This window comes from Pseudomonas sp. 2848 (assembly GCF_003253945.1).
Lineage (GTDB): Bacteria > Pseudomonadota > Gammaproteobacteria > Pseudomonadales > Pseudomonadaceae > Aquipseudomonas.
In genome coordinates, this window is record NZ_QKZD01000004.1 from 167,059 (window position 1) to 282,401 (window position 115,343).

84 protein-coding genes and 1 pseudogene (2 of these 85 only partly in view) are annotated in these 115,343 nt (G+C 67.2%); 48 read left to right on the plus strand and 37 right to left on the minus strand.

Translation table 11 applies throughout. From position 1 onward, the window contains the following. The 3 genes and pseudogenes from DFS21_RS10020 to DFS21_RS10030 all read left to right on the plus strand — a co-directional run. On the plus strand, positions 1–493 hold the 3' end of the coding sequence (locus DFS21_RS10020) for a MexC family multidrug efflux RND transporter periplasmic adaptor subunit (RefSeq protein WP_111532220.1). 650 nt of this gene lie to the left of the window's left edge; 493 of the gene's 1,143 nt are visible here — the last part of the coding sequence; its start codon lies beyond the left edge, outside the window; the stop codon is at positions 491–493. Between the two features lie 15 nt (positions 494–508). Beyond that, entirely contained in the window at positions 509–3,637 is a 3,129-nt protein-coding gene (locus tag DFS21_RS10025; RefSeq protein ID WP_111532221.1) for an efflux RND transporter permease subunit, read from the plus strand. Next, positions 3,637–5,040 (plus strand): annotated as a pseudogene (locus DFS21_RS10030) (efflux transporter outer membrane subunit). Before DFS21_RS10025 ends, DFS21_RS10030 begins: the two are co-directional and overlap by 1 nt. Positions 5,041–5,137: 97 nt before the next feature. Here the strand turns inward: DFS21_RS10030 and mobA are convergent. The 3 genes from mobA to DFS21_RS10045 form a co-directional block, all read right to left on the minus strand. Then, positions 5,138–5,713, minus strand: coding sequence for a molybdenum cofactor guanylyltransferase MobA (mobA, locus tag DFS21_RS10035; RefSeq protein WP_111532222.1), 576 nt, complete (start codon positions 5,711–5,713; stop codon positions 5,138–5,140). Between the two features lie 61 nt (positions 5,714–5,774). Next, positions 5,775–8,897 (minus strand): efflux RND transporter permease subunit, encoded by a 3,123-nt coding sequence (locus DFS21_RS10040; RefSeq protein WP_111532223.1) that lies wholly within the window; start codon positions 8,895–8,897, stop codon positions 5,775–5,777. A gap of 11 nt (positions 8,898–8,908) precedes the next feature. Next, complete coding sequence (locus tag DFS21_RS10045; RefSeq protein WP_110701515.1) at positions 8,909–10,084, minus strand: efflux RND transporter periplasmic adaptor subunit; 1,176 nt, start codon at positions 10,082–10,084, stop codon at positions 8,909–8,911. A 158-nt stretch (positions 10,085–10,242) separates the two neighbouring features. Between DFS21_RS10045 and DFS21_RS10050 the strand changes: the two genes are divergently transcribed. Together DFS21_RS10050 and DFS21_RS10055 are read left to right on the plus strand one after the other, a co-directional pair. Further along, the gene (locus tag DFS21_RS10050; protein WP_110701517.1) at positions 10,243–10,944 is read left to right on the plus strand and encodes a response regulator transcription factor; all 702 of its coding nucleotides are present in this window, start codon (positions 10,243–10,245) and stop codon (positions 10,942–10,944) included. A gap of 6 nt (positions 10,945–10,950) precedes the next feature. Next, the gene (locus DFS21_RS10055) at positions 10,951–12,249 is read left to right on the plus strand and encodes an ATP-binding protein (protein WP_110701519.1); all 1,299 of its coding nucleotides are present in this window, start codon (positions 10,951–10,953) and stop codon (positions 12,247–12,249) included. A gap of 90 nt (positions 12,250–12,339) precedes the next feature. Here DFS21_RS10055 and DFS21_RS10060 read toward each other — a convergent pair whose 3' ends face one another. The 5 genes from DFS21_RS10060 to wecB all read right to left on the minus strand — a co-directional run bounded on the left by DFS21_RS10060 (position 12,340) and on the right by wecB (position 20,660). Further along, positions 12,340–13,425 carry a diguanylate cyclase gene (locus DFS21_RS10060; RefSeq protein ID WP_111532224.1) on the minus strand — a complete coding sequence of 362 codons (1,086 nt, stop codon included), beginning with the start codon at positions 13,423–13,425 and terminating at the stop codon, positions 12,340–12,342. A 71-nt stretch (positions 13,426–13,496) separates the two neighbouring features. Beyond that, positions 13,497–14,336 carry a DUF4434 family protein gene (locus DFS21_RS10065; protein WP_111532225.1) on the minus strand — a complete coding sequence of 280 codons (840 nt, stop codon included), beginning with the start codon at positions 14,334–14,336 and terminating at the stop codon, positions 13,497–13,499. Then, on the minus strand, positions 14,336–17,338 hold the full coding sequence (locus DFS21_RS10070; protein ID WP_111532226.1) for a phage receptor: 3,003 nt from the start codon (positions 17,336–17,338) through the stop codon (positions 14,336–14,338). The genes DFS21_RS10065 and DFS21_RS10070 overlap by 1 nt, the downstream gene beginning before the upstream one ends. Then, the gene (gene nrfB / locus DFS21_RS10075; protein ID WP_111532227.1) at positions 17,335–19,509 is read right to left on the minus strand and encodes a cyclic di-3',5'-guanylate-activated glycosyltransferase NrfB; all 2,175 of its coding nucleotides are present in this window, start codon (positions 19,507–19,509) and stop codon (positions 17,335–17,337) included. Before nrfB ends, DFS21_RS10070 begins: the two co-directional genes overlap by 4 nt. Next, complete coding sequence (gene wecB / locus DFS21_RS10080; protein ID WP_110701529.1) at positions 19,506–20,660, minus strand: non-hydrolyzing UDP-N-acetylglucosamine 2-epimerase; 1,155 nt, start codon at positions 20,658–20,660, stop codon at positions 19,506–19,508. The genes nrfB and wecB overlap by 4 nt, the downstream gene beginning before the upstream one ends. Positions 20,661–20,975: 315 nt before the next feature. On the opposite strand from wecB, the gene DFS21_RS10085 reads away from it, so the two are divergent. Both DFS21_RS10085 and DFS21_RS10090 read left to right on the plus strand, forming a co-directional pair. Next, positions 20,976–21,413: a PACE efflux transporter gene (locus tag DFS21_RS10085; RefSeq protein WP_110701531.1), complete on the plus strand. Its 438-nt coding sequence runs from the start codon at positions 20,976–20,978 to the stop codon at positions 21,411–21,413. A gap of 87 nt (positions 21,414–21,500) precedes the next feature. Beyond that, entirely contained in the window at positions 21,501–22,253 is a 753-nt protein-coding gene (locus tag DFS21_RS10090; RefSeq protein WP_111532228.1) for a helix-turn-helix transcriptional regulator, read from the plus strand. Here DFS21_RS10090 and DFS21_RS10095 read toward each other — a convergent pair. Both DFS21_RS10095 and DFS21_RS10100 read right to left on the minus strand, forming a co-directional pair. Then, positions 22,223–23,653 (minus strand): efflux transporter outer membrane subunit, encoded by a 1,431-nt coding sequence (locus tag DFS21_RS10095; RefSeq protein ID WP_111532229.1) that lies wholly within the window; start codon positions 23,651–23,653, stop codon positions 22,223–22,225. The genes DFS21_RS10090 and DFS21_RS10095 overlap by 31 nt on opposite strands. Positions 23,654–23,669: 16 nt before the next feature. Then, positions 23,670–24,422 (minus strand): helix-turn-helix transcriptional regulator, encoded by a 753-nt coding sequence (locus tag DFS21_RS10100; protein ID WP_110701537.1) that lies wholly within the window; start codon positions 24,420–24,422, stop codon positions 23,670–23,672. A 419-nt stretch (positions 24,423–24,841) separates the two neighbouring features. Between DFS21_RS10100 and DFS21_RS10105 the strand changes: the two genes are divergently transcribed. Then, positions 24,842–31,183, plus strand: coding sequence for a non-ribosomal peptide synthetase (locus DFS21_RS10105; protein WP_111532230.1), 6,342 nt, complete (start codon positions 24,842–24,844; stop codon positions 31,181–31,183). A 31-nt stretch (positions 31,184–31,214) separates the two neighbouring features. Here DFS21_RS10105 and DFS21_RS10110 read toward each other — a convergent pair whose 3' ends face one another. After that, positions 31,215–31,859 (minus strand): metalloregulator ArsR/SmtB family transcription factor, encoded by a 645-nt coding sequence (locus DFS21_RS10110; RefSeq protein ID WP_110701541.1) that lies wholly within the window; start codon positions 31,857–31,859, stop codon positions 31,215–31,217. 311 nt (positions 31,860–32,170) lie between these two features. Between DFS21_RS10110 and DFS21_RS10115 the strand changes: the two genes are divergently transcribed. The 7 genes from DFS21_RS10115 to ribD all read left to right on the plus strand — a co-directional run bounded on the left by DFS21_RS10115 (position 32,171) and on the right by ribD (position 39,113). Then, positions 32,171–33,214: a methyltransferase gene (locus DFS21_RS10115; protein WP_110701543.1), complete on the plus strand. Its 1,044-nt coding sequence runs from the start codon at positions 32,171–32,173 to the stop codon at positions 33,212–33,214. Then, positions 33,214–34,107, plus strand: a complete 894-nt coding sequence (locus DFS21_RS10120; protein WP_111532231.1) for a VOC family protein — start codon at positions 33,214–33,216, stop codon at positions 34,105–34,107. The genes DFS21_RS10115 and DFS21_RS10120 overlap by 1 nt, the downstream gene beginning before the upstream one ends. A gap of 65 nt (positions 34,108–34,172) precedes the next feature. Next, the gene (locus DFS21_RS10125) at positions 34,173–35,183 is read left to right on the plus strand and encodes an SUMF1/EgtB/PvdO family nonheme iron enzyme (RefSeq protein WP_110701547.1); all 1,011 of its coding nucleotides are present in this window, start codon (positions 34,173–34,175) and stop codon (positions 35,181–35,183) included. Between the two features lie 34 nt (positions 35,184–35,217). Further along, positions 35,218–35,814, plus strand: coding sequence for a GTP cyclohydrolase II RibA (gene ribA / locus DFS21_RS10130; RefSeq protein WP_102685058.1), 597 nt, complete (start codon positions 35,218–35,220; stop codon positions 35,812–35,814). 24 nt (positions 35,815–35,838) lie between these two features. After that, complete coding sequence (locus DFS21_RS10135) at positions 35,839–37,530, plus strand: WD40 repeat domain-containing protein (protein ID WP_110701558.1); 1,692 nt, start codon at positions 35,839–35,841, stop codon at positions 37,528–37,530. 12 nt (positions 37,531–37,542) lie between these two features. After that, positions 37,543–38,202, plus strand: coding sequence for a cyclopropane-fatty-acyl-phospholipid synthase family protein (locus tag DFS21_RS10140; protein ID WP_110701559.1), 660 nt, complete (start codon positions 37,543–37,545; stop codon positions 38,200–38,202). Next, positions 38,199–39,113 carry a bifunctional diaminohydroxyphosphoribosylaminopyrimidine deaminase/5-amino-6-(5-phosphoribosylamino)uracil reductase RibD gene (gene ribD, locus DFS21_RS10145; protein WP_111532232.1) on the plus strand — a complete coding sequence of 305 codons (915 nt, stop codon included), beginning with the start codon at positions 38,199–38,201 and terminating at the stop codon, positions 39,111–39,113. The genes DFS21_RS10140 and ribD overlap by 4 nt, the downstream gene beginning before the upstream one ends. Before the next feature lie 130 nt (positions 39,114–39,243). On the opposite strand, the gene DFS21_RS10150 is transcribed toward ribD, so the two are convergent. Beyond that, positions 39,244–39,972 (minus strand): trans-aconitate 2-methyltransferase, encoded by a 729-nt coding sequence (locus DFS21_RS10150; protein ID WP_102685054.1) that lies wholly within the window; start codon positions 39,970–39,972, stop codon positions 39,244–39,246. Between the two features lie 2 nt (positions 39,973–39,974). Beyond that, positions 39,975–41,396: an MFS transporter gene (locus tag DFS21_RS10155; RefSeq protein ID WP_110701561.1), complete on the minus strand. Its 1,422-nt coding sequence runs from the start codon at positions 41,394–41,396 to the stop codon at positions 39,975–39,977. A 134-nt stretch (positions 41,397–41,530) separates the two neighbouring features. Between DFS21_RS10155 and DFS21_RS10160 the strand changes: the two genes are divergently transcribed. The 3 genes from DFS21_RS10160 to DFS21_RS10170 all read left to right on the plus strand — a co-directional run bounded on the left by DFS21_RS10160 (position 41,531) and on the right by DFS21_RS10170 (position 42,711). Then, positions 41,531–41,851, plus strand: coding sequence for a YbjQ family protein (locus DFS21_RS10160; protein ID WP_023632483.1), 321 nt, complete (start codon positions 41,531–41,533; stop codon positions 41,849–41,851). A gap of 140 nt (positions 41,852–41,991) precedes the next feature. Next, positions 41,992–42,180 (plus strand): hypothetical protein, encoded by a 189-nt coding sequence (locus DFS21_RS10165; RefSeq protein ID WP_023632482.1) that lies wholly within the window; start codon positions 41,992–41,994, stop codon positions 42,178–42,180. Positions 42,181–42,405: 225 nt separating this feature from the next. Next, a complete protein-coding gene (locus DFS21_RS10170; RefSeq protein WP_110701563.1) occupies positions 42,406–42,711 on the plus strand; it encodes a hypothetical protein in 306 nt (101 codons plus the stop codon). A gap of 53 nt (positions 42,712–42,764) precedes the next feature. On the opposite strand, the gene DFS21_RS10175 is transcribed toward DFS21_RS10170, so the two are convergent. Together DFS21_RS10175 and ampC are read right to left on the minus strand one after the other, a co-directional pair. Then, positions 42,765–43,097 (minus strand): hypothetical protein, encoded by a 333-nt coding sequence (locus DFS21_RS10175; RefSeq protein ID WP_046855208.1) that lies wholly within the window; start codon positions 43,095–43,097, stop codon positions 42,765–42,767. A gap of 343 nt (positions 43,098–43,440) precedes the next feature. Then, positions 43,441–44,580 carry a class C beta-lactamase gene (gene ampC / locus DFS21_RS10180; protein ID WP_111532233.1) on the minus strand — a complete coding sequence of 380 codons (1,140 nt, stop codon included), beginning with the start codon at positions 44,578–44,580 and terminating at the stop codon, positions 43,441–43,443. Between the two features lie 133 nt (positions 44,581–44,713). On the opposite strand from ampC, the gene DFS21_RS10185 reads away from it, so the two are divergent. After that, positions 44,714–45,706: a bile acid:sodium symporter family protein gene (locus DFS21_RS10185; RefSeq protein ID WP_110701567.1), complete on the plus strand. Its 993-nt coding sequence runs from the start codon at positions 44,714–44,716 to the stop codon at positions 45,704–45,706. A gap of 33 nt (positions 45,707–45,739) precedes the next feature. Here the strand turns inward: DFS21_RS10185 and DFS21_RS10190 are convergent, their stop codons facing one another. Further along, positions 45,740–47,056 carry a hypothetical protein gene (locus DFS21_RS10190; RefSeq protein WP_111532234.1) on the minus strand — a complete coding sequence of 439 codons (1,317 nt, stop codon included), beginning with the start codon at positions 47,054–47,056 and terminating at the stop codon, positions 45,740–45,742. 219 nt (positions 47,057–47,275) lie between these two features. On the opposite strand from DFS21_RS10190, the gene DFS21_RS10195 reads away from it, so the two are divergent. From DFS21_RS10195 to DFS21_RS10225, 7 genes are all read left to right on the plus strand, one after another. Continuing rightward, the gene (locus DFS21_RS10195) at positions 47,276–48,490 is read left to right on the plus strand and encodes a sugar transporter (protein ID WP_111532235.1); all 1,215 of its coding nucleotides are present in this window, start codon (positions 47,276–47,278) and stop codon (positions 48,488–48,490) included. A 240-nt stretch (positions 48,491–48,730) separates the two neighbouring features. Then, positions 48,731–49,234: a DUF2165 family protein gene (locus DFS21_RS10200; RefSeq protein ID WP_111532236.1), complete on the plus strand. Its 504-nt coding sequence runs from the start codon at positions 48,731–48,733 to the stop codon at positions 49,232–49,234. Further along, the gene (locus DFS21_RS10205; protein WP_111532237.1) at positions 49,231–50,325 is read left to right on the plus strand and encodes an efflux RND transporter periplasmic adaptor subunit; all 1,095 of its coding nucleotides are present in this window, start codon (positions 49,231–49,233) and stop codon (positions 50,323–50,325) included. Before DFS21_RS10200 ends, DFS21_RS10205 begins: the two co-directional genes overlap by 4 nt. 18 nt (positions 50,326–50,343) lie before the next feature. After that, positions 50,344–53,427 (plus strand): MexW/MexI family multidrug efflux RND transporter permease subunit, encoded by a 3,084-nt coding sequence (locus tag DFS21_RS10210; RefSeq protein WP_102685044.1) that lies wholly within the window; start codon positions 50,344–50,346, stop codon positions 53,425–53,427. After that, entirely contained in the window at positions 53,424–54,818 is a 1,395-nt protein-coding gene (locus DFS21_RS10215; protein ID WP_111532238.1) for an efflux transporter outer membrane subunit, read from the plus strand. Before DFS21_RS10210 ends, DFS21_RS10215 begins: the two co-directional genes overlap by 4 nt. A 163-nt stretch (positions 54,819–54,981) precedes the next feature. After that, positions 54,982–55,203 (plus strand): MbtH family protein, encoded by a 222-nt coding sequence (locus DFS21_RS10220; protein ID WP_023632740.1) that lies wholly within the window; start codon positions 54,982–54,984, stop codon positions 55,201–55,203. Positions 55,204–55,207: 4 nt separating this feature from the next. Beyond that, the gene (locus tag DFS21_RS10225; RefSeq protein WP_110701579.1) at positions 55,208–55,927 is read left to right on the plus strand and encodes a thioesterase II family protein; all 720 of its coding nucleotides are present in this window, start codon (positions 55,208–55,210) and stop codon (positions 55,925–55,927) included. 457 nt (positions 55,928–56,384) lie between these two features. On the opposite strand, the gene DFS21_RS10230 is transcribed toward DFS21_RS10225, so the two are convergent. Then, on the minus strand, positions 56,385–57,248 hold the full coding sequence (locus DFS21_RS10230; RefSeq protein ID WP_110701581.1) for a LysR substrate-binding domain-containing protein: 864 nt from the start codon (positions 57,246–57,248) through the stop codon (positions 56,385–56,387). Between the two features lie 246 nt (positions 57,249–57,494). On the opposite strand from DFS21_RS10230, the gene DFS21_RS10235 reads away from it, so the two are divergent. From DFS21_RS10235 to DFS21_RS10255, 5 genes are all read left to right on the plus strand, one after another. Then, positions 57,495–58,811, plus strand: coding sequence for an MFS transporter (locus DFS21_RS10235; protein ID WP_111532239.1), 1,317 nt, complete (start codon positions 57,495–57,497; stop codon positions 58,809–58,811). A 14-nt stretch (positions 58,812–58,825) separates the two neighbouring features. Beyond that, positions 58,826–60,217, plus strand: a complete 1,392-nt coding sequence (locus DFS21_RS10240; RefSeq protein ID WP_110701585.1) for an FAD-dependent oxidoreductase — start codon at positions 58,826–58,828, stop codon at positions 60,215–60,217. 105 nt (positions 60,218–60,322) lie between these two features. Beyond that, positions 60,323–61,033, plus strand: coding sequence for a YebC/PmpR family DNA-binding transcriptional regulator (locus DFS21_RS10245; RefSeq protein ID WP_110701587.1), 711 nt, complete (start codon positions 60,323–60,325; stop codon positions 61,031–61,033). Positions 61,034–61,120: 87 nt separating this feature from the next. Beyond that, on the plus strand, positions 61,121–62,065 hold the full coding sequence (locus DFS21_RS10250; RefSeq protein WP_110701589.1) for a LysR family transcriptional regulator: 945 nt from the start codon (positions 61,121–61,123) through the stop codon (positions 62,063–62,065). Positions 62,066–62,143: 78 nt separating this feature from the next. After that, positions 62,144–63,556: a DOPA decarboxylase gene (locus DFS21_RS10255; RefSeq protein ID WP_111532240.1), complete on the plus strand. Its 1,413-nt coding sequence runs from the start codon at positions 62,144–62,146 to the stop codon at positions 63,554–63,556. Between the two features lie 7 nt (positions 63,557–63,563). Here DFS21_RS10255 and DFS21_RS10260 read toward each other — a convergent pair whose 3' ends face one another. From DFS21_RS10260 to DFS21_RS10290, 7 genes are all read right to left on the minus strand, one after another. Continuing rightward, positions 63,564–64,172, minus strand: a complete 609-nt coding sequence (locus DFS21_RS10260; protein WP_111532241.1) for a M24 family metallopeptidase — start codon at positions 64,170–64,172, stop codon at positions 63,564–63,566. Between the two features lie 109 nt (positions 64,173–64,281). After that, entirely contained in the window at positions 64,282–64,896 is a 615-nt protein-coding gene (locus DFS21_RS10265) for a TetR family transcriptional regulator C-terminal domain-containing protein (protein ID WP_110701595.1), read from the minus strand. 100 nt (positions 64,897–64,996) lie between these two features. Further along, a complete protein-coding gene (locus DFS21_RS10270) occupies positions 64,997–65,911 on the minus strand; it encodes a pyridoxal-phosphate dependent enzyme (RefSeq protein WP_110701597.1) in 915 nt (304 codons plus the stop codon). Between the two features lie 15 nt (positions 65,912–65,926). Beyond that, the gene (locus DFS21_RS10275; RefSeq protein ID WP_110701599.1) at positions 65,927–66,622 is read right to left on the minus strand and encodes a transcriptional regulator; all 696 of its coding nucleotides are present in this window, start codon (positions 66,620–66,622) and stop codon (positions 65,927–65,929) included. A 140-nt stretch (positions 66,623–66,762) separates the two neighbouring features. Beyond that, complete coding sequence (locus tag DFS21_RS10280; RefSeq protein WP_111532320.1) at positions 66,763–68,466, minus strand: amidase; 1,704 nt, start codon at positions 68,464–68,466, stop codon at positions 66,763–66,765. A gap of 202 nt (positions 68,467–68,668) precedes the next feature. Then, complete coding sequence (gene yghU, locus DFS21_RS10285; RefSeq protein ID WP_111532242.1) at positions 68,669–69,508, minus strand: glutathione-dependent disulfide-bond oxidoreductase; 840 nt, start codon at positions 69,506–69,508, stop codon at positions 68,669–68,671. Positions 69,509–69,622: 114 nt separating this feature from the next. After that, positions 69,623–70,588, minus strand: coding sequence for a DMT family transporter (locus DFS21_RS10290; RefSeq protein WP_110701603.1), 966 nt, complete (start codon positions 70,586–70,588; stop codon positions 69,623–69,625). A 104-nt stretch (positions 70,589–70,692) separates the two neighbouring features. Between DFS21_RS10290 and DFS21_RS10295 the strand changes: the two genes are divergently transcribed. Continuing rightward, positions 70,693–71,577 carry a LysR substrate-binding domain-containing protein gene (locus tag DFS21_RS10295; RefSeq protein WP_038705881.1) on the plus strand — a complete coding sequence of 295 codons (885 nt, stop codon included), beginning with the start codon at positions 70,693–70,695 and terminating at the stop codon, positions 71,575–71,577. 144 nt (positions 71,578–71,721) lie between these two features. Next, positions 71,722–72,876, plus strand: coding sequence for a GGDEF domain-containing protein (locus DFS21_RS10300; RefSeq protein WP_111532243.1), 1,155 nt, complete (start codon positions 71,722–71,724; stop codon positions 72,874–72,876). Position 72,877: 1 nt separating this feature from the next. Here DFS21_RS10300 and DFS21_RS10305 read toward each other — a convergent pair whose 3' ends face one another. Beyond that, positions 72,878–73,201, minus strand: a complete 324-nt coding sequence (locus DFS21_RS10305) for a DUF2790 domain-containing protein (RefSeq protein ID WP_046856021.1) — start codon at positions 73,199–73,201, stop codon at positions 72,878–72,880. A gap of 278 nt (positions 73,202–73,479) precedes the next feature. Between DFS21_RS10305 and DFS21_RS10310 the strand changes: the two genes are divergently transcribed. After that, positions 73,480–74,823 (plus strand): OprD family porin, encoded by a 1,344-nt coding sequence (locus tag DFS21_RS10310; protein ID WP_111532244.1) that lies wholly within the window; start codon positions 73,480–73,482, stop codon positions 74,821–74,823. Between the two features lie 99 nt (positions 74,824–74,922). Here DFS21_RS10310 and DFS21_RS10315 read toward each other — a convergent pair whose 3' ends face one another. Further along, complete coding sequence (locus tag DFS21_RS10315) at positions 74,923–76,296, minus strand: MFS transporter (protein ID WP_111532245.1); 1,374 nt, start codon at positions 76,294–76,296, stop codon at positions 74,923–74,925. Between the two features lie 393 nt (positions 76,297–76,689). Between DFS21_RS10315 and quiC the strand changes: the two genes are divergently transcribed. Further along, a complete protein-coding gene (gene quiC / locus DFS21_RS10320) occupies positions 76,690–78,597 on the plus strand; it encodes a 3-dehydroshikimate dehydratase QuiC (protein ID WP_110701611.1) in 1,908 nt (635 codons plus the stop codon). A 126-nt stretch (positions 78,598–78,723) separates the two neighbouring features. Continuing rightward, the gene (locus DFS21_RS10325; protein ID WP_102683763.1) at positions 78,724–79,386 is read left to right on the plus strand and encodes a TetR/AcrR family transcriptional regulator; all 663 of its coding nucleotides are present in this window, start codon (positions 78,724–78,726) and stop codon (positions 79,384–79,386) included. Positions 79,387–79,457: 71 nt separating this feature from the next. Here DFS21_RS10325 and DFS21_RS10330 read toward each other — a convergent pair whose 3' ends face one another. Next, on the minus strand, positions 79,458–80,303 hold the full coding sequence (locus DFS21_RS10330) for a shikimate dehydrogenase (protein ID WP_111532246.1): 846 nt from the start codon (positions 80,301–80,303) through the stop codon (positions 79,458–79,460). Then, complete coding sequence (gene aroQ / locus DFS21_RS10335) at positions 80,300–80,749, minus strand: type II 3-dehydroquinate dehydratase (RefSeq protein ID WP_110701615.1); 450 nt, start codon at positions 80,747–80,749, stop codon at positions 80,300–80,302. The genes DFS21_RS10330 and aroQ overlap by 4 nt, the downstream gene beginning before the upstream one ends. Before the next feature lie 216 nt (positions 80,750–80,965). On the opposite strand from aroQ, the gene mqo reads away from it, so the two are divergent. The 3 genes from mqo to DFS21_RS10350 all read left to right on the plus strand — a co-directional run bounded on the left by mqo (position 80,966) and on the right by DFS21_RS10350 (position 96,746). Next, on the plus strand, positions 80,966–82,540 hold the full coding sequence (gene mqo, locus DFS21_RS10340; protein ID WP_110701617.1) for a malate dehydrogenase (quinone): 1,575 nt from the start codon (positions 80,966–80,968) through the stop codon (positions 82,538–82,540). A gap of 349 nt (positions 82,541–82,889) precedes the next feature. Continuing rightward, positions 82,890–84,038 (plus strand): substrate-binding domain-containing protein, encoded by a 1,149-nt coding sequence (locus DFS21_RS10345; RefSeq protein ID WP_102683759.1) that lies wholly within the window; start codon positions 82,890–82,892, stop codon positions 84,036–84,038. 207 nt (positions 84,039–84,245) lie between these two features. Next, positions 84,246–96,746, plus strand: a complete 12,501-nt coding sequence (locus DFS21_RS10350; protein ID WP_111532247.1) for a filamentous hemagglutinin family protein — start codon at positions 84,246–84,248, stop codon at positions 96,744–96,746. Between the two features lie 27 nt (positions 96,747–96,773). On the opposite strand, the gene DFS21_RS10355 is transcribed toward DFS21_RS10350, so the two are convergent. The 5 genes from DFS21_RS10355 to ribBA all read right to left on the minus strand — a co-directional run bounded on the left by DFS21_RS10355 (position 96,774) and on the right by ribBA (position 102,133). Beyond that, positions 96,774–97,922 carry an ABC transporter ATP-binding protein gene (locus DFS21_RS10355; RefSeq protein WP_111532248.1) on the minus strand — a complete coding sequence of 383 codons (1,149 nt, stop codon included), beginning with the start codon at positions 97,920–97,922 and terminating at the stop codon, positions 96,774–96,776. A 19-nt stretch (positions 97,923–97,941) separates the two neighbouring features. Continuing rightward, positions 97,942–98,748 carry an ABC transporter permease gene (locus DFS21_RS10360; RefSeq protein WP_111532249.1) on the minus strand — a complete coding sequence of 269 codons (807 nt, stop codon included), beginning with the start codon at positions 98,746–98,748 and terminating at the stop codon, positions 97,942–97,944. A 6-nt stretch (positions 98,749–98,754) separates the two neighbouring features. After that, positions 98,755–99,672 carry an ABC transporter permease gene (locus DFS21_RS10365; protein ID WP_111532250.1) on the minus strand — a complete coding sequence of 306 codons (918 nt, stop codon included), beginning with the start codon at positions 99,670–99,672 and terminating at the stop codon, positions 98,755–98,757. Beyond that, positions 99,669–100,694: an ABC transporter substrate-binding protein gene (locus tag DFS21_RS10370; RefSeq protein ID WP_094011077.1), complete on the minus strand. Its 1,026-nt coding sequence runs from the start codon at positions 100,692–100,694 to the stop codon at positions 99,669–99,671. Before DFS21_RS10370 ends, DFS21_RS10365 begins: the two co-directional genes overlap by 4 nt. A 326-nt stretch (positions 100,695–101,020) precedes the next feature. Beyond that, positions 101,021–102,133, minus strand: coding sequence for a bifunctional 3,4-dihydroxy-2-butanone-4-phosphate synthase/GTP cyclohydrolase II (ribBA, locus tag DFS21_RS10375; RefSeq protein ID WP_110701627.1), 1,113 nt, complete (start codon positions 102,131–102,133; stop codon positions 101,021–101,023). A gap of 78 nt (positions 102,134–102,211) precedes the next feature. Here ribBA and DFS21_RS10380 point away from each other — a divergent pair, with 78 nt between their 5' ends. After that, the gene (locus DFS21_RS10380) at positions 102,212–102,505 is read left to right on the plus strand and encodes a DUF1330 domain-containing protein (protein WP_038705893.1); all 294 of its coding nucleotides are present in this window, start codon (positions 102,212–102,214) and stop codon (positions 102,503–102,505) included. Here the strand turns inward: DFS21_RS10380 and DFS21_RS10385 are convergent, their stop codons facing one another. Beyond that, complete coding sequence (locus DFS21_RS10385) at positions 102,506–103,594, minus strand: TerC family protein (RefSeq protein ID WP_256591314.1); 1,089 nt, start codon at positions 103,592–103,594, stop codon at positions 102,506–102,508. A gap of 303 nt (positions 103,595–103,897) precedes the next feature. Here DFS21_RS10385 and DFS21_RS10390 point away from each other — a divergent pair, with 303 nt between their 5' ends. Beyond that, positions 103,898–106,132, plus strand: coding sequence for a TonB-dependent siderophore receptor (locus tag DFS21_RS10390; protein ID WP_250888443.1), 2,235 nt, complete (start codon positions 103,898–103,900; stop codon positions 106,130–106,132). A gap of 36 nt (positions 106,133–106,168) precedes the next feature. On the opposite strand, the gene gspI is transcribed toward DFS21_RS10390, so the two are convergent. Continuing rightward, positions 106,169–106,549 carry a type II secretion system minor pseudopilin GspI gene (gene gspI / locus DFS21_RS10395; RefSeq protein WP_110701631.1) on the minus strand — a complete coding sequence of 127 codons (381 nt, stop codon included), beginning with the start codon at positions 106,547–106,549 and terminating at the stop codon, positions 106,169–106,171. A 147-nt stretch (positions 106,550–106,696) separates the two neighbouring features. Between gspI and gspG the strand changes: the two genes are divergently transcribed. From gspG to gspF, 7 genes are read left to right on the plus strand one after another with little or no spacing between them, the layout of a single operon-like run. Next, complete coding sequence (gene gspG / locus DFS21_RS10400) at positions 106,697–107,143, plus strand: type II secretion system major pseudopilin GspG (protein ID WP_110701633.1); 447 nt, start codon at positions 106,697–106,699, stop codon at positions 107,141–107,143. A gap of 6 nt (positions 107,144–107,149) precedes the next feature. Then, positions 107,150–108,100 carry a type II secretion system minor pseudopilin GspK gene (gspK, locus tag DFS21_RS10405; RefSeq protein WP_110701635.1) on the plus strand — a complete coding sequence of 317 codons (951 nt, stop codon included), beginning with the start codon at positions 107,150–107,152 and terminating at the stop codon, positions 108,098–108,100. Further along, complete coding sequence (gene gspL / locus DFS21_RS10410) at positions 108,097–109,017, plus strand: type II secretion system protein GspL (protein WP_110701637.1); 921 nt, start codon at positions 108,097–108,099, stop codon at positions 109,015–109,017. The genes gspK and gspL overlap by 4 nt, the downstream gene beginning before the upstream one ends. Next, positions 109,007–109,528 carry a type II secretion system protein GspM gene (gspM, locus tag DFS21_RS10415; protein WP_111532251.1) on the plus strand — a complete coding sequence of 174 codons (522 nt, stop codon included), beginning with the start codon at positions 109,007–109,009 and terminating at the stop codon, positions 109,526–109,528. The genes gspL and gspM overlap by 11 nt, the downstream gene beginning before the upstream one ends. Next, the gene (gene gspD / locus DFS21_RS10420; protein ID WP_111532252.1) at positions 109,525–111,888 is read left to right on the plus strand and encodes a type II secretion system secretin GspD; all 2,364 of its coding nucleotides are present in this window, start codon (positions 109,525–109,527) and stop codon (positions 111,886–111,888) included. The genes gspM and gspD overlap by 4 nt, the downstream gene beginning before the upstream one ends. Beyond that, complete coding sequence (gspE, locus tag DFS21_RS10425; RefSeq protein ID WP_110701641.1) at positions 111,885–113,306, plus strand: type II secretion system ATPase GspE; 1,422 nt, start codon at positions 111,885–111,887, stop codon at positions 113,304–113,306. The genes gspD and gspE overlap by 4 nt, the downstream gene beginning before the upstream one ends. Further along, positions 113,306–114,511, plus strand: coding sequence for a type II secretion system inner membrane protein GspF (gene gspF / locus DFS21_RS10430; protein ID WP_111532253.1), 1,206 nt, complete (start codon positions 113,306–113,308; stop codon positions 114,509–114,511). The genes gspE and gspF overlap by 1 nt, the downstream gene beginning before the upstream one ends. A gap of 105 nt (positions 114,512–114,616) precedes the next feature. Here the strand turns inward: gspF and DFS21_RS10435 are convergent, their stop codons facing one another. Continuing rightward, entirely contained in the window at positions 114,617–114,814 is a 198-nt protein-coding gene (locus DFS21_RS10435; protein WP_111532254.1) for a hypothetical protein, read from the minus strand. Continuing rightward, positions 114,804–115,343: the 3' portion of a hypothetical protein gene (locus tag DFS21_RS10440; RefSeq protein WP_146603136.1), read on the minus strand. It continues 21 nt past the right edge of the window; the window shows 540 of its 561 coding nt (coding positions 22–561); its start codon lies beyond the right edge, outside the window; the stop codon is at positions 114,804–114,806. Before DFS21_RS10440 ends, DFS21_RS10435 begins: the two co-directional genes overlap by 11 nt.

The window sequence follows — 115,343 nt, forward strand, 5'->3', positions numbered from 1 at the left end:
CGCCGCCGAAGCCCTGCGTCTGCGTCAGGCCCTCAAGGACGGCGCGCTCGGTGGTGGCGACGACAAGGCGCTGACCGCCCAGGTGGAAGGCACCGACTACCAGCGCCAGGGCGCGCTGATGTTCACCGACGTGGCGGTCGACCGTGGCACCGGCCAGGTCACCTTGCGCGGTCGCTTCGACAATGCCGACGGCATCCTGCTGCCGGGCATGTACGTGCGCGTGCGTACCCCACAGGGCACCGACCAGCAGGCCATCCTGGTGCCGCAGCGCACGGTGCAGCGCGGCAGCGACGGCGAGGCGCGGGTGCTGGTGGTCGGCACCGGCAACCTGGCCGAGGCGCGCAGCGTGCGCACCGGCCGGATGCACGGCTCGCGCTGGCAGATCACCGAGGGCCTGCGCGCCGGTGACCAGGTCATCGTCGGCGGCCCGGCCGGCCTTGCGCCTGGCATGTCGGTGCAGCCGGCCCAGGCGCAACAGGCCGCGGCACACTAAGGCGAGGGTAGCGAGATGTCCAAGTTCTTCATCAATCGGCCGAACTTCGCCTGGGTCGTGGCGCTGTTCATTTCCCTGGCCGGCCTGCTGGTGATCCCGGCGCTGCCGGTGGCCCAGTATCCCAGCGTGGCGCCGCCACAGATTTCCATCACCGCCTCCTACCCGGGCGCCTCGGCCAAGGTGCTGGTGGAGTCGGTGACCAGCATCATCGAGGAGTCGCTGAACGGCGCCAAGGGCCTGCTTTACTACGAGTCCACCAACAACTCCAACGGCGTGGCCGAAGTGCTGGTGACGTTCGAGCCCGGCACCCAGCCGGACATGGCCCAGGTCGATGTGCAGAACCGCCTGAAGAAGGCCGAGGCGCGCATGCCCCAGGCGGTGCTGACCCAGGGGCTCAAGGTCGAGCAGGCCAGTTCCGGCTTCCTGCTGATCTACGCCTTGACCAGCACGGCCGGTGATCAGGGTGATACCACGGCCTTGGCCGATTATGCCGCACGCAACATCAATAACGAGCTGTTGCGCGTGCCAGGTGTGGGCAAGCTGCAGTTCTTCTCTTCGGAGGCGGCCATGCGGGTCTGGGTTGATCCGCAGAAACTGGTGGGCTATGGCCTGTCCATCGACGATATCAACAACGCCATCCGTGGCCAGAACGTCCAGGTGCCTGCCGGCAGCTTCGGCAGCACGCCGGGGGCCAGCGAGCAGGAACTGACCGCGACGCTGGCTGTGCAAGGCACCCTGGAAACGCCGGAGGCGTTCGCCGCCATCGTCCTGCGCGCCAACCCGGACGGCTCCAGCGTACGCCTGGGCGATGTGGCACGCATGGCCATCGGTAGCGAGAACTACAACCTGTCCTCGCGCCTGGATGGCAAACCGGCCGTGGCCGGCGCGGTGCAGCTGGCACCTGGCGCCAATGCCATCCAGACCGCGACGCTGGTCAAGGAGCGCCTGGCCGAGCTGTCGCAGTTCTTCCCGGAAGGCGTTGAATACTCGGTGCCGTACGACACCTCGCGCTTCGTCGATGTGGCCATCGAGAAGGTCATCCATACCTTGATCGAAGCCATGGTGCTGGTGTTCCTGGTGATGTTCCTGTTCCTGCAGAACGTGCGCTACACCCTGATCCCGTCGATCGTGGTGCCGGTGTGCCTGCTGGGTACGCTGATGGTCATGAAGCTGCTCGGTTTCTCGGTGAACATGATGACCATGTTCGGCATGGTGCTGGCCATCGGTATCCTGGTGGATGACGCCATCGTGGTGGTGGAGAACGTCGAGCGGTTGATGGCCGAGGAAGGCTTGTCGCCGGTGGAGGCCACCATCAAGGCGATGGGGCAGGTATCCGGGGCGATCATCGGCATCACTTTGGTGCTGGCCGCGGTGTTCCTGCCGTTGGCGTTCATGTCCGGATCGGTCGGGGTGATCTATCAGCAGTTTTCCGTCTCGCTGGCGGTGTCGATCCTGTTCTCCGGCTTCCTCGCCCTGACCTTCACCCCGGCGCTGTGCGCCACCCTGCTCAAGCCGGTGCCCCATGGCCACCATGAAAAGGGTGGTTTTTTCGGTGCCTTCAACCGCGCCTTTGCCCGCGTCACCGAGCGCTACTCGGTGATGAACAGCGCCCTGGTGGCCCGTGCCGGGCGCTGGATGCTCGCCTACGTCGGGATCCTGGTGGTGCTCGGCTACTCCTACCTGCGCCTGCCGGAGGCCTTCGTGCCAGCGGAGGACCTGGGCTACAGCATCGTCGACGTGCAGCTGCCGCCCGGCGCCAGCCGGGTACGCACCGACCACACCGCCGAGGCACTGGAAAAGTACCTGATGTCGCGCGACGCGTTGGCCAGCTCGTTCATCGTCAGCGGCTTCAGCTTCTCGGGCCAGGGCGACAACGCCGCGCTGGCGTTCCCCACCTACAAGGACTGGTCCGTGCGCGGCAAGGAGCAGTCGGCAGAGGCGGAAACCGCAGCCATCAACGCCCAGTTCGCGGCCAATGGCGATGGTGCCATCACCGCGGTCATGCCTCCGCCGATCGACGGCCTGGGCAACTCCGGCGGTTTCGCCCTGCGCCTGATGGACCGTGGCGGCCTGGGGCGCGATGCGCTGCTGGCGGCCCGTGACCAGCTGTTGGCCCGCGCCAACGGCAACCCGGTGATCCTCTACGCGATGATGGAGGGCCTGGCCGAGGCGCCGCAGCTACGCGTGCAGATCGACCGCGAGAAAGCCCGCACCCTGGGCGTGAGCTTCGAGACCATCAACAGCACCCTGGCCACCGCCTTCGGTTCAGCGGTGATCAACGACTTCACCAACGCCGGGCGCCAGCAGCGCGTGGTGGTGCAGGCCGAGCAGGGCGAGCGCATGACCCCGGAAAGCGTGCTTCGCCTGTATGCACCCAATGTCAGCGGCGAGCAGGTGCCGTTCAGCGCCTTTGTCTCCACTCGCTGGGAGGAGGGGCCGGTACAACTGGTGCGCTACAACGGTTACCCGTCGATCCGCATCGCCGGTGACGCCGCGCCTGGCTACAGCACTGGCCAGGCGATGGCCGAGATGGAGCGTCTGGTCAGCGAGCTGCCACCTGGCATTGGTTATGCCTGGACCGGCCTTTCGTACCAGGAAAAGGTGTCCAGCGGCCAGGCTGCCGGCCTGTTCGCCCTGGCCATCCTGGTGGTGTTCCTGCTGCTGGTGGCGCTGTACGAGAGCTGGGCAATCCCGCTGACGGTGATGCTGATCGTGCCGATCGGCGCCTTGGGCGCGGTCTGGGCGGTACTGCTCACCGGCATGCCCAACGACGTGTACTTCAAGGTCGGCCTGATCACCATCATTGGCCTGGCGGCGAAGAACGCCATCCTGATCGTCGAGTTCGCCAAGGAGCTGTGGGAGAAGGGTTACAGCTTGAGCGACGCCGCCATCGAGGCCGCGCGCCTGCGTTTGCGCCCGATCGTGATGACCTCCATGGCCTTCATCCTCGGCGTGGTGCCCCTGGCCATCGCCACCGGCGCCGGCGCGGCCAGTCAGCGCGCCATCGGTACCGGGGTGATTGGCGGCATGCTCAGCGCCACCCTGCTGGGTGTGGTGTTCGTGCCGATCTGTTTCGTCTGGGTGCTGAAGCTGCTCAAGCGCAAGCCGGCCCCTGTGCAACACGCTGTCGAGGTAAGGAAGTGATGGTCATGGGTAAATGTGCACTCCCGTTCGCGCTGGCCGTTACCCTGGTCGGCTGCTCCCTGGCACCGACCTAACAGCGCCCGGAGGCGCCGGTGGCGGCTGCCTGGGGCGATGCCGCCGGCCATCATGGCAAGTCGGTGGAGCAGCTGGACTGGCAGGCGTTCATCGTCGATCCGGCCTTGCGTCAACTGGTCGCCACGGCACTGGACAACAACCGCTCCCTGCGTCAGACCCTGCTCGACATCGAGCAGGCCCGAGCGCAATACCGCATCCAGCGGGCCGATCGGGTGCCTGGCCTGAGTGCCGGAGCTTCCGGCAATCGCCAGCACTTGCCGGCGGACCTGTCGAACAGCGGCAGGGAAGGGGTCAGCAGCAGCTACCAGGTGGGGCTGTCGCTGCCAGAGTACGAAGTGGACCTGTTCGGTCGGGTCAAGAGCCTGAGCGATGCGGCGCTGGAGCAGTACCTGTCCACCGAGGAAGTCGGCCGTGCCGCGCGCATCGCGCTGATCGCTGATGTCAGCCAGGCCTACCTGACCCTGGACGGTGCCGAACGGCGCCTGGCGCTGACTCGCCAGACCCTGGCCAGCCGCGAGGACTCGCTGGCCCTGGTCGGCCAGCGGCGAGGCGCCGGCACGGCCACGGCGCTGGACCACCAGGAAGCGCTGGGGCTGGTCGAGCAGTCACGGGCCGAGCTGGAAGGCATCGTGCGCGAGCAGCGCCAGGCCTACAACGCCTTGGTGCTGCTGCTGGGCAGCGCCGAGGCGGCCAAGTCGATTCCTGCCGAGCGGGCGCAGGCGCCGATGGTCCTGCAGGACATCGCCCCAGGCGCGCCGTCGGGGCTGATCGAGCGCCGCCCGGACATCCTCGCCGCCGAGCACCGGCTGCGGGCGCGCAATGCCGATATCGGCGCGGCGCGGGCGGCGTTCTTCCCGCGGATCAGCCTGACCGGCAGTTTCGGCACCTCCAGCGCGCAGATGTCCGGGTTGTTCGACGGTGGTTCGCGTAGCTGGACGTTCATGCCGCAACTGTCGCTGCCGCTGTTCGACGCCGGGCGCAACAAGGCCGGCCTGAACCTGGCCGAGGCGCGCAAGGACTCGGCGGTGGCCGCTTACGAAGGCACGATCCAGAGCGCCTTCCGCGAAGTGGCCGACGCCCTGGCCGCCACCGATACCTTGCGTCGCGAGGAAGCCGCGCGGCGTGCCCTGGCCGACACCAGCCGGGCGACCGTGGCGCTGGCCAAGGCGCGCTATGAGGGTGGGGTGGACAACCACCTGCGCTACCTGGACGCGCAGCGCAGCGGCTATGTCAACGAAGCGGCGTTCATCCAGGCCAGCACCCAGCGCCAGCTGGCACTGGTCGATCTGTTCCGTGCCTTGGGCGGTGGCTGGCCGGCCCAAGGTTGAAATGCCTCCTTTGGTTGGCAAATCCAACCGCTTGGCCCCAGGTGTCCCTGCCTTGGGGCCTTTTTTTGCCCAGTGATAGGGGCCGAACAGGCGAGCGTTAATCGCGCAACAGATCCGGACTGTTGAAGTTGCTCAACCGCGCATCGTCCTCGGCACACGCCAACCCCTGCACATTCGCCTGCAGCAAGGCCTTCTGCAAACTCCGTTCGCCCACCTGCCAGGCTTGCTCCAGCAATGGCAACACGCGCCGGGGCAACACACTGAACATCGGCTGCCAATACCCACCCTGGCGCACCATGGCCGCACTGTCGTGCGCCACGGCCAGGCGCAGCAGGTCCTCGACCAGCGCCCGGTCGATGCGCGGCGCATCGCAGGCCAGCACTACCACCCATTCGTGCCGGGCTGCCCTGAGCCCGCTGATCACGCCGGCCAGCGGGCCGGGAAAGTCCGCTTCGGCGTCGGTGACGAGCTGGTCGGCGTAGATCGCGTAGGCCGCCTGGTTGCGGTTGCAGGAGATCACCAGGTCATCGCTCAGTGCCCGCACGGCGCGTTGCACATGCGCCACCAACGGCTCGCCGCGCCAAGGCACCAGCCCCTTGTCGCGCCCGCCCATGCGCTGGCCACGGCCGCCGGCAAGAATAAGGATGGAGCAGGGGGGAAGAACGTCGGGCATGAAAAAGGGTTCCGGGCAGTCAATGCCGGGAACCCTCCCATTTACCGCAGGGCTTGTCCAGTCAGGCCTGGTGGGTGGCCACCTGCGCCGCCTTGGTCTTGCCACGCCCGGCCAGGCGCATCACCACGACGAAGAACACCGGCACGAACACCACGGCGAAGGTGGCGCTGAGCATGCCGCCGATCACTCCGGTGCCGATGGCTTGCTGGCTGGCCGAGCTGGCGCCGCTGGCGATGGCCAGCGGCACCACGCCGAGGATGAACGCCAGCGAAGTCATCACGATCGGGCGCAGACGCAGACGCGCGGCCTGGATCGCCGCGTCCGCCGCATCGACGCCCTGGTCCACCAGGTCCTTGGCGAACTCGATGATCAGGATGGCGTTCTTCGCCGACAGGCCGATCAGGGTGATCAGGCCGACCTTGAAGAACACGTCGTTGGGCAGGCCACGCAGGGTCACCGCGAGCACCGCGCCGAGCACGCCCAGTGGCACCACCAGCAGCACCGCGGTGGGGATCGACCAGCTTTCGTACAGCGCGGCCAGGCACAGGAACACCACCAGCAGCGACAGCGCCATCAGCAGTGGCGCCTGGCTGCCGGACAGGCGTTCCTGCAGCGACAGCCCGGTCCACTCCAGGCCGGCACCTGCCGGCAGCTGCGCCACCAGGCGCTCGATCTCGGCCATGGCCTCGCCCGAGCTGTAGCCGGCCGCCGGCTCGCCGGAAATCGACACCGCCGGGTAGCCGTTGTAGCGGGTCAGCTGCACCGGGCCGGACTGCCAGCGGGCGCTGACGAAGGCGCCCAGCGGCACCATCTTGCCGCTGCTGTTGCGCACGTGGATCTTCAGCAGGTCCTCGACCTGGCTGCGCCGGTCGCCTTCGGCCTGCACCACCACCCGCTGCATGCGGCCCTGGTTGGGGAAGTCGTTGACGTAGTTCGACCCCACCGCGGTGTCGAGCACCGCGCCGATATCGGCAAACGACACGCCCAGGGCGTTGGCCTGGCGGCGGTCCACTTCCAGTTCAACCTGAGGGCTTTCGGCCAACGACGCTTCGCGCACGTTGACCAGCACCTTGCTCTTGCGCGCCGCGTCCAGCAGTTGGTCACGAGCTTCCATCAGCCCGGTGTGGCCCATGCCGCCGCGGTCCTGCAGGCGGAACTCGAAACCGGTCGACTCGCCCAGGCCGTCCACCGGCGGCGGCAGCACCGCGTAGGCGATGGCGTCCTTGAGCTGGGTGAAGGCCATGGTGGCGCGCTCGGCGATCGACTGCGCGCTGTCGTCGCCACCGCGCTCGGACCAGTCCTTGAGCGTGGTGAAGGCCAGCGCCGCGTTCTGCCCGCTGCCGGAGAAGCTGAAACCGAGGATCAGCGTGGTGTTGGCCACGCCGGGCTCTTCGGCGTTGTGCGCCTCGATCTGCTGCCCGACCTCGATGGTGCGTGCCTGGCTGGCGCCCGGCGGCAGCTGGATGTCGGTGATGGTATAGCCCTGGTCCTCGGTGGGCAGGAAGGCGGTGGGCAGTTGGCTGAAACCGTACACCAGCACGCCGACCAGCGCGGCGTACACCAGCAGGTAGCGACCGCTGCGGGCCAGGGCGTGGGTCACCCAGCGCTGGTAGCCGTTGCTCATGCCCTCGAAGCGGCGGTTGAACCAGCCGAAGAAGCCCTTGCGCTCATGGTGCTCGCCTTTCTCCAGCGGCTTGAGCAGGGTGGCGCACAGGGCCGGGGTCAGGCTCAGGGCGAGGAACGCCGAGAACAGGATCGACACCGCCATCGACACCGAGAACTGCTGGTAGATCACCCCCACCGAGCCTTGCATGAAGGCCATCGGCAGGAACACCGCCACCAGCACCAGGGTGATGCCGACGATGGCGCCGCTGATCTGGCCCATGGCCTTGCGCGTGGCTTCCTTGGGCGGCAGGCCTTCCTCGGCCATGATCCGCTCGACGTTTTCCACCACGACGATGGCGTCGTCCACCAGGATGCCGATGGCCAGCACCATGCCGAACAGGGTCAGTACGTTGACCGAGAAACCCAGCACGTTCATCACCGCGAAGGTGCCCATCAGCGCCACCGGCACCACCAGGGTCGGAATCAGCGTGTAACGGAAGTTCTGCAGGAACAGGAACATCACCGCGAACACCAGCACCATGGCCTCGAGCAGGGTGTTGATCACCTGCTTGATCGAGACCTTGACGAAGGGCGAGGTGTCGTAGGGGATGTCGTACTTCACCCCGGCCGGGAAGTAGCGCGCCAGCTCATCGAGCTTCTGCTTGACCAGGGTCGCGGTTTCCATGGCGTTGGCGCCGGGCGACAGCTTGACGCTGAAGGCGCTGGTGGCCTTGCCGTTGAGGCGGGTGCCGTACTGGTACTCCTGGGCCCCGATCTCGACCCGCGCCACGTCACCGACGGTGACCGTGGAGCCATCGGTGTTGGCGCGCAGGACGATGGCGGCGAACTCCTCGGGGGTGCTCAGCTGGCCCTTGACCACCACGTTGGCGGTGATCTCCTGGGTCGGTCGGCTCGGCAGGTCGCCGATGCTGCCGGGGGCGACCTGGGCGTTCTGCGCGGCGATGGCCTCGGCCACGTCGTTGGGCGTGAGGTTGAAACCGACCAGCTTGGCCGGGTCGATCCAGATGCGCATGGCCCGTTCGGAGCCATACAGCTGCGCCTTGCCGACGCCCTTGAGGCGACGGATCTCGTTCATCACGTTGCGCGCGAGAATGTCCGACAGGGCGATCTCGTCGAGGCTGCCGTCCTCGGAGGTGAGGGTGGCCAGCAACAGGAAGCCGGTGGACACCTTCTCCACCTGCAGGCCTTGCTGGGTGACCGGGCGCGGCAGGCGCGACTCGATCACCTTGAGGCGGTTCTGCACGTCGACCTGGGCCATGTCCGGGTTGGTGCCGGGCTGGAAGCTGGCGGTGATGGTGGCGCTGCCCAGGCTGCTCTGGGATTCGAAATAAAGCAGGTTGTCGGCACCGTTGAGCTCCTGCTCGATGATGCTGACCACGCTCTCGTCCATGGTCGCCGCCGAGGCGCCGGGGTAGACGGCGTAGATTTCCACCTGCGGCGGTGCCACGTCGGGATACTGGGCCACCGGCAACTGCGGGATGGCCAGGGCGCCGACCAGGAGGATGAACAAGGCCACCACCCAGGCGAACACCGGGCGGTCGATGAAGAACTGCGGCATGGATCAGGCCCTCATTGGCCGTTGTGTTGGGCGACTGCGGTGGCGCCTGGTTGTTCGTCGACTTGCACCTGGTCGCCGGCCTTGACGTGTTGCAGGCCCTCGACCACCACGCGATCACCCGGAGCCAGGCCCTCGCTGACGATCCAGCGGTCGCCCTGGGCACTGCCCAGGGTCACCTGGCGTTCGCTGATGCGGTCCTGCGGGTCGACCAGCAGCACCTTCGGCACACCGGCGCTGTCGCGCAGGATGGCGCGTTGCGGCACGCTGATGCCCTGGGGCTGCACGGCCTGGTCCAGGCGCACGCGCACATAGCTGCCGGGCAGCAGGTCGAGGTCCGGGTTGGGGAACTCGCTGCGCAGGGTGATCTGGTTGGTGCTCGGGTCGACGCTGATATCGGAGAACAGCAGCTTGCCGGCCAGCGGGTAGGCGCTGCCGTCGTCCTGGATCAGCGTGGCCTTGACCTGGTCGCGGCCCACCTGCTGCAGCTCGCCGGCACGCAGCGAGCGGCGCAGGGCGTTGAGTTCGCGGGTCGACTGGGTGACGTCGGCGTGGATCGGGTTCAACTGCTGGATGGTGGCCAGCGGCGTGGTCTCGCTCTGGCCGACCAGCGCGCCCTCGGTCACCAGGGCGCGGCCGATGCGCCCGGAGATCGGTGCGGTGACGGTGGCATAGCCCAGGTTCAGGCGCGCGCGCTCCAGCGCCGCCTTGGCTTCGCCGACCGCTGCGTCGGCCTGGAGGAAGGCGGCGCGGGCGTTGTCGTACTCCTGGCGGCTGACGGCCTTGTCCTCGACCAGTTCACGGTAGCGTTGCTCCTGCAGGCGCGCCTGGTACACGGTTGCCTCGGCCTTGGCCAAGGTGGCGCGGGCGCTGTCGAAGTCAGCCTTGAACGGCGCCGGGTCGATCAGGAACAGCACATCGCCCTGTTTCACGTCGCTGCCTTCGCGGTACACCCGCTTGAGCACCACGCCGGCCACCCGGGCGCGCACCTCGGCGGTGCGGGGGGCAAGGATGCGGCCGCTGAGTTCGGTGCTGATGGCCAGCGGCTGCACGGCAAGGGTTTCGACCCGGACCTGGGAGGGCGGGGCCTTTTCTTCCTGCTCGGCGGCGTCGTTGCAAGCGGCCAGGGAAAGGGTCATCAGCGCCAGCAGCGCCAGAGGGCGCAGGCGCAAAGCACGGAGCGTGGACATACGGATCTTCCAGGTTTGATCCAGCGTATGCTAAAGCAGCCGTTCGGGTGGCGGCTGTTAAGCTGTGTTGGGCGTGTGTGAAAAAGTGTGAACAATCGGCGGTGGCCCGCCCGGGATTCTATATCCTGCCTTACTTCAATCTTTCGTCAAATCCCCTTATGCCGAACATTCTCCTGGTCGAAGACGACAGCGCGTTGTCCGAACTGATCGCCAGCTACCTGCAACGCAACGATTTCCATGTCCGGGTGATTGCCCGCGGCGACCATGTGCTGGACGAATTCCGCCGGCAGAAACCGGACCTGGTGATCCTCGACCTGATGCTGCCGGGCCTGGACGGCCTGCAGGTATGCCGCCTGCTGCGCCAGGAGAGCCAGAGCCTGCCGATCCTCATGCTGACCGCCCGCGACGACAGCCACGACCAGGTGCTGGGGCTGGAGATGGGCGCCGACGACTACGTCACCAAGCCGTGCGAGCCCCGCGTGCTGCTGGCCAGGGTGCGCACGTTGCTGCGCCGCAGCAGCGTCAACGAGCCGCGCCTGGACTGCGACCTGATCCAGATCGGCGGCCTGTGCATCGACCTGGCCGAGCGCACGGTCACCTGGCGCGGCGAAGAAGTGGAGCTGTCCAGCGGCGAGTACAACCTGCTGGTGGTGCTGGCGCGCAACGCCGGCGAGGTGATGAGCCGTGACCGCATCCTCCAGCAATTGCGCGGCATCGAGTTCAACGGCACCGACCGTTCGGTGGACGTGGCCATCTCCAAGCTGCGCCGACGTTTCGACGACAGCGCAGGTGAAGCGCGCAAGATCAAGACCGTATGGGGCAAGGGCTACCTGTTCAGTCGCGTCGAGTGGGAGTACTGATACGCCATGCTGAAGATCCTGGTGCGGTTGTACCTGGTGATCATCGTCGCCTATGCCGGGGCGATCGCGCTGATTCCCGACACCATCGTCGGTTTGTTTCACGATCGCTTCATGGCCTACAACCTCGACCAGGCCAAGGGCGTGCAGACCCTGATCGTGCGCCAGTTCCAGCAGGCGCCGCGGGAGCAGTGGCCGACGGTGGAAAAGGAACTCGCCGCGGCGTTCAAGCCGTTGGAGGTGCGCTTGCTGCGCATGGACGACGCCGAGCTGAGCAGCGAGGAAAAGGCCCGACTCGAGCATGGCCTGTATGTGGTGCGCATGGCCGACTGGGGCTATTACGAAACGGCGCTGGCGCCGCTGGACCAGGACTGGCTGGTACGCCTGCACTCGCCGGACGACCCGCTGGACATCAACGTGCTGTCCTGGGGCGTGACCGTGCTGATCGGCGCGGCCATGCTCGGCTGCCTGTTGCTGTGGGTATGGCCGCACTGGCGCGACCTCGAGCGCCTGAAGGACACCGCCCGGCGCCTGGGGCGCGGCGAGATGTCCGAGCGCACGCATATCTCGCCGCGCTCGAACATCGGCGAGCTGGCCGGGGTGTTCGACACCATGGCCAGCGACCTGGAGCGCCACGTCAATCAGCAGCGTGAACTGCTCAACGCGGTGTCCCACGAGCTGCGCACGCCATTGACCCGCCTGGACTTCGGCCTGGTGCTGCTGTTCGACGAGGTGCCGCCGGCCAGCCGCAAACGCCTGCTGGGGCTGGTGGGCCATGTGCGCGAGCTGGACGAGCTGGTGCTTGAGCTACTGTCCTACAGCCGCCTGGAAAGCGCCGACCAGGCCCGCGAGCGGGTCGAGGTGTCGTTGCTCGAGCTGGTGGACAGCGTGCTCGGTGGTTTCGCCGAAGAACTCGACGATCGCGGCATCCAGTGGGAGGTGCAATGCGACACAGACCTGCCACGCTTTGTCCTCGATCCGCGGCTGACTGCCCGCGCGGTACAGAACCTGGTGCGCAACGCCATGCGCTACTGCGACGAAAGCCTGCTGCTGCGCCTGCGCCTGGAAGAGGATGGCGCCTGCCTGGTGACGGTCGAGGACGACGGCATCGGCATTCCAGTCGAGGAGCGTGAGCGGATCTTCCAGCCGTTCTACCGGCTGGACCGCAGCCGCGATCGCAACACGGGTGGTTTCGGCTTGGGCTTGGCGATCAGCCGGCGGGCCATCGAAGGGCAGGGTGGCACGCTCACAGTGGCGCAATCGGCGTTGGGCGGGGCGCAGTTCAGGATTCGCTTGCCCGCTGGTTGATGCAGCGCCTGGGCCGGCCTCATCGCGGGGCAAGCCCGCTCCCACGCTGATGATGGACACTGGTGTGGGAGCGGGCTTGCCCCGCGATGCTCATTGTCCTGACAAGCTTGCCGACCAGGTCACGAAGCGGTCCTTGCCCGTGTGCTTGGCCTCGTACAGCGCCTGGTCCGCCCGGATCAGCGCCGTGCTCAGGGTATCGCCGCTGTCGATCCGGGCCAGGCCGATGCTGATGGTCACCGGGTGAGCGCCGAGGTCCTCGCGTACCCGCCGGCACAGCGCGGCGACCTGCTGCTCGGCAGCGGCCTCATCCAGCCCCTGGAAGAAGATCGCGAATTCCTCTCCGCCTAGCCGGGCGATTTCGTAGCCGATCATCGCCGCCTTGATGTGCGCTGCCACGCGCTTGAGCACCTCGTCGCCGATGTCATGGCCGAAGCGGTCGTTGACCTGCTTGAAATTGTCGATGTCGATCATCGCCAGGTACTGTTCGCCGGCCTGTTGCAGCTGCTTTTCGGCCTTGGCCATGAACGAGCGACGGTTGGGGATGTCGGTCAGCGCATCGATATAGGCTTGCTCCAGCAGTACCTTGGTCAGGTAGTAGTTGTGCAGCTTGGCCTGGCGGATGCGCAGGTAGCTGTAGATCACCAGGCCGCTGAGGCATACCGCGTAGCTGATCAGCATCGCGCCTTCGAGCTCCAGGGCTTCGATACGGGTGTGGAGGAAAGGATTGAGCATGATCCAGGTGATGCCCATGGCGCAGAAGAACGACCAGCGTCGCACCGGCAGCACCGACACGGTGTACAGCACGGTGGAGACCCCGAGCACCAGCCATACCGGGCGCAGGGCGATGGGGATGCCCTCGATCACCAGGCGCATGGCCAGCGTGATCACCGCCACGAACAGCAGGTTGAGCACGTCGAAATGCTGGCTCCTGCGGGTGAAGCCCAGGACCACGGTGAGGCTGCACAGCAGGGCGATGAATACTCCGGACAGCCAGGTGAAGCCCTGGCCGCCGAGGTAGCTGACGATCAGGTCGAAGACCAGCCAGATGGCAATGCCGATGCAGAAAATCAGCAGGCAAAAACGGCGCATGGCCTCGAATTCATGCTGGCGGAACTCGGCGCGCAGGGCGGCGGGGGCTACCTTTTGGCGGATGTGGGCTTCGAGGGTCTTGTACATGCTGGAGGATGCCCTCGGCTATTGTGCTGTTCTTGCCGGCCCCACGTTGAGATTCGTTCAGGCGGCTGGTTTCAATCCCTGGAAAGCGTCCCTCTGGCCCAGGGCCGATAGCGCAGGGCGAACACAGCCTCGGCGTGGCAACCTCCGCTCAGCGCCGGCTGCGCAGGTTCTGCGCGGAACGGTTGGCCAGGCTTGCTGACCTGGCGAAACGCCTCGCGCACGATGCCTACCTGGCAGGGCAGGGCCTGTTCGTAGCCTTGGCGCACAACTGGCGCCAGGCGGCCCGTGCCGGCGCCATCCTGCCACCAGACGTTCAGGCCAAGGCTGGCCAACTGCTCCAGCCACGCGCCATTGACCCGCGGCGACAGCTGGCCGGCGCTGAACGCGCTGATATGCAGGGGCTTGTCCAGTTGCCGGTTGAAAGCCTGCAATTGCGTGTGCAGCGCATCGCGCCTGGCCGGGTCGCGAAAGTGCAGGTCGTCCAGTTCCATGGGCAGGTACCAGCCGGCCACCGGCAGCGCCCAGTCGGCCTTGAGCTGCTGGTACTGGGTGAGCGAGCGTCCCAGCTGCGCCTTGAAGTAACTGTTCAGGCCTTCGCCGTCGAGCTGTTCGAGGCGCTGGTAGTAGGCCGGATCCATGTACAGGCCCAGCACCAGCTCCAGGCCTTGGGCCCGCGCTTCGCGCAGACTCCCGGCCAGCCAGCCCTCGGAGCCTCCAAAGTCGCTGTCGCCGTAGGCGCTCCACTGCACGATCAGGGTCTTGCCGCCCTGCGCCACGGTGGCTCGCCACAGGTTTTGCCACTGCGCCGGGGTGACGTCCGCGTCACGGTTGAGCGGCTGGTAGAACAGGCGCTGGTCGGCCTGGGCGGGTAGCCACAGGATGAACAGGCAGAGAGCCAGGAAGCTACGCATCAGAAGTTCATCTCCACACCCAGCAGCACGCCGTTGCCACGTTCGTAGAGGTTGCCGCCCAGTGCCTGCTGGTACTCGGCGCGTACTTTCAGCGAGCCGCGATAGGCGTTGTAGCGGTCGTCGTCGAACCACCACTGCCAGCGCACGCCGACCCCGGCGCGGGCGTCCTGGCGCCATTCGTTGCTCGGGTCCTGGCTGGAAAATTCGAGAAAGCCGTAGGGCATGATCGTCTGTGGCGACTGGCTGGGCAGTTTCCACGCATGGCCCTGCTGGAAGCGCGACAGCCAGGCATGGTCGCCAGCACGGGTCCACCAGGCGGCGTCGAGGTAGAGGAAGCGCTCGTCCCAGTCGTCCTCGTCGATACGCCAGTCGTTGCGGTACTTGCCCTGATCCAGGAACGAAGCCGTGGCGCGCAGCAGCAGGTCGTTGCTCGATTCGGCGTTGTGACGCAGGTCGCCCCAGTTGCCACCGACCTTGGCCGGGCTGAGCAGTTCGCCCAGGCTCAGGCCGCTGTAGTGCGTGCTGTCGATCTGGCGCTGGTGGTACAGCTCGGCGTACAGGTTGAGGTTGGCCTGACCGAGCGGCTTGTAGCGCAGGCCAACACCGGTGCCCATGCTCTGCGCATAGTCGGTGCGGCTCTGGCCACCGAACAGCACGCGGCCGTAGACCGACAGGGTGCTGCCATTGCGGCTGGGCTCCTCGCCCAGGGCGTGGTCCCACATCGCCAGCTGCACGTTCTGCGAGCGGGCCCGGCGCGAGCTGCCGCTGCGTTCGCCGTTGTCGAGGAACTTGTCGTTGGTCGAAGTGCCGGCGGGCGACCAGGTGCTGGCCAGGGTGATGCTGTCGCGGCGCGACAGGGCTTCATGGGCGCGGCGCTGGCGGTACTTGCGCGCCTCAAGGCTGCCGTACTCGTCGTCGCCGTCGACCAGGTTGCGCTCCACGTCCAGTACCCGGCGCAGCTCGCGGCGGGCCGAGGCACTGTCCTCGACCTCGTCGTAGCGCAGGGCCAGGGTCTCGCCCAGGCGGTAGTCCTCGGGGAAGTCGCGGCTGGCGCGCTCCAGGTAGCGTATGGACTGGCGGCGTTGCTGCTTGTCCGCCGAACCCGCCAGGCGCATGCCATAGTCGGCGCGGTAACGCGGCTGGTCCGCCGCCAGGCGCACGGCCTCGGCCAGCCAGGCGCTGCTCTGGGCGCTGTCGCCGGCCTGCTGGGCGGTGCCGGCGGCGGCGTAGTAGTGATCGGCGCGCGGGGCATGCCGCAGCGCTTCGCGCTGGAAGCCCAGGGCCTGCTGCGGGTCGCCCTGGCGCTGGGCAATGGCGGCGCCCAGCGCCCAGTCGTCGGCACTCTGGTGCGCCGCCGCATCCCAGTGGCGGCGGGCGGCGTTGGCGTCACCGGCGTTCAGCGCGCCACGGGCGGCGGTCAGGCGCGCATTGTCGGTCCAGGCGCTGGCCGGCAGGCTGTTCCAGATCGGCAGTGCCGCCTGGGAGTCGCCGGAGGCTTCCAGGGCGTAGGCCAGGGGCAGGCGACTGCCGCTATCGCCCAGGCGTTCGGCGGCCTGGTAGTAGACCACCGCTTCGCCTGGCTGATCCGGCATGGCGCAGCGCCCCAGGGCGCGATACTGCCCGGCTTCGACCGGGGTGGCCGGAATGGCCTTGTGCACGGTTTCGCACTGGCCGGCTTCGGCCAGGCGGCCCAGTAGCTGGCCACGGGTGACGGCATCGACCCGTGGCACCAGGGCGAGCATGCGTGGACCGTCCAGCGGGCCGTCGTTGCGCGCATAGAGGTTGCCCAGGCGTTGCAGCAGCGAGGGCGTCAGCCTGCCCTGGTAACGCGCATACGCGTTGTCGAGCAACTGCCTGGCGCGCTCGCTCTGGCCGCTGTCGAGCAGCATGAAGCTGGCTTGTTCCAGGGCGGCGAGATCGCCAGTCTGTCGGTAGCGTTGCTCCCACTGCGCCGCGGTGCGCGGTTGCTCAGGCTGCGTGGGGTCGCCATACAGGCGTTGCCTGAGGATGGCATAGCTGCGCGGGTTGTCGCGGGCCTGGCATTGGCCGAGCTGCTCGCGGGCCAGCTTCAGGTCCTTGTGGGACAGCCAGTCGACGGTCTCCAGGCACGGGCGTTGCAGTTCATTGCTCAGCTGGCGCACCAGCGACGCATCATCGCCTTCACGGGCCAGCTGCCACAGCTGCTGACGCTGCTCGGGGTGCTGCAGTTGCTCGGCGGGCAGGCTCTGCAGCCAGCGCTCGGCCTGCTGGTTATGGCCCATGGCGATGGCGCGGTTGGCCATGGCCAGGCGGGCGCGGGTCGCCGCTTCCTGGGAAGGTGCGCTGGCCAGGAGTGAGTTCAGGCCCTTTTCATCGACCTGCTGGATATAAGCATTGGCCAGGCGCTGCCAGTCCTGCGGGGGCAGCTGGCCCTGGTCGGCCAGCGGTTGCAACTGGTCGATGGTCTCTCCCCAGTTGCGCAGCTGCTCGGCGAAGTTGGCCCGGGTCATGCGCAGCACCATGCCATCGTCGCGTACCGGCAGATGGTTGAGCCACTCCAGGGCCTTGGCCGCGCCGCCGAACTTGGCCAGGCTGACGCTGTAGGCCTGCCACAGGCGCACGCGCTGCTGGCCCTGGCTGTCGGCGAGCCAGGCCTCCACCTGGCTCGCGGCCGGCGGGTCCTGTTCGATCCAGGTCAGGCGCAGTTCCAGCAGGGCATCGGCGTGTTCAGGATTGTCGTCGAGGTCTTCGGCAATGGCCTGGGCTTCCTTGTACCGCCGTTGATGGGCCAGGGCTTCGGCCAGCAGGGCGCGGGCCTCGTTGTTGTTCGGCACGCGTCCCAGCACGTGGCGGGTCAGGCGCTCGACCTCGGCCCAGTTGTCCTTCTGCGCCTCCCGATAGCCACGCTCCATGAAGGGGTAGCTGGTGAAGCGCTGGAAGTCGGTCATCGGCTTGGTCGGCGCGGCCAGGGCGGAAGAACACAGCAGCAGGCTGGCGATGGTCAGGGAAAGACGGGGCGTCATGCCACCTCCCGGGTCAGGTCGTAGGCGGCCTGCTGTTCGCTGGCCTGCTCGGCGAGGGCTTGCTGCAGCACTTCCTCGGTGATGATGCCGCGGGCGATCAGGTGCTCGCCCAAGCTCTGCTGCTCAGGGTTGAAGTCGATCAGGGCCTGGTTGAACAGGGTCACCGGCACCATGCCGCGCACCTGCAGCAGCGAACCGAGCATCACCTGGTGGGTGCCGACCTTCTCCAACAGCGCGGCATCGTCCTGGTGGCGTTCGAGTACCTCGAGCATTTTGCGGGTCTCGGGTTTCTGCCAAGGGCTCGGGTAGTGGTAGCGCAGGCACAGGGTCACACGCCCCTGTGGCGCCAGGCGGGCACGCACCGGGCGCTTGAGCTGGCGGCTGATGACCCCCAGCGAGACCTGGCTGACCGGGCTTTCGCTGGCCAGCACCAGGGTGTCGCCGTCTTCGTCCACCGGCAGCACGCCGTAGTGGGTGGCGAGCTTGCGCGGCAGCTTGGCGATCAGCGCCGGGGCGATCCTGAACGGATTGAGCGGCGCCCAGGGCAGGTCCAGTTGTTCGGCCAGGGTCTCGACCAGCTGTTCGCTGGTAAGCCAGCCGCGCAGCAGCAGCTCGCGGCCCAGGCGCCGGCGTACCGGGCTGGTGATGGCCTGCTCCAGCTGTTCTTCACTGATCAGGCCCTTCTCCACCAGGCGATGGCCCAGCGGCGTGCGTGCCGGCGCGGCGAGGGCAGGGAACTCGTGGGTGGTCTTGTCCCAGGCCACCCGCCGCGAATCGCCCATCTCCATCACCTGGCGCAGGGCGCGCAGGTTGGCGAAGAAGTTGACGAAGTTGCTCCACATCATCCGTGGCGCCGAGAGCAGGCCTTCGAAGACGCCGTAGTAGCGGGTGACGAACCAGAACCGCTGGAACAGGCGGTTGAACAACAGCAGGCCGTTGAGCCACAGCAAGGTGCTGAGCAGCGTGCTGTCGCTGAGGATCGACATGAATCGCCACGACTCCGGCGCGATCACCGTGACCAGCCACATGGCCAGCAGCACCAGCAGCAACAGGTTGACCAAAAAACTCAACAGGTAGGCGAACAGCCCGCGGCGGTCGCGCCAGAGGAAGTAGTTGAGCGCGCCCTTGCGGCTCCAGCCGAGGTTGCTGGTGCCCTGGAACACGATCCCGACGATCCACCGCGATTTCTGGCGGATGGCGTGCTGCCAGTCACGGGGGAAATGCTCGCGCACGCAGATCACCTGGGCAAACTCGCGGCTCATGCCGGGGCGCCACTCCTGCTTGAGGGCCAGCGCAGGGTCGGTGATGGAATAGCGGGCGAAGATGCACTTCATGCCCTTTTGCTTGAGGCGAAAACCGATGTCGTAGTCTTCGGTGAGGCTCTGCACATCGAAGGCGATGCCGTCGCCGTCCTCCAGCAGCGCGCTGATCGCCCGGCGGCTGAAACAGGTGCCGACTCCGGCGCTGGGCACCTGGCCGGTGAGCGCCTCGCGCACGATGACGTCCTTGCCGTGGTTCTCGGCGAACTCGTCGACATAGTGGCCGGCGGTGAAACCCTTCCATTCCGGGGCGTAGGGGTACACCGGGATCTGGATCATGTCCTTGTTCGGCAGCAGGTAGTTGAACAGGCGCAGTTCCATGGGCGAGATGACGTCCTCGGCGTCATGCAGGATGAAGCCGGCGAACTCGATGCGCGCGTCCTGCTGGAAACGCAGGATGGCGTCGATGATGTTGTTCAGGCAGTCGGCCTTGCTGGTGGGGCCGGGGCGGGCGCAGACCACCTTGTGCACGTTGGGGTAGTGCAGGCACACGGCGTCGACGTCGGCCTGGGTCTGCGGGTCGTTGGGGTAGGTGCCGACGAAGATCTGGTAGTTCTCGTAGTCGATGGTCGAGGCGGCCAGGCGCGCCATCTCGCCGACCACGCCGACCTCGTTCCAGGCCGGCACCATGATCGCCAGGGGCTTCTCCGGCACTTCGAACAGGCGCTTTTCGTCGGCCTTGTCGAACTTGTCGTAGATGCGGAAACGCCGGATCAGTTTGCGGCCCCAGTAGCACAGGTCGATGAACAGGTCGTCCAGGCCCAGCAGGAACATCAGTGTCGCCAGGATGATGGCAAGGATCTTCAGGCCGAACAGGACATAGGTGAGGAAATCGATGAAGGCCAGGCTCATGCGTTGTCCCGTGCGGCGGATTGCTCGGCGAACCAGCGGCTCAGGCGTTCGGCGATGCGCTCGCTGGCATGGCCGTCGCCGAAGGGGGTGTAGACTTGGGCCATGCGCTCATAGGCAACCGGGTCGTCGAGCAGTTGGCTGGTCTCCTGGACGATGCGCTCGGTGAGCGTGCCGACCAGCTTGACCGTGCCGCCCTTGAGCACCGCGGGGCGCTCGGTGACCTTGCGCAGCACCAGCACCGGCTTGCCCAGCGCGGGAGCCTCTTCCTGCACGCCGCCCGAGTCGGTGAGGATGATATGGGCGCGGTTCATCAGCCAGACGAAGTGCGGGTAGTCCTGGGGCGCGACCAGATGGATGTTGTCGCGGCCCGAGAGCACGCTGTACACCGCGTGCTGCACCTGCGGGTTGAGGTGCACCGGGTAGAGGAACTGTACGTCGGGGTAGCGCAGGGCCAGTTCGGCCAGGGCCAGGCAGATGCGTTCGAAACCGCTGCCGAAGTTCTCGCGGCGGTGGCCGGTGATGAGCACCATGCGCTGGTCGTCGCGCAGCACATTGAGCGGGGAGTCGGCGGCGGGGCGCCAGTTGTCCTTGTCCAGCTTGTCGCGCATCCACAGCAGGGCGTCGATCACCGTGTTGCCGGTGACCTCGATGTGCTCGGGCGGCACGCCTTCGCGGATCAGGTTGGCGTCGGAGTCGCGGGTGGGGGTGAAGTGCAGGTCGGCGAGCACGCCGGTCAAGCGTCGGTTGGCTTCCTCGGGCCAGGGCTGCTGCAGGTTGCCGGTGCGCAGGCCAGCCTCGACATGGCCGATGGGAATGTGACGCTGGAAGGCGGCCAGCGAGGCGATGAAGCTGGTGGTGGTGTCGCCGTGGACCAGGACGATATCGGGCCTGACCTGTTCATAGGCCTGGTCGAGCGTGTCCAGCAGGTCGCGGGCCAGGCCGTTGAGGGTCTGGTTCTGGGTCATCACCTGCAGGTCCTGGTCGACCTCGAGGCCAAAAGCGGTGAGGACCTGTTCGAGCATTTCGCGGTGCTGGCCGGTGGAGCAGATCTGCAGGTCGACCTCGGGCCAGTCGCGCAGGACGCGGGCCAGCGGGGCCATCTTGATCGCTTCGGGGCGGGTACCGAATACCATCATCACGGTGTAAGCCATCGTGTAGTTCCTCGTTCGATTCCCTGGACGAAGGTGTACGACGTGTCGACGCTTGCCAGTCATAAATACAAGCAGTCGATCATAGGGTTGTCCAATGCGCGGCATGCCCCAAGACGTGCCGGGCAGGCCTTGGCCGAGAGGCTTCTAGGCATGGGTCGTGCCGGCGGAAGGTGGTGCCGGACGCCAGGGATGGGTGTTGCGGAAACGTTTATGCTAATTTTTCTTGATTGAACGGTCAGTCAATAAAGTATTTCTGACTTTTTCTTGAGGCTTACTTCTTGTAGCTTTGCGGGTCTTTTATTCAAGGAGTTGAACATGCAAGGCAAGGCGCGCAAGGTCGTCCAGGCCATCCTTTACGAGGCCATCGCCGTGGCTTGCGTGGCACCGGCGCTGGAGCTGGCGTTCGGCGCGGGCATGGCGCAGTCGACGGTATTGTCGGTCCTCATGTCGGGCATCGCCATGAGCTGGAACATGGCCTACAACTGGGCCTTCGAGCGCTGGGAGGCGCGCCAGCACCAGCGCAGCCGCACCTTGCTGCGGCGTCTGCTGCATGCCTTGGGTTTCGAGGGCGGGCTGGTGCTGATCCTGCTGCCGCTGGTGGCGTACTGGCTGGATATCGGCCTGTGGGCGGCGCTGGTGACCAACCTGGCGTTGTTCGTGTTCTTCTTCGTCTATGCGTTCGTGTTCCAGTGGGGCTTCGACAAGGTTTTCGATGTGCCGGTCTCGGCGCAAGAAGTGGCGAAGGGCTGCTGATATCGGGGCTTTTCGCACAAGCCCTGGATTCCCCTTTGCATCGCGTATCGCCAATAATCCCCATTCACCTTTGCCAGGCTCGCATCAATGCCGCGCCCGATCATCCTGCCGCTTGCCGAGAACTACCGCCATGGCGAGCACATCGCCCCGCACTGCCATGACCGCGCCCAGCTGATCCATGCCATCAGCGGCGTGGTCACGGTCAGTGCCCGCGAGGGCAACTGGGTGGTCCCCCCCGGGCGCGGTGTGTGGGTACCGGCGGCCGTCGAACACGAGCTGCGCATGGCCGGCGTGGTGCGCATGCGCACCCTGTTCGTCGACCCGGGCGCGCGCCCGGACCTGCCGCGCCAATGTCAGGTGATCGAGATCTCGCCATTGCTGCGCGAGCTGATCATCCGTGCCATGGACATCGCCCCCGATCATCCGGCGCAAGGCCGCGAGGCGCGGATCCTGCAACTTATCCTCGACGAGATCCGCGTGCTGCCGGTGTTCGCCCTGCATGTGCCAAGCCCGCATTCGGCGCACCTGCAAAGGTTGTGCGAAGCGCTGCGCCAGGCCCCTTCCGAGGACTGGGGCCTGGCCCGCGTAGCGGCCCACAGCGGCTTGAACCCGCGTACCCTGACCCGCGCCTTCCAACGCGAGACCGGCCTGAGCCTGGTGCAGTGGCTGCGGCGCATGCGCCTGTTGGCCAGCCTGGATGCCCTTGCGGCCGGGCAGTCGGTGCTGGAGGTGGCGCTGGACCTGGGCTACGACAGCCCCAGCGCGTTCAGCGCGATGTTCCGCCGTACCCTCGGGGTGTCGCCATCGGTCTACTTCGGCAGGACCGCCGAGCGCTGGTAGGCCAGCCCCGGTGCTTCGTCCCAGCCGCCGCCCAGCGCGGTGAACAGGTTCACCTCGGCCAGCAACTGTGCCAGGCGATCACTGATCAGGCCTTGCTGGGCGCTGAACAGCGAGCGCTGCGCATCGAGGAACGTCAGGCTGCTGTCGATGCCGTTGCGGTAGCGATTCTCGGCCAGGTCGTGGTAGCGCTGGCTGGCCTCGACCAGGTCGCGCTGGGCCTGTAGTTGCTGCTGGTAGGTGGTGCGCGCCGCCAGGCCGTCGGCCACTTCCTGGAAGGCGGTCTGGATCGATTTTTCGTAGCGCGCCACCTGCATGTCCTTTTGCAGCTTGGCGTAATCGAGGCTCGCGCGCAGGCTGCCAGCGTTGAACAGCGGCAGGTTCACTTGCGGCTGGAACAGCCAGCTGCCGGTGCCGGCATCGAACAGATCGGCCAGCTCGCGGCTGCTGCTGCCGGCGTTGGCGGTCAGGCTGATGCTTGGGAAGAACGCCGCCCGTGCCGCGCCGATGTTGGCGTTGGCGGCCTGCAACTGGTATTCGGCCTGGCGGATATCGGGCCGGCGCTGCAGCAGGTCGGCGGGCAGGCCGGCCGGCACCCGGGCGATCTGCTCGTCGGCCAGGGGCAGGGGCGGCAAGTGCTCATCGACCTGCGCGCCGACCAGGCGCTGCAACTGGTTGAGGTCCTGGGCGGCAAGGCGGGTGTAGCGCGCCACGGCGGCGCGGGTGCTGTCGACGCGGGTGGTGGCCTGGATCTGGTCGAGCGCCGACAGCGTGCCGGTGCGGCGCTGGCGTTGGGTCAGGCGCAGGCTTTTCTCATCGGCCTGCAAGGTCTGGCGCGACAGGGCCAGCAACTCCTGGTCGGCGCGCCAGGTCAGGTAGGCGCCAGCGACGCTGCTGATCAGGCTGAGCTCGGCGCCGCGCCGGGCTTCGTCGGTGGCCAGGTAGGTCAGCAGCGCCTGGTCGCTGAGGCTGCGCAGGCGGCCGAACAGGTCCAGCTCGTAGGCGCTGATGCCGACAGTGGCCGATTGCTGGGTGCTGATCACGCCCTCGCCACCGGTACGCCGCCGGGGCAGATACTGGCGCGTGCCTTGGGCATTGGCGGCGATTTTCGGCAGCAGTTCGGCGCGCTGGATGCGGTACTGGGCGCGGTACGCTTCGGTATTGAGCAGGGCCATGCGCAGGTCGCGGTTGTTGGCCAGCGCGGTGTCCAGCAGTTGGCGCAGCACCGGGTCGCGGAAGACCCCCTGCCAGTCGCGGGGCAGTGCCGTGGTGGACGGCCCGCCCTGATAGGCGGGGCCGCTGGGGTATTGCTCGGCGCTGGGCGAGGGGGGGCGCTGGTAGTCGGGGGCCAGGCTGCAGCCGGTCAGCACGAGGGCAAGCAAGGAGGGTGTGATTCGCCGCATGGCAGGGTCTCTGGGTTCAGGTGCCGGCCATCCAGCGGGCCAGGCCGTGGCGTCCGCTGACGCCGAGCTTGGCGGTGGCGCGTTTGAGGTAGGTCTCGATCGAGCTGCTCTTCACGTTCAGGCGCTGGGCCATCTGCGGCACGGTGCCACCGGTGAGCAGGCCGATGCACACTTCCTGCTCGCGGCTGGACAGGCGGATCGCCTCTTGTTCCAGGCGCTCGGTGAAGACCTGGCGCAGCGACCCGGCCTCCTCGGGCAGCAGGCCGCCCGGGCGGCGACTGGCCGCCTGCAGGAACAGCTGGGCGTGATGCTCGACCAACGGCAGCAGTGTGTCGGACAGGCGCTTGAGCAGCGACAGCTCGGCCAGGGAGAACATTCCCTCGCTGCGCAGCCGTTGGCAGCAGATGACCCAGCGCCGGTTGCCGCTGCGCGATACCAGGTTGCATTGGTGCACGGGGGCATTTATCTGGATCAGCAGCGGGTCTTCCATGCGCATGATGCTCTGCAGCAAGGGGTGGCGCAGAGGTTCTTGAGCCGGTACCTCCTCGGGGCGGCCGGCACTGCCCAGTACCTTGACCTGGCGGATGCTGGCCTGGTCGCTGTCGAGGGTCCATTCGCTGAGGTCGAGGCGATGGAGCGGCACCTGGTCGCCGATCAACTGGAACATCTGTTCGGCGAAGGTGCCATCGCCGGTGCTGGCAACCAGTGCCCCCAGTTGCAGGTACAGGTGCGGGTCGTGGCAGTGTTCGAGGCTGTCGATCAGCTTCATGTGCTTGTCTTCCTTGATCCGGTAACGCGGCGGGGTCTCGCGGTCGAGTCCTCTCTGTGCTGGGGCTTGGCGCTATTGAATAGCAGGCTCCAAGCCTGCGTCTGTAGCGGAAAGCGGGGACAGGAAATGCCAATTAATCCGACAAGAAAAGTCGGTGTTTTTCCCCTGATGTACCTTGCGGATCGCAGGATTGTCGGACAATTTGCGCCAGTAAGCGGCGAGATCGGCGGCGTTTGCCACGCTCGCTCACAGGGGTAGGCCGCTGCCGGCTGCCCGCTAGCGTCAATGTCCTACAAAAGATTCCGCAGGTTCAGGCTGAGCAAAAAGGCCCTGCCATTGTCCGGGTTTGGGGGGCCATACAGGGGCCGGGGTGGGTGCTTGAATCCGCGAACGACCCCGTTTCAAGGAAGATCCACGCCATGTCCGCCGCCGACACCTTTCCCCTGACCTGCGCCCAGCGCGACATCTGGCTCGACCAGATCAGCCATGGCGATTCGCCGCTCTACAATGTCGGCGGTTATGTCGAGCTCGATGGCCGTGTGGACTGCGGGCTGTTGAGCCAGGCGCTTGACCATCTGGTCCGCGTGCACGACGGGTTGCGCACGGTGCTGGTGCGCCATGCCGGTGGCGATGGCCTGGCGCGCCAGCGCTTCGCCCGCGACGTGCGGGTCGCGCTGGACGAGCATGACCTGCGCGACCACAGCGCACCGTTCGAGGCGGCGCAGGGGCTGATCAAGACGTTGCTGCAACAGCGCTTCGCCCTCGAGCGCGGGCCACTGGTGCGCATGGCGCTGCTCCACCTGAGCGAGTGCCGCAGCCTGTTGGTCCTGCAAGGTCACCACCTGATCTTCGATGGTTGGGGCCTGGAGCAGTTCGTCTACCAGTTGGGCCAGTACTATGGTTGGCTTGAACAGGGCCTGGCGTTGCCGGACTCGGCGCCGTCCTACCAGACCTTCATCGAGGACGACCTGGCGTATCAGGGCTCGGCACGCCAGCAGCGTGACCTCGCCTACTGGCTGGACAAGTACCGGACGCTGCCCGATGCGTTGCTCAGGCCACGTGACCAGGGGCTGCCCGCCACCGCCACGCCGAGCAATGCGCTGGAGTGCAGCTTCGACACCAGATTGCTGACGCGCATGCACCAGCTGGCCGCCGAGTTGCAGGGGTCGGCCCTGCATGTGTTGCTGGCGGCGCTGCATGTCTGCTGCGCCCGGGCCTGGCAGCGTGACGACTGGGTAATCGGCTTGCCGGTGCGCAACCGCGGCAATGCCCGGGCCAAGGCGACGCAAGGGATGTTCGCCCAGGTCAATGCGTTGCGCATGGACTTCGGCAGGACCTTGAGTTTTGCCGATCTGGTGCGGCGCATTGGCGACACCCTGAAGCGCGACCTGCGCCACCAGCGCTTGCCGCTGAGCGAGCTCAACCGTGCGCTGGGCCTGTCCCGCGAGGCCCGCGGGCAGTTGTTCGAGATCACCGTGTCCTACGAGGAAGAGGGTCACGACTTGCGTTACGGCAGCCTCGGCGCACACAGCGTCAAAGTGTGCAACGACCACGAGCCCACCCCGTTGTCGATTTACCTGCGCAGCAATCCGCACAATGGCAAGGCCTGGCTGCACCTGGTGTACAACCAGGCCTGGCTGGCGTCCGAAGAGGTCGAGGTGTTCAGCACTCGCTTGCTTCACGTGCTGGCCCAAGGGCTCGAGCAACCCCAGGCGGGCATCGACAGCTACGACTTGTTGCTTGCCGAGGAACACCAGCGCCTGCGCCAGTGGAACGCCACCGCCCAAGACCCCGAGGGCCCGGCCTTGATTCACCGCCGTATCGAGGCCCAGGCTGCAACACGCGCCCAGGCGACGGCTGCGGTGCATCAGGGGCGCAGCCTGAGCTACGGCGAGCTGAACGACCGCGCCAACCAGCTGGCCGCGCAACTGCTGGCCATGGGCGTGCTGCCAGAGCAGCGGGTGGCGGTGCTCGCCCGGCGCGGCCTGGACACCCTGGTCGGCTTGCTCGCGGTGCTCAAGGCCGGCGCGGCCTATGTGCCGGTGGACCCGGCGCACCCAAGCGAGCGCCTGCAGTACCTGATCGATGACTGTGCGCCGAAGGTGGTGCTGACCCTCTCGGGCCTGCGTGACCGCCTGCCGGCCACGAGCGTGCCGGTGATCGAGCTGGACCGTTTGCCATCGGCCACGGCAGGGCTGGCCAACCCCCAGGTAGCCCAGCTGTCCGGCGCCAACCTGGTCTACGTGATCTATACCTCCGGCTCCACCGGCCAACCCAAGGGCGTGATGGTCGAGCACCGCATGCTGGCCAATCTGGTCGACTGGCACTGCGCTGCCTTTGACCTGCACGCGGGCAGCCATACCTCCAGCCTGGCCGGCTTCGGCTTCGATGCCATGGCTTGGGAAGTCTGGCCAGCCCTGTGCGCCGGCGCGACGCTGCACCTGGCGCCGGTGGGCGAGGGGGGCGAGGATATCGATGTGCTGTTGCGCTGGTGGCGCGCCCAGCCGTTGCAGGTCAGCTTCCTGCCCACGCCAGTGGCTGAGCACGCCTTCGCCCAGGGCGAGCCACACCCGACCTTGCAGACCTTGCTGGTCGGCGGCGACCGCCTGCGGCGCCTGGCCCGGGAGCGGGGTTGCCGGATCATCAACAACTACGGCCCGACCGAGGCCACGGTGGTCGCCAGCGCTGGCGAGGTGCACCCCGGACAGGTGCTGCATATCGGCGCGCCGGTGGCCAATGCGCGCCTGTACGTGCTGGATGCCCAGGGGCGACAACTGCCGGTTGGCGCCGTGGGCGAGTTGTACATTGGTGGCGCGGGGGTCGCCCGTGGTTACCTGAACCGCCCCGAGCTCACCGCCGAACGCTTCCTTGACGACCCTTTCGCCCAGCAGCTTGGCGCGCGGATGTACCGCACAGGGGATCTGGTGCGCTGGTTGCCCGAGGGCACCCTGGAGTATCTGGGCCGCAGTGACGACCAGGTGAAGATCCGCGGTGTGCGAGTGGAGCTGGGCGAGATCGAGAGTGCGCTGGCGAGCCACGCGGCCGTGCGTGAGGCCGTGGTACTGCTGCGTGACGGGCAGTTGGTGGCCTGGTATGTCGCCGGGCAGGTACTGACCCCGCTGGACCTGCATGAGCACCTGCGCAACCGCTTGCCCGCGGCATTGCTGCCTTCGGCCTATGTGGCGATGGCGGCCTGGCCGCTGACCGCCAATGGCAAGCTCGACCGTCGCGCCTTGCCGGCACCGGACAGCGAGGCCTCGGTGCGGCGTACCCACGAGCCGCCGCAGGGCGAGCTCGAGCAGCGCCTGGCCGCGCTATGGGCCGAGCTGCTGGAGGTAGAGCAGATCGGGCGGCATGATCACTTCTTCGAACTGGGGGGCCATTCGCTGCTGGCGGTACGCCTGATCGAGCGCATGCGCCAGGCAGGGCTGCACGCCGATGCCCAGGTGCTGTTCGGCCAGCCGACCCTGGCCAGCCTCGCCGCGTCGCTCGGCAGCGCCCCCGCGCAAGCGGTACCGGCCAACCGCGTGGCGCCGGGTTGCCAGCGCATCACCCCCGAGATGCTGGCCTTGACCCACCTCGACCAGGCCAGCATCGACCAGATCGTCGGCACGGTTCCGGGCGGCGCGGCCAATGTGCAGGAGATCTACCCCCTGGCGCCGTTGCAGGAAGGGCTGCTGTACCATCACCTCACCGACGAGCGCGATCCCTACCTGCAGCAGGCGCTCTTCGCCTTCGACAGCAGGGCGGCGCTGGAGGCGTTCAACCAGGCCCTGGCCCGGGTCATCGAGCGCCACGACATCCTGCGCACCAGCCTGGCCTGGGAAGGCCTGGCACAGCCCCAGCAGGTGGTGTGGCGCCAGGCTTGGCTGCCATTGAGCGTGCTCGGGCCCGGCCCGGGCGATGCGGCCGCGCGGCTACTCGAACAGGGGCTGCGGCTTGACCTGCGCCAGGCACCGATGATGGCCCTGGCCTGTGTCGAGGACAGCGTGCAGGCGCGATGGCTGGGCCTGCTGCATTTCCACCATCTGGTCAACGACGCGGTCTCGGTGCAGGTGCTGCTCGCCGAGCTGGCGACGCTGATGGCAGGCGAAGGCCATGACCTGCCTGTTCCGGTGGCTTACCGCAACTATGTTGCGCTGAGCCGCGATGAGCGCCGGCAGGCCAGCCATGAACGGTACCTGCGCGAGGCCCTGGCCGGTGTGCTGGCGCCGCCCCGGCTGGCCGGCATGGCTGAAGGGCCGCAAGGGGGGGCGCAGGTCGAGACCTGCGCCATCACCGTGCCCGAGGCCCTGGCCGCCACCCTGCGCCAGCGCGCGCGCCAGCACGATGTCGGCCTTGGCAGCCTGATGCACCTGGCCTGGGCGCAGGTACTGGGGGCGCTGGGCGGCCGTGACGAGGTGGTCTTCGGCACCGTGCTGCTGGGCCGGGTGATGGCCGGCGAGGGCGCCGACCGTGCGCTGGGCATGTTCATCAACAGCCTGCCGTTGCGCGTGTCGCTGGCCGGGCGCAGCGTGGCCCAGGCCCTGGCCGGTACCCATAGCCAACTGGCGGCGCTGCTCGGGCACGAGGACGCGCCATTGGTCCTGGCCCAGCGTTGCAGCGGCCTGCCAGCCGGCGTGGCACTGTTCGACAGCCTGCTCAACTATCGGCATGGCGCGGCGCAGACTGTGTCGTTGCCGGGCGTGTCGCTGCTCGAGGCCAGCGAGGTGTACAGCCATGCCCTGGTGCTGACCGTGGACGAGGAGGGCGACACCTTGCGCCTGAGTGTGCGTGCGCCCCGTGAGCTGGGCGCCGAGCGCGTGCTCGGGCATGTGTCGTGCGCGCTGCGGGCCTTGGCCGAGGCACTGGCCGGCCAAGCCCCGGTGGCGCTGGAATCGCTGTCGACGTTGCCGGAGGACGAGCGCCGCTACCTGCTGGAGACCGTCAACGCCACCGAGCTGGCGCTGGACCCTGGATACCCGCATCTGCCAGCCATGTTCTCCGCCCAGGTGAGGCGCGCGCCGGATGCCGTGGCGCTGCAGACCGAGCAGACGCAATTGACCTACCGCGAGCTCGATGCCCAGGCCAATCGCCTGGCGCACCACTTGATAGGCCTCGGTGTGCGGCCCGACACGCGGGTCGCCGTATGCCTCGAGCGTGGCGTGGCGCTGATCGTCGGCTTGCTGGGCGTGCTCAAGGCTGGTGGCGCCTATGTGCCGCTGGACCCCGACCACCCCGACGAGCGCCTGCACTACCTGCTCGCCGACAGCGCACCGCTGGCGCTGCTGGTGCAGGGCGCCACCCGCGGCCTGTTCGATGGCCAGCAAACACCGTTGGTGGACCTGGACCAGGGCGCCTGGCAGGCGCACGGCGACCAGGCGCCCGCGCTAGCGGAGCTTGGCGGCGGGCACCTGGCCTATGTCATGTATACCTCAGGCACCACCGGCACGCCGAAGGGCGTGATGGTCGAGCACCGTGGGCTGTGCAACCTGATGCGCTGGGGTAGCGACCTGTGCCCGCCGCAGCCCGATGATGCATTGCTGCAACGGGCGCCGTTCAGCTTCGATGGCTCGGTATGGGAGCTGTTCTGGCCATTGTGCGCGGGGCTGCGCCTGGTACTGGCGCGCCCTGACGGGCACCGTGACCCGGCCTACCTGGTGCAACTGATCCAGGCCCGCCAGGTGACCACCGTAAAGTTCGTGCCGGCCTTGTTGCATGCCTTCCTCGACACCCCGGGCGTAGAGCGCTGCACCAGCCTGCGCGATCTGTTCTGCGGGGGCGGCGAACTGACCCTGGCACTGGCGCAGCGCGTGCGCGAGCGACTGCCCCGGGTGCGCCTGCACAATGTCTATGGCCCCACCGAGGCCACCGTCGACAGCACAGCCTGGACCTTGGAACCGCAGCAGCCACTGCCCGTCGTCGCCCCACCGATCGGGCGGCCAATCGGCAACACCCGCCTGTATGTGCTCGACGCCCATGACCGCCCGGTGCCCATGGGGTGCGCCGGCGAGCTGCACATCGGCGGTATCGGCGTGGCCCGTGGTTACCTGGGCTTGCCGGCACTGCAGGCCGAGCGCTTCATCGCCAGCCCGTTCGTGGCCGGTGACCGGCTGTATCGCACCGGCGACCTGGTGCGTTACCGCGCCGATGGCGAACTGGAGTTCCTTGGGCGCAACGATTTCCAGGTCAAGCTCAATGGCCTGCGTATCGAGCCAGGCGAGATCGAGGCTCTGCTGGCGAGCCACCCGGCCCTTGGCCAGGCCGTGGTGCTGGTGCGCGAGGATCGCCTGGTGGCCTATGCCAGCTGCCGCGATAACCACGACGCGCCAACACCTGAGGCGTTGCGTAGCTACCTGCTGGCGCGCCTGCCGGCCTACATGGTGCCGTCGGCCTACGTGCTGCTGGCCGAGCTGCCGCTGAGCGCCAATGGCAAGGTCGATCGCAACGCCTTGCCGGTGCCAGGCGCTGCGGCGGTGATCAGCCGGGCCTACCAGGCACCGCGCGATGAGCTGGAGCAGGCGTTGGCGCAGATCTGGACCGAAGTGCTGAAGATCGAGCAGGTCGGTCGCGACGACAACTTCTTCGAGCTGGGCGGGCATTCACTGCTGGCGGTCAGCCTGGTGGCACGCATGCGCCAGGCCGGCTTGCACGCCGATGCACGGTTGCTGTTCAGCCAGCCGACGCTGGCGGAACTGGCGGCCAATACCCGCCGCGAGCAGGTACAGGTGGAGATCGCCCAGACCACCATCCCGGCGCTCAAGGGCAGGCGGCGGATCTGATGGCGTAGCGTGACGAGCACTGCGTGGGGGGCTACTTCGGCGAGATGCGATAGACGCAACGCCGGTCCCCCGAGATCAGGTGCTCGCAGCGCTCCACCAGCCCTTGCTCGCCGATTGCCGCCTGGAACACCTGCAGCTCGCTGCGGCAGAACCCCTGGCAACGGGTGGCTGCGATACAGATCGGGCAGTGGTTCTCGACGATCAGCCAGTTGTCGCCGTCGGCCTGGATCTCGGCCATGTAGCCTGCGCGCTCACGCAGTTGCACAAGGATGCGCACCTTGTCTTCCAGGCTTTCGGCACCTGCGCAGGCTTGCTGGTACTCGCGGCTGTTGCTGTCTTCCATGCGGCTGATCAGGCGGTCGACGCCGTCGCTGCCGAACACCTGCTCGACGCTCTCGATCAGTTGCAGGGTCAGCACGCTGTGGGAGTCGGGGAAGCGGCGCTGGGCGGTGGCGGTCAACGCCCATTTCTGCGAGGGCCGCCCGGCGCCCTTGGCCGGCACGCTGATGCCGCTGATCAGCTCGGCCGCCTGCAGTTTCTGCACCTGCTGGCGGGTGGCTTCGAAGGTGATGGCGAGCAATTGGGCAAGGTCGGCGGTCTTGAGCGGCCCGCGGGTCTTGAGCAGGAACAGGATGCGGTCGGCGGTGCAGTTCGAATCTACGGTGGTCGAGGTCATGGAGCGCTGGAAACCGGGCGTGAATGAGCGGATCGGGCACTCTCCTGGGCCATCCTTTGCGCAGGCAAGTGGGCGAAGGATAGCCCGGATTCGCGGTGATTTGTGCAAGGGGGAACGATTATCGATGAGAAAATTCATATGCGATAAAAATATAAAAGGTATTAGTTGTATTTATTAGATCCGCGTCTAGGCTGATCTGCGGAGCCTGTGCTTGCCGGTCCCAGGGAGGGGTGCGTGCAAGTGCGTCAACACCTTGCTGGCAAATGCCGGGCATGGGCCCATCAACAACAACTCGACAGGGATGTGAGTGCATGAATGCCCAGAAACCCGTGACCATCTATGAACACGCCGATGAAGTGAGCAGCCTGCAGGGCGTGGTCGACCTGGTGAAGCTCTCCGACCAGTACCGCCAGTCCGCCATCCTGCATTCGGCGCTGGCCCAGCGCGTGTTCGACCACACCCGCCAGCCAGTCGGTGCCGAGGCTTTGAGCGATGCGCTGGGTTGGGTGCCGAACAAGGGCCGTATCTTCCTCAACGCGCTGGTGGCCATGGGCCTGCTCAAGCGCACCGCACAAGGCTTCGAGAACCTGCCGCTGAGCCAGCGTTTCCTGGTTAGCGACAGCGCCGAGTTCATCGGCCCGATCATCGACCATCAGCGCCTGCAGTGGCACAACTGGCCACGCCTGGACGAAGTCCTGCGCAGCCGCGATTCGCTGGACTTCCAGCAGGAAAATCGCTTCAAGCACGACCTGGCGGCCCGCGATGCCTTCAACGACGCCATGGTCCGTTTCAGCCAGCCCATGGTGGACGTGCTGCGTGACCTGCCGCTGTTCGACAAGGCCCGTCGGGTGATCGACCTCGCCGGCGGCCACGGCACCTACCTGGCCGAGATCGCCAGCCGCCATCCGCAGGTCAAAGGGGAGGTCTGGGACCTGGAGCCCACCCGCGAGGCGGCCGCGGCCACCTTCGCCAAGTACCGACTCGACGAGCGCCTGGGTTTCCATGCCCGCAACCTGCTGGACCTGGCCCAGTACCAGGGCGAGCGCGCCGATGTGGTGATGCTCAACGACTGCCTGCACTACTTCACCCGCGAGCAGGTGCGCACCCTGATCGCTGGCGCCGCCGGCATGGTCGAGGGCGACGGCGCGCTGCTGGTGCTGAGCATGGCCCTGGAAGACGATGAGATTCATCCGGCCCTGTCGGCCGACTTCTCCCTGCACATGATGCTCAACACGGTCAACGGCGAACTGCACCCCAGCCGTTACCTGATCGACAGCATGGCAGCGGCGGGGCTCACGGTGGAGCAGGAACCGATCGGCCGCTACACCCTGCTGATCGGCCGGAGGGCTGCCTGATGTTGCGTCTATTGGCATTGCACGCCGCGCCGCTCGGTGACGCGGCGGCCCAGGCCCTGGACAGCCTGGGCAGCGCCGCGGCCGCAGCGGGTTTCAGCCTGCAGGTCAGCCAGAAGCCGGTCGGCCAGGGGCCGGTGGACGCGGTCTGCCTGCTGCTCGACAGTGCCACGCCCCCTGCGGCGCTGAACACGCTGCTCAGCGAGGCCGCCGGGCTGTGCCGTAATACCGCGCTGGTGCTGGTGCGGGTGCAAGGCACGCTGGCGCAACTGCCGTCCGCCACGGGGGTGATCGCCCAGTGGCAGCAGGCCAGCCAGGGCTTCCTCTACCCGTATCCGCTGGATATCGCCAGCGGGCAGGTGCCCGGGGTGGCGATCAAGGACTGGCTGGCGGGCTTCGCCAAGTTCGCCGCGGCAACCAAACTGTGGCGTTCCCTCGACGGCCTGGGGCTGGACGAGGCGGCGCGGGCCAGGCAGCGTCCGGAAATGAACCACGTGAACATCCTGACCCGCGACCTGGAGGCGTCCAAGGCCTTCTACAGCGACATACTCGGCGCCAACTACTGCTACAACCTCGGCCCGCGCAAGGCAGTCATGGAGCTTAACGGCTTCGACTTCTTCATCGAACAGAGCGAGTCGTTCAGCTACCCGGCCGGCTACCACATCGGCATACGGGCACTGCCCGAGGATGTAAGGCGCATTGCCGACCAGGTCACCGCCGCCGGCACCATCAAGCTGGTCAAGGGCAACGGCCCGGCGCCGGGTTATCACCATGGGCCGGACAACGTGCGCAGCGCCGTCTACTTCGAAGACCCCGATGGGCTGGTGATCGAGGTGTACAGCGCCGAAGTGGAGATGATCGAAAGCAACCCACGGTTGCTCCTCGACCGTCTCTGACCCCACGTCGTCACACGCCTGCCGTGCCTTTGCGCGCGCAGGTGTGTGCCCAGGCAGGTATTCGCATGAACAGCTACAAACAGTGGCATTGGCCACGGCTGCCCAGCCCGCTGCCCAAGGATGTCAGTGACCGGGCGTTGATGGGCTATTCCGAGCAGTACCAGGAGCATCCCCTGCAGGCCAAGGTCGGCGAAGCGTTCGCCAATCTGCTCCAGGCTCCGCTGGACGTCCTGCTCGCCATTCTGGAACAGCCGCGCCAGCCTTTGGCGCGTCGCATCGGCGCCGGCGAGGTGCTGGCGCTGCGCGGTGATCCACGCATCGACACCTTCGCCCCGGACATGATCGACATTCCCGCGGCGCGGGTGCACATCGGCCTGGACCCAGGCGCGGTGGCGCAGGTGATGGACCAGTTCGACGGGCTGGGCCTGGACCGCAGCTGGATCGAAAAGGAGACCCCGCGCCATGCGGTCGAGCTGGCGGCGTTCCGCATCGCCCGCTTCCCGGTGACGCACCAGGAGTATCGCCAGTTCCTGCTCGACAGCGGTCATGCCGGCATCCCCGACGGCTGGGCCTTCGGCCGTTACCCACGGCACCATGCCAACCACCCAGTGTACAGCGTTTCGGCCAGCGATGCCGATGCCTATGCCCGCTGGCTCAGCGAGCGTACCGGCCGGCGCTTCGCCCTGCCCACGGAGGCGCAGTGGGAGTATGCCGCCGCCGGTGCCGAAGGGCGCCAGTTCCCCTGGGGCGACGCCTACCAGGTCGAGCACGCCAACACTGCCGAGCTGGGCTACCTGGACAGCACGCCGGTCGGTGTGTTCATCGATGCGGCCTCGCCGTTCGGCGTGCTGGACATGGCCGGCAACGTCGAGGAGTACGTTGCCGAGGACTACCAGCCTTACCCCGGTGGCCCGCGCATCGAGGACGACCTGGTGCTCGATGTTGGCACCCACCGCGTGGCCCGTGGTGGCAGCTTCACCCGTTTCCGCGACCTGGCGCGTACCGCGCGCCGCCACGGGCGTTACCCGCGACCGATCTACGTCATGGGTTTGCGCCTGGTTGAAAACCACAACTGAGTTTTTCCGTCTTCCGTGCAAGAGGTCTGATTCCATGAACAAGGATGTTTCGCTTCACACCATCGTGCCGATTTCCATCCTCGGCGGCGATGTCGATGCTCATTTCTTCGGCTTCCACGGCTTCGAGCGTGACCAGGAGCATTTCGCCGTGGGTATCGGGCGCGATCAGTGCGACGTGCCGCTGGTGCGGGTGCATTCCGAATGCATCACCGGCGATGTGTTCGGCTCGCAGCGCTGCGATTGCGGCCCGCAGCTGCAGGAGGCCCTGCGCACCCTCAAGGAGGTCGGCGGCTACCTGATCTACCTGCGCCAGGAAGGGCGCGGTATCGGCCTGTACTCGAAGTTCGAGGCCTATCTGCTGCAGGACTCGGGCCTGGACACCTACGAAGCCAACCTGCGCCTCAACCACCTGGCTGACTCGCGCTCCTTCGACCCTGCCGTGCAGATCCTGCGCGCCCTGGGCGTGGACCAGTGCCGCCTGCTGACCAACAACCCGGAGAAGGTCGCCCAGTTACGCGCCGGCGGCATCGATGTGATCGAGCAGGTACCCACCGGGGTGTTCCTGACCAACCACAACCGCAACTACCTGCAGGCGAAGGCCGTCAAGTCCGCCCATTCGATCAAGCTCTGACCCCCAGCGAAAAAGGATCTTTCGATGAAACACATTGGCCCTATCAGCGGTATCGCCGCCCATGCCGCGCACTTCGTCGCCACCGCAGGCTACGACAACCAGGTGATCCTGTGGAACGCGGCCACCGGCGAGCCGATCCACCGTGTGCACCATGACCACCTGGCCAACCAGTGCGCCTTCAGCAGCGACGGCAAGCACCTGGTCAGCGCCAGCAGCGACTACACCGCGCGTATCTGGGAAGTGCCGAGCATGCGCCTGAAGGCCGTGTTGCAGGGGCACAACGACGACGTCGAGATGGCGGTGTTCTCGCCTGACAGCCAGCGTGTGGCGACCTGCTCGCGTGACCACGTGCTGCGCATCTTCGACCTCGATGGCGTGCAGCTGCAGGCATTCCATGGCCACCAGGCCGACGTGATCTCGGTGGTCTGGTCGCCGGATGGCCAGCGCCTGATCTCCAGCAGCGATGACGGCACCGTGCGCCAGTGGGACACCCGCAGCGGCCAGCAATGCGACGAGGTGGACATCGGCGGCGTGGAAACCGACACCATCGCCATCACCCGCGAAGGCGTGGTGTTCGCCGGCGATGACGAGGGGCGTATCTCGATCATCGCCGACGGCCAGGTGCAGACCGTGCCGGCCCATGCCGCAGGGATCAAGCGCATTGTCTGGAACGACGACAAACGCCTGCTGGTGAGCCTGAGCTACGATCGCTCGGCGATACTCTGGACCTTCGACGCCGGGCGCAACCTGGTCAAGCGCCGCAGCACCGCACTGCCGAGCATCGTCTGGCCACGCAGCTGCGCCTTCGTCGGCGACGAGCAACTGGTGTTCGCCACCTTCGGCTCGCGCTACGCCACCTGGAACTACGAGCAGGACCAGTGGCAGGTGTCGGGCATCGAGCCGGCGGTGAGCATCAATGCCGTAGTGCGCAGCGAAGAGCGCCAGTACAGCATCGGCGACGCCGGTATCCTGCACCGTGACGACCAGCCGGTGACCTGTGTCGGCAGCCTGTGCAACTTCCTCCTGCCGTTCGGGCCGCTGCTGCTGACCGGTGGTCAGATGGGCCAGGTGTTCGATGGCCTGTCCGGGCGCATGCTCTACCAGCACCGTTCGCCGCTCAACTGTGGCGCCACCTTCGTCAAGCAGGGCGAGGACCTGGCGCTGATCGGCACCTACACCGGTGAAGGCCTGGTGTTCGGCCATGACGGCAAGGGCGGCCTGCGCCTGGTGGCGTCGATCCCCATGCACGACAACGCGATCAAGGGCGTGGCCGCCGACGAGCGTCACCTGTTCAGCGTCTGCGCTTCGGCCGACGCCGCGTTGCACAGCATTGCCGACTTCAGTTGCGTGCGGCACATCGAGGCGGCGCATACGCGCATTTCCAACGGCTGCTGCCCGATCACCGGCGGTTTCGCCAGCATCGGCCGCGACCTCAAGTTGCGCCTGTGGCTGGAGACCGGCGACGAGGTGTTCGATTCGCCGCACCAGCACTCGATCAAGTGCATCGCCGCCTCCAGCGATGGCCGGGTGATCGCCACCGCCGCCTACAACGGCACCGTGGCGCTGTTCGACCTGGCCTCGCGGCGCTGGCTGCCGGTGCAGCGGCCCACCGCCAGCGGTATTTCCTGCCTGACCCATGACGCGGCCAGCGATGCGTTCCTGGCCAGTTCCTATGACGGGCGCATCTACGGCATCGACGCCCGCCTGGCATCCTGAAGGAGCAGCACGATGAGCAAGCAAGCAAGCGACTTCATGCCCCAGGGCGACTACCGCAAGGCCCTCGACACTTCGTTCGTGCACCGCTACAGCCACGGCGAGGACGAGTGGTCGTGGGATATCGGCATGATCCAGGCGGCCAAGGCTTTCCTCGAGCGGCTTGACCCGCAGGGTGACCAGCATGTGCTGGATATCGGCGTGGGTCGTGGCCGCGATGCCTCCACCTTTATCCTCGCCGGGCACCGCGTCACCGGGCTGGATATCGTCGAGAACTCCAGCTGGCCACTGCTGCGCAAGCGCTGGGGTGATCGCCTCGACCTGGTGAACAAGGCCATGCAGGACTGGCAGCCGGCGCCGGGGACGGTGTTCGACGCGGCCCTGGACAACGGCTGCTTCCACCATCAGCACCCGGACGAGTGGGGCCCTTACCTGGCCCATGTGCGCCGCCTGTTGCGCCCCGGCGCGCTGGTCGGGCTGAACGTGTTCGGGGTCGATGATGCCCACCCCGAGGCGGGGTGGCGGGAAATGGACAACCAGCGCCAGGGCTATTTCTTCACCGACGCTGGCATCCGCCAGACACTGGAGGCCCATGGCTTCACTTGGCAGGGCCTGGAGGTGATCGAGCGTCAGCATGGCGAGGCCCGCTATCTGCTGGCGCTGGTCCGCACGTGAGTGCGCTCGACCGCCATTACCTGGACATGGCCCTGGCGCTCGCCAGCCAGGGCCTGTACAGCACCATGCCCAACCCGCGGGTCGGCTGCGTGATCGTCAACGATGGCCAGGTGGTAGGGCGCGGCTGGCACCAGCGCGCCGGCCACGCCCATGCCGAGGTGCTCGCCTTGCAGGAGGCAGGCCCGGCGGCGCGCGGGGCCACCGCCTATGTGACGCTCGAGCCTTGTGGTCACCATGGGCGCACCCCGCCGTGCGCCGATGCCCTGGTGGCCGCCGGGGTGCGCCGGGTGGTCACGGCCAGTGCCGATGCGTCGCAGAGCATCGGTGCGCTTCGGCTGCGCGAAGCGGGCATTGCGGTCGAGGCCATGCCCTGTCCCACGGCGCGAGCACTCAATCGCGGGTTTTTTTCGCGCATCGAGCGCCAGCGCCCCTGGGTGCGGGTGTTGCGGCCGGCGGCGTTGGCCATTGGCGCGATGGGTGAGGGCGCGATGCTCAGCCATTGCGACGAGCAAGCGCCGCTGGAGCACTGGCGGGGCAGGGCCTCGGCGTTGTTGACCACCTGTGACTGGGTCAAGGCCTGCGACCCGTCGCTGCTGGCGCAGGTTCCGGCACAGCGAGTCGAGCCGGTGACTCCGTTGCGGGTGGTGGTTGATCAGCGGCTCGATTGCCCGGCCTCGGCCAAGGTGCTGGATGGCCTTGCTCCGACGCTGGTGCTGCATACGGCGCAGGCGATGCGTGACGGGCGCTATGCCCGGGCGCGCTGCCAGGTGATCGAGGAGGTTGATGCTCAGCGGGTGTTGCAGGCGTTGTACGCGCTCGACTGCAATGAAGTCCAGGTCGAGGCGCAGCCTGCGTGGTGCGAGGTTCTGGCGCGCCAAGGGCTGGTGGATGAGTGGCTGGTGCAGGTCTGAGCGGGGACGCCTTGTGCGTCCCATCGCTGGCAAGCCGGTTCCTACAAGATGGCGCATGGCTTGAGGTTGGACGCGATCGGTGTGGGAGCCGGCTTGCCGGCGATGCGCCGCGTTGGCGGCGCCAGCGATCTCAGCGGCTGCAGATCAACCCGACTTGCAGGCTGTTCTGTTCGAACAGGTCCCAATACCCCGGCGGATGCGCCTTCTTGCGGATGCCGCTGATCAGCGGGGCGATCCAGCGCACATTGCGCAGGCCCACGTCATGGGCGGCCTGCTCGTAGACCGCCTTGTGCCAGCGGTAGTAAGTAAAATCCGCCGGCGGCGTGCTCATGAACTGTCCCTGGCAGCGGAAGCCGCCTTCGACCGGTTGTTCGTCCAGTACGCGGATGCCGTACTCGGTGAAATTGCCACGGGCCAGGTCGAAGGCCGGGTTGGCGGTATAGGCAATCAATCGACCGGACGGCTTGAGGTTGAGGGCGACGCTTTCGAACATGCGCCGCAGCTCCTCGACGCTGCCGGCGTAGTTGAACAACCAGGCGGCGGTAACCTTGTCGTACTGGCCGATGCGGCCCATCTGCGCCACGTCGCGCACTTCGTAGGCGATGCCGTCGTTGGCCTGGCGCGCCTGATAGATCATGCTCGGCGAGATGTCCACCCCATGCACCCGCGCCGCGCCCCAGTCCTTCAGGCGGCGGCTGAAGAAACCATGGCCGCAGGCCAGGTCGAGGATCTCCTCGCCGATCACTTCGCCGGCCATGTAGCGAAAGGTGTCGACCTCGACCCCGCGCTGGCTGGCGTGGCTGGTGAAGTCTTCGAACTGCTCGCTGATGCGCTCGTAGACTTCCTTGGATTCCTTCATGGTCACTCCTTGCGTTCAGAGGTGAGGCGCAGCGCCAATGGCAGGGCCAGCAGCGGTGCGCAGGCGAATACGGCGAACAGCCACAATGCCGCCCGGCGCGCGCCCTCGACGCCACCGGGCTCGACCAGCCCGGCGCTGTTGGCTACCAGGCCGGCCAGGGCCGCGGCCAGCGCGGTGGCATACAGCTGCACGGTGGTGATCGAGGCCGAAGCGAGGTTTTCCTCGCCGGGGCGCGCCGCTTGCAGCACGCGGGTAAGCAAGTGCGGCCAGCCCAGGCCGATGCCCAGGCCCACGCCGGCCAGGGCCAGGGCAAACACGGCCAGGCCCGGCGTGCTGGCCACCCACGCCACGGCGGGTGTCAGCAGAGCCAGGGCCAGTAGCGCCAGGGCCACCAGCAGCGGGCCGCAGCGGATCTGCCAGGCGCCGCCATCGCGGTCACGCCCGGCGCTGGCCAGGGCGCCGACCGTCCAGCCGGCGGCCATCACGGCCGTCAGGTAGCCCGCGGCCAGGGGGCCGAAGCCATGGATGCGCTGGAGGAAATAGGGCACATAGATCTCGGTGGTGATGGCCGCCACCAGCAGGCACATCATGGCGAACAGCGCGCCCATCGGTTGCCTGAGACTGTAGGCGCCGGTGGGCAGCAGGTGGTGACGGGCACGGGGATCGAGGCGGGCGATCAGCGCGGCGATGGCCAGCCCGGCGACGATGCCGGCCAGGTTGACCCACAGTGAGTCGGCCAGGCTGGCCGCGCAGATCGCCAACACCGAGGCCACCAGGCAGGCGATCAGCCCATAGGCCGGGCGTGCGCCATTGTCGTCCAGCGCCTGGCGCGCCGGCAGGCGCAGGCAGACGATCAGCGCCAGGGCGGCGGCCACCGGCAGTAGCGACCAAAATGCCCAGCGCCAGTGCCCGCCCTCGGCGAACACGCCGCCCACGGCGGGGCCGCACAGCGTGGCCACCCCCCACATCGCCGAGACCAGGGCCATGGCGCGGGGCCACAGGCGGCTCTCGAACACCAAGTGGATCAGCGCATAGCTCAAGGCGAACAGGATGCCGCCGCCCAGGCCTTGCACGCTGCGCCCGATCAGCAGCAGCGGCATGCTGGTGGCCATTGCGCACACTGCCGAACCGAGGGTGAACACCAGCAGTGCCAGCAGGTAGGCGACCCGTGGCCCACCGCGGGCCAGCAGGCGGGTGGAAAGGGTGGAGCCGATGATCGAGGCCACCACGAACAAGGTGGTGTTCCAGGCATAGAAGGCCAACCCGCCGATTTCGTCGATCACCGTGGGCAGCAGCGTGGTGACGATATAGACATTGACGGCGTGCAGGGCGACACCGCCGGCCAGGGCGATCGAGCGCAGCGCATTGCCACCGCTGAGCAATTCGCTCCAGCGTGCGGGGGGCTGTTCGGGGATGGCGGTCATGAAGGCTCCTTGCGTGATCCTGCGCTGGGAGTCTAGGAGCCGGAAAATCATTATTCAAGAAGTTGCTTGTGTAATTTGGCCGCGGAGGATTTGTTAGGATCGTGCTCTTTTGTCTTGTTCCAGGAGCTTCACCCATGATCATCAGCACCACCAGCCAGCTCGAAGGCCGCCCCGTTGCCGAATACCTCGGCGTGGTCAGCGCCGAATCGGTGCAGGGGATCAACTTCGTGCGCGATTTCTTCGCACGCTTTCGCGACTTCTTCGGTGGCCGTTCGCAGACCCTGGAGAGCGCCCTGAAGCTGGCCCGTGAGCAGGCCACCGAGGAGCTTGTGGCGCGGGCACGACAGTTGCAAGCCGATGCAGTGGTGGGCGTGGACTTCGAGATCAGCATGCCGTCGGTGCAGGGCGGGATGGTCGTGGTGTTCGCCACCGGTACGGCGGTGCGCTTGAAGTAAGGCCAGTTGCCACTGGTCGGGCAAGGAGTTTTTGTCCGGCTGGTCTGCAAATGACCGGCTAGTCTCACTTCAACGGGCCGCTGCTTCACTAGGCAGGTGCATTGCCTGCCGGCACGGTCGCCATTGGAGGGAGTCAGGGCATGAGCGAATCTTTTTTTGAAGACCTGAACGATGCGTTTCCGATCAACAGCCAGGTGCGCTGCGGGCAAGCGGCCTTGCGCCTGGGCTTTGCCAACATGACCCTGGACGAATCGGAGCAACTGCAGCCGGCGCACCTGCAACGGGCCAAGAAGGGGCGGTTCACGCCGCGTGTCCCGTCGAAAAAGTGAAACAGCACATTAGCGGGGCAAGCCCGCTCCCACAGACCTTGCTAGAAATCTGTGGGGGCGGGCTTGCCCCGCGATCATGTTGGTCCGAACACTGCAAAACCGCCCAACGGCACGCATTTCCCGCCATTTCTTGATCCCGCTCATGGTATCGGCGCGTCCCCCTCGCCGCCGGTTCGAGGCTGTGCTTTTCTTGCGCGGCATGTCAGACACGGAGTATCGACTTCAATGCGAATCAGGGAAGAGACCTACTGGCAATGGGCCGATGTGCAGTTGCACAGCCGCAGCCATGACGAGGAGTTGAGCGACGGCACCAGCATCGATGTGCAGGTGCGCCTGTCCAGGGTTGGCGCCACGCAGCTGTTTCTCGGGCTGTACGCCCGCGACGGCAAGGCACTGCTGGAGGAGTACTACCCCTCGCGTCCGGGCGAAACCATGACACGGGCCCTGGTGTGGGGCGTTGACCGTGCCCGCGCCCTGGCCACGGGCGCCTTGCCGCTGCCGGAAGCGATGCCGCGCAGGCGCCAGGCATGAAAAAGCCCGGCCTTTGTCGGGCCGGGCTCAAGAAACGGTGTAAAGCCGCGGTATCAGTTCAACGCGTCGATCACCTTGATTGCCTGCCGCTCACGGGCGGTAGGCCATTCTTGTTGCAGGGTCTCGAGTACGCGACCGACGAAGGAGGTGTCGGCGGCGGCCTTCTTGCCGACGTAGCCCTGGCCACGGCGGTAGACCTTGAAACGGGCGCGCATGCTGGGCATGTGCGATTCGAACTCGTCTTCGACCGTGTTCGGCGGCAGGCGATCCAGGCGGACCTCGCCGGATTGGCTGACCCACAGCAGGTGGTCGTCGAGGCTGTCCTTGCGCGCGGCGAACAGCTGGGCCAGTTGGTCGATGGTTGGATTGTTGTTCAAGTTCATCATAAAGCCCCCATTACTCACATTCGTTGGTGAAGTTCGTCTGAAGTTCACATTGGCGCCACACCATGTAGCGCGCTAACCAAGGCTGCTACAGCAGCTTCGCAACAGGGGCTTTCTCACGCTGCCTTCTGGGCAGTTTCCCTCTCCACGGACGGCCTGCGTTACCGCGCAGGCCGTCTGGAACACCCTTGCCACCGCTCCCGATCAGGGAGACGGCCTCATCATGCCCAAGGCGCAGGAAGGGCGTCAACCGTTTTGTAGTGATTATTTTTAGTCACTACATCTTGTCGGACAATCCTCTTCGTTGTGTCTGTCGAGTCCGTTCGCCGGCGCCAGGAATCGGCCGTCATGGCTCCAGGCTTGAGAGGATGCGTTGCGCGACACGTACCCGCTCCTCGTTGGGGTAGTTGCGGTTGGCCAGCAGCACGATGCCCATCTGTTTCGACGGCACGAATGCCACGTAGGCGCCGAAGCCACCGGTGGCGCCGGTCTTGTTGTACCAGGCGGCAGGCTCGGCGGGCAGCGCCGGGTTCAACGCCTTTATCGGGTTTTCTCCGCGGATGATCTTGGCACCGTTGTATTCCAACAGGGTGTCGAGGCTGACCGGGTAGGGGTAGCGCTCCCAGCCCAGGCCCTGGGTCATGGCGCCGACCTGGAAGTAACCGGCCTGGGTGATGGCGATGGCCTGGCGCAGGGCAGGGTCGAGCGCGGCAGGTTGCAGTTGCAACTGGACATAGCGCAACAGGTCGCTGGCGCTGCTCTTGATGCCGTAGGCCTGCTCGGCGTAAGGGCCCGGGCTGACCCGTACCGGCTTGTCCTTGGCATCGTAGCCCTGGGCATAGAGGCCACGGGCGTTGGCCGGTACTTCCAGGTAGGTGTGCTCGAGGCCCAATCGAGGCAGCAGCCCCTGGGTCATCAGTTCGGCGAATGGCCGCTTCTGCGCGCGGGCTGCCAGGTCACCGAACAGGCCCAGGCTGGGGTTCGAGTAGCAGCGCTGGGTGCCGGGTTCGGCGCGGCGTTGCCAGTGCTGGAACCAGGCCAGGGTCTGCTCCTTCGTCTGCACCTCGTCGGGGAACTGCAGTGGCAGGCAGTCGCCGCTGTAGGCGCCCAGCTCAAGCACACTGGCGCTGCCGATCGGCGCCTTGGCCAGGCCGGGCTGGTAGCGGCTGGCGGGCGCCGCGAGGTCGAGCTTGCCCTCGGCGCTGGCCAGGGCGGCGAGGGTGGCGGTGTAGGTCTTGCTCACCGAGCCGACCTCGAACAGGGTGTCGCGGGTCACTGCCTGGCCGCTGGCCTTGTCGGCCAGGCCATAGTTGAAATAGTGCGCTTGGCCATTGGCATACACTGCCACGGCCATGCCGGCGATGCCGTGCTCGCGCATCAGCGGCTGGATGACGCCATCGACGCTGTGCTGCAGGTCGCCTGCTAACAGGGGTGGCGCGGCCAGCGTCAGGGCAGTGGCCAGCAGCAGGTGCGGGGGACGTTTCATGGTGCAAGGTTCCTTTTCGTGATTCAGTCGCCGGGTTGTCCGTTGGGCGACACTGACGGGGGTTCCGGCGTTAGCGGCATAAAGGCCGGGACCTTATCGTCCAGGCTTGCACAAAGACAAGGCGGAATCTGTGATGAGATATTTGCGCATGCTGTTCGACAACTTCACCCTGGCCCTGCTCGGGGTGGTGTTCATCGCCACCGTGCTGCCGTGCGCAGGCGAGGGCGCGGTGCTGTTCGGCTGGCTGACCAACCTGGCCATCGGCCTGCTGTTCTTCCTGCACGGCGCCAAGCTGTCGCGCGAGGCGATCATCGCCGGCGCCAGCCACTGGCGCCTGCACCTGCTGGTGTTCTCCTGCACCTTCGTGCTGTTCCCGCTGCTGGGGCTGGCGTTCAAGCCGCTGTTCGTGCCGCTGGTGGGCAATGAGCTGTACCTGGGCGTGCTCTACCTGTGCGCCTTGCCGGCCACGGTGCAGTCGGCCATCGCCTTTACCTCGCTGGCCCGTGGCAACGTGCCTGCGGCGATCTGCAGCGCGGCGGCCTCGAGCCTGCTGGGGATCTTCCTCACGCCGCTGCTGGTGGTGATGTTGCTGGGCGCCTCGGGCGACACCGGCTCCGGGCTGGACGCGGTGCTGAAGATCACCCTGCAGTTGTTGGTGCCCTTCGTCGCCGGGCAGATCGCCCGCCGCTGGATCGGTGCCTGGGTCAAGCGCAATGCGCGCTGGCTGAAACTGGTGGATCAGGGCTCGATCCTGCTGGTGGTGTACACCGCCTTCAGCGAGGCGGTGGTGACCGGGTTGTGGCACACGGTGTCGCCGCAGCACCTGGCGGGCCTGTTCGCCGTGTGCGGGATCCTGCTGGCGGTGGTGCTGCTCGGCACGCGGCTGCTCGGGCGGCTGCTGGGCTTCAATGTCGAGGACCGCATCACCATTCTCTTCGCAGGTTCCAAGAAGAGCCTGGCAACCGGCGTGCCCATGGCCCAGGTGCTGTTCGTCGGCGGTGGCATTGGGGCGATGATCCTGCCGTTGATGCTGTTCCACCAGATCCAGCTGATGGTCTGCGCGGTGCTGGCGCAGCGTTATGCGGCGCGGCTCGAGGAGGGCGGGCAGGCGACGGCGGCTTCCTGAGACGGATCCCTGCCGCCGGCGCGCGCCAGCGATCTACCAGGCCAGAGGCCGGTCGAACCCTTTCCAGCACAACCAGCGCCGCACCTCGGCATGCGCCCCCGTGCCGATCTGCCACTGCGGTCGGCCACGATCCAACGCGATCTGCGAAATGAACCCGGCATGGCTGGCCACCACCAGGGTGCGGCCGTCGGCGCTGATGTCCATGGCGCTGATCGTCGAACCAAGATAGTGCTGCCAGTGCTCGTGGCCGTCCTCGCCGAAGGCGCGCAGGTAGCCATGGGCGTCACCGACGATGTATTCGCCATCGCGGGCCACCCCGGCGTAGACCCTTGCGCCGTCCTGCAGCAGTGGCGTGCGCGGGTCATTGCTGTAGAAACCGGTATCCAGCTCCGGCAGGTCGGCCACCCGCACGCCGACGGTGCCGCCCTGATAGAAGTGGCAAGCATTGAGGATCAGCTGGTCGCCCCGGCGGTTGAACAGCGCGAAGTGCGGGTACTCGCTGGCCGGGCCGACCTCTGCGATGCGCCTGAACTGCTCGTCGAGCACCAGGTGACGGCCGCATTGTTCGCCCAGGGCGACCAGCCTGCCGTCCGGTGACAGTGCGGCATGTGCCATCGTCAGGCCCAGGGCGATGTCGTCCGGGTCAGTGCCCCGGCGCAGCTCCTCGAGAATGTCGTCCTCGCGTGGCAGCAGGCGCGTGGCACCAGCGGCGGCAAGCACGAAGATGCCGTCGCTGCTGACCAGCAGGACCCGCTGGCCATCGGGGAAGGGCAGCAGCGCAGTGGGCGTCGGCGGCAGGTCGAAGGGGTCGAACGGGTAACCCGCCGGTAACCCTTCCAGACCATGGGGCCAGGCCAGCCGGGCCACTTGCGGGCCACCCCAGCCATCGGTCACGCGTACCCCCTCGGCGTTGGCCAGGGCGAAGTAGCGCCGCCCTGGGCAGCGCCCGAAGTGCTCGACACCGATCACCGAGGTGACGCCCTGGCCGTCGAGGCGCAGCACCTGGCCGCGCTCGAACGGCATGCCGATGCGCACCAGCAGGCTGCCGTCGTCGAGCAGCAGCAGGTTGCCGATGCCCTGGGCCTGTTCGTCGAGCAATGGCAACAGCGGCAGATGCGCCGGGGGCCAGGCTTCGCGGAACAACTGGCGTTGCTGTTCGTCGGTGCCCGGGCGGTTTATCGCCAGCAGCGCCGCCTGCCAGGCGTCGAGCAGATGCTCGGTGGCCGGCGCCTGTGGTTCCTCCAGATCGTCCCAGCCTTGCGCGCGGCCCTGCGCGACATAGCGGTTGATGGCCTCGGCATAGGCGATGACCGCCTCGCGCCATTGCTGCTGGGGGTGCTGCTTGTCCATGGGCGGATCGAACTCCTTGTTCCGCAGGGTAGGTGATGTGCGACAAAAGGGTGCACGCAGGCGCGCATGGTACTCCGTCCGCGCCCGCGGTTGTGAGGCTCGGCCTTGATGCGTACCATGCCGGACATCCTTTCAATAAGAAAACGTGCGTCACCGGCCTGGAACCTGGGCAGGCGATGCGCGTCCTGTTGCCTTGTCCGCGGAGAAAAACATCTTCACATGAATGGTCCCGTCCCCACCTCCATGCCTCCCACCGCCGGCAGCGGCAGTTGGCTGAGCGTCATCGCCCTGGCGCTGGCGGCGTTCATCTTCAATACCACCGAGTTCGTCCCGGTGGCGCTGCTCAGCGATATCGGCCGCAGCTTCGAGATGAGCACCGCACAGGTCGGCCTGATGCTGACCATCTACGCCTGGGTGGTGGCACTGGCCTCGCTGCCGATGATGCTGGTGACCCGCAACATCGAACGCCGCCGCCTGCTGCTGCTGGTGTTCCTGGTATTCATCGTCAGCCACCTGATGTCGTGGCTGTCGCAGAGCTTCGCCATGCTGCTGGTCAGCCGCATCGGCATCGCCCTGGCCCATGCCGTGTTCTGGGCCATCACCGCGTCGCTGGCGGTGCGCGTGGCGCCGCCCGGCCAGCAGGCCAAGGCGCTGGGCCTGCTGGCCACCGGCACCACCCTGGCGATGGTCATGGGCATCCCGCTGGGGCGTGTGGTGGGTGAGGCGCTGGGCTGGCGCATTACCTTCCTGTGTATCGCCGGGGTGGCGCTGGCGACCATGCTCTGCCTGATGAAGTCGCTGCCGCTGCTGCCGAGCCAGAACTCCGGCTCGCTGCGCAGCCTGCCGGTGCTGTTCAAGCGTCCGGCGCTGGTGATCACCTACATGCTGGTAACCCTGGTGATTACCGCGCAGTTCACTGCCTACAGCTACATCGAACCCTTCGCCCTGCACGTGGCACGGATCAGTGGCGAACACACCACGTTGCTGCTGTTGCTGTACGGCGGTGCCGGCGTGTTCGGCTCGGTGTTGTTCAGCCGCTACAGCGAGCGTTTCCCCCATGGCTTCCTGGTGGGCGCCATCGGCGCGCTTGCCGCGTGCCTGCTGCTGCTGTTGCCGCTGTCGGGCAATTTCCAGGTGTTCGCCGCCCTGAGCATGGTCTGGGGCGTGGCGATCCTGAGCTTCAGCCTGGCCTTGCAGTCCAAGACCCTCAAGCTTGCCTCGGATGCCACCGACGTGGCCATGGCGTTGTTCTCCGGTATCTACAACATCGGTATCGGTGGCGGTGCGTTGCTTGGCAGCATTGTCAGCAGCCAGGTGGGCGTGGCGCATATCGGCCTGGTGGGGGGCGGCGTGGCGGTTGTCGGCCTGGCGCTGGCGTTGGCCAGTACCCAGCGCTTTCGCGAAGCCCTGACTCGGGTGCCTGGGCAGGCGTGAACCACGCCTTCTGCAGGAGCGGTCAAAGCCGCTCCTGCAGGCATTCCATTGACCCAGAATCCCGGTTCCTGGCACCTCCAGCCCTGCAAATGTCTCCCGACTGATCCGCATCAACTTCCCTGGCAACACGCGCCCCTGTAATAGGGGCGCTTGTGTATCGGCAAGGCTGCCTCTAATATCCAAGCGTTTTCTTGTGTAATTGCCTGGCGTCCCGCCCAGGCCATCAATACGGACGTTGATATGGATTTGCACACCTCCCTGTGGCTGTTCCAAGCCATCCAGGCCGTGGGCCTGGCGTTGTGGCTGAGCATCGCGGTACTGAACAACCTGCAGGCCTTCGCCAGCTCCGTCGGCGCCATTGGCGCCACCTTGGCCATGGCGCCACTGCGCCAGCCGCCGGCCATCGAATTCCCCTTGTTGCGCAGGGCCTGTCATTCGGCAGGCTTGGCCCGCGCCGCGCTGCTGGTGATCCTGCTGCTGCAGATCGTCGCCAGCCTGGCGGCCTGGGTCGGCACCTATGGGCTGATCGTCGCCCAGGATCCGCTCCTGGCCCGGGCCTGGTTGAACCTGGCACTTGGCGCCTTCCTCGCCTTCACTTTCGCCATGCTGCTCGGGGGCCTGTGGTTCGGCTACTGGATACGCCAGGAAGGCCTGCAGCTCACCCACCTGGTGCTGGTGCTGTGGGCGACCCTGGCGTTCTTCCTGTTCAACCTGGATTGGGCCTCAGGCGAGGACGCGCAATGAATAGCAAGGCAATACTTAGCAGTGCCCTGGTGCTGGCCCTGGCCACCGCCGGTGGCCTGGCCTGGCGCCACACCGGGCAGGCCCAGGCCACGGCAGCCGCGCCGCGGCACCTGGTCAAGGTGGCCCTGGCCACGGTACAGAAAGCACCGCAGAAACGCGCCTTCGCCGGCGTCGGCGAGCTGGAGGCGGTGCACCAGGTGCTGGTGTCGGCCGAGATCGGCGGGCGGGTGACGGCGATCAACTTCAGCTCCGGCCAGCAGGTGCGCAAGGGTGATGTGCTGGTCACCCTCAACGATGCCCCGGAGCAGGCCGAGCGCCTGCGCCTGAAGGCCCAGCTGGACAATGCGCGGACCAACTACCGGCGCGTCAAGGACCTGCTGCGCGAGAACGCCGCCACCCAGGAACAGCTGGACAACGCCCTGGCGGCCCGCGACATGGCCCAGGGCGAGCTGGCCCGTACCGAGGCGGTGATCGCCCAGAAGGCGGTGCGCGCACCCTTCGACGGGCGCCTGGGTATCCGGCGGGTGAACCAGGGCCAGTACCTCAATGTCGGCGACCCGGTGGTCAGCCTGATCGACACCCGCAGCCTGTACGTCAACTTCTCCCTCGAGGAGCAGCTCAGCGCCCAGCTGCGCACCGGCCAGGCGGTCGAGGTGCGGTTGGATGCGTTCCCCGATAAGGCCTTCACCGCGCACATCACCGCCATCGACCCCTTGATCGGCCGTTCGCGCACGGTGCAGGTGCAGGCCACCCTGGCCAAGCCCGATGCGCGCCTGTCGGCCGGCATGTATGCCAGCGTGCAGGTAGCCAGCCCCGATGACGGCCAGGTGTTGACCGTGCCGGAAACCGCCGTTGCCTATACGGCTTACGGCGACACGGTGTTCGTCGCCCGCCACGATGCCGCCGCCGATGCCCTGGTGGTACAGCGCGTGGCAGTGCGTACCGGTGAACGCCAGGCCGGGCGGGTGGTGATCGAGCAGGGCCTGCGCGAGGACGACCAGGTAGTGGTGTCCGGGCAGTTGCGCCTGAGCGACGGCGCCGCCGTGCAAGCCACCGAAGACACCCTGCAGGCCCCGGCCAGCGGCGCCTGACCCCAGCGAGAAAACGCCATGACATTCACCGACCTGTTCGTGCGCCGGCCTGTGCTGGCGCTGGTGGTCAGCACCTTGATCCTGCTGCTGGGGCTGCTGTCGCTGCTGCAGTTGCCGATCCGCCAGTACCCCTTGCTGGAAAGCTCGACCATTACCGTGACCACCGAGTACCCCGGCGCCCCCGCCGAGCTGATGCAGGGTTTCGTCACCCAGCCGATCGCCCAGGCGGTGTCGTCGGTGGAAGGTATCGACTACCTGTCGTCCTCGTCGGTGCAGGGCCGTAGCCTGGTGACCGTGCGCATGGAGCTGAACCGCGACTCGACCCAGGCCCTCACCGAGGTGATGGCCAAGGTCAACCAGGTGCGTTTCCGCCTGCCGGAGCGGGCCTACGATCCGGTGATCGAGCGTTCGGCGGGCGAGTCCACGGCCGTGGCCTACATCGGTTTTGCCAGCGCGAGCCTGCCGATCCCGGCCATGACCGACTACCTCACCCGGGTGGTCGAGCCGCTGCTCAGTACCATCGAGGGTGTGGCCAAGGTCCAGGTGTTCGGTGGCCAGACCCTGTCCATGCGCCTGTGGATCGACCCGGCGCGCCTGGCCGCCCGGGGCCTGACCGCGGCCGACGTGGCCGAGGCGGTGCGCCGCAACAACTACCAGGCGGCGCCGGGCAAGGTGAAGGGCCAGTACGTGATCGCCAATATCCGCGTCGACACCGACCTGACCTCGGTCGGCGACTTCCGTGAGCTGGTGATCCGCAACGACGGCAACGGCCTGGTGCGCATCCGCGACATCGGCACGGTCGAGCTGGGCGCGGCTTCGGCCGAGACCAGCGCCAGCATGGACGGCGTGCCGGCGGTGCACCTGGGGCTGTTCGCCACCCCGGGCGGCAACCCGCTGGTGATCGTCGACGGCATCCGCCAGTTGCTGCCACAGATTCGCCAGACCCTGCCGCCGGACGTCAAGGCGGAGCTTGCCTTCGAGACGGCGCGCTTCATCCAGGCCTCCATCGACGAGGTCACCAAGACCTTGCTCGAGGCCTTGGCAATCGTCGTGGTGGTGATCTATCTGTGCCTGGGCTCGCTGCGCACGGTGCTGATTCCGGTGGTGACCATCCCGCTGTCGATGCTCGGGGCCGCGGCGCTGATGCTGGCCTTCGGTTTCAGCGTCAATCTGCTTACCCTGCTGGCCATGGTGCTCGCGGTGGGGCTGGTGGTGGACGACGCCATTGTCGTGGTGGAGAACGTCCACCGCCATATCGAGGAAGGGCGCACGCCGGTGGCGGCGGCATTGATCGGCGCCCGTGAGGTGGCCGGGCCGGTGATCGCCATGACCATCACCCTGGCTGCAGTGTACGCGCCGATCGGCATGATGGGCGGCTTGACCGGCGCGTTGTTCCGCGAGTTTGCCCTGACCCTGGCCGGGGCGGTGGTGGTCTCCGGCGTGGTGGCCCTGACCCTGTCGCCAGTGATGAGCTCGTTCCTGCTCGACGCCCGCCAGTCCGAGGGGCGCATGGCCCATGCGGCCAACCGTTTCTTCGACTGGCTGGCCGAGCGCTACGCCCATGTGCTGGGCTTCTCGCTGAAACACCGCTGGATCAGCGTCGGTTTCGCCTTGCTGGTGCTGGTCAGCCTGCCGCTGTTGTACGCCTTGCCGCAGCGCGAGCTGGCGCCGACCGAGGACCAGGCCGGGCTGCTCACCGCGATCAAGGCACCGCAGCACGCCAACCTGGCCTATGTGGAGCGCTTCGCCGACAAGCTCGATGCGGTCTACCGGACCCTGCCGGAAACCGTCAGCACCTGGATCATCAACGGCAGCGACGGCATCGCCTCGGGCATCGGCGGCATCAACCTGCAGCCATGGGGCGAGCGCGAACGCAATGCCTCGCAGATCCAGCTCGACCTGCAGGCGGCGGTGAACGATGTCGAGGGCACCAGCATCTTCGCCTTCCAGCTGCCCGCGCTGCCGGGCTCCACCGGTGGCCTGCCGGTGCAGATGGTGTTGCGTAGCTCGCAGGACTACCGGGTGCTGTTCGACACCATGGAGCAGGTCAAGGCCAAGGCGCGGCAGAGCGGCCTGTTCGCCGTGGTCGACAGCGACCTGGACTACAACAACCCGGTGGTGCAGGTGCGGGTCGACCGGGCCAAGGCCAACAGCATGGGTATCCGCATGCAGGACATCGGCGAGTCGCTGGCGGTGCTGGTGGGCGAGAACTACCTCAACCGCTTCGGCCTGGATGGCCGCTCCTATGATGTGATCGCGCAGAGCCCGCGTGACCAGCGCCTGACCCCGCAGGCCCTGACCCGGCAGTACGTGCGCAGCGAGGAGGGCAGGCTAGTGCCGCTGTCCACCGTGGTGCAGGTCAGCGAGCAGGTCGAGCCCAACCGCCTGACCCAGTTCAACCAGCAGAACGCCGCGACCTTCCAGGGTATTCCGGCGGCCGGCGTCACCCTGGGCGACACCGTGGCCTTCCTCGAGCAGGCAGCCGCCGAACTGCCGGCGGGCTTCAGCATCGACTGGCAGTCCGACGCGCGCCAGTACCAGCAGGAGGGCAACGCCCTGATGCTGGCCTTCCTCGCCGCCGTGGTGGTGATCTACCTGGTGCTGGCGGCGCAGTACGAAAGCCTGGTCGATCCGCTGATCATCCTGATCACCGTGCCGCTGTCGATCAGCGGTGCGCTGCTGCCGCTGGCGCTGGGGGTGGCCACGGTGAACATCTACACGCAGATCGGCCTGGTGACGCTGATCGGCCTGATCAGCAAGCACGGCATCCTCATGGTCGAATTCGCCAACACCTTGCAGGCCGAGCAGCACCTGGACCGGCGCACGGCCATCGGCAAGGCAGCGCAGATCCGCTTGCGGCCGATCCTGATGACCACGGCGGCCATGGTGGTGGGGCTGATCCCGCTGTTGTTCGCCTCCGGTGCCGGTGCTGCCAGCCGCTTCGGGCTCGGCGTGGTGATTGTCACCGGGATGCTGGTCGGCACCTTGTTCACCCTGTTCGTGCTGCCGACCATCTACAGCCTGCTGGCCCGTGACCATGCCAGCACGGCGCGTTCGGCACGGGCCCGATCGTTGGCCGAAACCCTGGAGGGGCAGCCATGAAGCCGGTATTCGTCGTATCCCTGCTCGCCCTGGCCTTGTCGGCCTGCAGCGTCGGCCCCGACTACCGCAAGCCCGAGGCACCTGGCAGTGGCCTGCACAGTCCGCAGCGCGCCGCGTTCGCCGCCCGTGGCGAGATGCCGGAGCAGTGGTGGCGGTTCTTCGACGATCCGCAGCTGGTGCGCCTGGTCGACCAGGCCCTGGTCAACAACCACGATATCCGCCAGGCCCATGCCAACCTGCTGGCGGCGCGGGCGCTGTTCGACGACCGCAGCCTCGACCGCTACCCCTGGGTCACCGCCCGCGCTGGCTACAACCAGAGCCTGGAGCAGCAGCAACCGGCCGATGGCAGCGACCCGCGGCGCATGCGCACCGAGCAGTACCGCGCCGGATTCGACGTGCAGTGGGAGATCGACCTGTTCGGCCGCCTGCAGCGCCTGACCGACGCCGCCGAGGCGCGTGCCGACGCGGCGGCGGCTGACCTGCGCCAGGTGCGCTTGAGCATCGCCGCCGAGGTGGCGCGCAATTACTACCTCAAGCTCGGGCTCAAACGCAGCCTGGTGGTGGCCGAGGATCAGGTCGAGGCCTGGCGCGAGACCCTGCAACTGACCAGCGCCCAGGTGCGCGCCGGCAGTGGCCAGTACGAAGACCAGCAGAACGCCCATGCCAACCTGTTGCTCAGCGAGGCGGCGGTACCGCCGTTGCAGGCGGCCATCGAGCAGGCCAGTTATCGCCTCGATGTGTTGACCGGGCAGGTGCCGGGCGGCCTGGAGCAGGGCGCCGCGCCGTTCCTGCCGCCGTTGGCGCGCCAGTTGCCGCTGGGTGACGTTGATGCGCTGATTGGCCAGCGACCTGATGTGGTCAGTGCCGAGCGTGAGCTGGCGGCCAGCACCGAGGACGTCGGTGCGGCCACTGCCGAGCTGTACCCACGCCTGGACCTGGGCGGCTTCATTGGTTTCTTCGCCTTGCGCAGCGGCGACCTGGGCAGCGCGGCCCGCGCTTATGAGCTGGCACCGGTGGTCACCTGGCCGGCCTTGCGCCTGGGCAATGCCCGCGCCCGCCTGCGGGTGCGCGAGGCGCTGGCCGAGGGCAGCCAGGCGCGCTACCAGCAGGCGGTGCTGTTGGCCCGCGAGGAAGTGGAGAACGCCGTCACGCAGTTGGTACGCAACCAGGCACGGCTGCAAAGCCTGGTGGCCTCGGCCGGGCACGGCAGCGAGGCCATCGATATCGCCAACAAGCGCTATCGGCGCGGCGCCGGCACCTACCTGGCGGTGCTCGAGAACCAGCGTGCGCTGTTCTCGATCAAGCGCGAGGTGGCGGAGGCGGAGACGGCCTCGTACCTGGATGCGATTGCGCTGTACAAGGCCTTGGGGTGGGGGAGCGAGGCGATGTAGCCTGTGTTGCCAGGTACGCTGTGGCAGCCCGGCAAGACATGCGGGCTTCCCTCCTTTGGCAAGACCACGAGCAATGGCCTAATTTTCCCCGCGCGCCTTTCGTTTTCATGGAAGCCGCCCTGCGCCCGGCGCGTTCGGCCCTCATCATTCAAGGAGACAGGCAATGACTTCCGTTTTCGACCGCGACGATATCCAGTTCCAGGTAGTGGTCAACCACGAAGAGCAGTATTCCATCTGGCCCGACTACAAGGCGATCCCCAATGGCTGGCGCGCAGTGGGCAAGAGCGGCCTGAAGAAGGACTGCCTGGCCTACATCGACGAAGTCTGGACCGACATGCGGCCCCTGAGCCTGCGCCAGAAGATGGCCGAAGTCGCGGCGCAGTAAGGCGGTGTCGACCCTGAACCTGTTGTGCCTGCCGTATTCCGGTGCCAGTGCGATGGTCTACAGCCGCTGGCGGCGCAAGCTGCCGGCCTGGCTGCAGGTGCGCCCGGTGGAGCTGCCCGGGCGCGGCGCGCGCATGGCTGACCCGCTGCATACCGACCTGCGGGCCCTGGCCCGGCAGTTGGCCCATGAGCAGCGCGCCGTCACCCATGCGCCTTACGCCGTGCTCGGCCACAGCCTGGGGGCGCTGGTCGCCTTCGAGCTGGCCCATGAGTTGCGTGCACTCGGCTGCCCGCCGCCAGTGGCCTTGTTCGCCTGCGGCACTGCGGCGCCGACCCGGCGCGAGGATTACGCCGGTGGCAAATGGACCGAGCCGCGTGGTGATGCCGAGTTGATCGCCGAGCTGCGCAAGCTCGGTGGCACCTCCGAGGAAGTGCTGGCCAACGAAGAGCTCATGAGCCTGACCTTGCCGATCGTGCAGGCGGATTTTCTGCTTTGCGGCCGCTATGCGTACGAGCAGCGCCTGCCGCTGCAATGTCCCTTGCATGTATTCGCCGGCGAGAACGATCGCGCCAATGACGAACAGTTGCAGGCCTGGGGGCGGGAGACGGTTGGCGAGTATTCGCTGGCGAAGTTTCCGGGAGGGCATTTCTTTATTCACGAGCATGAAGAACGCGTGCTTGATGTGCTGTGCAGGACATTGGAGCCATTGCGGCTTTGTGCGTGATAGGTGGGGCAGTTTCTAGAATTCGCCTTACAGTTTTATAATTCTGCAGTGGCTTCATGCCTGGTTGTCGACGAGAGGCCTGACTGCATATAAGAACTTCAAACTCCCAATCCAGAACTTATTTTCTTGCTCTTGCTCTTGCTTCTAAGCGCGCGATAGTTCAGGCGCCACAAATTGCGACTTCAGGAGGCCGAGCGGAGTTCTTGCGAAGGGAGGTGACGGCCATGGATGGCCGTCAAGCGCTGCGCCCCAGGATGGGGCGTTCAGCGCGGTACTCCCGGGAGCAAGAACGGAGCGAGGGAACCCCGGAGCGAAGCGCAGGGGCCGTATGAACGGAGCCGAACGGTTTTGCCTACTTTTCACGAGAAAAGTAGGCCGCCGTAATGGCGGAAAGGTGACTAAAAGTCGACATCACCTACGAATGTGCATACAAAAACCAAAACAATAACCAAAGAACCTACTCCAAAACCATCTCCAAAAACGTAGCCACCACCCGCCGCATCCGCTGTTCCTGCAAACACACCAACGTCTCCGTCAAATGTCGCTGACAATCCACAATCGGCAAAGCACAAACCCGAGCATCGGCCCCGAATTCAGCCGCGGACACCACCCCCACACCAATCCCCACGACCACCGCCTCCCGCGCCGCCTCCCGCCCTTCGACCTGGATCGCCGACCGAATCCGCAACCCCGCCCGCTGCATCTCCTCCTCCAGCGTCTGCCGCGTCACCGACCCCGGCTCGCGCAGCACCAGCGGCGTATCGTCCAGGTCTGCCAGGCTGATCTGTCCACGGCTGGCCCAGGGATGCTGGTGCGAGACGAACGCCACCATCGGGTCGCGCCGCATCGGCACGCAGAACAGCCGCTCGTCATCGACATCGCGCCCGAGCAGGGCCAGGTCGGCCTGGTAGCTGAACAACCGCGCCAGCGACTCATCGGTGTTGCCGGTCTCGATCTTCACCTGGATCCCCGGATAGCGCTGGCAGAACCGGGCAATCTGCGGCAGCACATGCACTGGCGCGTCCACCGCCAGGGTCAGGCTGCCGGTGTGCAGGGCGCGTGAGTCCTGCAATAGCTCCTGGGCCTCGGCCTCGCAGGCGAACAGGCGCTGGGTGACGCCCAGCAGGCGCTCGCCCAGGTCGGTCAGCTGCACCGAGCGTTTGTTGCGGTGAAACAGCAAAACGCCAAAGCGTTCCTCCAGTTTGCGCACCTGGTCGGACACCGCCGGCTGGGTGAGAAACAGCTTTTGCGCCGCGCGGGTAAAGCTGCCTTGCTCGGCAACCGCGTGGAAGGCCTTGAGTTGAGCGTGGGAAACCGACATCGAACACTCCGCTTACAAGCTGGGCTTATGTGTGAAATACGATAAATCGATTTTATTTATCAGTCAGTAGCTGTTTCCATGTGTTTCAACCCGACGCCGCTGCCACGAGCAGCGGCATGTCGGCCATGGCGGCACCACCGCCATCTGACCAGGTGACGTCCCTCCGTCACGCAGTGCGCAACACAACAACAAGACAGGCGTTTCTTCACATTCTGCCGGCACACTCAAACAAGAGGTCAGAGTCAAATGAACCAATCCCTGGGCGCCATCAAGCGCTGGCGCGTGCAGATTTTCGCGATCACCTGGCTGGCCTATGCCGCCTTCTACTTCACCCGCAAGGCCTTCTCGGTGGCCAAGCTCGGCATCGGCGAAGACCCGACCTTCATGCTGGACAAGGCCGCCATGGCCAACCTCGACGCCATCTACCTGGCCGCCTACGCCGTGGGCCAGTTCACCTGGGGCATGCTCGCCGATCGCTTCGGGCCGCGCGTGGTGGTGCTCGGCGGGCTGCTGATCTCGTCGGCCGCCGCGGTGGTGATGGGCAGTTACGCAACCTTCCCGATCTTCGCTACCTGCATGCTGGTCCAAGGGCTGGCGCAGTCCACCGGCTGGGCGGGCTTGTGCAAGAACATCGGCAGTTTCTTCCCGGCGTCCCAGCGCGGACGGGTACTGGGGCTGTGGAGTTCGTGCTACGCCTTCGGTGGCCTGGTGGCCTCGCCGTTCGCCGGCTGGTGGGCCTACACCCTGGTCGGCACCTGGCACGCGGCATTCTTCTCCAGTGCCGTGGTGGTGGCCGTGGTGGCGGTGCTGTTCTTCATCTTCCAGCGCAACAAGCCCGAGGACGTCGGCCTGCCGGCCGTGGAGCCCGAGCCACAGAGCATGGCCCCAGGGGCGAACCTGTGCAGCGTGTGGGCGCCATTGCGCGAGATCCTGCGCAACCGCACGGTGCTGACCCTGGGCCTGGCCTACTTCCTGCTCAAGCCGGCGCGCTACGCCATCCTGCTGTGGGGGCCGGTGATCGTCTTCGAGCAGATGCCCTCGGTGGGCAAGGTCGGCGCGGCGATCATCCCCACGGCCTTCGAGCTGGCCGGGCTGCTTGGCCCGATCCTCATCGGCCTGGCTTCGGACAAGCTGTTCGGCGCCCGGCGCATGCCGGCCTGCGTGATCAGCCTGGTGCTGCTGACCCTGACCCTGGCCGGCTTCATGGCGGCGATGCACAGCGGCAGCGTGGCGCTGGTGGTGGCCTTGCTGTTCGTCATGGGCCTGACCCTCTACGGCCCGGACTCGATGATCAGCGGCGCCGCGGCCATCGACTTCGGCACGGCCAAGGCCGGCGCCACCGCGGCCGGTTTCGTCAACGGCTGCGGCTCGGTGGGCGCAGTGCTTGGCGGCTTGCTGCCGGGCTACTTCGACAGCGTCACGGTATTCATCGTCTTCGCCGGCACCGCGCTGTTCTCCGCCCTCGTGCTGCTGCCGCACTGGAACAGCCGTCCGGCAACGGCACCCCAGGCCACCGACGTGGCCCCCAATACCGGCATGGCGATCAAGCCACTGCGTACCTAGAGGAAAGCGAGCAGATGAGACCCTTCTGGCTGCAACAGGCCCTGGACCAGGAAGACGAGGCCCTGTGCCCGCCGCTCGCCGGCGATGCGCGCTGCGACGTGTGCATCGTCGGCGGTGGCTACACCGGGTTGTGGACTGCCTTGATGATCAAGGAACAGGCGCCGCAGCTGGAGGTGCTGCTGATCGAGGCCGACATCTGCGGCGCCGGGGCCAGCGGGCGCAACGGTGGCTGCGCGCTGTCCTGGTCGGCCAAGTACTTCACCCTCGAACGGTTGTTCGGGGTGGCCGAGGCGGTGCGTCTGGTGGGCGAGTCCGAACGCAGCATCGGCGCCATCGGCGAGTTCTGCGCGGCCAATGGCATCCGCTGCGACTTCCGCATGGACGGCACGCTCTACACCGCCACCAACCAGGCCCAGCTCGGCGGCACCGATGCGGTGATCGCCGCGCTGGAGCGCCACGGCATCAACTCGTTCCAGCGCCTGGCGCTGGAACAGGTGCAGCGCCTGGCCGGCTCCCAGCGGCATCTGGAGGGCTGGTACTCGCCGGCCGCGGCCACGGTACAGCCGGGGCGTCTGGTGCGCGGCTTGCGCCGGGTAGCCTTGCAGCGTGGCGTGCGCATTCACGAAGGCACGGCGATGACCGGCCTGGAGCATGGCGCGCCGGCACAGGTGCGCACCCGGGCCGGCACCATCCGCGCCGACCGCGTGGTGTTGGGCCTCAATGCCTGGATGGCGCGGGCTTTCCCGCAGTTCGAGCGCAGCGTGGCGATCGTCTCCAGCGACATGGTGATCACCGAGCCGTGCCCCGAGCTGCTGCGTCAGATCGGCCTGGACAGCGGCGTCAGCGTGCTCGACTCGCGGATCTTCGTGCACTACTACCACAACACCTCCGACGGTCGGCTGATGCTCGGCAAGGGCGGCAATACCTTTGCCTACGGCGGGCGCATGCTGCCGGTGTTCGACCAGCCGTCGCCGTATCAACCGTTGCTGCGTGACAGCCTGGCCGAGTTCTTCCCGGCGCTGGCCGAGGTGCCGTTGGCGGCGAGCTGGAACGGGCCGTCGGACCGCTCGGTGACCGGCCTGCCGTTCTTTGGCCGGCTCGATGGACAGGGCAACGTGTTCTATGGCTTCGGCTATTCAGGCAGCGGGGTGGGGCCGTGTCACATGGGCGGGCAGATCCTCTCGTCGCTGACCTTGGGGCTGGACAACGCCTGGACCCGCTCGCCGCTGGTCAAGGGTCCGCTGGGGCGTTTCCCGCCGGAGCCGGTGCGCTACCTGGGGTCGCTGATGGTGCGCAACGCCATTCGCCGCAAGGAGCGCGCCGAAGACCGCGGCTTGCGTCCACGCGGGCTGGATGTGCGCCTGGCGAAGTTCGCGGCGGCGGCGGGGAAGGCCGACAAGGGCTGAAGCTGATGCGATTTCTTGTCGAACCCGGTGCGCAGGGCGTATAAACTCTCCCCACTTTTTGGCCGGTCGCTTCCTGAACCGGCCGCTGAAACAAAGAGAGTCGATATGGGCGCACAGTGGAAAGCCAAGCATAGAGAAACGGCGGCCAACGCCAAGGGCAAGATCATGGGCAAGCTGGCCAAGGAGATCCAGATCGCCGCCAAGTCCGGCGCTGACCCGGACATGAACCCGCGCCTGCGCCTGGCCATCGTCCAGGCCAAGAAAGCCTCGATGACCCGTGAGACCCTGGAGCGCGCGATCAAGAAGGGCGCAGGTCTGGACGGCGAGGCCGTGCAGTACCATGCCGTCAGCTATGAAGGCTTCGCCCCGCACCAGGTGCCGCTGATCGTCGAGTGCCTGACCGACAACGTCAACCGCACCGTGGCGCAGATCCGCGTCCTGTTCCGCAAGGGCCAACTGGGTGCCAGCGGTTCGGTGGCCTGGGACTTCAACCACGTCGGCCTGATCGAGGCGACCCCGGAAGGCGACGCCGACCCGGAAATGGCAGCCATCGAAGCCGGTGCCCAGGACTTCGAGGACGGCGAGGAAGAGGGTTCGACCCTGTTCATCACCGATACCACCGACCTGGACGCCGTGCAGAAGGCCCTGCCCGAGCATGGCTTCACCGTCACCTCGGCGAAGATTGGCTACACCCCGAAAAACCCGGTGAGTGCGGCCAGCCTGAGCGCCGAAGCCCTGGCCGAGGTCGAGGCATTCCTCGAGGCTATCGACGAGAACGACGACGTGCAGAACGTCTATGTCGGCCTGACTGACTGAGCCTCGCGTTATCCTCGCGGGGCAAGCCCTCTCCCCAGTGCGTCTGTGGGAGCGGGCTTGCCCCGCGATCATTTCCGGACCTGTGCCATGCACCCCAGCTTCGCCTCCCTCAGCCTTGCCCACCTGCGTACCCTCGACTGTCTCCTGCAGCTGAAGAACCTCAGCCACGCAGCCGAGCGCCTGGGCTGCAGCCAATCGGCGCTGAGCCGCCAGCTAGCCAGCCTGCGCGAGGCTTTCGACGACCCGCTGCTGGTGCGCCAGGGGCGTGGCTATGTGCTCAGCGAACACGCCGAAACGCTGGTCGAGCCATTGCGCCAGGTACTCGACGAGCTCAACGCCCTGCGCCAGCCCGCAGCGTTCGACCCGGCGCGCTGCGAACGGCGCTTCTGCCTGGCCGCCTCGGACTACGTGGCCGAACATATGCTGCCGCAGCTGGTGAAAGCGTTGGAGCAGGAGGCGCCAGGGGTATCGCTGGAGTACCGCACCTGGCAGGCCGGGCAGTACGCCTTGCTCGCCAGCGGCGAGATCGACCTGGCCACCACGCTGTTCGACGAGTCGCCACCCAACCTGCACGGTCGGCTGCTGGGCGAGGATCGGGCGGTGTGCCTGATGCGCCATGACCATCCGCTGAGCGCCCGCGCCGAACTGAGCCAGGATGACTACCTGGCCTTCAAGCACGTGCGGGTGTCCGGTGGCGGCGACAAGGACAGTTTCATCGACCGCCATCTGCGTGCCCAGGGGCTGCAACGGCGCGTCAGCCTGGAGGTGCCGTTCTTCAGCGCGATGGTCCAGGTGGTCGGCAACGGCCAGGCGCTGGCCACGGTGCCCGAGCATATCGCCCGGCAACTGGCGCGGTTGCATGGGCTGAGCTGGCGGCCGATGGGCTTTGTCGAGCACACCCAGCGTTACTGGGTGGTATGGCATCAGCGTCTGCAGGCCTCGGCCGAACATCGCTGGCTGCGTAACCGGGTGTTCGAGGTGTGGCGCCAGTCGCAGTTCGGCGTGCAGGGTGGGCATGCGCCTTTGCCATAGCAGCTATGCGTGAAGCGGGGTTATTCGGCGGGTGATGGAGGCCTAGACTGCGAGGCATTGTCAGCCAGGAGACCGCCCATGACCCCCGAGCAATTCCGCCAATACGGCCACCAACTGATCGACCTGATCGCCGATTATCGCCAGACCGTCGGCGAACGCCCGGTCATGGCCCAGGTCGAACCCGGCTACCTCAAGGCCGCGCTGCCCCAAGGCGCGCCGCAGCAAGGCGAGCCGTTCGAGGCCATCCTCGCCGACGTCGACAAGCTGGTGATGCCCGGCCTGTCCCACTGGCAGCACCCGGACTTCTACGGCTACTTCCCCTCCAACGGCACTCTGTCATCAGTGCTCGGCGACTTCCTCAGCACGGGCCTGGGCGTGCTCGGCCTGTCGTGGCAGTCCAGCCCGGCCCTCAGCGAACTGGAGGAAACCACCCTCGACTGGCTGCGCCAGCTGCTCGGCCTTAGCGGGCAATGGAGCGGGGTGATCCAGGACACCGCCTCGACCAGTACCCTGGTGGCGCTGATCTGCGCCCGCGAGCGTGCCACCGACCATGCCCAGGTGCGCGGCGGCCTGCAGGCCCAGGGCAAGCCCCTGGTGGTCTACGTCAGCGCCCATGCCCACAGTTCGGTGGACAAGGCCGCGCTGCTGGCCGGATTCGGCCGTGAAAACATTCGCCTGATCCCCACCGACGCACACTACGCCATGCGCCCGGAGGCGCTGCGCGACGCCATCGCCGAGGACCTCGCCGCCGGCAACCAGCCCTGCGCCGTGGTGGCCACCACCGGCACCACCACCACCACCGCGCTGGACCCGCTGCGCCCGATCGGCGAGATCGCCCAGGCCAACCAGCTGTGGCTGCACGTGGACTCGGCCATGGCCGGTTCGGCGATGATCCTCCCGGAATGCCGCTGGATGTGGGACGGTATCGAGCTGGCTGACTCGGTGGTGGTCAATGCCCACAAGTGGCTGGGCGTGGCCTTCGATTGCTCGATCTACTATGTGCGCGACCCGCAGCACCTGATCCGGGTGATGAGTACCAACCCCAGCTACCTGCAGTCGGCGGTCGATGGCGAGGTGAAGAACCTGCGCGACTGGGGCATCCCCCTGGGGCGTCGGTTCCGCGCCTTGAAACTGTGGTTCATGCTGCGCAGCGAAGGTGTCGAGGCCCTGCAGCAACGCCTGCGCCGCGACCTGGAAAACGCACAGTGGCTGGCCGCGCAGGTGGAGGCGGCTGCCGCGTGGGAGGTGTTGGCGCCGGTGCAGTTGCAGACCTTGTGCATCCGCCATCGTCCGACGGGTCTCGAGGGCGAGGCGCTGGATGCCCACACCCGTGCCTGGGCCGAGCGCCTCAACGCCTCGGGTGATGCCTACGTGACCCCGGCGACCCTGGACGGGCGCTGGATGGTGCGGGTCTCGGTGGGGGCGCTGCCCACCGAGCGTGAGCATGTCGAGCGGCTGTGGGCTCGGTTGCAGGGGGTGGTGGCGGAGTAAGCTTCGTTCAGGCCAGCAGGTCCTCGTGGAAGGCGCCGTAGGCGTGCTCGGGATGAGCGATCTGGATCTCGAGGATCCACAGCCCGGCGCCGGGGGCGCCTTCGAAATCACCCAGGTCACCCGCACGATAGATGGCGTGGGGGAAGTCGCTGACGCGGTGCCCCTTGATGTCCATGTTCAGCTTCCAGCCCAGCTGGCGAGCACGCTCGGCGGCGAAGTGATAGAGCTCGACGCCGCTGACCCCCTGGCCGCGCCACTGGGCCTGCACCTCATCGAACAGGGTGCGGGCCGCCGCTGCGCAGGCGGCCATCTGCGGGTCGTTCCCGCTGACGAAAGTGGTGCCGGCATCGCCTTCATGGCCTTGCCAGACCACGCCCATGTCGATGAAGAAGATGTCGTTGTCGCCCAGCACCGGATCGCCGTCGGAGCGCTGCTTGAAGGTTTTCAGCGTATTGCTGCCGAAGCGGATGTGGGTGGGGTGCCAGATGCGCTGCATGCCCAGCTCGACCAGCACCTGTTGGCCCAGCTCCCGGGCCTGTGATTCACGCATGCCAGGATGGATGCCTTGGGCGATCCGCTCGACGGCCTCCCAGGTCATGCGCTGGGCATGCCTCATCAGTTCCAGCTGGTAGGGGGGGCCTACGGCTTCCTTGGCGGCGTTGACCGGGGTCTTGACGGTGCTCCTTGTCGATAGGTCAGTCGTTGTATTTTTAGTTATATATCGGTCATGCGCTCCTGCCCAGTGCGCAGGGCTCCGGACGCAGGCCGCGCAAGAGTAGCTCGGCCTGGGCCTGGGTCGAGGCGCGGGATGGCTTGATCTGCACTGAGCTGCCGGGTGCCATGCCGAAGCGGAAGGTCGCCAGGGACGTAGACCACAGGTACAGCAGCAGGTGCTCGGGCGTGGTCCGCACGATCAGCCCGCGCTCCATCCACTGCGCCAGGCAGGCCAGCGTCTGCCGGCCACTGCTGCGCAGCAGCTCGGCGCGTTCACCGGGCAGTTGCCGGGCGCCATGCAGCATTTCCTTGAGCCAGACGCGTACCGCGCCGGGGTGTTGGCGCGCCACCTCGGCCTTGGCCTTGAAGTAGCGGGGCAGGGCCTGTTCGGGGTGAGCCTCCGGCACCAGGCTGCGCGAGGCGCGCAGCAAGGGTTCCATCACCAGGTCGAGCACTGCGGTGTAGAGCAGGCGTTTGTTGCGGAAGTAGTAGAACACGTTGGCCCTGGGCAGCCCGGCGCGGGCGGCGATAGCGTCGACCCGGGCGGCGGCGAAACCATGGTGGGCGAATTCCTCGCTGGCGGCGGCGAGGATCAGTTGCAGGTTGCGATCACGGATACTGGGCATGGCAAACACGTACTTCTGAATCGATATGTTCAAAAGTATATAGCGGTAACGTGTTCGCCGACAGCTGCCCAGGCTCGTGTTCAAGCGAGCCTGTGTCGGATCAGCAGGCTTCGCGCCAGGCGCGGATCTGCTCCAGCGTTGCGGTGGCGCCACCGCAGACGATCACCAGGACATTGCCAAAGGCCGCCACTGCGTCGGGGTGTTCGAGCAAGGCCAGCGCCGCGCCGCAGGCCGGCTCCACCAGCAGGCGGTGATCGCGCAGCAGGCGTTCGCAGGCGTCGAGCGCCTCGCGATCACTCACCAGGTGGCTGACCACCGGGTGCTGGCGGGTGCAGGCCAGCGCCTGTTCGGCCACCCGCTTGGCCCCCAGTGAAGTGGCTACCGAGGTGATCCCCGGCAGTTCCACGGTGTGCCCGGCAGCCATGGCCGCGTGCATCGACGCCGCGCCTTCGGTTTCCACGGCCAGCACCGGCACATCCTGCCAGCCATTGCGCTGCAACCCTTCGACCACGCCGCGCAGCAGGCCGCCGCCGCCAACCGACAGCACCACCGCATCCGGCTTGCAGCCGGCCTGGGCCACTTCATCGATCATGCTGGCGTGGCCAGTCCACAGCAGCGGGTCGTCGAACGGGTGGATGAAGGCGTCACCCGCGCCCAGCAGGGTCTGCGCGTGCTCGTTGGCTTCCTGCCAGGAGCTGCCGCGCACCACCACGCTGGCGTCTTCCAGGCGCAGCAGTTCCTTGGCCCGTTCGGTGGTGGTCTCGGGCACCACCACGGTCACCGGCACGCCGAGTTTGCGGCCGGCGTAGGCCACCGCCAGCCCGGCATTGCCGCCGGACGAGGAGACGAAGTGACGGGCGCCGCGAGCATGGTGCGCCTCGCAGGCGTGGCCGACGCCGCGCAGCTTGAACGAGCCACAGGGTTGCAGGGCTTCGAGCTTGAGCCACACCGGGCGGCCGGCGCTCAGCGACAGCGGGCGGGATTCGATCAGCGGGGTAGGGATATGCAAGGGCATGGTGGGCTCCGTGGCTCAGTCGCGGGCAGCCGCGGCGGGCTCGCCGCGCAGCTGCTCCAGGTAGTTGTAGACGGTGTAGCGGGTCACGCCGAGGGCCTCGGCGGCTTTCTCGACGCCGCCCTTGACGATGAACAGGCCGCGCTCCTGCATCACGCGCACGGCCTCGACCTTGGCCTGCTTGGTCATCCGCCCCTGGCCGCTGCGCTGCAGTGCGTCCTGGATGATCCCGGCCATCAATGCAGTCATGTCGGCGGGCTCGTCGGCGGTTACCGTGGCTGGCGCGGCGCCCAGCGGCTGCAAGTGCCGCAGAAACGCCATGGCGGCGTCCAGGCCGGTGACGTCGGTGTTCACGCACAGGCTGGCGAAGGGCTGGCCGGTGCTGTCACGGTAGATCGCCGTGGCGCTGCGCAGGCTGCGCCCCTTGAGGGTGGTGGGGTAGTCGGGCAGCACCACAGGGTCGCAGCCCTGCTGGTCGGCGGCGGCCTGCATCAAGGCCTTGAACCCTTGGTCCTGTTCGGGAGCGGCGAGTATCGGGCTGCCGACCTGGCGGCCGGAGAGCTCGCCATTGACGATCGCCACCACCGAGCGTTCCGGGTGTTCGAGGTCGTGCAGAAGGATTTCCACATTTCGCGGGACGACGCTGCCCAGCGCCTGCAGGGCGGTCTTGAGCACGTTCAGGGTGAGCTGGCGTTCGTGGGCGAGGGTGAGCATGGTCGGCACCAGATTCAATATTGTGTTGAATATTACACAAAAAGTTGAATTTGGCGAAGGTGTCGAACGCTCAAAAGCAATCGCGGGGCCCTCCCGTTCCTACCCAGGGCAGGAGCGGAAGGGCCCCGCGATCAGGTGCGTCAGCCCAGTTTCGGCGTACGCGGCGGGACGATGCGGCGCGAGCCGGTAGACTCGAAGGCGGCGGCGAATTTCAACAGATTGTTGTCGCTGTACGCCTTGCCCGCGAAGGTCAGGCCCACTGGCATGCCGATATCGGCCATCACGCCCATCGGCACGGTCACGGTCGGCACGCCCAAGTGACGGATCGCCAGGTTGCCGTTGGCCACCCAGATGCCGTTGCTCCAGGCGATGTCTGCCGATTCGGGGTTCACATCGGCGTCCGCCGGGCCGACATCGGCCACGGTGGGGAACAGCACCGCGTCCAGGCCTTGGGCGTCCATCCAGTCTTCCAGGTCGAGCTTGCGGGTGGCTTCCAGGCCGCGCAGGCCGTCGGGCACGGTGGCGATCTGATCCCAGCTCTTCAGGCCGCGCTTGGCCATGTTGACGTACTCGTCCATGCCGGCGGCAAGGTCGTCTTCACGGTTGGGCAGGGTGCCGGGGTCGTGGGGGAAGATCTGCGGGCCATCGACATCGGCCAGGCGGTTGAGCTTGGGATCGTCGTTGGCGCGCAGGAAGTCGTCGAAGGCCCAGCCGGACAGTTCCCACAGTTCGTCATGCAGGAACTCCTTGCTGACGATCCCACGGGTGAACACGGTCGGCGCGCCGGGGCGGTCGCCCTCGCAATTGGAGACCAGCGGGAAGTCGGTCTCGACCACTTCGGCACCGGCCGCTTCCAGGGCCTGGCGGGCTTGCTGCCACAGCTCGATCACGCTGGCACGGGTATTGATGCGCTGGCCGGTCGGGCCGCCGATGCCGGGCTTCTCCGAGGTGCCGGCTTCGGCGTCGGCATTGATGTACATGCGTGGCACGGCAAAGCGCTTGCCCTTGAGCGACTCGGCGCCCACGGCCAGGTCCAGGTACGAGGCAGGGCGCACGCTCGAGGCGGCCGGGATCGGCACCCAGGGTTGCAGGCGCCACAGGTCGCCGCGCTTGTCGGCGTCGTCGGCCACCACCACGTCGAGGATCTCCAGCAGGTCGGCCATGGTCCGCGCATAAGGTACGACCACGTCCATGGTCGGCGTCAGCGGCCAGTTGCCGCGCACCGAGATCACCCCGCGCGACGGGGTGTAGGCGCACAGGCCGTTGTTCGAGGCCGGGCCGCGGCCACTGGACCAGGTTTCCTCGGCCAGGCCGAAGGCGCTGAAGCTGGCGGCGGTGGCGGTGCCGGCACCGTTGGAGGAGCCGGAGGCGAAGGGGGCTGTGAGGTAGGCGGCGTTGTACGGGCTTTCGGCGCGGCCATACACGCCACGCTGCATGCCGCCATTGGCCATCGGCGGCATGTTGGTCTTGCCCAGGCAGATGGCGCCGCCGGCGCGCAGGCGCTCGACGGTGAAGGCGTCGCGCTGGGCGACCAGGTCCTTGAACGCCGGGCTGCCGGAGGCGGCGGTCAGGCCCTTGACCAGGTAGCTGTCCTTGGCGGTGTAGGGGATGCCATCCAGCGGGCCGAGGGCTTCGCCACGGGCACGGCGGGCATCGGAGGCTTCGGCCTCTTTCAGGGCCTCGGGGTTGCGCACCACCACGGCATTGAGCCGCGTGGCGGTGTCGGTGCCGTCGTAGGCGTCGATGCGGGCCAGGTACGCCTTGACCAGCTCGACGGCCGTCGTGCGGCCGGACTCGAGCGCGTCGCGCAGCTCGGCAATGGAAACCTCGGTTACCTCGATCATGCTGTCACCACAGTTGTGCAGGTGGAAAATCATGGCGGCGAGTGTAGCAAGAAGGTCTTGATGGGCGCAGGCATGCAGCGGGGAAATGGTTGGTTGCAGCCGGGCAATCGAACGGCGGGTCGGTGTGCGCAGTTGCCTATGCCCCTCGAGGCATAGGCAACACGAATGAGGTGCACGCGTCGCTATGTGCGGGGTGACTGGGTCACTCCAGATCGCTGGCCGCGTGGCGCTCCGCCACCTGGCTGGCTTCCTCGCCCCAGGTGCGGTTGACCCGGGTGCCGCGCTGTACCGCCGGGCGCTGGGCGATGGCCTCTGCCCAGCGCTGCACATTGGCGTACTCGTGTACCGCGAGGAACTCGGCCGCGCCGTACAGGTTGCCGCGTACCAACTGGCCATACCAGGGCCATACGGCGATGTCGGCGATGCTGTACGTATCGCCGCCCAGGTAGGCGCTTTCGCCCAGGCGCCGGTCGAGCACGTCGAGCTGGCGCTTGGCTTCCATGGTGAAACGATTGATCGCGTATTCGAACTTTTCCGGCGCGTAGACGTAGAAGTGGCCGAAACCACCGCCCAGATAAGGTCCAGCGCCCATCTGCCAGAACAGCCAGTTGAGGGTCTCGGTGCGCGCGGCCAGGTCCTGGGGCAGGAAGGCGCCGAATTTTTCCGCCAGGTACAGCAGGATCGCGCCGGACTCGAACACCCGCACCGGCGGTTCGACGCTGCGGTCGAGCAGGGCGGGGATCTTCGAGTTGGGGTTGACCTGCACGAAGCCGCTGCCGAACTGGTCGCCTTCGCCAATACGGATCAGCCACGCGTCGTACTCGGCGCCGCCGTGGCCGAGGGCCAACAGCTCTTCCAGAAGGATGGTGACCTTGACCCCGTTGGGCGTGGCCAGGGAGTAGAGCTGCAGCGGATGCTTGCCGGTGGGCAGCGGCTTGTCGTGGGTGGCGCCGGCCACCGGGCGGTTGATGCTGGCGAACTGGCCGCCGGAAGGGGCCTCGAAGGTCCAGACCTTGGGCGGGACATAAGGGGGCTTGCTCATGGGAATCTCCTGGAGGGCGCGAGGTGGCCGGGTAAGGACGTGGACAGCTTTTCTATGCCATGGGTTCGCCGTGCAGGGCAAATGCAATGCGTGCCCGCAGCGGATGCATGGCGCCTACAGGGACCGCGCCGAGGCCGGGATCGGTGCGGTTGGCGCCTCTGGCTTTTTCGCCGGTTTCAGCCGCGATACCCCGAACAGCACCAGGACCAGCCCGGCCACCTGGTACAAGGAGATCGCCTCGCTGAGGATCAGCCATGAGGCCAGCATCGTCAGCACCGGCCCCAGGTTGCCCACCGCCGCCGTGTGCGTGGGCCCGAGGCGCTGGATCGCCAGCGCCACCCAGTAGATCGGCAGCACCGTGGAGAACAGCGCCATCAATGCCGCGTTGAGCCACACCGTGCCGGGCAGCTGCAGCAGCGGCGCGACATCGGCCACCAGCAGGTAGTGGGCCAGCACCATAAGCGAGGAGGCGGTACCGCACAATCCAGCCAGGCGCATCGAATTCATGCGCTTGAGCATCATGCCGGTGCCCGAGTAGTACAGGGCATAGGTGACCGCGCTGGCGAACACCCACAGCGAGCCGACCAGCACCGCATTGCCGCCGCCCGAGGCGCCGATGTCGTGGACAAAGGCGATGCCCAGCCCCAGGTAGCACAGGCCCATGGCCGCCAGGGTGCGCAGGGTCGGGCGTTCGCGCTGGACGATGGCCTGGATCACCAGCACCAGGGTCGGGTAGGTGAACAGGATCAGCCGCTCGAGCCCGGCACTGATGTATTGCAGGCCGTAGAAGTCGAACAGGCTGGCCAGGTAGTAGCCGAACAGGCCAAGCAAGGCTACGCGCAGGCCGTCGCCGGCGCTCAGCGGCGCGCCGCCCTGGCCACGGCTGGCCCACACCAGCCAGGCGAACAGCGGCAGCGACAGGGCCATGCGCAGTGCCAGCAGGCTGATGGCGTCCACCGGGCCTGCGGCATAGGCGAGCTTGACGAAGATGGCCTTGAAACTGAAGCCCAGGGCGGCGAGTACGGCGTACAGGCTGCCGTTGGCAAGGGCGCGCTGGAGCGGGGCGGGCAGGCGGGTCATGGCGGGTCCGTGGCACAGAAGAAGTGCGGTTTATTCTGCGCAGAACACACCCACGCTAGAATCGCTTTTTCTCGAACATGGCGTTCTGATTTGGAGAAGCCCTGATGCACTTCGACCTGGCCGACCTGCGGCTGCTCGCCGCCATTGCCGCCACCGGTAGCCTGAGCAAGGCGGCGGCGACCTTCCCGGTGGCGGTATCGGCCGCCAGCACCCGCCTGCGCCTGTTCGAGGCGCGCAGCGGGTTGACCCTGTTCCTGCGCAAGGCCGACGGCATGCAACTGACCCCGGCCGGGCGCCTGGTGCTGGAGTCGGCGCGGGGCGTGCTGGGCGAGGCGCAGAAGCTGCAGGACACGCTGCGCGAACTCGCCGGCCAGCGGCGCATCACCCTGCACCTGGCGGCGTCCACCGTGACCAACAGCACCCTGTTGCCGGCCGTGCTCGGGCCGTTCCTGGCCGACTACCCGGAGGTGGACCTGCAACTGGTCGAGCACAAGAGCATCGATGTCCTGCGGGTGGTGCTGGCCGGGGAGTGCGAGATCGGCGTGTACGACGGCAACCTGGTCAACGAGGGCGTGGTATCGCTGCCGTTTCGCACCGAGCGCCTGGTGCTGCTGGTGCCGCTCGATCACCCGTTGGCCGGGCGCGGCCAGCTGCGCCTGGCGGACGCGCTGGGTTTTCCCTTCGTCTGCCTGCCCGCCGAGCGTGCCATGCAGCGCTTCGTCGAGGAACTGGCGATGAACCTGGCCATGCCGCTGAAGGTGCGGGTGCGCGCGCCCAGCTTCGAAGCCATCGCCCAGCTGGTGGCCCAGCACGCGGGTATCGCCATGCTGCCGGAAACGGCGGCCGTGCGCGCCGAACAGGAACTGGCGGTGCGCCGGGTGGCGCTGGAGGAGCGTTGGGCGACCCTGGAGTTGCGTATCTGCTTCCGCAGTTGGGAAGCGCTCAGCTCGCATGGGCGACAGTTGGTGAGCTTCCTCTCCGGGCAATGACAGGTGACTGTCGTCTGGTAGGCGGATGAATGGGTTATCAGTCCGAATGCCATCATTTGGATATCATTTATGCCTGTGCATTGACCCTTGAACGCATACAATCACCGTTCTGAACGGTAACCCAGATACAGGCCACTTCCACCCATGGCGTTCGACGCTTCCACCATGCTGACCCTCACCATCGCCCTGGCCGCGGCCGCCGCGCTGTATCTGGCCGTGGAGTGGCGCAGCGTGCGCGAGTCTTCGCTGCTGTGCTGGAGCGCCAGCTTCGCCACCATCAGCGTCGGTTCCTCGCTCGCCTTGCTGCGTGGCAGCGGTTATCTGTTCATCGGCATCTGGTTCGCCAACGGCATGCTGGTGGCCGCCCACTGGCTGTTCCTGCTGGGGGTGTCACGCTTTACCGAAACCCGTCTGTCACGGCTCTGCTACCTGGCCCCGCTGGCCTGGCTGAGCCTGTTGCTGCTGCCGCAGTGGCCCACCTGGTCGAAGACCTTCCTGGTGGCCAACTCGCTGCTGGTCGCCGCGTTCACCCTGTACGCCAGCGCGTTGCTGCGCCCGCACGGCAAGTCGTTCAGCGTCGGCGCGGTGCAGTTGCGCTGTATCCTGCTGCTGCACGGGCTGTTCTACTTGGCCAAGACGCTACCGGCGCTGCTGCCGGGAACGCTGATCGACCTGACCGCGTTTCGCGGTCAGATCATCCAGGTGTCGCTGGTGGAGGGGGCCATGGCGATCATGCTGATCGCCCTGTCGATGACCGGCACCGTGCGCTACCGCCGCGAGGAGCGCATCGAGCGCCTGGCCGCGCGCGATCCGCTGACCGCGCTGTACAACCGCCGCGCCCTGGAAATGCGCGCGGCGAGCCTGTTCAACGAGGTTTCCCCGGCAAACCCCGGGGCCTTGCTGCTGATCGACATCGACCACTTCAAGCTGGTCAACGACCTGCATGGGCATGCCGCCGGCGACCACCTGCTGGTGGCATTGAGCGAGATGATCCGGGCCATGCTGCCGGAGCGGGCGATCGCCGCACGGCTGGGCGGCGACGAGTTCGTGATCCTCCTGGCCGGGGCTTCGCGCGACGCCATCCAGCGCCTGGCCGAGGCCCTGCGCCAGCAGTTCCAGGGCACCGCCGAACAGGCATTCCGCACCCCCGAGGCGGTGACCCTGAGCATCGGCGCCAATCTGTTCGACCGCCCGCCGGCCAGCCTGGCGGCGTTGATCGAGCAAGGCGACGTGCTGCTGTACGCCTCCAAGCGCAGCGGGCGCAACAGCCTGCAACTGGTGGACGGGCTGCGCGGCTGAACTACTTGTTGTTGATGCACTGCGACTGCACCGCGTAGCGCACGGTGCGCAAGGTGCCCTGGCTGTCTTCGAAGGTCATCAGCCGCGGTACCACCTCGCAGGTGCGCGGGTCGCCCGATTGGCGGACGAGGCGGGCAACGTCGAGCTTCATGCCATAGCGGTAGTCGACGATCTCCGGCATGGGCTTCGCCCGCTTGGCCGCATAGGCCGCCACGGCCTGCTGGTGGTCCGCCAGCAGCTGTTCGCTGTCCAGCCTGGAAAAGCCGCTGGCCTGGGTCGAGAGGGAAAGCGCCAGCAGGGCGGCGGTGAGGGTCGGTCGTAGCATGGTCGTGCCTCCGAAAAATTCGTTTCGCAGACCACGCTAGCGATGCCCGGCAAACAGGGGCATGACGGCCGGGTTACAGATCTGAAAGCTGGGCGCGCACGCGGCTCCCCCCGCTGCGCATGACACGATTGTAATGCCCCCATCACCTTCCCGTTATCCGCCAGCGGCGAGCATCAGGCTCGGCCAATGGGGCTGGGTGCGTGCGCATCTGGCCAGACCAGGGAGGCTCCAGCGCCAGGGTCTGACAACAAGAACAGCCGCAATCGAAGGAGCAGTGGATGAAGAGCAATCCGACACTTTCCCTGGCCGCCCTGGTCGCGCTGGCCGGCTTCGGCCCGGCGGCCTGGGCCGCAGAAGAGCAGAAGGAAGGGTTCATCGAGGGCAGCCGCCTGAGCGTGCTCAACCGCAATTACTATTTCAATCGTGACCATCGTGATGGCCCGGCCCCCACCTACAACAGCGGCAAGGACAGCGGCAACGGCTACTCCGAAGCCTGGGCCCATGCCGTGATCACCCGCTTCGAGTCCGGCTTCACCCAAGGCACGGTGGGCGTCGGGGTGGACGCCTTCGCCATGCTCGGGCTCAAGCTCGACACCGGTGGCGGGCGCAACGGTGGGCGCAGCTCGTTCGACGTGCTGCCGGTGGACCGCGATGGCCAGGCCCGCGACGAATACACCAAGCTCGGCGGCGCGGCCAAGGTGCGCCTGTTCGACACCGTGCTGCGGGTGGGCGATGTGTTCCCGGTCAACCCGGTGGTGGCGGCCGGCGACTCGCGGCTGTTACCGGAAAGTTTTCGCGGCGTGACCCTGGAGAACACCAGTGTGCAAGGCCTGATGCTGCAGGCCGGGCGCCTGCACGCCATGAGCCAGCCGGTGTCCAGCGACTTGCGCGACAACTTCGTGACGTTCTACGGCGGCCCGGTGGATTCGCCGTGGATCGCCTACGGCGGTGGCGACTACGCGATCAACGAAAACGTCAGCGTCAGCCTGTTCGGCAGTCGCTTGAAGGATGTGTGGAACCAGTACTACGCCGGCACCAGCGTGACCTGGCCGCTGTCGGATGAGCTGGCGCTGATCGGCGGGTTCAATTTCTACAACGCCAGGGACGAAGGACGTCAGCGCCTGGGCCAGTTCGACAACGACATCTGGAGCGCCAAGCTCGGCGTGCGCTACGGCGCCCATACCCTGGCCCTGACCCACCAGCGCAACAACGGCGACGACGACTTCGACTACCTGCGCCAGTCCGATTCGATCTTCCTCGACAACTCCATCCAGTACAGCGACTTCAACTCGCCGAAAGAGCGCTCATGGATGCTGCGCTACGACTTGAACATGGCCGCCTACGGTGTGCCGGGGCTGTCGTTCATGACCCGCTATGGCCGTGGCAGCGACGCCGACTACAGCCATGCCAACGCCTACTACATGCGCCGCGATGGCAACGGCGACCCGCTCACCGACCAGAAGCGCTGGGAGCGCGACATCGAGATCAAGTACGTGGTGCAGACCGGCGCGGCCAAGGACCTGGCACTGCGCGTGCGCCAGGCCACCACCCGGGCGACAGCCTTCGAGTCGGACCTGGACGAGGTACGGGTGATCGTCGAGTACCCGTTGTCGATTCTCTGAACCACCCGGATTCACCTTGAGAAGCCCCTGTGCTCCTTTGGTTGCGGGGGAATGTCTTGACGCCTCTGACGAGGCGTCTTTCTTTCGGCACCGCCGATGTCAGTGGCCGAACGCTTTCAGGTTGCCCTTGCGGCTCGCTTCATAGGCTTCCCGTGCCATGGGTTGTGCCTGCGGGTTGCCCAGGTCTTCCATAGCCAGTCGGTGGGTTTCCGGTGCCAGGTAGGCGGCCAGCGCGCACACGCAGGTGATGAGGAACGCCAGCCCGCCGACCACCAGCGGGATATTGTCCGAGCCCGGCGGCGCGACTGCGGCGAACAACGCCGGCAGCATGGCGGTGATCATGGTGCCGAGGTTCTGCGCGATGGCCATGGCCGAGACCCGGTAGCGGGTGTGGAACAGCTCTGGGTAGAAGCTCGGGAACACCGCGTTATAGCCCTGGTAGACCATGCCCCACATGATGATCGAGGCGGCGAAGGCCAGCGGCACGTTCTGGATGCTGATCGCATACAGGTAGACGAACGCCAGCAGGCCCGAGCCCAGGCAACCGGCGATCATGGTCGGGCGCCGGCCGATCCTGTCGCTGAGGTTGCCGACGAAGGGGATCACCAGCACCGCGACGATGTTGCCCACCACCGGGATCCACAGGTACACGCTCTTGTCAAAGCCGATGCCGTAGGCCGGCTGCACCGCGTAGGCGGCGCCGAAGATGGTGGCGACCACCGGGATCACGTTCATCAGCGCCATGAACATCACCAGCACCATGTGCTTCCAGCTGTGGCGGAAGGCCTCGCTGATCGGCGACTTGGCCACCTTGTCCTGTTTCTCTTCCCTAACGAAGGCCGGGGTCTCGTGGACCTCCTTGCGGATGATGAAACCAGCCACCAGCACCAGCGCGCTCATCAGGAACGGAATGCGCCAGCCCCAGTCGTTGAAGGCCTCGCTGGGCATGAAGTAGGCCAGCGGCAGGAACACCGCGGCGGCCATCACCTGGCCGGCCTGCACCCCTTGCAGGGTGTAGCTGGCGTAGTAACCACGCCGGCCGAACGGCGCGTGCTCCATGATCATCGAGCTGGCGCCGGAGATCTCGCCGGCCACGGCGAAGCCCTGGACCAGGCGCAGCAGGACCAGCAGTGCCGGGGCCAGCAGGCCGACATCGTGGTAGGTCGGCAGCAGGCCTACGGCCATGGTCGAAAGACCCATGAGGAACATGCACAGCAGCAGCACGTTCTTGCGCCCGCGGGTATCGCCCCAGTGGCCAAGCACGAAGGCGCCCACCGGGCGCGCCAGGTAACCCACGCCGTAGGTGGCCAGCGAGGCGATGATGGCCATCTTCGGGTCGGCGGACGGGAAGAAGATCTGCGGGAAGATCAGCGCCGCGGCCTGGGCGTAGATGAAGAAGTCGTAGTACTCGAGGGCAGAGCCGATCCATCCGCTGGCGGTGGCTTTCTTGGCTTGGGAACTTGAGCGGGCCATGTTGTCTCCGTTGTTCTTGTCAGGGGCCGGATTGGTCAGCGCTTGAGGCGCGGGCAGGGGCTGTGTGGAGAAGACGAACGAGGCGGCGCGGATCGCAGGGCGAGCAAGGTGTGCATAGGTCGGTACCCGTTTTCTTGAACTTATTATGTGGTGACGTTGGGTATTGCAGCGCAGGTTCCGCCGAACGACCGGCGTGGCGGCGGGAAGGGGCGGCGGGCCTGCGACTGGTGTTCATGGTTGTTCACGGGGGTGGGTGACGCAATTCGCTGGAACGGGTTTTGTTCGGTAATCGAACAAAAACTAACTGTTCCGTACAAAGTTCGTTGCCGGGGCGACTTTACCTGCGAATAATCGATCGTGCCAGGCCTCACTCAATAACAAGGAATACCCGCCATGCACCGTTCGATTGCCACCGTTTCCTTGAGCGGCACCCTGCCGGAAAAGCTCGAAGCCATCGCCGCCGCCGGTTTCGACGGCGTCGAGATCTTCGAGAACGATCTGCTGTACTACGCCGGCAGCCCCCGCGAAGTGCGCCAGTTGTGCGCGGACCTGGGGCTGGCCATTACCCTGTTCCAGCCGTTCCGCGATTTCGAGGGCTGCCGCCGCGACCGCCTGCGCAAGAATCTCGACCGCGCCGAGCGCAAGTTCGACCTGATGCAGGAGCTAGGCACCGACTTGGTGCTGGTGTGCAGTAATGTCCAGCCCGACGCCCTGGGCGACGAACAGTTGCTGGTGGACGACCTGCGCCTGCTCGCCGAACATGCCGGCGCGCGGGGCCTGCGCATCGGCTACGAGGCCCTGGCCTGGGGGCGCCACGTCAATACCTGGCAACAGGTGTGGAACCTGGTGCGCCAGGCCGACCACCCGGCACTGGGGGTGATCCTCGACAGCTTCCATACGCTGTCGCTCAGGGGCGACCCCAGCGGCATCCGCGATATCCCTGGCGAGAAGATCTTCTTCGTGCAGATGGCCGATGCGCCGATCCTGGCCATGGATGTGTTGGAGTGGAGCCGGCACTTCCGCTGCTTCCCCGGCCAGGGGGAAATGGACCTGGCGGGCTTCCTGGCGCCGATCCTGGCCAGCGGCTATCGCGGCCCGTTGTCGCTGGAGATCTTCAATGACGGTTTCCGCGCGGCGCCAACTCGGCAGAACGCCGCCGATGGCCTGCGCTCGCTGCTGTACCTGGAGGAGAAGACCCGCCGCCAGCTCGAGCGCGAGGCGCGGGCGGTCGAGCCGGGCGTGCTGTTCGCGCCGCCGGCCGCCAGCCGCTACGACGGCGTGGAGTTCCTCGAGTTCGCCGTCGACGAGGCGGTCGGCGCACGCCTGGGCGCCTGGCTCAAGCGCCTGGGCTTCGCCGAGGCCGGCGAGCACCGCAGCAAGGCCGTACGTCTGCTGCGCCAGGGCGATATCAACATCGTCCTCAATGGTGAACCTTATTCGTTCGCCCACAACTTCTTCGAAGCCCATGGCCCGTCACTGTGCGCCACGGCCTTGCGGGTCAACGCTGGCCAGGACGCCCTGCAGCGCGCCATGGCCTACCGTGGCCAGCCGTTCCGCGGCCTGGTCGGCCCCAACGAGCGCGAGATCCCGGCGGTGCGCGCACCGGACGGCAGCCTGTTGTACCTGGTGCAGCCCGACGGCAACGGTCAGACCCTCTACGACACCGATTTCCGCCTGGACCCGACAGCCCGCGCCAGTGGTGGCCTCAAGCGAATCGATCACATGGCCCTGGCGTTGCCGGCCGAGGCGCTGGACAGCTGGGTGCTGTTCTACAAGAGCCTGTTCGACTTCACCGCCGACGACGAGGTGGTGTTGCCCGACCCCTATGGCCTGGTCAAGAGCCGTGCCCTGCGCAGCCACTGCGGCACCCTGCGGCTGCCACTGAACATCTCGGAAAACCGCAACACCGCCATCGCCCATGCCCTGGACAGTTATCGCGGCTCGGGCGTGCACCACGTCGCCTTTGACTGTGACGACATCTTCCGCGAGGTGGCCAGGGCCAAGGAAGCCGGCGTGCCGTTGCTGGAAATCCCGCTGAACTACTACGACGACCTGGCGGCGCGCTTCGACTTCGATGACGAGTTCCTCAGCGAGCTGGCGTATTACAACGTGCTGTACGACCGCGATGCCCAGGGCGGCGAGCTGTTCCACGTGTACTCCGAGCCGTTCGAAGGGCGGTTCTTCTTCGAGGTCCTGCAGCGCAAGGGCGGCTATGCCGGCTATGGCGCGGCCAACGTGGCGGTGCGCCTGGCAGCGATGGCCAAGGCGCGCAGCGGGGCAGGGCGCAAGGTGGTGTTGTGAGCGAGGCCCTTGGCCGGCGACGGCGCCTCTAGGCCAAACCTGACCAGCCGACCAACACCGCGCTTCCCAGCATCGCCCGGCTCACGGATAATCGCCCGGATTACTACAACGAGCCTGTGAGTCGGTATGAGTGATTCGGTCGTCAAGCCTGAAGTCGAAGGCCTGCGCAAGACGCGCAAGAACAATCCGGAAAAGACCCGCGAGAACATTCTCCAGGCCGCCATCACCGAGTTCGTCCAGCAGGGCCTGGCGGGCGCCCGGGTCGATGCCATTGCCGAGCGCACCGCCACCTCCAAGCGCATGATCTACTACTACTTCGGCAGCAAGGAGCAGTTGTACGTCGAGTGCCTGGTCAAGCTCTACGGCGACATTCGCAAGACCGAGCACAGCCTGGACCTCGACTCGCTGGCGCCCGAGCAGGCGATCCAGCGCCTGGTGGAGTTCACCTTCGACCACCACGCCAACAACGTCGATTTCGTGCGCATTGTCTGCACCGAGAACATCCACTACGGCGAGTACGTCAAGCAGTCGCCGGTGATCCGCGAAATGAGCAGCATGGTGCTCGACGCGCTGGGCAAGATTCTCGCCCGTGGCGTTGCCCAGGGCGTGTTCCGCCCCGGCATCGAAGTGATCGACCTGCATATGCTGATGAGCTCGTTCTGCTTCTACCGGGTGTCCAACCGCCATACCTTTGGCGACATCTTCCAGATCGACCTGTCCGACGAGCAGGTCAAGCAGCGTCACAAGCAGGTAATCTGCGAGGCGGTGATGCGTTACATCAAGGCCTGAATGCAAGCGCGGGGCAAGCCCGCTCCCTCTTTCATGGGAGCGGGCTTGCCCCGCGATGAGCTGCCTGGCGACTAGAAACTGGCGAAATGCGCCTGCATCCGCGCGGCATCCGCCGGGCGCCCACTGAACAGCTCGAACGCCTTGACCGCCTGGAACACTGCCATGGTGCCGCCATCGAGGGTGCGACAGCCCAGGGCCCGGGCCTGGCGCAACAGCTCGGTCTCCAGCGGAAAATAGATGATCTCCGCCACCCAAAGCCCTGCGTGCAGCAACGCCGGCGGCAAGGGGGTGCCCGGCAGCTTGGCCATGCCCACGGGCGTGGTGTTGACCAGGCCATCGGCGCCGGCCAGGGTCTCGGCCAGATCGTTGCCGAGCATGGCGCGGCCCGCGCCGAAGCGCTGTGTGAGATTGTCCACCAGCGCTTTGGCGCGGGCCGGATCCACCTCGAACACGTGCAGTTGCTCGACGCCTTCGGCCAACAGTGCGTGAGCCACCGCCGCGCCCGCGCCACCCGCGCCCAGCTGCACCACGCGGCGTCTGGCCACCCCGGGCAGGCCCCGGCGCAGACCTTCGGCAAAGCCCAGGCAGTCTGTGTTGTGGCCGACCCGCCTGCCATCGTGCAGCACCACGGTGTTCACCGCGCCGATGCCGCGGGCCTCGTCCGACAGTTCGTCGAGCAACGGCAGGATCGCCTGCTTGAACGGAAAGGTGATGTTGAGCCCGCTGAACCCGGTGTGTTGGGCCGCGTCGAGCAACGCGGGCAGGGCGCTGTCGTCCAAGCCCAGCTGGTCGGCGTCGATCAGCCGGTACAGGTAGCGCAGCGCCTGGGCGTCGCCTTCGCGCTCGTGCAGCGCCGGTGTGCGCGAGGCCTGGATGCCACGGCCGATGAGGCCGGCGAGGATGCCTTGGGTGCTCATGCCGCGTGCTCGCGCAGGTGTTCGCTGAAATAGCCCAGGGCCATGCGGTAGCCCTGGCTGCCAAGGCCGCAGATGACTCCCACGGCGATGCTGGAGACGAACGACAGGTGACGGAACGGCTCGCGCTTGTGCACGTTGGACAGGTGCACTTCGATCACCGGCAGTTCACTGGCCACCAGAGCGTCGCGGATGGCCACCGAGGTGTGGGTCCAGGCGGCGGGGTTGATCACGATGCCGTGGCAGCGGCCACGGGCGGCGTGAATCCAGTCGAGCAGCTCGCCTTCGTGGTTGGTCTGGCGGAACTCCAGTTCCAGGCCCAGTTCGCGGGCACTGCCGGCGCAAAGGCTGGCAAGGTCGGCAAGGGTTTCATGGCCGTACTGGGTAGGTTCGCGGGTACCCAGCAGGTTGAGGTTGGGGCCGTTGAGCACGAGGATTCGGGGTGTCATGGCGGGTATCGCTTTGTTGTTTTTGAATACTCCGATATTTGTACTATCTGGTTAGTTTCGTCAAATCCCGAAGGATTGAAAACGGGCGATTATCGAACTGGGTGGACTGGCCTTGTCGCGGGGCAAGGGATCAGAAAACACTGCGACCATGCCCGAGCAAAACACTCGGCTAAGCTTGTCCTCCAGGCGCACGGAATGACCAAAACGGGAGAGCACATGAACCTCTACAAAACGCCCAGATGGGCATTGGCGGCCCTCACCCTGGCCCTGGGGCTGCATGCCCAGGCCGCCGACAACAAGCGCGTCGATGTGCTGCTGGTGGGCGGCGGCATCATGAGTTCCACCCTGGCGGTGTGGCTCAACGAGCTGGAGCCGGGCTGGTCGATGCAGATGGTCGAGCGCCTGGACAAGGTGGCCGAGGAAAGCTCCAACGGCTGGAACAATGCCGGCACCGGTCACTCGGCGCTGGCCGAGCTCAACTACACGCCGGAGAAGGACGGCAAGATCGACATCAGCAAGGCGGTGGAGATCAACGAGTCGTTCCAGGTCACCCGTCAGTTCCTCGCCTGGCAGGTCAAGCAGGGCGTGCTGAAGAACCCGCGCTCGTTCATCAATACCACGCCGCACATGAGTTTCGTCTGGGGCGACGACAACATCCGCTTCCTCAAGAAACGCTACGAGGCGTTGCAGGCCAGCCCGCTGTTCAAGCCGATGCAGTACTCCGAGGATCACGCGCAGATCGCCAAATGGGTGCCGCTGATGATGCAAGGGCGCGACCCCAACCAGAAGCTCGCCGTCACCTGGACGCCGATCGGCACCGATGTCAATTTCGGCGAGATCACCCGCCAGTACGTGGGCTACCTGCAGACCCGGCCGAACTTCGACCTCAAGCTGTCCAGCGAGGTGCAGGACATCACCCGTAACGACGACGGCAGCTGGCACGTCGAGTACAAGAACCTCAAGGACGGCGGCACCGCGAGCACCGACGCCAAGTTCCTGTTCATCGGTGCCGGCGGCGCCGCGCTGCACCTGCTGCAGAAGTCGGGCATCGACGAGGCCAAGGACTACGCCGGCTTCCCGGTGGGCGGCTCGTTCCTGGTCACCGACAACCCGGCCATCGCCCAGCGCCACATGGCCAAGGCCTACGGCATCGCCGCCACCGGCGCGCCACCCATGTCGGTGCCGCACCTGGACACCCGGGTACTCGATGGCAAACGCATGATCCTGTTCGGGCCGTTCGCCACCTTCTCCACCAAGTTCCTCAAGGAGGGCTCGCTGCTCGACCTGTTCGCCAGCATGTCGCTGCACAACACCTGGCCGATGGTGCGGGTCGGGGTGCGCGAGTTCGACCTGGTGCAATACCTGATCGGCCAGCTGATGCAGTCCGACGACGACCGCTTTGCCGCGCTGCAGACCTACTTCCCCGAGGCGAAGAAGGAAGACTGGCGCCTGTGGCAGGCCGGGCAGCGGGTGCAGATCATCAAGAAGGACGACAACCTGGGCGGGGTGCTGAAGCTGGGTACCGAGGTGGTCACCGCCAAGGACGGCAGCATCGCCGGTCTGCTCGGCGCCTCGCCGGGCGCCTCGACCGCGCCGCCGATCATGCTCGACCTGCTGAACAAGGTGTTCAAGGACAAGGTGGCCACGCCTGAGTGGCAGGCGAAGATCAAGCAGATCATCCCCTCCTATGGCATCCGCCTGAACGAGCACCCCGACAAGGTCCAGGAAGAGTGGACCTATACCAGCGAACTCCTGCAACTGGCATCGCCCAGCGAGGTGGCCGCGCCCTGAAAGTCCGGCCATGACCAACCGGCCACTGGGAAGTGGCCGGCGCTGGCACACAGTTTTTTCTCCCCTTGGCCCAACTCCCGAGTGCCTGATTCGCCATCCTCCGGAGCGTCCCCTCCCGTACCGCCTGCGCCGGCTCATGGCCAGCCCGCCGCACACCCGAAAAGCGCCCGCCGACACCCGAGCTTTTCCCCGCCGAACTCCCGATGTTTTTTCCTTTGCCTGTCACCACAAGCTGCGAATGTTGGCCCCGTGGACAGGCCTCAGCCCCTCTGGATCAGGGTATACGGCCTGTGGCCACACCAATGCGCGACCCACTCAACGTATGAACACGACGATAGGAGATTGCTTCATGTTTAAGCGTACTGTGATCGCCGCCTCCCTGGTGGCTGCTACCCTGGCTTCGGCCCAATCCATGGCTGCTGTTGTCGGTGGCGGCGCCACCCTGCCGGAAAACCTCTACAACGGCACCTCGAGCCTGCCGCGCCTGCTGCCGGCCGACTTCAGCTACACCGGTGTCGGCAGTGGTGGCGGCAAGACGGCGTTCCTGACCAACGCAGCGGCCTCGATCAACCAGCCGGCCGGCACCAACGTCGACTTCGCCGGCAGCGACTCGGTCCTGAGCGCCTCGGAGCTGTCGACCTACAACAGCAGCAAGGCCGCCACCTGGGGCAAGCTGGTGCAGATCCCATCGGTGGGCACCTCCGTTGCCATTCCCTACAAGAAGTCGGGCGTGACCAACCTGCAACTGACCGGCGCCCAGCTGTGCGGCGTGTTCTCCGGTACCACCACCACCTGGGGCCAGCTGCTGGGCACCGCCGACGCCACGCCGATCAAGGTCATCTACCGCTCCGGCAGCAGCGGCACCACCGAGCTGCTGTCGCGCTTCCTGGCTGACGCCTGCCCATCGTCCTTCGTGGTCAGCAGCACCTTCACCACCGCCAACGTCGGCAGCGAACCGGCCACCTGGCAAGCCGTCGCCGGCAGCGCCGATGTGGTCAACGCGGTCAACGCCACCGATGGCACCATCGGCTACGTCAGCCCTGACTATGTCGCCACCGGCAACAACGCCGTGGTCGCCCGCGTCAGCAAGAACGCCATGGCCGCCGGTACCGCCCCACTGCCAACCGCCGCCAACGCCCGCACCGCCCTGGGTACCGCTGTCGCCCCGAGCACCGCAGCCGACCGCGCCGACCCAAGCAAGTGGGTGCCGATCTTCAACGCCGGTGGCGTGGTACCGACTTCGGGCTATCCGATCGTCGGCTACACCAACCTGCTGGTCGGCCAGTGCTACCAGACCGCCGCCGATGCCACCGCCATCCGCAGCTTCCTGAACGATCTGTACACCGGTGCCAAGGCCGCCACCATCGCCCAGCACTCCTTCGTCAGCCTGCCGGCCGCCTACGCCGCCGAGATCAAGAAGGTGTTCCTGGACAACGGCTACAACGAAGGCACCAACATCGCCAACGCTTCGGTCTGCAACGGTATCGGCCGTCTGTAAGCGTCACGCGAAGCGCCAAGCCCGCAACGGGCGGACAACCGACGGTGGCCGGCACGGCACCGTCGGTTTTCGCGTGTGCGCGTACCCCAGGCAGATGAACTTTGCATGACAAAGCTTCGGTCCGCGCCCGGGCCGACTGCCTTATGGCAAAGCGGCATCACGGCCGCACCGACCTGCCTTCCATGACCCTGCACAAGGAACCCTGCAATGTCGCGCGGCCAGCACCAGCCAGACCTACCAGCCACCGTCGCCCGCCGGCGTCGCCAGCCTGCAGGCCACGCGCCGATGCTGCTCAAGCCCTTGGCCCAGGCCATCGCACTGTTGTTGCTGTCCGGCACGGCCCAGGCCGCGCAGCCGTTCAGCTCGGCCTGGTTCGCGGCCAAGGGCGCCGCGCCCGCAGCCGGTGGCGGCGCGGCAGCGGGCCACGTGCAACTGCCCGGCGCGCCACCTCCGCTGGCCCAGCAGCAGCGCCTGCAGCAACGGTTCCAGCGCTCCCTGGGCAACCTCGACAACACCGTGGCCGCCATCGCCGCGCAGCAGGCGGCGCAGGCCGCCGGCCGCACCCTGGCGCAGGTGCAGCCGCAGACCGTGCCCAACGGCCTGGGCGAGGGCGGCCTGAAGGTCGACGAGAACCCGCTGACCAAGGGCTGGCAGAACGCCAAGGCGCCGCAGCAGAGCCAGGTGGGCGGCAAGACCCAGGTGCTGATCGAACAGACCGCCGACAAGGCGATCCTCAACTGGGAAACCTTCAACGTTGGCCGCGACACCACGGTCAAGTTCGACCAGCAGGCGCAGTGGGCGGTACTCAACCGGGTCAACGACCCCAACGCCCGGCCGAGCCAGATCCACGGCCAGATCGAGGCCCAGGGCACGGTGATGCTGCTCAACCGCAATGGCGTGGTATTCAACGGCAGCAGCCAGGTCAACGTGCGCAACCTGGTGGCGGCGGCGGCGCAGGTCAGCGACGAGCAGTTCCGCGAACGCGGGCTGTATGTCGACAGCAACGGCAGCCAGGCCACCTTCACCCAGGCCGGCGGCAAGGTCGTGGTGCAACGGGGCGCGCAACTGCAGACCCGCGCCCCAGCCACCTCCACCGAGGGCGGCGGCTATGTGCTGCTGCTGGGCAGCGAGGTGAGCAACGAAGGCCAGATCATCACACCCCAGGGCCAGGCAACGCTTGCCGCCGGTGACGACTTCTACATCCGCCGGGGCAGGGGCACCCAGGCCAACGCCTTCTCCACCACCCGCGGCAATGAGGTCGCCAGCAGCCTGAAGCCCGGCAGCAGCGCCGGCAACGTGGTCAACAACGGACTGATCCAGGCGGCGGGCGGCGATATCACCCTGACCGGCCATGCCGTGCGCCAGGATGGCGTGGCCCTTGCCAGCACCGCGGTGGACCGGCGCGGCAGCATCCACCTGCTCAACTCGGCCAGCGACACCAGCGGCACGGTCAGTTTCGGCAAGGGCAGCGTCACCGCCGTGCTGCTCGACGACAGTCAGGCCCTGGACAGCCAGCGCGAGGCCTCGCGGCAGGGGGTGGATGGGGTCAGCGGCAACAATGCCACGGGCCGCTTCGACAACCTGAGCAAGGTCATCGACCGCCCCGAGCAGTCGCGGGTGGAGGTGGTCAGCGGTGGCACCGTGCATTTCCAGGAAGGCGCCCTGACCCTGGCCACCGGTGGCCAGGTGGCCGTCAGCGCCGGGCTGCGCAGCCTGGTGGACGATGGCGCGCGCATCGACGTGGCCGGGGCCCTCGGGGTCAAGGTCGCCATGGAAAGCAATGTCATCAAGATCAACGTGCAGGGCAACGAACAGCGCGACGCGGCCGGCAACCGTGACAAGGGCGGCCTGATCAACCGCGATGTGTGGGTGGACGTGCGTGAGCTGGTGCATGTGGAAAAGGGCGTCAACGGCTACGCCAGCGAGCGCTGGTACACCGCCGGTGGCCTGCTCGAGGTGGGCGGCTACCTGGGCACGCGCAACCACAGCGTCGGCGAGTGGATGGCCCAGGGCGGCACGGTGACCTTCACCGGCCAGGACCTGGTGACCCGCGCCGGCGCCGAGATCAACTTGTCTGGCGGCACCCTGGCGGTGCAGGACGGCTACATCCGCCAGAGCTGGCTGCGCGGTGAGGACGGCCGGCTTTACGAACTGTCGAAGGCCCCGGGCGACCTGCTCTACACCGGCCTGTACAACGGCTACGAGGCGCACAGCGCGCGTTGGGACCAGACCCGCACCTTCTACAACCCGCTGATTGCCCCCGGCCAGCGTTACGAGCAGGGTTATACCGTGGGCCGCGACGCCGGCAGCCTGGTGGTGGCGACCCAGAGCGCGCTGCTCGACGGCCAGTTGCTCGGCCAGACCTGGCAGGACGAGCGCCAGGTGCAGGCGCCGGTACGCGGGCGCGACGGCTATCGCCAGGTGCACACCGCCCGGGCCCAGGGCGCGCAACTGGTGATCGGCCAACAGCTGCCCGGCTACCTCAGCGACGCCAAGGAGCTCGGCTTCAGCCTGACCCCGGTCATGCAGCAGGTGCTGATACGCCAGGGCGCCGGGGGGCAGAGCGCCGACGTCGGCCTGCAGGCACCGTTGGACGAGCAGCGCCGTGGCCAGCTGGCACTCGACAGCGACTGGCTCAACGGCCTGGAGCTGGGTGGTTTGAGCGTTGCCGCCCAACAGCGCATCGAGGTCGATGATGCCGTGCGCCTGGCCGATGGCGGCAGCCTGACCTTCTATGCCCCGCAGGTCCAGGTCAATGCCGACCTGACCGCCAGGGGCGGGCAGATGGTCCTGGGTGATGTGCTCCGTCAACGTGTTCTCGCCGGCCTGCAGGACCAGGCGCTGGCCACCCCGGCAGGGCTGCGCGCGCAGGTCGGCGTGGCCGCCGGGGCGCGCCTGGATGTCAGCGGTCTGCGCAGCGAGGGCACCGACCCGGGTGAGCGCGCCTGGCGCAACGGTGGCAGCCTGAGCCTGCGTAGCAGCGGCGATGTGCTGCTGGACAACGGCAGCGTGCTGGACGTATCCGGCGGTGTGGTACGCCGCGAGGGCAACCGCCTGCTCGGTGGCAGTGGCGGCAACCTGACCTTGCAGAGTAGCGCGCTGGACAACAGCGGCACCGGGCGCATGCGCCTCGATGGCGAGCTGCGCGGCTACGGCAGCAGTGGCGCAGGCACCCTGACCCTGGCCGCCGAGCGGGTGAGTGTGGGGGGCAGCGGGCAGGGCGAGACCGGCGTGCACTTGGCCGAGGATTTCTTCAACCGTGGTTTCGCTCATTACGCCATCACCGGCAACCATGGCCTGAGTGTGGCCGCTGGCAGCCGTATCGACGTCACCCGGCCGGTGGAGCAACTCGACGCCAGCCGGCCGCTCGGCGATCCGGCGCTGATCGTGTTGGCGCCGCTGTTGGCACAGAACGCGGTGGCCGGCAAGCTGGAGCCGCGCGCTGGCGCGAGCCTGGCCCTGGCGGCGGGTGATAGCCGCTTCGACCAGGCGAGCCGTGAAGCGGCGGTGCTCGAGGTCGGGCGCGGCGCGACGATCAGCGTCGACCCCTTGCAGTCCATCAGCCTGACCAGCACCGCGCAGTTGAACCTGAACGGTACCCTCAATGCCTGGGGCGGCAGTGTCAGCCTGCTGCAGCAATGGTTGCCGACCATGGACTCCGGCGTGACGGAAGGGGCGCACCAGCGCTCGATCCGCCTGGGTGACCAGGCCCTGATCGATGTGTCCGGGCGGGCGTTCACCGCGCTGGATGCGCAAGGTCGCCGTTATGGTCGGGTCGACGATGGCGGCAGCATCGTGATCGGCGGGCAGATCGACCATGACCAGGGCACCAGCAACGGCGCCTACCTGTTCCTGGACATGGCCGAGGGCGCTCGCCTGCGCGCCGATGGTGCCCAGGCCACGCTGGATATCCGTGGCCAAGGGCCGCTGGCCATGGCCAGCAACGGCGGGCGCATCAGCCTGGCGTCGAGCCACGGGCTGCGCCTGAACGGCAGCTTCAGCGCCGCTTCCGGTGGTCTTGGCGCCGCAGGCGGCAGCCTGGAGGTGGCGCTGGATAGCGGTCTCTACCTCAACGGTAGCCTGGTCGACGCCGTCAAGGCGCCACGCGAGCTGGTGCTCGGCCAAGGCGCGGCCAATGCCGAGCAAGGGCCGCTGCGCTATGGCCAGGGGCGGCTCGACGTTGCTCAGGTTGCTGCGGGGGGCTTCGACAGCTTGTCGCTGCTCAGCGATGGTGTAGTGGCCTTCGAGGGTGACCTGGACCTGCGCATGGCCCGTAGCCTGCAGCTGTACACCGGCTCGCTGGTGCTGGCCCAGAGCAGTGCCGGCGATGCCCGTGTGCACTTGCAGGCGCCCTATGTGCGGCTTGCCGGCAGCAACCATCGCAGCGCCGACCAGGCGACCCGGCCGACCCTCAAGGGCGGGCTGTCGATGCAAGACAGCGCGGCGCTGTTGCAGGTCGACGCCCACCTTCTGGACCTGCGCGATGCCATGACCTTGGGCGCCCATGGCAGCCTGGCGCTGGCCGCCGGTGGTTCATTGGACTTCGACCGCCGAGGTTTTGCCTTGGGTAGCCTGCGCAGCCAGGGCGACCTGCGGGTGCTGGGCAAGGTTGGCGAGGGCACCGACAGGACCCTGCTGCGCAGCAATGCCGACCTGGAGCTGCTCGCCGCGCAGATCTACCCGACCACCGGCGCCTTCGGCCAGATCGAGACGGCCAGCGACGCCACCTTGCGCATCGGCAGGGCTGGGCAAGGCACGCCCGACCAGCCGTTCTCGGTGTTCGGCCGGCTGGCGCTGGTCGCCGGCAAGGTCGAGCAGGGCGGTGTGCTGCGCGCGCCCCTCGGCGGGCTGTCGCTGGGGCAGGAAACGGGGGGCACCAAGTCCGTCACCCTGCTGCCGGGCAGCATCACCTCGGTCAGCGCGGCAGGGCTGGTCATGCCCTACGGCGGGACGGTGGATGGCCTGAGCTACCTGTTCGCAGGCCTGGCGGTGAAGCTGCTGGGCGCGGCGGGCGACAGCCTGTATGGGGTATCGCTCAACGGCAAGTCCATCGACATCCGCCAGGACGCGCTGATCGACCTGTCCGGAGGCGGCACGCTGACCGGCGCCGGCTTCGTCTCCGGGCGTGGCGGCTCCACCGACGCCCGCTACCATCCGCTGATGCAACTCGATGGCGAGGGCCGCCTGGTCCTGCCCACGCTGGGCAGCAACCCGGTCTACGCCATTGTGCCGAGCTTCACCGGCCCTTACGCGCCGGTGACCGGCGAGGCCGGCGTGACGGCGCCGGGGATCGGCCAGCAGATCACCCTGGATGGCAGCGTTCCTGGCCTGGCGGCGGGTACCTACACCTTGCTGCCGGCCAGCTTTGCGCTGCTGCCGGGGGCGTTCAGGGTCGAGCTCAATGGCCTGGCCATGGCCGGGGGCAGCGCTGCCAGCCTGGCGATGCGCAACGGCTCCTGGACTACCACGGGCAGCCTGTCGGTGGCCAACACCGGTATCCGCCAGCCGCTGTCGAGCCAGGTGATCCTGACCTCGGGCGACGTGTTGCGGCGCTATTCGCAGTACAACGAAACGTCCTACGCCGCCTTCGCCCGTGCCGATGCCTCGGCCAAGGGCGTGCCGCGCGCGGCGATCGAGGCCGATGGCAAGTGGCTGAACCTGCGGGTGCAGGGCAACAACGAGGCCGCCAGTACCTTGCGCGTCGCCGGCCGGGTGAACTTCGCCGCCGCCGAAGGCGGTCATGCCGGCAGCGCGGCAGTGTTCGGCGCCCGCGGCCTTGAGGTGGTGGCCGATGGTGGCGCCGGCCAGGCCAGCGGCGAGAACATCGCGGTGCTGTCGGCCCGCGAGCTCAATGCCTTGCAGGCACCCCGGCTGACCTTGGGCGGCCGCGCCAACGTACTCTACGGCCAGGGCGGCAACCAGATGACCTTCCTCGAAGGCACCAGCGATATCTGGCTGCGTTCGGGGGCGGTGCTGCAGGCCGGTGAAGTGTTCCTGACCAACAACGACCCGCGTGGCAGCATCGTCGTCGAGCAGGGGGCCGGGATCGTCACCCTTGGCCGAGGCGCGGTGCCTTTCGATGCCGATGACGGCTACTTCATCAACAGCAACGGCCGTGCCTTGCTGGCGGTGTCCAACGGCCGGCTGGATGTGGTGTCGTCGCAGTTCACCAGCAGCTGGTCGCCGGGCTCCATCCTCATTGGCGGTTGCAGCGCCGGCGGTTGCCAGGGCACCACCCGGCTGTACTCGGAAGGCTCGTTGTTCGCCGCCACCGACAAGACCTTCAGTCTCGATGACGGGGTGGCCTTCGGGACCCGGCACCTGGGCCTGGCGGTCGGGCGGATCAACGTCGGCAGCGCCGACGCGCTGGCTCGCGCCCTGGCGGACGGCGTGCTGGGCCAGGGCCTGACCCTCAACCAGCAAGTGCTCGACCGTCTGCTGCAGGGCAGCCCGGCCGAGGCTGTGCCGGCACTGGAGACCCTGACCCTGGCGGCGTCCGACTCGCTGAACTTCTTCGGCACCACGGCGCTCGACACCTACGACCCGGTCACCGGCAAGAACCGCCTGCAGGCGCTGGTGCTCGGCGTGCCGGCCATTTATGGCCATGGCCAGGCCGGCGACCAGGCGACCATTCGCACCGAACGGCTGATCTGGAGCGGTGCGCGCAACGCCGCGGGCGCGCCGATCGCAGGCGGGGCCGGCAGTGGCGATGGCCTGCTGGCGATCCGTGTCAAGGACCTGGAATTCGGTTACGGCGCCAACAGCCAGCCCGATGGCAGCGCCGACATGGCGCGCCAGACCCTGGGCTTCAGCCGCGTGGAACTGCACGCCAGCCACCAGGTGAGCGCCAACCACAAGGGCAGCCTGCTGGTCCACCACCGCCGTGGTGACTACCAGGCCGACGGCAGCTTCGCCTACAGCGGCGGTGACCTGCTGGTGGACACACCGCTGTGGACCGGCAGCGCCGGCTCGCTCAATCGTATCGAGGCCGGTGGCACCCTGCGCGTGCAGGGCGGCGGTGGCACCCTGGCCAGCGGTCGTCAGGCCCTGGGCGCCGAGCTGAGCCTGAAGGCGCGGCAACTGCTGGTCGATGGCACCTTCAGCCTGCCCAGCGGCCGCCTGACCCTGCAGGCGCTGGACGACCTGCGCCTGGGTGACGCCGCACGGCTGGACCTGGCCGGGCGTACCTTGACCCTCAACGACGTCACCCAGTACAGCTGGGGCGGCGAGCTGGTGCTGGGCAGCCAGTTCGGCGACATTCACCAGGCCGCTGGCGCGCTGATCGACCTCAGTGCCCGCGGCAACCGCGCCGGGCGGCTGACGGCCATTGCCCTGGGCGAGCAGGGTGGGCGCATCGAACTGCTCGGCCAGATCCTCGGCGCGGCCAGTGGCCGTTACGACGCCACCGGCACGCAGGTCCCGTACGCGGGCGGGGTGGTCGATATCCGCGCCCGGCAACTGGACGACTTTGCCGGCCTCAACCAGCGCCTGAACCGCGACCAGGTGTTCGGTGCGCGCAGCTTCCAGATCAAGCAGGGTGACCTGGTGATCGGCGATGAGCTCAAGGCCCAGCAGATCAACCTGTCGCTGGACAACGGGCAGCTCACGGTCAACGGCCATGTCGATGCCAGCGGCGAGCAGGTTGGCAGCATCCGCCTGGCCGCCAATCGAGGCCTGACCCTGGGCGCCGGGGCCTTGCTTGACGCCCATGGCAGTGTGCTGCGGGTCGACAGCTATGGCGCGATCATCGATGCGCCCAACCGCGCCGTGGTCGAGCTCAGCAGTGGCCAGGGCCAGTTGACCTTGGCCAGCGGCGCACGCATCGACCTGCGCCACGGTACCGCCTCCGGGCAGGGCGATGGCCGCCAGCGCGGCACCCTGGAGCTGATCGCCCCGCGCCTGGGCAGCGATACGGCGGGCGATATCGCCATCGACGTGCGTGGCCCAGTGGACATTCTCGGCGCGCGCTCCATCGCCGTGGTCGGCAACCAGCGCTACACCGACGCGGCGCCGGGCGGCACTTCGGCCAGTGGCCGGCCGATCCAGGTCATCGACCAGGACTACTTGACCCGCAAGCACGACCAGAGTGTGCTGTTCATCGACAACCTGCTGCGCAACCGTGACCTGCTCGACGTGCGCCTGGCCGGGCTGAACAACGCCCGCTACGCCCAGGCCCTGCACCTGCGCCCGGGCGTGGAGATCGCCACGGTCGATGCCGGCACCGACCTGGTGGTGCAGGGTGATCTGGACCTGTCTGGCCACCGCTACGCCAGCCTCAACCCGCTGACGCCGAAGACTGCTGTCCACGGTTCGGGCGAGGTGGGCAACCTGGTGCTGCGCGCCGGCGGCAACCTGGAGGTGTATGGCAGCATCAGTGACGGCTTCATGCCGCTGGACCTGGCCAGCGACGAAGCGCGCATGGACGGCAAGGGCTGGTTGCTGCTGCCCGGCAAGCAGCCGTTCGACAGCGACCTGGTGATCCCGCGCAGCGGCGTCGAGCTGGCCGAGGGCACGCAGTTCCCCGAAGGCAGCCTGCTCAACTTCGACCTGCCGTTCGCCGCCACCACCTTGCCGGCCAACCTGCGGCTGCCCAGCGCCATGAGCCTGTCCACACCGCTGACCCTGCCCGCGGGCACGGTACTCGAGGCCGCGGTACGCGACGCTGGCGGCAACCTGTTGTACGCCGCCGGCACGCTGCTGCGCGAGGCGGTCACCCTGGCCTTGGGCACGCGCCTGGACGCCGGCAGCCGCCTGCCGGTCAGCGTGGCTGTGCAGGGCGGTATCTGGAGCAAGGGCATCGCCCTGCCCAGTGGCGGCCTTACCCAAGGCAGCGCGCTCACCCTGGCCGTTGGCTCGCGGCTGCCGGCGGGCACCGATGTCAAGCTCGCCGCAGGCGTCGACCTGATCGAGCTGCGCCCCGCAAGCAATGGCCAGCAGGGGCGCAACTGGGCGCTGGCGCAGATGCTGCCGGCAGGCTCGCAGTCGTGGTCGATGCGCCTGGTGGCCGGCGCCGACCTGGACGCCGCCGACAGCCGCATCACCCGCGCCGACACCGATGCCGGCGTGCTGCGCCTGGCCGACCTGCACTACATCGCGCAGCAGAAGCGCAGCGGTGGCGGGGCTGGCGGCACCGGCATGGTCTGGGGGCCGGACAACACCTACGGCATGGAGCCCGGTACCCCGGTAGCCCCCGAGGACCTGGCGTTGTGCGACATCGCCGGTTGGTGCGAGCCGGCGGTGAAGACCATCAAGGTGTGGGGCCCCGACAACACCTACGGCATAGAGCCGGGCACGCCGGTGGCGCCCGAGGACCTGGTGTTGTGCGACATCGCCGGCTGGTGCGTGGACCAGACGCTGGGGGGCAAGAAGCTCTGGGTCTGGGGGCCGGACAACACCTATGGCATGGAGCCCGGCACCCCGGTGGCCGACGCCGACATGGAGTTGTGCTCGATCCCCGGCTGGTGCGTGGAGATCGACGCGCCGACCGAGCCCGAGCGTATCGAGGTCACGCCGCACACCCTGATGTTCAGCGTGTTGCGCACCGGTACCGGCGACCTTGACCTGCTCAGTGCCGGCGACTGGCGCATGGACTCGCTGTTCGGCGTCTACACCGCCGGCACCCAGGCGCCGTCGCTGTGGCGCGACGGCGTCGATCCGCACCAGCTCGCCCGTGGCCGGCTGGCCGACGGCAGCGTGCTCGGCAGCGCCGGCGCGCCCTATGAGGCGCTGACCGAAAGCCTGTACCGCGCCTGGTATCCGGAGCAGGGCGGCAACCTGCGGATCACGGCCGGGGGCGATCTTGCCGGCAACCTGGTGGCGAGCAAGACCGGCGGCGCCCTCTCCAGGCCGCAAGTGGCATCGGCCGCGCTGGGCAACTGGCTGTGGCGCCAGGGCCAGACCAGTGCCGATACCCCGGCGGCGTGGTGGGTCAACTTCGGCACCTTCGCCCAGCAGCCCCAGGCCTTGGTGGCAGAACCTTGGCTGGTGGGCTTCACCGGCATCGGCACCCTGGGGGGTGGCAACCTGGACGTCGGCGTGGGTGGCTCGGCCGGCCTGTTGCAGGCCAGCAACACCGCAGGCGTCGAGGCCGAGCGCAGCCAGGGCCTGAACCTGGTGGTCGGCGGCAGCGGCCGGATCGTCGAGGATGGTCGCCTGGTGCAGACCGGCGGCGGCGACCTGAACCTGCGGGTGGCCGGTGGCATCAACCCGGCGTCCGCGGCACTGGAGATGGCGCGGGTCACCCCCGACCTGGGCGGCACGCTGGTCAACCTGCGGGGTGCGCTGAATGTCCAGGCGGGCAGCGTCGGGGTGGTCAGGCAGGTGTATGGCAGCAGCTTCGCCTTCAATGACAGCAGCGAGTCGCGCGCCTACGACCCCTATACCTCGACCAAGGCCGCGGCGCTGGGGGGGCTGACGCTCATGCCTGGTGATGCCGCGGTGCGCCTGGACAGCCGCGGCGACCTGGTCGTGCAGGGTGTCGGTGACCCGGGCCGGGTGCCGCAGTTCAACATGACCGGCTTCCTCGGCGACAACGGTGTGCGCTATGCCGGGCAGGGCAACAGCTGGTTCTCGTTGTGGCGCGAGACCACCGCCGTGGACATGCTCGCCCTGGGCGGCAATGTCACGCCGGTGAGCTTCGATGAGCTGCGTCCGGGCCGTAACCTGCCGCTCTACGGTGGCCGCCTGTTCTACCCGACGGCGCTGCGGGTGACGGCGGCCAACGGCAGCCTGTACTACGGCAGTTCGGCCAGCGAGCGTGGCATCGCCACCTCCGCCTATTCGTTGATGACCGCACCTTCGGCGCGCAGCGCTTTGCAACTGATCGCCGGTGAGTCGATCTACGCCGGCGGCTATGTGATCAGCCAGGCGGGCACCGACACCTCGGCCATCGCCACGCCGCAACGGCCGGCAATGCTTGGCCAGGACTTCTCGTACGTGTACCAGGCCAGCAACCTGAGCGCGGATATCGCCGCGAGCCTGGATGCGTCGCCGCTGTTCACCTATGGCCTGAACACCTACAAGGCCGGGTCGCGGCCGCAGACACCCGCGCGCTTCTATGCCCTGGCCGGGGATATCGTCGGCTTGAACACCGGCGAGATCATCGAGTACCAGCAGACCGGGCTCAAGCTGTACCAGGGCGCGGGGCCGGTGCGGGTGATGGCCGGGCGCGACATCGTCAACGCCGGCAAGGCGCTGGGCGTCGAGCGCTTCGGCGCGCCGGGCATGGTGGCGGGGGACCAGGGCAACGTCTATTCCTCGGGCAACCTGGTCATCCATGGCGATGCCCTGGATGTCTCGCTGATCAGCGCCGGGCGCGACATTCGCCTAAGCACCTTCAATGTTGCCGGGCCCGGCCAGCTGGAGGTGGTCGCCGGGCGCAACCTGTTCCAGTCCGGCCAGGGCGTGGGCTCGGCTTACCAGGAGGCGGCGATCAACAGTATCGGCCGGGTCGATGGCAGTGGTGGCGGCAACGATGGCGCGGCTATCGCCATCGTCGTCGGCGCCGGCAAGGCCGGCCCGGACTACCAGCGTCTGCTCGAGCGCTACCTCGGTGCGGAGCAGCCCGCCGACAGCGGCCAGGCGGACAACGTGTTCAAGCGCTATGACCTGGAGCTGCAGGCCTGGCTGCGCGAACGCTTCGGCTTCAGCGGCGACAGCGCCGACAGCCGCGCCTACTTTGCCGCCTTGCCCGCCGAGCAGCAGCGCATCTTCGCCCGCCAGGTCTACTTCAGCGAGCTGCGTGAAGGCGGACGCGAGTACAACGACGTCAACGGCCCGCGTACCGGCAGCTACCTGCGCGGTCGCCAGGCGATCGCCGCGTTGTTCCCCGACAAGGACGTGGCCGGCAATCCGATCCGCTACGACGGCAGCGCCACCGTCTACGGCGGCGCGGGCATCCACACCGATTTCGGCGGCGGCATCCAGGTGCTGACCCCAGGTGGCCAGCAGGTGTTCGGCATCGAGGGCGAAGCGCCGCCGTCCACCGCCGGGGTGATCACCCAGGGCAGCGGTGACATCCAGCTGTACTCCCAGGGCAGCATCCTGCTCGGCCAGAGCCGGATCATGACCACCTTCGGCGGCTCGATCCTCGGCTGGTCGGCCCAGGGCGACATCAACGCCGGCCGCGGCTCGAAGACCACCGTGGTGTACACGCCGCCCAAGCGCACCTACGACCTGTGGGGTAACGTCGGCCTGGCGCCGAGCGTGCCGAGCACCGGTGCTGGCATTGCCACGCTCAACCCGATTGCCGAGGTGGCGCCGGGGGATATCGACCTGATCGCACCGTTGGGCACCATCGATGCCGGCGAGGCGGGGATCCGCGTGTCGGGCAACGTCAACATCGCCGCGCTGCAGGTGGTCAACGCTGCCAACATCCAGGTGCAGGGCGATGCCAAGGGCATGCCGGAGGTGGCCGCGGTGAATACCGGGGCGATCGCTTCGGCCAGCGCCGCGGCGTCGTCGGCGAGCCAGGCGGCCGAGGAGGCGGGCCGCCAGCAACAGGCCGCGTCGCGTCAGCGCCAGCCATCGGTGATCACCGTGCAGGTGCTGGGCTTCGGTGGCGAGCGGCTGGTGCCGGGGCAGGACGGGGCGAGCCTTAATCCGCAGTACAACCGCCAGAGCCCAGTGCAGGTACTGGGCGCGGGGGCGCTGGATGAGCGGGCCAAGGCGCAATTGACCGAGGAGGAGCGGGGCAACCTGTTGCTGTGAGGGGCCGCGCTACGGCCCCTGGTTGGCTCAATGCGCCCCGGCGCCCTTGCTCAGGTCGCTCTCGGCCCAGTCGGTGTAGACGCACGCATCCGCCACGGCCCAGCGCACCCTGACCTGGTCGCCCGGCTGCATGGGCATGCCCGCGGCGGACAGCGCCTTGACCGTCAGCGCCGTACCGCCCTGGGTGACCACGTGGCAGGTCTGGCTTTCGCCGAGGAACAGCAACTCGGCGACCGTGGCGCTGACTTCGTTCCAGCCTGCCGGCAAGGGTTCGCGCGCGGCCTGCTCGACGGTCAGCGCTTGGGCCTTCTCCGGGCGCACCATGATCAACGCTTCCTGGGCGTTGGCCAGGCCCGGGGTCAGGCGTACCGCCACCGGCTGGCCCTCGAAGTGCCCGCCGCCATTGCCGCTGGCAGTGAAGCGCAGGAAGTTGGAGTTGCCCAGGAACGAGGCGACGAAGGCATTCGGCGGGTTCTGGTAGAGGTCGTAGCCGGTGCCCAGGCCGACGATGCGGCCATGGCTGAAGATGGCGATGCGCTGGGACAGGCGCATCGCCTCCTCCTGGTCGTGGGTCACGTAGACGATGGTGATGCCCAGGCGCCGGTGCAGCTGGCGCAGTTCGTCCTGCAGGTCTTCGCGCAGCTTCTTGTCCAGTGCGCCGAGCGGCTCGTCCATCAGCAGGATGCGCGGCTCGTACACCAGCGCCCGGGCGATCGCCACGCGCTGCTGCTGGCCACCGGACATCTGCGAGGGCTTGCGGTGGGCGAAGGGTTCCAGGCGCACCAGCTTGAGCATCGCCTCCACGCGCTTGCGGGTCTCGTCGGCGCCGAGCTTGCGGATGGCCAGGGGGAAGCCGATGTTGTCGCGCACGTTCAGGTGCGGGAACAGCGAGTAGCGCTGGAACACCATGCCGATGTCGCGCTTGTGCGGCGGCACGTTGACCAGCGACTGGCCGTCGACCAGGATCTCGCCGCTGCTGGGCGTTTCGAAGCCGGCCAGCATCGACAGGGTCGTGGACTTGCCCGAGCCGCTGGAGCCGAGGAAGGTGAGGAACTCGCCGTCCTGGATCTCAAGGTCGAGGTTGTCCACGGCGGTGAAGTCGCCGTAGTGCTTGTTCAGGCCGCGCAGGCTGACCAGGGTCTGGTTGCGCGTATCGTCTTTGATCACTGCACTCATTGTCATTGTCTCCAGGCAGTCAGGCGTTTTCGGCGCGCCGGCGCAGGGCGGCGGCAATGAACATCACAAGCAGGGACAGGCCGATCAGCAGCGTCGAGGCCACCGCGATCACCGGGCTCAGGTCCTGGCGCAGGGTGGTCCACATCTTCACCGGCAGGGTCTGCAGGTCGGGGCTGGCCATCATCACGCTCAGCACCACCTCGTCCCACGACACCAGGAAGGCGAACAAGCCGCCGGCGATCATCCCCGGGCGGATCGCCGGGAAGGTCACCTTGACGATCGCCTGCAGGCGCGAGGCGCCGCAGATCACCGCAGCGTCCTCGATGGATTGGTCGAACAGCTTGAGCGAGTTGATGATCGAGATGATGGTGAAGGGCAGGGCGACGATCACGTGGCTCACCACAAAGGCGAACAAGGTGCCGGTGTAGCCCAGCTTGAGGAACAGCGCGTACACCGCCACGGCGATGATCACCAGGGGCACGATCATCGGCATGGTGAACAGCCCGTACAGCAGCTCGCGGCCCGGGAAGCGACCGCGCACCAGGGCAAAGGCAGTGGGCAGGCCGAGCGCCACGGCGGCGGAGGTGGTGAGCAGCGCCACCTTGAGGCTGGCCAGCGCCGCGTCCATCCACTCGGGGTTGGCGAAGAACTGCGCGTACCACTTCAAGGTCCAGCCTGGTGGCGGGAACACCAGCCACTGTGACGAGCCGAACGACAGCAGGATGATGAACACCACCGGCAGCAGCAGGAAGGCGGCGATCAGCCCGGTGGTCAGGTACAGCCCGGTGCGCAGTGGGCGACCCATGGCATTGGGGGAAAGCAGCATGGCGGTTTACCTCGCGTTGCCGACCGGGGACTCCGGCTGCAGCTTCAGGTATAGGTAGAAGAGCACCAGGGTGATCACCACCAGCAGCGCGGCGGCGGCGCTGGCCAGGCCCCAGTTGAGGAACGACTGAACCTGCTGGATGATGAATTCGGGCAGCATCATGTTCTGCGCGCCGCCGAGCAGGGCCGGGGTAACGTAGTAACCGAGCGACATCACGAACACCATCAGCGCGCCGGAGAACAGCCCCGAGCGGCACAGCGGCAGGAACACCTTCCAGAAGTTGGTCCAGGGGCTGGCGCCGCAGATCGAGCCTGCCTGCAGCACCATCGGGTCGATGGCGTGCATGGTCGCCTGCAACGGCAGGACGATGAACGGGATCATGATGTAGCTCATGCCGATCACCACGCCAGTGAGGTTGTGCACCATCTCCAGCGGCGCATCGATGATGCCCAGCGCCATCAACACCTTGTTGATCACCCCCGAGCTCTGCAGCAGCACCAGCCATGAGTAGGTGCGCGCCAGCAGGCTGGTCCACATCGACAGCAGCACGATGTTCAGCAGCCAGCGGCCCCAGCCCTTGGGCACCAGGGTGATCGCCCAGGCCAGCGGGAAGCCCAGCAGCACGCTGATCAGGGTGACCAGGCCGGCCACCGAGAAGGTGTTGAACAGCACCCGGGCATAGGCCGAGTTGGCGAACAGCTGCGCATAGTTGCCAAGGCCCGGCTCGGGCTCCAGCACCCCGCGCAGCAGCAGGCCGACCAGCGGGGCGAAGAAGAACAGGCCGAGGAACAGCAGCGCCGGCAGCAGGTTGCGGCTGCCGCGCCAGCGTTGGCTGATGGGCGGGCGACGCTCGGCCGCCCCGGGCGCGCCGGTGCCGCTGGGGGCACCTTGCGCGTTGTGCAGGGCATTGATGGCGACTTTCATTTGACCAGCCACTCATTCCAGCGGGCGGCGATGGCCTGGCCGTTCTTCGCCCAGTAGGCGAAGTCCAGGGTCACCTGGTCCTGGGCGTAGGCAGTCGGCAGGTTCGGCGCCAGGTCTTTGTCGAGCTTGGCCACGCTGTCGACGTTGACCGGGGCGTAGGCGGTCTTGTTGGCGAACTCGGCCTGGCCTTCGGCGCTGCTGGCGTTGGCCAGGAACTTCATGGCTGCGTCCTTGTTCTTCGCGCCTTTGGGGATGACCAGGAAATCGGCCATGACCAGGTTCTGCTTCCAGCTCACGCCGACCGGCGCGCCGTCCTGCTGCAAGGCATACACGCGGCCGTTCCAGAACTGTCCGAGCGAGGCTTCACCCGAGGCCAGCAGTTGCTGCGACTGGGCGCCGCCGCCCCACCAGACGATGTCTTTCTTGATGGTGTCGAGCTTCTTGAAGGCGCGGTCCAGGTCCAGCGGGTAGAGCTTGTCTGGCGCCACGCCGTCGGCCAGCAGGGCCAGTTCGAGCACGCCGGGGCTGGGCCACTTGTACAGGGCGCGCTTGCCGGGGTAGGTCTTGGTGTCGAACAGGGCGGACCAGTCCACCGGTTTGTTGGCGCCGAGCTTGCCCTCGTTGTAGCCGAGCACGAAGGAGAAGAAGAACGAGCCGACGCCATGGTCGGAGACGAAGCGCGGGTCGATCTTGTCGCGCTGGATCTGCTTGAAATCGAGGGGTTCGAGCAGGCCTTCGCTGGCGGCGCGCAGGGCGAAGTCGGCTTCGACATCGACCACGTCCCACTGCACGTTGCCGCTTTCGACCATGGCCTTGAGCTTGCCGTAGTCGGTGGGGCCGTCCTGCACCACCTTGATGCCGGACGCCTTGCTGAAGGGTTCGGCCCATGCGGCCTTCTGCGCATCCTGGGTGGTCCCGCCCCAGCTGACGAAGTTCAGGCTGTCGGCCGCCTGGGTGGCCTGGCAGGCCAGGGTCAGCAGGCTGGCGGACAGCACTGCGGTTACTCGTTTGCTCAACAGCATGGTTACGCCCTCGTTGCTTTTGTTATTCGAGGCGGGCTTCTGTCGCCCGCCAATCATGTTCGGGGAGCAGCGTCAAACGGGTGGAGCGTGGCCGTCATGTCAGTGTAGGTGCGGCCGGCAGAATCAAGGTCTACGGAATGTCATATTATGGTATTCCAAACTTTTCGCAAGAGGTCGGTGCTGACCGGCCATCACTCCGCGTGGCGACAGGGCCGCTTTGCGGCCCATCGCCGGCAAGCCGGCTCCCACAGATACGGCGCGGGTCTCAGGAATTGCGAGGTCCCTGTGGGAGCCAGCTGACAGGCAGTGCTTGCAGCCCCGTGAAATCAATTGCCCTCGAACGGAATGCTCTGCACCACCTCCAGCTCGTACCCGGCCAGCCCGGCGTACTTGAGTGGCGGCCCCAGGTGGCGCAGCTTGCCCACGCCCAGGTCCTGGAGAATCTGCGCGCCGGTGCCGACCTCCGAGTAGACCTTCGACTGGCCACGCTGGTAGGGCCGGGCCGGCTGAGTCAGTTGCGGCACGCGTTCGAGCAGGGCCTGGGAGGATTCATGGTTGGCCAGGATCACCACCACCCCGGCACCTTCCTCGGCGACCTTCTGCAGCGCCGCCCACAGCGTCCAGTTGGCCGGGCCTGCGTACTCGGCGCCAACCAGGTCGCGCAGCGGGTCGATCACATGCACGCGCACCAGGGTGGGCTGCTCGCGGCGGATCTCGCCCATGACCATGGCCATGTGCACGCCGCCTTCGATGCGGTCTTCGTAGGTGACCAGGCGGAAGTTGCCGTGCACCGTGGGCAATGCGCGTTCACCGATGCGCTTGATGGTCTGCTCGGTGCTCAGCCGGTAGTGGATCAGGTCGGCGATGGTGCCGATCTTGATGCCATGCCGGGCGGCGAACACTTCCAGGTCGGGCCGGCGGGCCATGCTGCCGTCGTCATTGAGCACCTCGACGATCACCGATGCCGGGCTGAAGCCTGCCAGGCGGGCCAGGTCGCAACCGGCCTCGGTGTGCCCGGCGCGGGTCAGCACGCCGCCTTCGCGGGCACGCAAGGGGAAGATGTGGCCGGGCTGTACCAGGTCTTCGGGGCGGGCGTCGGCGGCCATGGCCGCGGCCACCGTGCGTGCCCGGTCGGCGGCGGAAATGCCGGTGGTCACACCGCTGGCGGCTTCGATCGAGACGGTGAAAGCGGTACCGAACACGCTGGCGTTGCTTGGCACCATCTGCTCCAGGCCCAGGCGCTGGCAGTGCTCATCGGTGAGGGTCAGGCAGATCAGGCCACGCGCCTCGCGGGCCATGAAGTTGATGGCCTGGGCGTCGCAGCGCTCGGCGGCGATCAGCAGGTCGCCTTCGTTTTCCCGGTCCTCGTCGTCCACCAGCAGGACCATCCGGCCCTGGCGGTAGTCGTCGAGGAGTTCTTCGATGTTGTTGAAGGCCATGTTGCACGCTCATACTGGTCAGGAAAGTTTTATGGTATACCATAATACGGTAATGACCATGCAACAGGAGCGCGACGAATGAAGGCCTACTGGATCGCCCATGTGGACGTCACCGACCCCGAGCAATACCTGCAATACACCCAGCGCGCCCCGGCGGCGTTCGTCGCCTTTGGCGGGCGCTTCCTGGCCCGGGGCGGGCGCAGCGAGGCGCTGGAGGGGCGGGCGACGCCGCAGCGCAGCGTGGTGATCGAGTTCGATTCCTATGAGCAGGCCGTGGCCTGCTATCGCTCGGACCTGTACCAGGAGGCCTGCCGCCATCGCCAGGGCGCGGCGATGGCGCAGGTGATCATCGTCGAGGGGCTCGCACCCTGATCAGACCCGCAGGTGCGGGCCTTTCTTCTCGGCAATGTTGTCGGCGGCCATGGCGGTCGGCTTGTTTTCTGTGGGCAGTGGTTCGTCCTGCGCTGGTTGCGGGGCGGCCGGTTGCTGCTGATTGCGCGTGCGCAGCAACGACAGCAGCACGCCGCCGAACAACAGCCCGAACGTGACCCCCAGCGAAATCCCGGCTGGTACCTTGCCCACCAGCCCGTGCCAGAAGATCTTGCAACCGATGAAGATCAGCACCAACGCCAGCGCGTACTTGAGGTAGACAAAGCGGTGCATCAGCGCCGCCAGGGCGAAGTACAGCGAGCGCAGGCCGAGGATGGCGAAGATGTTCGAGGTGTAGACGATGAACGGGTCCTGGGTGATGGCGAAGATCGCCGGCACGCTGTCGACGGCGAACACCAGGTCGGCCAGCTCGATCAGCACCAGGGCCAGGAACAGCGGCGTGGCATAGCGGATGGCGCGGTCGGTTCCGGGCGGCGTGAGATGGACGAAGAAGTGCCGGCCATGCAGCTGGTCGGTTACCCGCATGTGCCGACGCACGAAGCGCAGCACCGGGTTGTTGGCCAGGTCCGGGTGGGCGTCATCCTTGGACAGGGCCATCTTCACCCCGGTGAACAGCAGGAAGGCGCCGAAGATATACAGCACCCAGGCGAAGTGCTGCACCAGCGCGGCGCCCACGCCGATCATGATTGCCCGTAGCACCACCACCCCGAGGATGCCCCAGAACAGCACGCGGTGCTGATAGCGGCGGGGGATGGCGAAGAAGCTGAAGATCATCGCCATGACGAACACGTTGTCCATCGACAACGACTGCTCGACCAGGAAACCGGTGTAGAACTCCAGCGCCGGCTGCGCTCCGAGCTCATACCAGACCCATACACCGAACAGCACGCCGACGCTGAAGTAGCCCGAATACAGCAGCAGGCTTTCGCGCATCTCGATCTCGCGGTCCTGGCGGTGCAGCACACCGAGGTCGAGGACCAGCAAGGCGATGACGATGGTGATGAAGACCAGCCACAACCAGGTGCTGGTGCCGAGAAAAGGCGTGAAAAGGAATGTGTGCAGAGCCGTCATAAGCCCCTCCTTGATTGTCGACGTTGCATGGCAACAGTGATTCCGACATGGCGGCGCAAACCGTCAGAGGGGCCCGGCATCACATGCCATTGAGCCTAGTCGCGTTCGCCGGGGTTGCCGAATGGCAGGCTGTTACATTTCTTTGCCTGGATCCAATTAATGCGAAATGTTCGCAATTGTAAAAAGTTCGTAAAAACCCTAGGATGCGCCGCAGCCGTCGCAGAACGGGCGCACAACCACAACAATCGCCAGTGATTAGCCCCACCTGCATCAAGCAGACACAACAACTAGGGGTCGACAAGCGTGCAACGACAGCACTCTCTGAACACGGTTCAAAGGGCAGGGAACGCCACCACCGTCCGCCAGCGCCATCCGCTGGCACTGGCCATCCTCGCGGCAAGCCTCGCCGCGCCGGCCGGCCCGGCCTGGGCCGAAACCGCCAGCGGCAAGGGCACCCTGGAGCTGGGCGCCACCGCCATCACCGATACCGCGCTGGGCGAGGCCACCGAAGGCAGCGGGTCCTACACCACCGGCGCCAGCCGCACCGCCACGCGCATGGCCTTGTCGCCACGGCAGACGCCGCAGTCGGTCACGGTCATCACCCGCCAGCAGATGGATGACCAGAGCCTCACCAGCATCAGCGATGTGCTGGGCAAGACGCCTGGTGTCACCGTCACCAAGCTCGACAGCAACCGCGCCAGTTTCAAGGCCCGTGGCTTCGATATCGACAACTTCCAGGTCGATGGCATTCCGGCGGCCTTCCGCTTCGGCAATGGCATCGACCAGACCGACCTGGTGATTTACGACCGGGTCGAGGTGCTGCGTGGCGCCACGGGCCTGCTCAGTGGCTTCGGCAGCCCGTCGGCGACCGTCAATCTGGTGCGCAAGCGGCCGACCCGCGAGTTGTCCGGCTATGTATCGCTCGGCGCCGGCAGTTGGGACACCTACCGTGGCGAGTTCGACATCGGCGGCGCGCTGACACCGGACGGCAATGTGCGCGGGCGCCTGGTCACGGCCTACGAGGACGGCCAGTCGTTCATGGACAACCTGTCCGAGAAGAAACAGGTGATGTACGGCATCGTCGAGGCCGACCTCAGCGATGACACCTTGCTCAGCGTCGGCCTGAGCCGCCAGAGCAACCGCCCGGAAGGTTCGTCCTGGGGGCCGTCGACACCTTTGCTGGACAGCCAGGGCAACCGCTTTGGCATGTCGCGCTCGTTCAACCCCGGGGCCAAGTGGAGTGCCTGGGACAACACCGCCGACAACCTGTTCGTCACCCTCGAGCAGCGCCTGGCCAACGACTGGACGCTCAAGGCCTCGGCCACTCGCAGCGAGACCGATGCGCCGATGCGCCTGGGTTCGGCGGCCAGTGGCTACCCCGATGCCGCCACGGGAGGCGGCATGGGCGTGTGGCTGGGCCGCTACCGCTACCAGACCGACCAGAACGCCTACGACCTGTACGCCAGTGGCCCGTTCCAGTTGCTGGGGCGTGAGCACGAATTGGTAGCGGGTATTTCCCACCGCGACGTGCGCGCCCATGAAAGCAACTGGCCGTTCCTGTTCGGGGGCGCCAATATCTACCAGTGGCGCGGCGAGTTCAGCGAACCCGACTGGGGGCGCCCGCTGTCGAAGGTCGATACCCGTGTGCAGGAAGACGCGGCCTACCTGACCGGCCGCTTCAAGCCCACCGACAAACTGTCGGTGATCCTCGGTGGTCGCCTGTCCAACTGGCAGCTCGACAGCACCCGCCTGGACACCGCCAGCGGCCAGCGCAGCAAGACCCAGGACCTGGAAGAGAACGGCGTGGTCGTACCCTATGCCGGCGTGGTCTATGACCTGGACGACAGCTGGTCGGTGTATGGCAGCTACACCAGCATCTTCAAGCCGCACGAGACCGAGCAGGACGCCAACGGCAAGATGATCGAGCCGGAGGAGGGCGACGCCTATGAGCTGGGCCTGAAGGGCGAGTTCTACGACGGGCGTCTCAACGCCAGCCTGGCGCTGTTCGAGGTTCGCCAGGACAACCTCGCTGAACTCGACCGCACCGACCCGGCCACCAACCGTGGCATCTACCGGGCGATCCAGGGCGCCAAGACCCGTGGCTTCGAGCTGGAAGTGGCGGGCGAGCTGACCCCGGACTGGCATGTGCAGGGTGGTTTCACCCACCGTATCACCCGCGATGGCGAGGGCGACAAGATCTCCACCATCGAGCCGGAGAACCTGCTGCGCCTGTCCACCACCTACCGCCTGCCGGGGGTGTGGAACAAGCTTACCGTGGGCGGCTCGGCCAACTGGCAGAGCAAGATCTGGAAGGACCTGGACAGCCCGGTGGCGGCGGGCGAGACCATCCGCTACACCCAGTCGAACTACCTGACCCTCGATGCGCTGGCGCGGTACCAGGTGACCGAGCAGTTGTCGGTGACCCTCAACGGCAACAACCTCACCGACAAGAAGTACTTCAACAACCTGGGCTTCTACAACGGCGGTTACTACGGTGACCCACGCAACTTCATGCTGACCACGCGCTACGCGTTCTGAGGGTACACGCCACGGGGGAGCGGGCACGCTCGCTTCTTACGTGGAGGGCGCAGCCTCGGCGCCCCCGAGCAACGTCTGCAACCGCGCCAGCGCCGGCCCTTCATGCTGGCGGTCGAACACCTGCAGCGACACCTCCAGCAGCCCTTGCCGCGAGCGCGACACGCGCTGCTCGCAGCGCAAGCGCAGGCGGCCCTGGTCGCATTCGAACTGCCTGACGCCCGGCCTGGCGCTGCCTTCCAGGCGCAGTTCGGCCAGGCGTCCCTGGGCGGCGAGCAAGGCCAGTGCCTTGTCGCGCAACAGCCCGTTTCCCTGGGTCATCAAGCCGCTGGCGCGCACGGCGGCGGCCATGGCCACCGCCACGATGGTCAACGCCACCAGCACTTCGATCAGGGTGAAACCATCCTCGGTGGCACGCACAGGACACCTTTCGCGCAAGGCAAAGCAGCACTGTAGAGCGGCCCGATGACGCTTTGACGACGCCGACTCCCGAGCTTTTTCAATATCCGTGACATACCGCCTTGCCACAATCGGCCCCCGATTCGAACTCACGCAAGGAATGCCGAGATGCAGATCGCCCGTCGCAACCTTCCCGCCCGCTGCTTGCGCCAGCAGGGTTTCACCCTGATCGAGATCATGGTGGTGGTGGTGATCCTCGGGATCCTCGCGGCGATGGTGGTGCCCAAGGTGCTCGACCGCCCCGACCAGGCGCGCGCCACGGCGGCGCGCCAGGACATCGGCGGGCTGATGCAGGCACTGAAGCTGTACCGCCTGGACAACGGCGCCTACCCGAACCAGAACCAGGGCCTGAAGGTGTTGGTGGAGAAGCCGGCACAGGCCAAGGATGGCCAATGGCGTGCCTACCTCGACCGCCTGCCCAACGACCCCTGGGGCCGCCCTTACCAGTACCTGAATCCGGGCGCCAACGGCGAGATCGATGTGTTTTCCCTGGGCGCCGACGGCCAGGCCGGGGGCGACGGGGTGAACGCCGACCTCGGCTCCTGGCAGTTGTGACCGGCCATGGCGCGCCAGGAAGGCATGGCCGTGATCAGTGCGCTGTTGATTGCCGCGGTGGTGGCGGTGATCGCCGCAGGCATGATCGAACGCCAGGGGCTGCAGACCCGGCAGATAGAGAACCGCCAGATGGCGCTGCAGGGACAATGGGCCCTGGAAGGCGGCCTGCAGTTGAGCCGTCGGGTGTTGTTCGAACAACGCCTGCGCGACCCGCTGGTACGTGGCGGCCAACCCTGGACGCGACCGATGCGCGATGTGCCGTCCGGTAGCGTGCGCTTCGATGGGCAGCTGGAGGATGAGCAGGGCAAGTTCAACCTGCGCAACCTGGTGGTCGATGGCCAGGTGGACAGCGAGGCACTGGCGACCTTCCAGCGCCTGTGCGCGTTGATCGGCATCGGCGAGCGGCTGGCCACGGCCATCGCCGGGCAGGTGATCGACAGCTACCCACAGCGTCCGCCGGTATCCCCCGGCAGTGCCGGTCAAGGCCTGCAAGGCGGCCGTGCGACCTCGCCAGCCGTTGCCGCCGAGCCGTTGCCGGCCAAGCGTCCGATGCTGCGCAGCGTCGATGCCCTGGCCCGGCTCAAGGGCATGGATGGCCAGGCCCTGCAACGCCTGCGCCGATTCGTCACGGTACTGCCGGCGCTGACCTGGATCAATGGCAACACTGCCAGTGCCGAAGTGCTTGCCGCGCAGGTGCCGGGGCTGTCGCTGCAGCAGGCCATGGCGCTGGTGGCCGAGCGCGACAGTGGGCGCTGGTTCATCAACCGGGGCGATTTCGTCAACCGTTTGCGCATGCCGCAGTTGGCCATGGCCAATGTGCGGGTGGGGATCAACAGCGACTGGTTCCGCCTGCGCGGCCAGGCGCGCCTGGGCAGCCGTGAACTACCCCTGCAGGCGCTGCTGCGCCAGCGCGAGGGGCAGTTGCCGGATGTCATCTGGAGCCGGGTGGGCGCATGAGTACGCTGGTTGACGTGCAGCTGCCGCCGTTGGCGGAGCTGGAGGATGCCTCGCTGCTGGATTACCGCCAGGCCGAGCGTGGCGGCCAGGCCACCCGCGCGCAGTTGCAGCGCCAGGCCAAGGGCGCGCCCTGGCGCCTGCACTTGCATGCGCACGACAGCCTGGCCCTGGCCCTGGCCTTGCCACCGCTGACGGGCAAGCGGTTGAGCGCGGCGGTGGGCTGCGCGGTCCAGGGGCTGGTGCTTGGCGATGTCGGGCAGGTCCATGTGGCGCACGGGCCGCGCCAGGCTGATGGGCAGGTCGCCGTGGCCTGGCTGGGCCTTGCGCAGATGGCGCGTCTGCAGGCGTGGCTGCAGGCCGATGGCATCCGCGTGGCCGGGCTGTTCGCCCGGCAGGACGATACAGCGTCGTCGGTCGATTTGGCCGGCGGGCTTGCCGGGCCAGTGAAATCGCCAGCGTTGGGACGCACCTTGGCGATCTGGGGCGCGGCGGCAGTGATCTGGTGCCTGGGCTTGAACCTCTATGCCGCGCACCTGGCCGACGAGGGCGAGCGGCTGCGCGCCTACATGGTCGCCCAGGTGCGCATGGCCTTCCCGCAGTTGCCGGTGGTTCTCAACCCGTTGCAGCAGGCGCGTCAGCAACTGCAGGGCGGGCAGGGCGGCGCCGGCTCGGGGCTGGCGGCCTTGCTCGACGGCGCCGGACAGGTCATGCCGTTCCTCGCGGGTAATGTCGAGGCACTGGACTATCAGGATGGCGTGCTGCGTCTCACGCCCCTGGACGATGGTGGCAAGGCCCCGGCGGACAGCGCCTGGCAGGCCGACCTCGCCGCACGCGGCATCGAGGGCCAGGCCAGTGGGCAAGGCTGGACCCTGAGGGCAGCCAACCCATCCGGTGAGGAGCTGGCCCATGTCGATTAAGGCCCACCTGGGCCTGCTGCGCGGGCAGGGCCGGCAACGCTGGCAAGCCCTGGCCGCGCGGGAGCGTCGTGCGGTCGCCCTGGCAGGCGGCTTGCTCGGCGCGCTGTTCTGCTGGCAGGTACTGCTGCTTCCCGCCCTGGCCCGGATCGACCACTGGCAGGCCGAAACACCCAAGCTGCGCAGCCAGGCGCAGGCGCTCGATGCCTTGCTCGGCGAGCGCCTGGCACATCGGCCAGCGGATACCACCCGGGCTTTGCGCCAGAGCCTGGAGCAAGCTGGCCTGCTGGCGCAGTCACAGCTCGACGGCGAGGGCGATACCTGGCGCCTGGGCTGGCAGCGGGCCCCCGCGGAAGCGGCCATGGCCTGGCTGCAGGCAGTACCACCGCGCCTCGGGCTTGGTGTTGGCCAGCTGGCGCTGCGCCGAGACCCGACCAGCGGCCCAGGCAGCCCGGTGACTTTTTCCGGAACCCTTCGCATGACTCAGGCGCATGGCGCTAAGGACCCTTCATGACGTGCCTCCGTTCACCGCGATTGCCGTTCGCGCCCTTGCTCCTGGCCCTGGCGCTCAGCGCCTGTGCCAGCGCGCCGAGCGTGCAACGCCCCCTGGCCAGCAGCGAACTGGGCCGCCCGCTGGCCGAAGCCGGTGCCACGGCGGGCACCCTGGATCATCGCGAACCGCAGAGCCGCCCGCTGCAGCGCCAGTCGCCGCCTCGGGTCGGGCAGCGCCACAGCCGCGCCGTGGCCGCACCCGCGCCGGCCAATCCACTTGGCGACCAGCCGGTACAGCTGAACTTCGTCGATGCCGATATCCAGGCAGTGGTGCGCGGCCTGTCCCGCGCCACCGGTCGCCAGTTCCTGGTCGATCCACGGGTCAAGGGCCAGCTGACCCTGGTTTCCGAAGGCGAGGTGCCGGCCGCCAAGGCTTATTCCATGCTGCTGTCGGCCCTGCGCATGCAGGGCTTCAGCGTGGTCGATGTCGGCGGTGTGGCCCAGGTGGTGCCCCAGGCTGACGCCAAGCTGCTGGGCGGCGCGCTGGTGAGCGGTGACCGCGACGCGGGCAACGGCATGGTCACCCGGACCTTCCGTCTGCAGTATGAAAATGCCGTCAACCTGATCCCGGTGCTGCGCCCGATCGTCTCGCCGGACAACCCGATCAACGCCTACCCGGGCAACAATACCCTGGTCGTCACCGATTACGCCGAAAACCTCGAGCGGGTCGCGCAGATCCTCGATCGGGTCGACATCCCCAGCGCCATCGACACCGATGTGGTGGCGATCAACAACGGTATCGCCAGCGACATCGCCAGCATGGTCAACGAGCTGCTCGACAGCCAGGGCAGCGACCCGACCCAGAAGATCAGCGTGCTGGGCGATCCGCGTTCGAACAGCGTGGTGATCCGTTCCGGCAGCCCCGAGCGCACCCAGCTGGCCCGCGACCTGGTCTACAAGCTCGACAATGCGCAGAACAGCGCCGGCAACCTGCACGTGGTGTACCTGCGCAACGCCCAGGCCGACAAGCTGGCGCAGAGCCTGCGCGGGCTGCTGACTGGCGAGAGCGACAGCGCCACTGCCGACGGCACGCGCGCGCTGCTCAGCGGTGGCGGCATGCTCACCGGCGGCAGTGGCAACGGCAACAGCGCCAGCACCGGCAACAACACCGGCATGCAGAACAACAGCACAACTGGCAGCCAGAACCGCGGCAACGGCCTGGGCGCCGGCAGCACGCCGAACGGCTACGGCGCCAGCGCGCAGCAGAATGACCAAGGCACCGCGTTCTCCGCTGGCGGCGCGACCATCCAGGCCGACAAGACCACCAATACCCTGCTGATTTCCGCCCCCGAGCCGCTGTACCGCAGCCTGCGCGAGGTCATCGACCAGCTTGACCAGCGCCGCGCCCAGGTGGTGGTGGAAAGCCTGATCGTCGAGGTCGGCGAGGACGATGCCAATGAATTCGGCATCCAGTGGCAGGCCGGCAACCTTGGCAAAAATGGCGTGTTCGGCGGTGCCAACCTCGGTGGCAGCGGGCTGGTCAAGGGGCCGAGCAGCATCGATGTGCTGCCGAAGGGGCTGTCGGTGGGCGTGGTCGATGGCACGGTGAAGATCCCCGGCATCGGCGAGGTGCTCGACCTCAAGGTGCTGGCCCGTGCGCTGACCAGCAAGGGTGGCAGCAACGTGCTGTCGACACCCAACCTGCTGACCCTGGACAACGAGGCGGCGAGCATCTTCGTCGGCCAGACCATCCCCTTCGTCAGCGGCCAGTACGTCACCGATGGCGGCGGCAACAGCAACAACCCATTCCAGACCATCCAGCGCGAGGAAGTGGGCCTGCGCCTGAACGTGCGGCCGCAGATCTCCGAGGGCGGCACGGTCAAGCTCGACGTCTACCAGGAGGTCAGCAGCGTCGATCAGCGCGCCTCCAGTGCCGCCGGCACGGTGACCAACAAGCGCGCCATCGACACCAGCATCCTGCTCGACGATGGCCAGATCATGGTCCTGGGTGGGCTGCTGCAGGACGGCTACACCCAGAGCAACGAAGGTATCCCGTGGCTGTCCGGGCTGCCGGGGGTCGGCGCGCTGTTTCGCAGCGAGCGCCGGGCCAGCACCAAGACCAACCTGATGGTGTTCCTGCGCCCGTACATCGTGCGCGATGCCGCGGCCGGGCGCAGCATCACCCTGAACCGCTACGACTTCATCCGCCGTACCCAGGGCAACCTCAAGCCCGAGCATTCCTGGGCGCTGCCGGACATGGACATGCCGCTGCTGCCGCCGGTGGAGCAGGGCGTGCCCGACCAGGGCCGCGCGCGGGCGGTGTCATCGCAGGCACCACGGGCCTCGATCCGTGCCGTGCCGGTGGACGAGGTGGCCCGTTGAGCCGCCTGCCGTATGCCTGGGCCAGGGCCCAGCGGGTGGTGCTGCAGGCCGATGGCGAGGCGAGGGCGTTACTCTCGTGCTGCCCTTCGAGCCCGGGCTGGGCGTTGGCAGAGGTGCGTCGGCGCTTTGGCCCGGTGGCTGTCGAAGCGGTGACCGATGCGAACATGGACACCTTGCTGGTCAGCGCCTACGCCGATACCGGCAGCGCCGCGGCGGTGGTGGGCGCGGCGGAGAACGAAGTGGACCTCGACCGCCTGCTGCAGGACATCCCGGAAGTCACCGACCTGCTCGAGGCCCAGGACGACGCGCCGGTGATCCGCATGATCAACGCCTTGCTCACCCAGGCGGCCCGCGACCAGGCCAGCGATATCCATATCGAGCCGTTCGAGAGCCACTGCCTGGTGCGCTACCGGGTCGACGGCACCCTGCGCGACGTGGTCTCGCCGCGCAAGGCGTTGCACGGCGCGCTGGTGTCGCGCATCAAGATCATGGCGCAGCTGGACATTGCCGAGAAGCGCCTGCCCCAGGACGGCCGCATCGCCCTGCGCGTGGCCGGGCGGCCCATCGATATCCGCGTTTCAACCGTGCCCACCGGCCATGGCGAGCGCGTGGTGATGCGCCTGCTGGACAAACAGGCCGGGCGCCTGCGCCTGGAGGCGCTGGGCATGGACGCCGCAGTGCTGGCGCGGCTGGACCAGTTGATCCGTCAGCCCCATGGCATCGTGCTGGTCACCGGCCCCACCGGCTCGGGCAAGACCACCAGCCTGTACGCTGCATTGGCACGGCTGGATGCCAGTGTCAGCAACATCCTCACCGTCGAGGATCCGGTGGAATACGACCTGCCGGGGATCAGCCAGATCCAGGTCAACGCGCGCATCGACATGAGCTTCGCCGTGGCCCTGCGCGCCATTCTGCGCCAGGACCCGGACGTGATCATGATCGGCGAGATCCGCGACCTGGAGACCGCGCAGATTGCCGTGCAGGCCTCGCTGACCGGGCACCTGGTGCTGGCCACGCTGCACACCAACGATGCGGTGTCGGCGGTCAACCGCCTGGTCGACATGGGCGTCGAGCCGTTCCTGCTGGCCTCGGCGCTGCTCGGCGTGCTGGCCCAGCGCCTGGTGCGGCGCCTGTGCCCGCACTGCCGCGAGCCTGACCCCGCCGCGCCCGGGCAGTACCGGGCGGTGGGCTGCGCGCATTGCAATCACTGTGGCTACAGCGGGCGCACCGGTATCCACGAGCTGTTCTGCGTGGACGACACCGTACGCGCGCTGGTGCATCAGGGTGCTGATGAACAGGCCCTGCGCGCCGCCGCGCGGGGCAACGGCATGCGCAGCATGCGCGAGGATGGCCAGCGCTGGGTCGACAGCGGCAGCACCTGCCTGGAAGAGATCCTGCGCGTGACACGGGATGCCTGATGAACCGTTATCGCTATGAAGCCGCCGACGCCCAGGGGCATATCGTCAAAGGGCTGCTCGAAGCCGACAGTCCGGGCGCCGCGATGGCACAGCTGCGCGGCCTGGGGCTGACCGCGCTGGAGGTCGAGGCCCAGGCCGCTGTCGGGCAGGGCGCGGGCCTGTTCAGCGCCAGGCTGAGTGATGGCGACCTGGCCTGGGCCACGCGTCAGCTGGCCAGCCTGCTGGCCGCCGGCCTGCCGCTGGAAGCGGCGCTGGGCGCGACCTTGGAGCAGGCCGAGCGCAAGCATGTGGCGCAGTTGTTGGGGGCGGTGCGCGGCGATGTGCGCAGTGGCATGCGCCTGGCCGACGCACTGGCGCAGCGGCCGCGGGACTTCCCCGAGATCTACCGGGCACTGGTGGCGGCGGGTGAGGAGTCCGGCGACCTGGCCCAGGTGATGGAGCGCCTGGCCGACTACATCGAGGAGCGCAACACCTTGCGCGGCAAGATACTCACCGCGTTCATCTACCCCGGCGTGGTCGGGCTGGTGTCGGTGGGCATCGTCATCTTCCTGCTCAGCTACGTGGTGCCGCAGGTGGTCAGCGCCTTCACCCAGGCACGCCAGGACCTGCCCGGGCTGACCCTGGCGATGCTGGCGGCCAGTGACTTCGTGCGCGAATGGGGCGCGCTGTGCTTCGCCCTGATGGCCGGGGCGTTCTGGGCCTGGCGGGTCTACCTGCGCGCCCCGGCGGCGCGCCTGGCCTGGCACGCCCGAATCCTGCGGCTGCCGTTGTTCGGCCGTTTCGCGCTGGGCCTGAACACGGCGCGTTTTGCCTCCACGCTGGCGATCCTCGGCAGCGCCGGGGTGCCGCTGCTGCGTGCGCTGGAGGCGGCGCGCCAGACCTTGGGCAACGATCGCCTCGACCAGTGTGTCAGCGAGGCCACCGCGCGGGTGCGCGAGGGCGCTGGGCTGGCCTCGGCGCTGGCGGTGGAGAAGGTCTTTCCGCCGCTACTCATCCACCTGATCGCCAGCGGCGAGAAGACCGGCAACCTGCCGCCGATGCTCGATCGCGCCGCCGACAGCCTGGCCAAGGACATCGAGCGCCGCGCCATGGGCATGACCGCGCTGCTCGAGCCGCTGATGATCGTGATCATGGGCGCGGTGGTGCTGCTGATTGTCATGGCGGTGCTGATGCCGATCATCGAGATCAACCAGCTGGTGCAGTGATTTGCTGCGCCACCTCCCGCACCTTGTTGGCGGAACCAGTATCAAGAAGGAAGGTTGAGCTGTGAAGCGAAGAGGCCCTCGGCATTTGACGCAGACTGTCTTCGTTCAGGCGGCAGATGGCTTGCGTGGCTTGTGCGGTCGGCCTGCATAGGCAGAACCTTCAACTTTGGCAAAAACGTCGATGGCGTCATCTGACAGGAAATCATCGTATTGCGCCGAAGCTCGAAAGCGGGCCAGCTTCTTGTCGGCAATCGCCTTGAAACGGGCCACGTTGGCGTTGAAATCGCCGGGATCATTGACCATTGGGGAAACCCTCCAGAGTGTGGGAAGCATAGCCACGGGCCAAGTCGTAGGCAAGGCCGATGCCCTTTACCTGGCGGAAACCATCCAGTTCGTAGGCCGCTCGCGCCTGCAGCAGAGGGTCCCGGATGACAACCCATTGCAAGCCCAACATCAGGGCGTAGTAGCGTACGCCGCTAAGGCAAAGAGGCGCGACGTAGCCTCTGGTCGGCAGGGTGCTGTCGGGGTTGCGCTGCAGATAAAGGACCATGATCTTCTCTTTACTGGCCTGGGGCGATGCCCAGCACATTCCCGCCAGTTGATCGTCATGCCAAAGTGCGATATCGAGTGCGCGGGCATTGGCAGGACGGGTTTTCCATTTCAGCACACGGTCCCAGCCGAAATCGTAGTGATCCGGGTGCCAGGCTTCGTGCGCGAGGATAGCGCGCTCATCGATCTCGTCGACTTTCAATCGAACGGCCAGCGTACCGTTCTTCTGCCAGGCGTCCTGGGTGACTTGCTCGCGTGCGGCCTGCTTGAGCCCGGCAAACTC

What these genes read in the sequence shown, in the direction of transcription:
- DFS21_RS10310 (WP_111532244.1), top strand. Translation starts at nt 73,480, where the DNA reads ATGAAGAGCAATCCGACACTTTCCCTGGCCGCCCTGGTCGCGCTGGCC.
- DFS21_RS10195 (WP_111532235.1), top strand. Translation starts at nt 47,276, where the DNA reads ATGAATGGTCCCGTCCCCACCTCCATGCCTCCCACCGCCGGCAGCGGC.
- DFS21_RS10140 (WP_110701559.1), top strand. Translation starts at nt 37,543, where the DNA reads ATGAGCAAGCAAGCAAGCGACTTCATGCCCCAGGGCGACTACCGCAAG.
- DFS21_RS10120 (WP_111532231.1), top strand. Translation starts at nt 33,214, where the DNA reads ATGTTGCGTCTATTGGCATTGCACGCCGCGCCGCTCGGTGACGCGGCG.
- DFS21_RS10200 (WP_111532236.1), top strand. Translation starts at nt 48,731, where the DNA reads ATGGATTTGCACACCTCCCTGTGGCTGTTCCAAGCCATCCAGGCCGTG.
- DFS21_RS10270 (WP_110701597.1), bottom strand. Translation starts at nt 65,911, where the DNA reads ATGCCCTTGCATATCCCTACCCCGCTGATCGAATCCCGCCCGCTGTCG.
- DFS21_RS10065 (WP_111532225.1), bottom strand. Translation starts at nt 14,336, where the DNA reads ATGCGTAGCTTCCTGGCTCTCTGCCTGTTCATCCTGTGGCTACCCGCC.
- DFS21_RS10175 (WP_046855208.1), bottom strand. Translation starts at nt 43,097, where the DNA reads ATGATGAACTTGAACAACAATCCAACCATCGACCAACTGGCCCAGCTG.
- DFS21_RS10210 (WP_102685044.1), top strand. Translation starts at nt 50,344, where the DNA reads ATGACATTCACCGACCTGTTCGTGCGCCGGCCTGTGCTGGCGCTGGTG.
- DFS21_RS10090 (WP_111532228.1), top strand. Translation starts at nt 21,501, where the DNA reads ATGCCGCGCCCGATCATCCTGCCGCTTGCCGAGAACTACCGCCATGGC.
- mqo (WP_110701617.1), top strand. Translation starts at nt 80,966, where the DNA reads ATGAACCTCTACAAAACGCCCAGATGGGCATTGGCGGCCCTCACCCTG.
- DFS21_RS10245 (WP_110701587.1), top strand. Translation starts at nt 60,323, where the DNA reads ATGGGCGCACAGTGGAAAGCCAAGCATAGAGAAACGGCGGCCAACGCC.
- DFS21_RS10330 (WP_111532246.1), bottom strand. Translation starts at nt 80,303, where the DNA reads ATGAGCACCCAAGGCATCCTCGCCGGCCTCATCGGCCGTGGCATCCAG.
- DFS21_RS10380 (WP_038705893.1), top strand. Translation starts at nt 102,212, where the DNA reads ATGAAGGCCTACTGGATCGCCCATGTGGACGTCACCGACCCCGAGCAA.
- DFS21_RS10345 (WP_102683759.1), top strand. Translation starts at nt 82,890, where the DNA reads ATGTTTAAGCGTACTGTGATCGCCGCCTCCCTGGTGGCTGCTACCCTG.
- DFS21_RS10170 (WP_110701563.1), top strand. Translation starts at nt 42,406, where the DNA reads ATGCGAATCAGGGAAGAGACCTACTGGCAATGGGCCGATGTGCAGTTG.
- DFS21_RS10070 (WP_111532226.1), bottom strand. Translation starts at nt 17,338, where the DNA reads ATGACGCCCCGTCTTTCCCTGACCATCGCCAGCCTGCTGCTGTGTTCT.
- gspF (WP_111532253.1), top strand. Translation starts at nt 113,306, where the DNA reads ATGAACCGTTATCGCTATGAAGCCGCCGACGCCCAGGGGCATATCGTC.
- DFS21_RS10165 (WP_023632482.1), top strand. Translation starts at nt 41,992, where the DNA reads ATGAGCGAATCTTTTTTTGAAGACCTGAACGATGCGTTTCCGATCAAC.
- DFS21_RS10110 (WP_110701541.1), bottom strand. Translation starts at nt 31,859, where the DNA reads ATGACCTCGACCACCGTAGATTCGAACTGCACCGCCGACCGCATCCTG.
- DFS21_RS10385 (WP_256591314.1), bottom strand. Translation starts at nt 103,594, where the DNA reads ATGACGGCTCTGCACACATTCCTTTTCACGCCTTTTCTCGGCACCAGC.
- DFS21_RS10350 (WP_111532247.1), top strand. Translation starts at nt 84,246, where the DNA reads ATGTCGCGCGGCCAGCACCAGCCAGACCTACCAGCCACCGTCGCCCGC.
- gspL (WP_110701637.1), top strand. Translation starts at nt 108,097, where the DNA reads ATGAGTACGCTGGTTGACGTGCAGCTGCCGCCGTTGGCGGAGCTGGAG.
- DFS21_RS10355 (WP_111532248.1), bottom strand. Translation starts at nt 97,922, where the DNA reads ATGAGTGCAGTGATCAAAGACGATACGCGCAACCAGACCCTGGTCAGC.
- DFS21_RS10115 (WP_110701543.1), top strand. Translation starts at nt 32,171, where the DNA reads ATGAATGCCCAGAAACCCGTGACCATCTATGAACACGCCGATGAAGTG.
- DFS21_RS10305 (WP_046856021.1), bottom strand. Translation starts at nt 73,201, where the DNA reads ATGCTACGACCGACCCTCACCGCCGCCCTGCTGGCGCTTTCCCTCTCG.
- DFS21_RS10100 (WP_110701537.1), bottom strand. Translation starts at nt 24,422, where the DNA reads ATGAAGCTGATCGACAGCCTCGAACACTGCCACGACCCGCACCTGTAC.
- DFS21_RS10160 (WP_023632483.1), top strand. Translation starts at nt 41,531, where the DNA reads ATGATCATCAGCACCACCAGCCAGCTCGAAGGCCGCCCCGTTGCCGAA.
- DFS21_RS10045 (WP_110701515.1), bottom strand. Translation starts at nt 10,084, where the DNA reads ATGTCCACGCTCCGTGCTTTGCGCCTGCGCCCTCTGGCGCTGCTGGCG.
- DFS21_RS10105 (WP_111532230.1), top strand. Translation starts at nt 24,842, where the DNA reads ATGTCCGCCGCCGACACCTTTCCCCTGACCTGCGCCCAGCGCGACATC.
- DFS21_RS10265 (WP_110701595.1), bottom strand. Translation starts at nt 64,896, where the DNA reads ATGCCCAGTATCCGTGATCGCAACCTGCAACTGATCCTCGCCGCCGCC.
- DFS21_RS10255 (WP_111532240.1), top strand. Translation starts at nt 62,144, where the DNA reads ATGACCCCCGAGCAATTCCGCCAATACGGCCACCAACTGATCGACCTG.
- DFS21_RS10360 (WP_111532249.1), bottom strand. Translation starts at nt 98,748, where the DNA reads ATGCTGCTTTCCCCCAATGCCATGGGTCGCCCACTGCGCACCGGGCTG.
- DFS21_RS10135 (WP_110701558.1), top strand. Translation starts at nt 35,839, where the DNA reads ATGAAACACATTGGCCCTATCAGCGGTATCGCCGCCCATGCCGCGCAC.
- gspG (WP_110701633.1), top strand. Translation starts at nt 106,697, where the DNA reads ATGCAGATCGCCCGTCGCAACCTTCCCGCCCGCTGCTTGCGCCAGCAG.
- gspD (WP_111532252.1), top strand. Translation starts at nt 109,525, where the DNA reads ATGACGTGCCTCCGTTCACCGCGATTGCCGTTCGCGCCCTTGCTCCTG.
- nrfB (WP_111532227.1), bottom strand. Translation starts at nt 19,509, where the DNA reads ATGAGCCTGGCCTTCATCGATTTCCTCACCTATGTCCTGTTCGGCCTG.
- yghU (WP_111532242.1), bottom strand. Translation starts at nt 69,508, where the DNA reads ATGAGCAAGCCCCCTTATGTCCCGCCCAAGGTCTGGACCTTCGAGGCC.
- DFS21_RS10185 (WP_110701567.1), top strand. Translation starts at nt 44,714, where the DNA reads ATGAGATATTTGCGCATGCTGTTCGACAACTTCACCCTGGCCCTGCTC.
- DFS21_RS10240 (WP_110701585.1), top strand. Translation starts at nt 58,826, where the DNA reads ATGAGACCCTTCTGGCTGCAACAGGCCCTGGACCAGGAAGACGAGGCC.
- DFS21_RS10325 (WP_102683763.1), top strand. Translation starts at nt 78,724, where the DNA reads ATGAGTGATTCGGTCGTCAAGCCTGAAGTCGAAGGCCTGCGCAAGACG.
- ribA (WP_102685058.1), top strand. Translation starts at nt 35,218, where the DNA reads ATGAACAAGGATGTTTCGCTTCACACCATCGTGCCGATTTCCATCCTC.
- DFS21_RS10215 (WP_111532238.1), top strand. Translation starts at nt 53,424, where the DNA reads ATGAAGCCGGTATTCGTCGTATCCCTGCTCGCCCTGGCCTTGTCGGCC.
- DFS21_RS10275 (WP_110701599.1), bottom strand. Translation starts at nt 66,622, where the DNA reads ATGCTCACCCTCGCCCACGAACGCCAGCTCACCCTGAACGTGCTCAAG.
- DFS21_RS10040 (WP_111532223.1), bottom strand. Translation starts at nt 8,897, where the DNA reads ATGCCGCAGTTCTTCATCGACCGCCCGGTGTTCGCCTGGGTGGTGGCC.
- DFS21_RS10370 (WP_094011077.1), bottom strand. Translation starts at nt 100,694, where the DNA reads ATGCTGTTGAGCAAACGAGTAACCGCAGTGCTGTCCGCCAGCCTGCTG.
- DFS21_RS10235 (WP_111532239.1), top strand. Translation starts at nt 57,495, where the DNA reads ATGAACCAATCCCTGGGCGCCATCAAGCGCTGGCGCGTGCAGATTTTC.
- DFS21_RS10435 (WP_111532254.1), bottom strand. Translation starts at nt 114,814, where the DNA reads ATGGTCAATGATCCCGGCGATTTCAACGCCAACGTGGCCCGTTTCAAG.
- ampC (WP_111532233.1), bottom strand. Translation starts at nt 44,580, where the DNA reads ATGAAACGTCCCCCGCACCTGCTGCTGGCCACTGCCCTGACGCTGGCC.
- DFS21_RS10280 (WP_111532320.1), bottom strand. Translation starts at nt 68,466, where the DNA reads ATGATCGAGGTAACCGAGGTTTCCATTGCCGAGCTGCGCGACGCGCTC.
- DFS21_RS10050 (WP_110701517.1), top strand. Translation starts at nt 10,243, where the DNA reads ATGCCGAACATTCTCCTGGTCGAAGACGACAGCGCGTTGTCCGAACTG.
- DFS21_RS10230 (WP_110701581.1), bottom strand. Translation starts at nt 57,248, where the DNA reads ATGTCGGTTTCCCACGCTCAACTCAAGGCCTTCCACGCGGTTGCCGAG.
- DFS21_RS10295 (WP_038705881.1), top strand. Translation starts at nt 70,693, where the DNA reads ATGCACTTCGACCTGGCCGACCTGCGGCTGCTCGCCGCCATTGCCGCC.
- DFS21_RS10190 (WP_111532234.1), bottom strand. Translation starts at nt 47,056, where the DNA reads ATGGACAAGCAGCACCCCCAGCAGCAATGGCGCGAGGCGGTCATCGCC.
- DFS21_RS10220 (WP_023632740.1), top strand. Translation starts at nt 54,982, where the DNA reads ATGACTTCCGTTTTCGACCGCGACGATATCCAGTTCCAGGTAGTGGTC.
- DFS21_RS10315 (WP_111532245.1), bottom strand. Translation starts at nt 76,296, where the DNA reads ATGGCCCGCTCAAGTTCCCAAGCCAAGAAAGCCACCGCCAGCGGATGG.
- DFS21_RS10025 (WP_111532221.1), top strand. Translation starts at nt 509, where the DNA reads ATGTCCAAGTTCTTCATCAATCGGCCGAACTTCGCCTGGGTCGTGGCG.
- DFS21_RS10205 (WP_111532237.1), top strand. Translation starts at nt 49,231, where the DNA reads ATGAATAGCAAGGCAATACTTAGCAGTGCCCTGGTGCTGGCCCTGGCC.
- DFS21_RS10125 (WP_110701547.1), top strand. Translation starts at nt 34,173, where the DNA reads ATGAACAGCTACAAACAGTGGCATTGGCCACGGCTGCCCAGCCCGCTG.
- gspK (WP_110701635.1), top strand. Translation starts at nt 107,150, where the DNA reads ATGGCGCGCCAGGAAGGCATGGCCGTGATCAGTGCGCTGTTGATTGCC.
- DFS21_RS10150 (WP_102685054.1), bottom strand. Translation starts at nt 39,972, where the DNA reads ATGAAGGAATCCAAGGAAGTCTACGAGCGCATCAGCGAGCAGTTCGAA.
- DFS21_RS10055 (WP_110701519.1), top strand. Translation starts at nt 10,951, where the DNA reads ATGCTGAAGATCCTGGTGCGGTTGTACCTGGTGATCATCGTCGCCTAT.
- ribBA (WP_110701627.1), bottom strand. Translation starts at nt 102,133, where the DNA reads ATGGCCTTCAACAACATCGAAGAACTCCTCGACGACTACCGCCAGGGC.
- DFS21_RS10060 (WP_111532224.1), bottom strand. Translation starts at nt 13,425, where the DNA reads ATGTACAAGACCCTCGAAGCCCACATCCGCCAAAAGGTAGCCCCCGCC.
- mobA (WP_111532222.1), bottom strand. Translation starts at nt 5,713, where the DNA reads ATGCCCGACGTTCTTCCCCCCTGCTCCATCCTTATTCTTGCCGGCGGC.
- DFS21_RS10085 (WP_110701531.1), top strand. Translation starts at nt 20,976, where the DNA reads ATGCAAGGCAAGGCGCGCAAGGTCGTCCAGGCCATCCTTTACGAGGCC.
- DFS21_RS10260 (WP_111532241.1), bottom strand. Translation starts at nt 64,172, where the DNA reads ATGAGGCATGCCCAGCGCATGACCTGGGAGGCCGTCGAGCGGATCGCC.
- aroQ (WP_110701615.1), bottom strand. Translation starts at nt 80,749, where the DNA reads ATGACACCCCGAATCCTCGTGCTCAACGGCCCCAACCTCAACCTGCTG.
- quiC (WP_110701611.1), top strand. Translation starts at nt 76,690, where the DNA reads ATGCACCGTTCGATTGCCACCGTTTCCTTGAGCGGCACCCTGCCGGAA.
- DFS21_RS10290 (WP_110701603.1), bottom strand. Translation starts at nt 70,588, where the DNA reads ATGACCCGCCTGCCCGCCCCGCTCCAGCGCGCCCTTGCCAACGGCAGC.
- DFS21_RS10365 (WP_111532250.1), bottom strand. Translation starts at nt 99,672, where the DNA reads ATGAAAGTCGCCATCAATGCCCTGCACAACGCGCAAGGTGCCCCCAGC.
- DFS21_RS10155 (WP_110701561.1), bottom strand. Translation starts at nt 41,396, where the DNA reads ATGACCGCCATCCCCGAACAGCCCCCCGCACGCTGGAGCGAATTGCTC.
- gspM (WP_111532251.1), top strand. Translation starts at nt 109,007, where the DNA reads ATGTCGATTAAGGCCCACCTGGGCCTGCTGCGCGGGCAGGGCCGGCAA.
- DFS21_RS10300 (WP_111532243.1), top strand. Translation starts at nt 71,722, where the DNA reads ATGGCGTTCGACGCTTCCACCATGCTGACCCTCACCATCGCCCTGGCC.
- DFS21_RS10095 (WP_111532229.1), bottom strand. Translation starts at nt 23,653, where the DNA reads ATGCGGCGAATCACACCCTCCTTGCTTGCCCTCGTGCTGACCGGCTGC.
- DFS21_RS10250 (WP_110701589.1), top strand. Translation starts at nt 61,121, where the DNA reads ATGCACCCCAGCTTCGCCTCCCTCAGCCTTGCCCACCTGCGTACCCTC.
- wecB (WP_110701529.1), bottom strand. Translation starts at nt 20,660, where the DNA reads ATGGCTTACACCGTGATGATGGTATTCGGTACCCGCCCCGAAGCGATC.